Source organism: Bifidobacterium sp. ESL0745 (assembly GCF_029433335.1).
In the GTDB taxonomy this organism is placed as follows: domain Bacteria; phylum Actinomycetota; class Actinomycetes; order Actinomycetales; family Bifidobacteriaceae; genus Bifidobacterium.
Genome location: NZ_JAQTHX010000001.1, coordinates 749,727 through 865,069 on the forward strand (window position 1 = coordinate 749,727; position 115,343 = coordinate 865,069).

95 protein-coding genes, 6 tRNA genes and 1 pseudogene (2 of these 102 cut by a window edge) are annotated in these 115,343 nt (G+C 54.1%); 21 read left to right on the forward strand and 81 right to left on the reverse strand.

Going from position 1 to position 115,343, the window contains the following annotated elements:
* Together der and PT275_RS02810 are read right to left on the reverse strand one after the other, a co-directional pair.
* Positions 1–1,564, reverse strand: the 5' portion of a protein-coding gene (der, locus tag PT275_RS02805; protein ID WP_277152124.1) for a bifunctional cytidylate kinase/GTPase Der. It extends 572 nt beyond the left edge of the window; 1,564 of the gene's 2,136 nt are visible here — the first part of the coding sequence; it begins with the start codon at positions 1,562–1,564; its stop codon lies off the left edge, out of view.
* Positions 1,561–2,337 (reverse strand): pseudouridine synthase, encoded by a 777-nt coding sequence (locus tag PT275_RS02810; protein WP_277152126.1) that lies wholly within the window; start codon positions 2,335–2,337, stop codon positions 1,561–1,563. The genes der and PT275_RS02810 overlap by 4 nt, the downstream gene beginning before the upstream one ends.
* A 185-nt stretch (positions 2,338–2,522) precedes the next feature.
* Between PT275_RS02810 and PT275_RS02815 the strand changes: the two genes are divergently transcribed.
* Complete coding sequence (locus PT275_RS02815; RefSeq protein ID WP_277152128.1) at positions 2,523–3,530, forward strand: aquaporin; 1,008 nt, start codon at positions 2,523–2,525, stop codon at positions 3,528–3,530.
* 7 nt (positions 3,531–3,537) lie between these two features.
* Here the strand turns inward: PT275_RS02815 and PT275_RS02820 are convergent, their stop codons facing one another.
* The 15 genes from PT275_RS02820 to thrS form a co-directional block, all read right to left on the reverse strand.
* On the reverse strand, positions 3,538–3,825 hold the full coding sequence (locus tag PT275_RS02820; protein ID WP_277152130.1) for a DUF3017 domain-containing protein: 288 nt from the start codon (positions 3,823–3,825) through the stop codon (positions 3,538–3,540).
* Positions 3,826–3,961: 136 nt separating this feature from the next.
* Entirely contained in the window at positions 3,962–5,632 is a 1,671-nt protein-coding gene (purH, locus tag PT275_RS02825) for a bifunctional phosphoribosylaminoimidazolecarboxamide formyltransferase/IMP cyclohydrolase (RefSeq protein WP_277152132.1), read from the reverse strand.
* 26 nt (positions 5,633–5,658) lie between these two features.
* A complete protein-coding gene (locus tag PT275_RS02830) occupies positions 5,659–6,987 on the reverse strand; it encodes a DUF6350 family protein (protein WP_277152134.1) in 1,329 nt (442 codons plus the stop codon).
* Positions 6,988–7,019: 32 nt separating this feature from the next.
* Positions 7,020–7,955 (reverse strand): succinate--CoA ligase subunit alpha, encoded by a 936-nt coding sequence (sucD, locus tag PT275_RS02835; protein ID WP_277152136.1) that lies wholly within the window; start codon positions 7,953–7,955, stop codon positions 7,020–7,022.
* Positions 7,952–9,148, reverse strand: a complete 1,197-nt coding sequence (gene sucC, locus PT275_RS02840) for an ADP-forming succinate--CoA ligase subunit beta (RefSeq protein ID WP_277152138.1) — start codon at positions 9,146–9,148, stop codon at positions 7,952–7,954. Before sucC ends, sucD begins: the two co-directional genes overlap by 4 nt.
* 64 nt (positions 9,149–9,212) lie before the next feature.
* Positions 9,213–9,794: an adenine phosphoribosyltransferase gene (locus PT275_RS02845; RefSeq protein ID WP_277152140.1), complete on the reverse strand. Its 582-nt coding sequence runs from the start codon at positions 9,792–9,794 to the stop codon at positions 9,213–9,215.
* 97 nt (positions 9,795–9,891) lie between these two features.
* Positions 9,892–10,401, reverse strand: a complete 510-nt coding sequence (gene yajC, locus PT275_RS02850; RefSeq protein WP_277152142.1) for a preprotein translocase subunit YajC — start codon at positions 10,399–10,401, stop codon at positions 9,892–9,894.
* An 80-nt stretch (positions 10,402–10,481) separates the two neighbouring features.
* The gene (gene ruvB / locus PT275_RS02855; RefSeq protein WP_277152145.1) at positions 10,482–11,543 is read right to left on the reverse strand and encodes a Holliday junction branch migration DNA helicase RuvB; all 1,062 of its coding nucleotides are present in this window, start codon (positions 11,541–11,543) and stop codon (positions 10,482–10,484) included.
* 6 nt (positions 11,544–11,549) lie between these two features.
* On the reverse strand, positions 11,550–12,167 hold the full coding sequence (gene ruvA / locus PT275_RS02860) for a Holliday junction branch migration protein RuvA (protein ID WP_277152147.1): 618 nt from the start codon (positions 12,165–12,167) through the stop codon (positions 11,550–11,552).
* Between the two features lie 138 nt (positions 12,168–12,305).
* Positions 12,306–12,887 carry a crossover junction endodeoxyribonuclease RuvC gene (gene ruvC / locus PT275_RS02865; RefSeq protein WP_277152148.1) on the reverse strand — a complete coding sequence of 194 codons (582 nt, stop codon included), beginning with the start codon at positions 12,885–12,887 and terminating at the stop codon, positions 12,306–12,308.
* A gap of 6 nt (positions 12,888–12,893) precedes the next feature.
* Positions 12,894–13,652: a YebC/PmpR family DNA-binding transcriptional regulator gene (locus PT275_RS02870; protein WP_277152151.1), complete on the reverse strand. Its 759-nt coding sequence runs from the start codon at positions 13,650–13,652 to the stop codon at positions 12,894–12,896.
* A 53-nt stretch (positions 13,653–13,705) separates the two neighbouring features.
* Positions 13,706–14,896, reverse strand: coding sequence for a glycosyltransferase family 4 protein (locus PT275_RS02875; protein WP_277152153.1), 1,191 nt, complete (start codon positions 14,894–14,896; stop codon positions 13,706–13,708).
* 68 nt (positions 14,897–14,964) lie between these two features.
* Positions 14,965–15,981 carry a phosphatidylinositol mannoside acyltransferase gene (locus PT275_RS02880; RefSeq protein WP_277152155.1) on the reverse strand — a complete coding sequence of 339 codons (1,017 nt, stop codon included), beginning with the start codon at positions 15,979–15,981 and terminating at the stop codon, positions 14,965–14,967.
* Positions 15,982–16,148: 167 nt separating this feature from the next.
* Positions 16,149–16,805 carry a phosphatidylinositol phosphate synthase gene (pgsA, locus tag PT275_RS02885; protein WP_277152158.1) on the reverse strand — a complete coding sequence of 219 codons (657 nt, stop codon included), beginning with the start codon at positions 16,803–16,805 and terminating at the stop codon, positions 16,149–16,151.
* A 27-nt stretch (positions 16,806–16,832) separates the two neighbouring features.
* Complete coding sequence (thrS, locus tag PT275_RS02890; protein WP_277152160.1) at positions 16,833–18,866, reverse strand: threonine--tRNA ligase; 2,034 nt, start codon at positions 18,864–18,866, stop codon at positions 16,833–16,835.
* A 442-nt stretch (positions 18,867–19,308) separates the two neighbouring features.
* Here thrS and PT275_RS02895 point away from each other — a divergent pair, with 442 nt between their 5' ends.
* Positions 19,309–20,622, forward strand: coding sequence for an MFS transporter (locus PT275_RS02895; protein ID WP_277152162.1), 1,314 nt, complete (start codon positions 19,309–19,311; stop codon positions 20,620–20,622).
* A 48-nt stretch (positions 20,623–20,670) separates the two neighbouring features.
* Here PT275_RS02895 and PT275_RS02900 read toward each other — a convergent pair.
* The 7 genes from PT275_RS02900 to PT275_RS02930 form a co-directional block, all read right to left on the reverse strand.
* Positions 20,671–20,743: transfer RNA gene (locus PT275_RS02900), tRNA-Gly, on the reverse strand.
* Positions 20,744–21,025: 282 nt separating this feature from the next.
* Positions 21,026–21,832, reverse strand: a complete 807-nt coding sequence (locus PT275_RS02905) for a class II glutamine amidotransferase (RefSeq protein ID WP_277152164.1) — start codon at positions 21,830–21,832, stop codon at positions 21,026–21,028.
* A 176-nt stretch (positions 21,833–22,008) separates the two neighbouring features.
* On the reverse strand, positions 22,009–22,965 hold the full coding sequence (locus PT275_RS02910) for a cation diffusion facilitator family transporter (RefSeq protein ID WP_277152166.1): 957 nt from the start codon (positions 22,963–22,965) through the stop codon (positions 22,009–22,011).
* A gap of 133 nt (positions 22,966–23,098) precedes the next feature.
* Positions 23,099–23,171: transfer RNA gene (locus tag PT275_RS02915), tRNA-Val, on the reverse strand.
* A 50-nt stretch (positions 23,172–23,221) separates the two neighbouring features.
* Positions 23,222–23,294, reverse strand: a tRNA-Val gene (locus tag PT275_RS02920).
* Between the two features lie 36 nt (positions 23,295–23,330).
* Positions 23,331–23,401: transfer RNA gene (locus PT275_RS02925), tRNA-Cys, on the reverse strand.
* 30 nt (positions 23,402–23,431) lie between these two features.
* Positions 23,432–23,504, reverse strand: a tRNA-Gly gene (locus PT275_RS02930).
* A 229-nt stretch (positions 23,505–23,733) separates the two neighbouring features.
* Here PT275_RS02930 and PT275_RS02935 point away from each other — a divergent pair.
* Positions 23,734–24,612 carry a PAC2 family protein gene (locus PT275_RS02935; RefSeq protein ID WP_277152168.1) on the forward strand — a complete coding sequence of 293 codons (879 nt, stop codon included), beginning with the start codon at positions 23,734–23,736 and terminating at the stop codon, positions 24,610–24,612.
* Between the two features lie 68 nt (positions 24,613–24,680).
* On the opposite strand, the gene uppP is transcribed toward PT275_RS02935, so the two are convergent.
* Positions 24,681–25,595 (reverse strand): undecaprenyl-diphosphatase UppP, encoded by a 915-nt coding sequence (uppP, locus tag PT275_RS02940; protein ID WP_277152170.1) that lies wholly within the window; start codon positions 25,593–25,595, stop codon positions 24,681–24,683.
* 263 nt (positions 25,596–25,858) lie between these two features.
* Between uppP and PT275_RS02945 the strand changes: the two genes are divergently transcribed.
* Positions 25,859–26,650 (forward strand): fructosamine kinase family protein, encoded by a 792-nt coding sequence (locus PT275_RS02945; protein WP_277152172.1) that lies wholly within the window; start codon positions 25,859–25,861, stop codon positions 26,648–26,650.
* 43 nt (positions 26,651–26,693) lie between these two features.
* Here the strand turns inward: PT275_RS02945 and dnaJ are convergent, their stop codons facing one another.
* Positions 26,694–27,839 (reverse strand): molecular chaperone DnaJ, encoded by a 1,146-nt coding sequence (dnaJ, locus tag PT275_RS02950; RefSeq protein WP_277152173.1) that lies wholly within the window; start codon positions 27,837–27,839, stop codon positions 26,694–26,696.
* A 78-nt stretch (positions 27,840–27,917) separates the two neighbouring features.
* The gene (gene hrcA, locus PT275_RS02955) at positions 27,918–29,009 is read right to left on the reverse strand and encodes a heat-inducible transcriptional repressor HrcA (protein ID WP_277152175.1); all 1,092 of its coding nucleotides are present in this window, start codon (positions 29,007–29,009) and stop codon (positions 27,918–27,920) included.
* Between the two features lie 284 nt (positions 29,010–29,293).
* Between hrcA and tkt the strand changes: the two genes are divergently transcribed.
* Entirely contained in the window at positions 29,294–31,393 is a 2,100-nt protein-coding gene (gene tkt / locus PT275_RS02960; protein ID WP_277152178.1) for a transketolase, read from the forward strand.
* Between the two features lie 124 nt (positions 31,394–31,517).
* Positions 31,518–32,621, forward strand: coding sequence for a transaldolase (tal, locus tag PT275_RS02965; protein WP_277152180.1), 1,104 nt, complete (start codon positions 31,518–31,520; stop codon positions 32,619–32,621).
* 102 nt (positions 32,622–32,723) lie between these two features.
* On the opposite strand, the gene PT275_RS02970 is transcribed toward tal, so the two are convergent.
* The 10 genes and pseudogenes from PT275_RS02970 to uvrA all read right to left on the reverse strand — a co-directional run bounded on the left by PT275_RS02970 (position 32,724) and on the right by uvrA (position 46,587).
* The gene (locus PT275_RS02970; protein WP_277152182.1) at positions 32,724–33,518 is read right to left on the reverse strand and encodes an alpha/beta hydrolase; all 795 of its coding nucleotides are present in this window, start codon (positions 33,516–33,518) and stop codon (positions 32,724–32,726) included.
* A 353-nt stretch (positions 33,519–33,871) separates the two neighbouring features.
* Positions 33,872–34,696, reverse strand: a complete 825-nt coding sequence (locus PT275_RS02975; protein ID WP_277152184.1) for an HAD hydrolase family protein — start codon at positions 34,694–34,696, stop codon at positions 33,872–33,874.
* Between the two features lie 131 nt (positions 34,697–34,827).
* Complete coding sequence (gene secG / locus PT275_RS02980) at positions 34,828–35,079, reverse strand: preprotein translocase subunit SecG (RefSeq protein WP_277153635.1); 252 nt, start codon at positions 35,077–35,079, stop codon at positions 34,828–34,830.
* A gap of 76 nt (positions 35,080–35,155) precedes the next feature.
* Complete coding sequence (gene tpiA / locus PT275_RS02985) at positions 35,156–35,959, reverse strand: triose-phosphate isomerase (protein WP_277152186.1); 804 nt, start codon at positions 35,957–35,959, stop codon at positions 35,156–35,158.
* Positions 35,960–36,158: 199 nt separating this feature from the next.
* On the reverse strand, positions 36,159–37,364 hold the full coding sequence (locus tag PT275_RS02990) for a phosphoglycerate kinase (protein ID WP_277152189.1): 1,206 nt from the start codon (positions 37,362–37,364) through the stop codon (positions 36,159–36,161).
* Between the two features lie 290 nt (positions 37,365–37,654).
* Complete coding sequence (whiA, locus tag PT275_RS02995; protein ID WP_277152191.1) at positions 37,655–38,608, reverse strand: DNA-binding protein WhiA; 954 nt, start codon at positions 38,606–38,608, stop codon at positions 37,655–37,657.
* 205 nt (positions 38,609–38,813) lie between these two features.
* Positions 38,814–39,677, reverse strand: a pseudogene (gene rapZ / locus PT275_RS03000) (RNase adapter RapZ); the annotation flags it as partial.
* 119 nt (positions 39,678–39,796) lie between these two features.
* Positions 39,797–40,771 (reverse strand): shikimate dehydrogenase, encoded by a 975-nt coding sequence (locus PT275_RS03005; protein ID WP_277152195.1) that lies wholly within the window; start codon positions 40,769–40,771, stop codon positions 39,797–39,799.
* 75 nt (positions 40,772–40,846) lie between these two features.
* Complete coding sequence (gene uvrC, locus PT275_RS03010) at positions 40,847–43,471, reverse strand: excinuclease ABC subunit UvrC (RefSeq protein WP_277152197.1); 2,625 nt, start codon at positions 43,469–43,471, stop codon at positions 40,847–40,849.
* Between the two features lie 179 nt (positions 43,472–43,650).
* Positions 43,651–46,587: an excinuclease ABC subunit UvrA gene (gene uvrA, locus PT275_RS03015; protein ID WP_277153636.1), complete on the reverse strand. Its 2,937-nt coding sequence runs from the start codon at positions 46,585–46,587 to the stop codon at positions 43,651–43,653.
* Positions 46,588–46,958: 371 nt separating this feature from the next.
* Here uvrA and PT275_RS03020 point away from each other — a divergent pair, with 371 nt between their 5' ends.
* From PT275_RS03020 to PT275_RS03035, 4 genes are all read left to right on the forward strand, one after another.
* Positions 46,959–48,560 carry an ABC-F family ATP-binding cassette domain-containing protein gene (locus PT275_RS03020; RefSeq protein ID WP_277152199.1) on the forward strand — a complete coding sequence of 534 codons (1,602 nt, stop codon included), beginning with the start codon at positions 46,959–46,961 and terminating at the stop codon, positions 48,558–48,560.
* 76 nt (positions 48,561–48,636) lie between these two features.
* Positions 48,637–50,622 carry a bifunctional ADP-dependent NAD(P)H-hydrate dehydratase/NAD(P)H-hydrate epimerase gene (locus PT275_RS03025; protein WP_277152201.1) on the forward strand — a complete coding sequence of 662 codons (1,986 nt, stop codon included), beginning with the start codon at positions 48,637–48,639 and terminating at the stop codon, positions 50,620–50,622.
* A 103-nt stretch (positions 50,623–50,725) separates the two neighbouring features.
* The gene (locus PT275_RS03030; protein WP_277152203.1) at positions 50,726–51,388 is read left to right on the forward strand and encodes an HAD family phosphatase; all 663 of its coding nucleotides are present in this window, start codon (positions 50,726–50,728) and stop codon (positions 51,386–51,388) included.
* A gap of 314 nt (positions 51,389–51,702) precedes the next feature.
* Positions 51,703–52,626: a LysR family transcriptional regulator gene (locus PT275_RS03035; RefSeq protein WP_277152205.1), complete on the forward strand. Its 924-nt coding sequence runs from the start codon at positions 51,703–51,705 to the stop codon at positions 52,624–52,626.
* 27 nt (positions 52,627–52,653) lie between these two features.
* Here PT275_RS03035 and PT275_RS03040 read toward each other — a convergent pair whose 3' ends face one another.
* From PT275_RS03040 to hemW, 26 genes are all read right to left on the reverse strand, one after another.
* The gene (locus PT275_RS03040; protein WP_277152207.1) at positions 52,654–52,836 is read right to left on the reverse strand and encodes a hypothetical protein; all 183 of its coding nucleotides are present in this window, start codon (positions 52,834–52,836) and stop codon (positions 52,654–52,656) included.
* 49 nt (positions 52,837–52,885) lie between these two features.
* The gene (locus PT275_RS03045; protein ID WP_277152209.1) at positions 52,886–53,695 is read right to left on the reverse strand and encodes an SdpI family protein; all 810 of its coding nucleotides are present in this window, start codon (positions 53,693–53,695) and stop codon (positions 52,886–52,888) included.
* Between the two features lie 65 nt (positions 53,696–53,760).
* Complete coding sequence (locus tag PT275_RS03050; protein ID WP_277152212.1) at positions 53,761–54,447, reverse strand: SdpI family protein; 687 nt, start codon at positions 54,445–54,447, stop codon at positions 53,761–53,763.
* A 103-nt stretch (positions 54,448–54,550) separates the two neighbouring features.
* On the reverse strand, positions 54,551–54,928 hold the full coding sequence (locus PT275_RS03055) for a metalloregulator ArsR/SmtB family transcription factor (protein ID WP_277152214.1): 378 nt from the start codon (positions 54,926–54,928) through the stop codon (positions 54,551–54,553).
* 237 nt (positions 54,929–55,165) lie between these two features.
* Positions 55,166–56,980, reverse strand: coding sequence for an AMP-dependent synthetase/ligase (locus PT275_RS03060; RefSeq protein WP_277152216.1), 1,815 nt, complete (start codon positions 56,978–56,980; stop codon positions 55,166–55,168).
* Between the two features lie 54 nt (positions 56,981–57,034).
* Positions 57,035–58,558: a hypothetical protein gene (locus PT275_RS03065; RefSeq protein ID WP_277152218.1), complete on the reverse strand. Its 1,524-nt coding sequence runs from the start codon at positions 58,556–58,558 to the stop codon at positions 57,035–57,037.
* 55 nt (positions 58,559–58,613) lie between these two features.
* Entirely contained in the window at positions 58,614–60,080 is a 1,467-nt protein-coding gene (locus tag PT275_RS03070) for an AAA family ATPase (RefSeq protein WP_277152220.1), read from the reverse strand.
* A 75-nt stretch (positions 60,081–60,155) separates the two neighbouring features.
* Positions 60,156–60,848: an orotate phosphoribosyltransferase gene (pyrE, locus tag PT275_RS03075; protein ID WP_277153637.1), complete on the reverse strand. Its 693-nt coding sequence runs from the start codon at positions 60,846–60,848 to the stop codon at positions 60,156–60,158.
* 151 nt (positions 60,849–60,999) lie between these two features.
* Positions 61,000–61,956, reverse strand: a complete 957-nt coding sequence (locus PT275_RS03080) for a dihydroorotate dehydrogenase (protein ID WP_277153638.1) — start codon at positions 61,954–61,956, stop codon at positions 61,000–61,002.
* A 38-nt stretch (positions 61,957–61,994) separates the two neighbouring features.
* Entirely contained in the window at positions 61,995–62,816 is an 822-nt protein-coding gene (locus tag PT275_RS03085; protein WP_277153639.1) for a dihydroorotate dehydrogenase electron transfer subunit, read from the reverse strand.
* Positions 62,817–62,884: 68 nt separating this feature from the next.
* Positions 62,885–63,964, reverse strand: coding sequence for an orotidine-5'-phosphate decarboxylase (gene pyrF / locus PT275_RS03090; protein WP_277152222.1), 1,080 nt, complete (start codon positions 63,962–63,964; stop codon positions 62,885–62,887).
* A gap of 98 nt (positions 63,965–64,062) precedes the next feature.
* Positions 64,063–65,580, reverse strand: a complete 1,518-nt coding sequence (locus PT275_RS03095; RefSeq protein WP_277152224.1) for a dihydroorotase — start codon at positions 65,578–65,580, stop codon at positions 64,063–64,065.
* Positions 65,581–65,711: 131 nt separating this feature from the next.
* Positions 65,712–66,131, reverse strand: coding sequence for an aspartate carbamoyltransferase regulatory subunit (locus tag PT275_RS03100; RefSeq protein ID WP_277152226.1), 420 nt, complete (start codon positions 66,129–66,131; stop codon positions 65,712–65,714).
* On the reverse strand, positions 66,131–67,087 hold the full coding sequence (gene pyrB / locus PT275_RS03105; protein WP_277153640.1) for an aspartate carbamoyltransferase: 957 nt from the start codon (positions 67,085–67,087) through the stop codon (positions 66,131–66,133). Before pyrB ends, PT275_RS03100 begins: the two co-directional genes overlap by 1 nt.
* 328 nt (positions 67,088–67,415) lie before the next feature.
* On the reverse strand, positions 67,416–70,607 hold the full coding sequence (locus PT275_RS03110) for a bifunctional [glutamine synthetase] adenylyltransferase/[glutamine synthetase]-adenylyl-L-tyrosine phosphorylase (protein ID WP_277152229.1): 3,192 nt from the start codon (positions 70,605–70,607) through the stop codon (positions 67,416–67,418).
* Between the two features lie 57 nt (positions 70,608–70,664).
* Positions 70,665–71,516, reverse strand: a complete 852-nt coding sequence (locus PT275_RS03115; RefSeq protein ID WP_277152231.1) for a methylenetetrahydrofolate reductase — start codon at positions 71,514–71,516, stop codon at positions 70,665–70,667.
* 79 nt (positions 71,517–71,595) lie between these two features.
* Positions 71,596–73,935 carry a 5-methyltetrahydropteroyltriglutamate--homocysteine S-methyltransferase gene (gene metE, locus PT275_RS03120; RefSeq protein ID WP_277152233.1) on the reverse strand — a complete coding sequence of 780 codons (2,340 nt, stop codon included), beginning with the start codon at positions 73,933–73,935 and terminating at the stop codon, positions 71,596–71,598.
* A gap of 167 nt (positions 73,936–74,102) precedes the next feature.
* Complete coding sequence (locus tag PT275_RS03125) at positions 74,103–74,351, reverse strand: hypothetical protein (protein WP_277152236.1); 249 nt, start codon at positions 74,349–74,351, stop codon at positions 74,103–74,105.
* A 48-nt stretch (positions 74,352–74,399) separates the two neighbouring features.
* A complete protein-coding gene (locus PT275_RS03130; protein ID WP_277152238.1) occupies positions 74,400–75,518 on the reverse strand; it encodes a tRNA (adenine-N1)-methyltransferase in 1,119 nt (372 codons plus the stop codon).
* An 85-nt stretch (positions 75,519–75,603) separates the two neighbouring features.
* Positions 75,604–76,461 (reverse strand): ATP-binding cassette domain-containing protein, encoded by an 858-nt coding sequence (locus tag PT275_RS03135; RefSeq protein WP_277152240.1) that lies wholly within the window; start codon positions 76,459–76,461, stop codon positions 75,604–75,606.
* A gap of 124 nt (positions 76,462–76,585) precedes the next feature.
* Complete coding sequence (locus tag PT275_RS03140; RefSeq protein WP_277152242.1) at positions 76,586–76,759, reverse strand: hypothetical protein; 174 nt, start codon at positions 76,757–76,759, stop codon at positions 76,586–76,588.
* A gap of 117 nt (positions 76,760–76,876) precedes the next feature.
* A complete protein-coding gene (gene glgA, locus PT275_RS03145; RefSeq protein WP_277152244.1) occupies positions 76,877–78,100 on the reverse strand; it encodes a glycogen synthase in 1,224 nt (407 codons plus the stop codon).
* 64 nt (positions 78,101–78,164) lie between these two features.
* Positions 78,165–78,617 carry a tripartite tricarboxylate transporter TctB family protein gene (locus tag PT275_RS03150; protein ID WP_277152246.1) on the reverse strand — a complete coding sequence of 151 codons (453 nt, stop codon included), beginning with the start codon at positions 78,615–78,617 and terminating at the stop codon, positions 78,165–78,167.
* A gap of 110 nt (positions 78,618–78,727) precedes the next feature.
* Entirely contained in the window at positions 78,728–80,269 is a 1,542-nt protein-coding gene (locus PT275_RS03155; RefSeq protein WP_277152248.1) for a glutamate synthase subunit beta, read from the reverse strand.
* Positions 80,269–84,852 carry a glutamate synthase large subunit gene (gene gltB / locus PT275_RS03160; RefSeq protein WP_277153641.1) on the reverse strand — a complete coding sequence of 1,528 codons (4,584 nt, stop codon included), beginning with the start codon at positions 84,850–84,852 and terminating at the stop codon, positions 80,269–80,271. Before gltB ends, PT275_RS03155 begins: the two co-directional genes overlap by 1 nt.
* Positions 84,853–85,157: 305 nt before the next feature.
* Positions 85,158–86,651: a radical SAM family heme chaperone HemW gene (gene hemW, locus PT275_RS03165; RefSeq protein WP_277152250.1), complete on the reverse strand. Its 1,494-nt coding sequence runs from the start codon at positions 86,649–86,651 to the stop codon at positions 85,158–85,160.
* Positions 86,652–86,913: 262 nt separating this feature from the next.
* On the opposite strand from hemW, the gene PT275_RS03170 reads away from it, so the two are divergent.
* Entirely contained in the window at positions 86,914–88,218 is a 1,305-nt protein-coding gene (locus PT275_RS03170) for an AAA family ATPase (RefSeq protein WP_277152253.1), read from the forward strand.
* Between the two features lie 17 nt (positions 88,219–88,235).
* On the opposite strand, the gene PT275_RS03175 is transcribed toward PT275_RS03170, so the two are convergent.
* From PT275_RS03175 to lepA, 3 genes are all read right to left on the reverse strand, one after another.
* Positions 88,236–88,526, reverse strand: coding sequence for a type II toxin-antitoxin system YafQ family toxin (locus tag PT275_RS03175; RefSeq protein ID WP_277152255.1), 291 nt, complete (start codon positions 88,524–88,526; stop codon positions 88,236–88,238).
* Positions 88,507–88,788, reverse strand: a complete 282-nt coding sequence (locus tag PT275_RS03180; RefSeq protein WP_277152257.1) for a type II toxin-antitoxin system RelB/DinJ family antitoxin — start codon at positions 88,786–88,788, stop codon at positions 88,507–88,509. Before PT275_RS03180 ends, PT275_RS03175 begins: the two co-directional genes overlap by 20 nt.
* A 64-nt stretch (positions 88,789–88,852) precedes the next feature.
* Positions 88,853–90,745, reverse strand: coding sequence for a translation elongation factor 4 (gene lepA / locus PT275_RS03185; protein ID WP_277152259.1), 1,893 nt, complete (start codon positions 90,743–90,745; stop codon positions 88,853–88,855).
* Positions 90,746–91,010: 265 nt separating this feature from the next.
* Here lepA and rpsT point away from each other — a divergent pair, with 265 nt between their 5' ends.
* On the forward strand, positions 91,011–91,271 hold the full coding sequence (rpsT, locus tag PT275_RS03190; protein WP_277144664.1) for a 30S ribosomal protein S20: 261 nt from the start codon (positions 91,011–91,013) through the stop codon (positions 91,269–91,271).
* A gap of 113 nt (positions 91,272–91,384) precedes the next feature.
* On the opposite strand, the gene PT275_RS03195 is transcribed toward rpsT, so the two are convergent.
* The gene (locus tag PT275_RS03195) at positions 91,385–92,455 is read right to left on the reverse strand and encodes a type II CAAX endopeptidase family protein (RefSeq protein WP_277152261.1); all 1,071 of its coding nucleotides are present in this window, start codon (positions 92,453–92,455) and stop codon (positions 91,385–91,387) included.
* Positions 92,456–92,608: 153 nt separating this feature from the next.
* Here PT275_RS03195 and PT275_RS03200 point away from each other — a divergent pair, with 153 nt between their 5' ends.
* Positions 92,609–93,226, forward strand: coding sequence for a DUF2975 domain-containing protein (locus tag PT275_RS03200; protein ID WP_277152263.1), 618 nt, complete (start codon positions 92,609–92,611; stop codon positions 93,224–93,226).
* 290 nt (positions 93,227–93,516) lie between these two features.
* On the forward strand, positions 93,517–93,702 hold the full coding sequence (locus tag PT275_RS03205) for a helix-turn-helix transcriptional regulator (protein ID WP_277153642.1): 186 nt from the start codon (positions 93,517–93,519) through the stop codon (positions 93,700–93,702).
* Positions 93,703–93,952: 250 nt separating this feature from the next.
* On the opposite strand, the gene PT275_RS03210 is transcribed toward PT275_RS03205, so the two are convergent.
* From PT275_RS03210 to PT275_RS03230, 5 genes are all read right to left on the reverse strand, one after another.
* Positions 93,953–94,861 (reverse strand): ABC transporter ATP-binding protein, encoded by a 909-nt coding sequence (locus tag PT275_RS03210; RefSeq protein ID WP_277152264.1) that lies wholly within the window; start codon positions 94,859–94,861, stop codon positions 93,953–93,955.
* Positions 94,812–95,861 (reverse strand): hypothetical protein, encoded by a 1,050-nt coding sequence (locus PT275_RS03215; protein ID WP_277152265.1) that lies wholly within the window; start codon positions 95,859–95,861, stop codon positions 94,812–94,814. Before PT275_RS03215 ends, PT275_RS03210 begins: the two co-directional genes overlap by 50 nt.
* A gap of 388 nt (positions 95,862–96,249) precedes the next feature.
* Positions 96,250–96,963, reverse strand: coding sequence for a TRIC cation channel family protein (locus PT275_RS03220; RefSeq protein WP_277152267.1), 714 nt, complete (start codon positions 96,961–96,963; stop codon positions 96,250–96,252).
* Positions 96,964–97,288: 325 nt separating this feature from the next.
* A complete protein-coding gene (locus PT275_RS03225) occupies positions 97,289–98,416 on the reverse strand; it encodes a branched-chain amino acid aminotransferase (protein ID WP_277152269.1) in 1,128 nt (375 codons plus the stop codon).
* A gap of 277 nt (positions 98,417–98,693) precedes the next feature.
* Positions 98,694–99,383, reverse strand: coding sequence for a 50S ribosomal protein L25/general stress protein Ctc (locus PT275_RS03230; RefSeq protein ID WP_277152271.1), 690 nt, complete (start codon positions 99,381–99,383; stop codon positions 98,694–98,696).
* Between the two features lie 268 nt (positions 99,384–99,651).
* On the opposite strand from PT275_RS03230, the gene PT275_RS03235 reads away from it, so the two are divergent.
* A complete protein-coding gene (locus PT275_RS03235; RefSeq protein WP_277152273.1) occupies positions 99,652–100,689 on the forward strand; it encodes an alpha/beta hydrolase in 1,038 nt (345 codons plus the stop codon).
* 243 nt (positions 100,690–100,932) lie between these two features.
* On the forward strand, positions 100,933–102,975 hold the full coding sequence (locus PT275_RS03240) for an AMP-dependent synthetase/ligase (protein WP_277152275.1): 2,043 nt from the start codon (positions 100,933–100,935) through the stop codon (positions 102,973–102,975).
* A 91-nt stretch (positions 102,976–103,066) separates the two neighbouring features.
* On the opposite strand, the gene PT275_RS03245 is transcribed toward PT275_RS03240, so the two are convergent.
* Entirely contained in the window at positions 103,067–103,714 is a 648-nt protein-coding gene (locus PT275_RS03245; RefSeq protein ID WP_277152277.1) for a hypothetical protein, read from the reverse strand.
* Between the two features lie 406 nt (positions 103,715–104,120).
* Here PT275_RS03245 and PT275_RS03250 point away from each other — a divergent pair, with 406 nt between their 5' ends.
* The 3 genes from PT275_RS03250 to PT275_RS03260 all read left to right on the forward strand — a co-directional run bounded on the left by PT275_RS03250 (position 104,121) and on the right by PT275_RS03260 (position 105,705).
* Complete coding sequence (locus tag PT275_RS03250) at positions 104,121–104,327, forward strand: hypothetical protein (protein WP_277152280.1); 207 nt, start codon at positions 104,121–104,123, stop codon at positions 104,325–104,327.
* The gene (locus PT275_RS03255) at positions 104,324–104,929 is read left to right on the forward strand and encodes a hypothetical protein (protein WP_277152282.1); all 606 of its coding nucleotides are present in this window, start codon (positions 104,324–104,326) and stop codon (positions 104,927–104,929) included. The genes PT275_RS03250 and PT275_RS03255 overlap by 4 nt, the downstream gene beginning before the upstream one ends.
* 170 nt (positions 104,930–105,099) lie before the next feature.
* Positions 105,100–105,705 (forward strand): hypothetical protein, encoded by a 606-nt coding sequence (locus PT275_RS03260; RefSeq protein ID WP_277152284.1) that lies wholly within the window; start codon positions 105,100–105,102, stop codon positions 105,703–105,705.
* Positions 105,706–105,855: 150 nt separating this feature from the next.
* On the opposite strand, the gene PT275_RS03265 is transcribed toward PT275_RS03260, so the two are convergent.
* The 8 genes from PT275_RS03265 to PT275_RS03300 all read right to left on the reverse strand — a co-directional run bounded on the left by PT275_RS03265 (position 105,856) and on the right by PT275_RS03300 (position 113,876).
* Entirely contained in the window at positions 105,856–106,539 is a 684-nt protein-coding gene (locus PT275_RS03265; protein ID WP_277152286.1) for a DUF3800 domain-containing protein, read from the reverse strand.
* A gap of 111 nt (positions 106,540–106,650) precedes the next feature.
* Positions 106,651–107,715 (reverse strand): GTPase Era, encoded by a 1,065-nt coding sequence (gene era, locus PT275_RS03270; protein WP_277152288.1) that lies wholly within the window; start codon positions 107,713–107,715, stop codon positions 106,651–106,653.
* A complete protein-coding gene (locus PT275_RS03275; RefSeq protein WP_277152290.1) occupies positions 107,708–109,129 on the reverse strand; it encodes a CBS domain-containing protein in 1,422 nt (473 codons plus the stop codon). Before PT275_RS03275 ends, era begins: the two co-directional genes overlap by 8 nt.
* Before the next feature lie 190 nt (positions 109,130–109,319).
* Positions 109,320–109,865 carry an rRNA maturation RNase YbeY gene (gene ybeY / locus PT275_RS03280; protein ID WP_277152292.1) on the reverse strand — a complete coding sequence of 182 codons (546 nt, stop codon included), beginning with the start codon at positions 109,863–109,865 and terminating at the stop codon, positions 109,320–109,322.
* Positions 109,862–111,007 carry a PhoH family protein gene (locus PT275_RS03285; protein WP_277152294.1) on the reverse strand — a complete coding sequence of 382 codons (1,146 nt, stop codon included), beginning with the start codon at positions 111,005–111,007 and terminating at the stop codon, positions 109,862–109,864. Before PT275_RS03285 ends, ybeY begins: the two co-directional genes overlap by 4 nt.
* A 7-nt stretch (positions 111,008–111,014) precedes the next feature.
* Entirely contained in the window at positions 111,015–111,347 is a 333-nt protein-coding gene (locus PT275_RS03290) for a histidine triad nucleotide-binding protein (protein WP_277152296.1), read from the reverse strand.
* A 279-nt stretch (positions 111,348–111,626) separates the two neighbouring features.
* Positions 111,627–112,424: a 16S rRNA (uracil(1498)-N(3))-methyltransferase gene (locus tag PT275_RS03295; RefSeq protein WP_277152298.1), complete on the reverse strand. Its 798-nt coding sequence runs from the start codon at positions 112,422–112,424 to the stop codon at positions 111,627–111,629.
* Positions 112,425–112,457: 33 nt separating this feature from the next.
* Positions 112,458–113,876, reverse strand: a complete 1,419-nt coding sequence (locus PT275_RS03300; RefSeq protein ID WP_277152300.1) for a polysaccharide deacetylase family protein — start codon at positions 113,874–113,876, stop codon at positions 112,458–112,460.
* Between the two features lie 230 nt (positions 113,877–114,106).
* Here PT275_RS03300 and PT275_RS03305 point away from each other — a divergent pair.
* Positions 114,107–114,195 (forward strand) — tRNA-Leu (locus tag PT275_RS03305).
* 152 nt (positions 114,196–114,347) lie between these two features.
* A protein-coding gene (locus PT275_RS09205; RefSeq protein WP_348519504.1) for an RNA methyltransferase crosses the window boundary here: on the forward strand, positions 114,348–115,343 show its 5' portion. Its footprint extends 102 nt past the window's final position; 996 of the gene's 1,098 nt are visible here — the first part of the coding sequence; it begins with the start codon at positions 114,348–114,350; its stop codon lies beyond the right edge, outside the window.

Here is a 115,343-nt window from a genome sequence, read left to right on the forward strand (position 1 = left end):
GCGACGAATAGTATTCCGCCCCGGAAAGCTTATGCAAACGCCGCTTGATACCTGCGGTGTCGATAAAAAGCCAGTCTTCGTCGCCGATACGAATGATTTCGTCAACCGGATCACGTGTGGTTCCTGCAAGATCGTTGACCACGCTACGTTCCTCATGTGCCAGTTCGTTAAGCAATGAAGACTTACCTACGTTCGGTTTGCCGATCAAGGCGACACGTCGTAGGTTGGTCGGCGTGAGGAATCCAGAGGTCTTCTTGGCCTTTTCCAGGATATCCACGGCCACGTCGAGCAGGTCGCCCACTCCCCTGCCGTGCATCGCGGAAATGCCGTAAGGTTCGCCCAAGCCGAGCTTCCAGAAATCGGCGGTCAGGTATTCGTTGGCGTTGTCGTCAATTTTGTTGACGGCCAGAATCACCGGCTTGCCGCTTTCGCGCAGCATCTTGACGATTCGTGAGTCAGTGGACGTAATACCGACCTGCCCATCAACCACTAAGATCACCGCATCGGAAAGGCCTACGGCTACCTGCGCCTGAGAGGCGATGGCTGATTCGATACCTTCGACGTCGGTCTCCCAGCCGCCAGTATCGACAAGTTTGAAGTCGGTTCCGGCCCATTCCGCGTCATAACTGACCCGATCGCGGGTCACGCCGGGAGTATCCTCTACGACGGCGGCACGACGGCCAAGAATACGATTGACCAGCGTCGATTTGCCGACGTTCGGTCGGCCGACCACGGCAAGCACACCGACGGCCTTCTGTTTGGCCGCAGTTTCGTCGTCTACGGTTTCGCCGGCAAGCAGTGCTTCGTCTTCGTCATCAAGGTCATAACCTTCGAGATTAGCTGCGTACTGTTTGTAAGATTGCTCTTCAACGGCGACATCCACCAGCGAAATGAGCTTGTCCAATGTCTCTTCGAACGTAAGGTCGGAATTGTCGACGGTCGTCACACCGTCCGCCGCCTTCAAAAAACTGGTGGCTTTGGAATCGGCCTTGTCGCGGGCGATGACATTATCGGCGCCGACACCGGACCCAGCGGCAGATTGCCCAGTACGTCGTGCCTGACGCACTTCCGGACGTGCGGTCAAAAGCACGCGTACTTCAGCGTTCGGAGCGACGACAGTGGTGATGTCACGACCCTCGGCGACGATTCCGGCACCTTTCGAGAACGAATCAGCAGATACCTCGCGGTTGATATACGCCCGTTGCGCGGCGATCAGCAGATGCCGCACCGGTACGATATTCGAGACTTTCGAGACATGCGACGAGACGTTCGAATCACGAATCGCCTCGCTGATGTCCCCGCCGTCGACCAGGACTTTGGGATCGTCGGGGTCGACGCCGATATCGAAATGATCATCGGTGAACAGATCCCCAACCATTTCGGTGATGGCCTGTTCGTCAACAACATCCGCGTCCAAATCGGCACCCTGCTTGAGGCACCACCAGGCGGCGGCACGGTACATGGCACCGGTGTCAAGGTAGGCATAGCCGAAATATTTGGCCAACGCCTTGGAAGTGGAAGATTTGCCCACGCCTGCGGGCCCGTCAATGGCTACTCGTATCACAAACCCACCTCCTTGGCCAGCGAGCGGACTTCCGTCTGCGAAAGCACACGGTACGAACCCGGCTTCAGATCGCCGAGCTTGATGGGTCCGATTTGCGTACGCACGAGCCGGCGCACCGGGAAGCCGACGGCACCGAAGATGCGGCGGACGATACGGTTCTTGCCAGAATGCAGCACGACCTTGACGATGGTCTGGTCGCGCGAGGAATCGATGATGGCGCAATGGTCCAGGCGGATGAGCCCGTCGTCAAGATTGACGCCCTGCGTGACCAAGCGCCGGCAGATGTTGCCGCTGATACGTCCGTCAAGCGTGGCGATATACGTTTTCTTGACCTCGTAACGCGGGTGCATTACATGCTGGCTGAGTTCACCGTTGTTCGTCATCAGAATGAGGCCTTCGGTTTCGTAATCCAAACGTCCCATATGGAAAATGCGCTCGTATTTGTCGCCCACGATGTCCCGGAGCGTATAACGGCCCTTCGGGTCGTCCATCGTCGAAAGCACTTTCTTGGGCTTGTTTAGCGCCAACGTGATGTGCTTGTTGTTAAGCCGAATCCTCGACCCGTCGACGCGGATCTCTTGGCTGGAAGGATCGACGCGGGTGCCGAGTTCGGTCACCAGCTCACCGTCGACTTCCACCCGGCCTTCCGTAATAATCTCCTCACACTTGCGCCTCGAGCCGAAACCGGCCTGTGCCAAAAGTTTTTGAAGGCGAATCCCTTCATCGTAATTTTCCTGATGCGCCTTTTCGGCGCGTGAATATGCGTGTGGCATCGTTCTCCCAACGTGGCCTTGCGAAACGGCTTTAACCGATTCGTCGCGTACTGTATCAGTTGCATACCGGCGTTATTATTCATGTGTCGATACAACTTTACTTATTGTACAGTAATTACTCCCCCTTTGCTATTATAACTAATTGTATGGCGTATATTCGTCGGTATAACAAAAAAGGAACGGTAATGACGGAACAACAAGCACAACATACAGAAAGCAAAACTGCAGCCCCTATTCCAATTTCGGCAATAGGAGGAGAACTCGTCGGCAGTTTCCTTATTTTTCTTGTGATTTATCTGGTATCGGCACTGAGCCCTTCACTGTATGGTCCGAGCGCGATTCTCATTGCAGCCGCCACAGGGCTGGCTTATGCGGCAATGACCTTCATCTTTGGTAAGTTCTCCGGCGGTCAGTTCAATCCTGCCGTGACATTGTCAGCGATGCTTGTTGGCAAGACGGGCGTCGTTAACGGCATCTGCTACATTCTCGCGCAGGTGGTTGGCGGTATCGTCGCTGGCGGTGTTGTCAAACTCGTGCTGCCGACTTCCAAAGCCGCTCCTGCCAAGATGTGGTTCACAAATGCCGTCAACGGTTACGATCAGGGTTCGATTTCCTCTGCCCAATTGCAGCAGGCAGGTGTAAGCTTCGGTATTCTTTTCGCGGTCATCGTCGAAGTCATTGCAACCATCATCGTGGTGGCAGCCTCTTTGTATGCTCTTGATGACGATGGGAAAGCCACTTCAAAAGCCCCGGCCATCATGGGTATCGCGTACGCACTTGGCGTCACCTTTACCTATCCGATTACCGGCGCTTCGCTCAACCCGGCACGTGCAACCGGCATCGCATTGTTTGCCAGCCAGGCAGGACTTGCGGCGAATCCTTTGAAGCAACTCTGGATTTTCTGGATCTGCCCGATTCTTGCAGCTGCCATCGTTGCCATTGTCGTCATCATTGCGCAAATGGTCTCCAGCAATAAGCCTGCACAGGTCGAAGGCGTGGATGTCACGGAAAGTTGGGATAAGCAAGATTCCGAATCCGATGATGATACGAACGATGACTCGGAACCCGCTGATGATTCACAAACGGCTACGATTTCAGAATCCGTCACTTATTCAGCAACAGGCGACGATAGCCAAAGCATGTTCGGTTCGTCCGATGAACAAAGCACAACCGATCAGGATACAACGAAGTAAATAGCATTCACATCATCAACTGAATGCTGAAATAGACCACCAGAAGGCCGGTTCCCAACGCGATTCCTATGAAGGAGTCAAAACCGACGGAGCGGATTTTCCAAGGGCTTCGGTCTTTGAGAATCAGTCTGATGAGTCCCGTGATTATGGCCGTCGCAGCGAACACCACTGTAGCGGCCATAGTATATCCAAATCCGGCCAATACTGCTGAAATGATGACGACCACAAGTACTCCCCATTCAAATACGGGGTTGCCCTCTTTTGCTTCAGAGACATATGGGTGATTGTGGGCCATATTCACTCCTTCTGTATCACTTCTGTCTAAGACGAAAATACCGGTACGCAGCCAGTTTAGCCGTGTACCGGTATTTTGTTATTGAAAGCAAATCAATCAATGATGCTTTCAACCTGCCATTGAAGAACGGCATTACTCAGTGGAAGAAATGACGTGTTCCTGTCAGATACATCGTGATTCCGTGCTTCTGTGCGACATCGATCACTTCCTGATCACGTATTGATCCTCCGGGTTGGACAATCGCCTTGACACCGGCATCGATCAATGCTTCGGCACCATCTGCAAACGGGAAGAATGCATCCGAGGCGGCCACGGAACCGCATGCGCGATTCTCACCATTAGCAAGCGTATTCGCACGTTCGACAGCCAAATGGCAGGAGTCGACCCTATTGACCTGTCCCATGCCGATGCCAACAGTTGCCTGATTGTGAGCCAACAACACCGCATTGGATTTCACGCAGCGAATCGCACGCCACGCGAACACCAAATCGCTGAGCGTATCTGCCTCTGCAGTTTCGCCTGAAACCAATTTCCACTGGTCAGGATTGTCACCAGGGGCATCGATTTTGTCAATAGACTGTACGAGAATACCGCCGTCGATTTGACGGAATTGAACATCGGTATGAGGAGACTGGGCCACCTTCAGGATGCGCAGGTTCTTCTTATGAGCCTTCAGCAGTTCCAATGCTTCCGGTTCGTAATCCGGTGCCACAATGACCTCGGTGAAAATGGGACGGACGTTTTGAGCCATTTCCAGCGTGACCGTTGAATTCGCGGCAATCACGCCGCCATAAGCACTCATCGGGTCGCAGGCATGGGCCTTCAGATGCGCTTGCACCACATCCTTGCCAATGGCCAGTCCGCAAGGATTGTTGTGCTTGCACACGGCCACGGCAATCTGAGGAGCGAAATCCCAGACCGCTCGCCAAGCCGCATCAGCGTCAACGTAGTTGTTGTAGCTCATTGGTTTGCCGCCAAGCTGCTGCGCGTGGGCGAATCCCGTCTGGTCGAGCGCATCGACATAGAGACTGGCTTGCTGATGGGGATTTTCACCGTAGCGTAACCCGTGCGAATAGTCCCATGTATGAGTCAGGTGAGGTGGGAACATCGCGATGTTCCGGTCTTGCTGTTGTGACTGCTTCGTTTCAGTGTTTTGTGTTGTAGACTCGCTGCCGACCTTGTCGCTTGCGGAAATGCTTTGGGGTTCCGTCCAGTGACTGCCGGTCCATTCGAATATCGTCGCATCGTAAGCCGCAGTCGTTGCGAACGCTTTGGAAGCCAGCCAGCGCCGTTCCTGCAAAGAGAAACCTGAGCCATCGGCAACACGCTGGGCGGCAAGGGCATAGTCTTCGGGATCGGTGATGACGGCAACGCTTGCACTGTTCTTCGCCGCTCCACGAATCATTGAAGGACCGCCAATATCGATTTTCTCGATGATATCGGCTTCATCGGCGCCGGAACGCACCGTGTCGGCGAACGGATAAAGGTTGACGATGACCATGTCAAAGGACTTGATGCCGAGCGACTTCAATTCCTCGGCCTGCGTCGGATTCGTCATATCGGCCAGAATACCGGCATGGATATGGGGATCAAGCGTTTTGACGCGGCCTCCAAGGCTTTCCGGGAAACCGGTGACTGTTTGGACTTCAGTGACATTCACACCAAGTTCCGAAAGTCGTTCCGCGGTAGACCCCGTGGAAACCACCTCGGTGCCTGCCTTGATGAACGCATCTGCGAGGCCTTCGATACCGGTTTTGTCATAAACCGATACCAAAGCTCGCTGAATCCTACGATTGGTTGCTGTCATCTGTTTCTCCCTTTGTTGCGGCTTGATTATGGGATTTTCGTCTCATCTTCAGCAAGTACTCCGGTTTTTGAAGACGAAACGGAAGTTGTTAGGGAATCAGAGGCGTCGACGATATCGTCATCGGTGCCATCGCCGGAACTGACATTCGGTTTGTTTTGTGCTCGAAGATAGCCGAAGAACAATCGCATAGCAAACACCATCGCCACGATTATCACCGAAACAAGCCATGCCAGCGAAAAACCAAGGGCACTGGGCAGGCATACCACACGCGAGGAGGCCACCGAATCAACACCGACTTTGGCAAGTCGATGCTGTCCCAAGGCTCCCGAAGAAAGGACGAAAAGAATATTCATCAGTACGGCCATCAAAGCGCTGGTCAGAAAGAACGAAACAATCGGATACAAGAACTGGCCTATGGTTCGGCCAATCGTGACCGGTTCACTGGGTTTTCCGGCGCCGATGGCGAAGTATTTGGACCAAAAAAGCTCAACGATCCCAACAAGGAATCCGCAGACCAAAGGAATCGATATCAGGCAAAGCCGCAGGACATCATTGGAAACCGCCGGGGGAAAAATGGCAAAAACGGGCAGCGCGGGAAGCCCTGAAGCGTGATCGTTCCATAACGAAAAAGCGGCGAGATCGCCGATTGAAAAACCCGAACCAAAGAGCCATGACAGTGCCCATAAGCACAGGTTCGGAAGCCATGCCAAGGTGCAGATGGTGGTGAGGATCCTCGATCCGGTCTGCATATTCGACAACTCGAAGATTCGAACGACAGCACTCTGATTCGTAATGACCCAGAAAAGAACCGTGATCAAACCGATGTCCAAATAGCCGATCAGCAATATCGCCGTGTTCATGAAACCAAGTTTCAAAGCCACTACCAGACGATCGGAAATATTGTCGCGAACGAATTGAATGCACTTTTTCATTGTCGCCGAGCCCGACAATGCTCCACATAAGAAACCGACGGTGAAGACCATAGCACTCTTAAGCAAAACGAGCCATACAGGGTCTTCAAGAATGACAGCGACGTTCTGGGTGAACACCCACATGACCCCGACCCAAACCAGAAGACCGGTGACATAGGATTTCGGACTGGAAGACAGCATTTTGGTCAACCACGCAACCAACCAGATCAGGAGCAAGGTCAAAAGCAGCGGTATGATGCCGAGAGTGATGGCACCGGCATGAAAACTCGCACCCTGACTTAACAGCACAATCGCGAAAGTCAAAGGAACCGCTTGGTTTTGAACAGTGTTGCCTCCTTCTTCCACGGAAACCACCAGCAAGGTCAATGCCAAGAAAAGCCCTAACGTGACCGTGAATATCATCGATCCGCCCAGAGCCGTCACAACCCCTTTTATCCATGGCCGCCGGTTTTTGCTCATGCCTTGGATATCCCGCCGTCCACGATCCTGCGAATGAGTTGGGCCGCCTGTGCCGGGGTCTTCCCGACCGGAATCCCGGCGACTTCAAGCGCTTCCTTCTTATCCTGCGCGGTGCCTTTGCCGCCGGAGACGATGGCACCGGCATGGCCCATCTGCTTGCCTTCTGGCGCGGTAAAACCTGCGATATAAGCCACAACGGGCTTCGTCATATGTTCCTTGGCCCAAGCGGCGGCATCCTGCTCCGCATTGCCGCCAATCTCCCCGATCATGATGACGGCTTTGGTGTTTTCATCCGCTTCGAATTGCTGTAACGCCTCGACCAGCGTGGTTCCAACTATCGGGTCACCACCCACTCCGATGCATGCGGTGAAGCCGATATCCGAAAGCTCACCCATCAGTTGATAGGTCAAGGTTCCGGACTTCGAAACTAGGCCCAGGGGACCGGATGAGACGATGCCATCGGGAATGATGCCAAGGTTGATGCCCTTGTCGCAAACATTGGAAGTGTCAGGAAGTTTAAGCAGCCCTGGGCAATTGGGACCGATGATTCTGATGCCCTTCTGCAGGGCAAGTTCCACACAGTATGCCGTATCGGCCACAGGAATGCCTTCAGTGATGACGACAATCAAGCCGATGCCGGCTTCTATGGCTTCGAGCATCGCGTCCTTGGCAAAACGTGGAGGGACGAAAATAACACTGGCCTTGGCACCGGTAGCCTTTTTGGCATCACTACATGTGGCATAAACGGGAATATCGACATCTTTGCCGGATTCATCGATATGAAAGGTCACGCATTGACCGGCCTTACGAGGATTGACACCACCTACAATACCGGTTCCGGCGTTGAGCATACGCGCCGTATGCGTCATGCCCTGATGGCCGGTCATGCCTTGGACGATAACCGGTGCATTGTCTTCGACGAAAAGTGTCATTTCGTGGCCTCCTTAGCGGTCATGGCAAGCCTTGCTGCTTCTTGAGCCGCTTCTTCCATGGTGCCACTGACGTGGATGTTGGGGTTGTGAGCATCCTCCAGGATTCTAAGGCCTTCCTTGGCAGCATTGCCGTCGAACCTTACGACGATTGGCTTGGACACGTTCAGTTTTCCCAGCGCCTCAATGATTCCATGAGCTACCTCATCGCAGGCTGTAATGCCACCATACACATTGACAAACACGGATTCGACCTGTGGATCAGAAAGTACAATCGAAAGACTCGTACTCATCACTTCAGCAGAAGCGCCACCGCCAATATCCAGGAAGTTAGCCGGTTTCGCACCCGTCCCCTGTTCCTCTCCGGCACCGGATACGGCATCAAGCGAGCTCATTACCAGTCCTGCGCCATTGCCGATGACGCCGACTTCGCCTTTCAGATGGACATAGTGCAAACCGTGCTGTTTGGCACGTTCCTCGAACAAATCGGTATGGGTTGTATCAGCGAAACGTTTCCAACCGTCATGGCGGAATGCGGCATTATCATCCAACGAGATCTTTGCATCAAGCGCACACAGTTTCTTGGTGGATTCGTCATCCGGATCACCGATCTTGGCCAGCGGATTGATCTCGACAAGCGTGGCATCGTCGTCTTTGAAGCATTTCCACATCTTCAACAGCACGTCAGCCGCTTGGTCCACATCGGCATGGTAGAACCCAATTGATTCCGCCATTTTACGTGCGGCATCCCTATCAAAATCCTGTAAGGCGCTGATATGAAGGCGCTTCACCGATTCGGGATGCTCACGAGCAATTTCCTCGACTTCAGTGCCACCGTTGGCGGTTGCCAGCACGTCGAAATCGCGAGACGAACGATCAAGTGAAATGGAAACGTAATACTCATGAATCACATTTTTTGCTTCAGCCACAAGAACGCCACTGACCTTATGACCACGAATGGTCATAGGCAGGATCTGTTCCGAAGAAAGGATGGCATCATCCTGTGTTTCGGCAAGCTTCACGCCACCGGCCTGACCACGATGCCCAGTACGCACCTGAGCTTTGATGACGCATGGATATCCTATTGCATCCGCAGCCTCGGCGACCTCATGGGAATTCTGGGCGAATATGCCCTTGGGCGTGTCTATTCCCTGCTCCTCAAGAAGCTGCCGTGCCTGATACTCATAAAGATCCATAAGAAACCTTTCACTACTTTGATGACTGCTCGATCTACGCTATCGAAGACTGAAACAAAGATCATCATGCAGGCATAGTGACAAGCGAACTGATCGGCACGCCTGCCAAATCGCTTCTGCCGGAAAGACCGATGAGTTCCATGACAAAGCTAAAACCAACGACCTTGCCTCCAGCCTTTTCAATGAGGTCGGCCGCTGCCTTTGCGGTGCCGCCAGTGGCTATAAGATCATCAACGATAAGTACTTTATCGCCCGGCTTGATAGCATCTTTTTCCATCTCTACGGTCGCTTCACCATATTCAAGCGAATAGCTTTCACCGATGGTTTCCGGTGGCAGTTTTCCTGCCTTTCGCACGGACAGGAAGCCCTTGCCCATTTGTGCAGCAAGCGGAGGTCCGATAAGGAACCCTCGTGCCTCCAAACCTGCCACATAATCGAATGAATCGGCAGAAACTGGCAGCGCCAGTTCCAAGGCTTTCATCATGATCGAAAAACCGCGAGGGTCTGCCAGAACCGGGATGAAATCACGGAACAGAACACCTTCTTTGGGAAAACCGGGGATGGTCCGGATGAGCGAGACGACGTATTCTGCGTCCTCTTCCCCGACTTTGCCAAGTTCTGTAATGGTGATGTCCGATTGTGTCATGAGCAAGCCTTACTGCCTATATGCCATTGATTGTTAAACTAAAAAGTGAGCGGGCCATGCAAGCGCACAACCCGAAAACTATTGAAGAAGAGACGCTTTACTTGTCTTTTTTAGCGTCGTTCTTCCCCGCATCATCTGACGAATTGCCATCAGCATCATCTGCGTTTTCTTTGGTTTCGTTCTCGTTATCAAACGGCTTCTGCGCCTGATGATCACCAGACTGTGTTGATTGTTCGGTGCTGCTGGCGGTACCCTCAGCCTCGTTGGCAGCATCCGTATCTTCGTTCGCAACCGGGTTGCCGTCCTCGTCTACCTCGTCATCGTCGATGAAGGCGGGGCGCTCGTATTTCTTGCTGATTGAACGGAACCCGAATCGAATCTTGGATCCCTCGGAGTCGATGACGATCTCTTCGTACTTGGTATCGACGGAAACGACTTCACCGATAACGCCACCGATCGTCTGTACTAGATCACCAGGCTGCAACGAGGAACGGAAATCCTTGACTTTTTGTTGCTGCTGTTTGGATTTGCGTGATTGCCACCACATCAATCCAACCATTGCAACGATGATGATAATAATAAAGAGCGTATTGCTGCCACCGGGCACTTGGGGTCTCCCATCGAACGAATTTTCAGACGAAGGCCACCTAAATGGCCGACTCTCTTACATACCTAACGTAAAGAATTTTAGAATAACTTGTTGACATCATCCTTGGGTACAAGCCCCAAGTGCTGCCAGGCCTTTTGCGTTGCAACCCTGCCTTTGGGCGTGCGTACAAGGAATCCTTCGCGCACCAGATAGGGTTCACATACGGTTTCCACCGTCTCGGATTCCTCACCGACCATCGCGGAAAGATTGTTCAGACCGACCGGACCTCCGTCAAAATTCTTGACAATGGCGTTCAAAACCGCCAAATCAAGTCTGTCAAGCCCTTCTGAATCAATCTGATACAACTCAAGTGCCGATTCGACATCATCCGGCCCTACCTGGTCGAGATCATGAACGATCGCCCAGTCACGCACACGCCGAAGCAGACGATTGGCGATACGCGGTGTACCGCGGCTGCGTAGTGAAAGCTGCTTAGCGCTGCCCTCGGCCAAATTGATGCCCAACACACCTGCGCTACGCTCGATCAGCCGTTCCAGTTCCTCATGCGGATAGAAATCCAAATGCGCAGTGAAACCGAAGCGAGCGCGAAGCGGCGAAGGCAGCATACCTTCACGCGTAGTAGCGCCGATGACAGTGAAGCGTGGCAACGTCAACGGAATGGAAGAGGCTCCTGGCCCTTTGCCTACCATGACATCGACACGGAAATCCTCCATGGCGATATAGAGCAGCTCTTCGGCAGGACGAGGCAGACGATGAATCTCGTCGATGAACAGGACTTCGCCCTCATCAAGAGAACTGAGAATGGAAGCCAAATCGCCGGCATGCTGAATGGCCGGACCGGACGTGACGCGTATCGGCACCTGCAATTCGTTGGCCACAATCATCGCCAATGTGGTCTTGCCCAATCCTGGAGGACCGGCAAGCAGAATATGGTCCGGAGGCACGTCACGCTTCCTGGCGGCATCCAAAAACAGCTGCAGCTGCGCTTTGAGCAGGGGTTGGCCGATGAAGCCTTCAAGTGCACGAGGACGGAGTTCCTCTTCGCTGACCGGTTCGTTGCCAATCGGTTCGGAGGAAATCATACGCAATGATTCCTCGTCGGCTCCCCTATTGGATTGTGTTCCGTTGGTCTCTGCCATGATGGTTTACCGCCCCCGATCCAAGGATGTCAGTGCCAATTTCAGCACTTTGGGAATATCCGACTTCTCCAATGGCGTGGCAATGTTATTTTCCTTGCAGACCTTGGTAACGGCATGGGCGGCATCACTTTCTCGCCATCCCAATGAAACAAGGCCTTCAATGACCTCGGTGGTACCGGTATCGTACTCAGGTTCGGCCGAAGCATGTCCGCTTTCAATCTCGTCAAGATTGATGGAACCACGAAGTTCGAGAATGATCTTCTGTGCGCCTTTCTTACCTAGTCCAGGTGCCTTGGCCAGAGCTGCCGCGTCCCCGTCCATGACGGTTTTCGCAAGCTTGTCAGGAGGAAGTGTGGAAAGCAACGACAGCGCCACACGTGGGCCGATACCGCTGACTTTCTGAAGCTGCAGAAACATACGTTTCGAAGACTGGGAAAGAAACCCGTAGAGCGCAATGGCATCCTGCGAGACATTCAATGAAGTGAAGATCTTGGCTTCCTGCCCCGAATGAAGGGCGGAAAGCTCGGCAGCGGGCATGCGCACTTCAAAGCCGATGCCGTTGACATCGATAAGTGCGGCGTCACCCCCAACTGTCTCCACCCTGCCGTTAAGCATTCCGATCATTGTCACTCCCAGCGATTGAAAATGTAATGATTCTTTCGGCGCATCCTGATTGCCAGTTGTGGTCAGTCACGACCTGCAGGCCTGAAATTGAAACGAAAGAATCAGACGACTTCAATATTCGAACATCTGTTCGATAGCTTACATTCCCCTGTCGACGCTATGGCGTTTCTTGGCATGCTGCTGGGCCTGTGCCCACTGGCGTTGGGCAAGGGTCAGATGTTCTTCGCGTTCCCCGCCTTCAAGCGCTCCGGAAGGCCGCAACGCGTGGCATATCGCCTGTGCCAGCGCGTCGGCGGCGTCGGCTGGTTCCGGAATCTTGTTGAGGTTCAGAATACGGGCCACCATACGTTCGACCTGAATCTTTTCAGCCCGTCCATTTCCGGTAACGGCCATCTTCGCTTCCGTCGGCGTGTGCAGGGCGACAGGAATGCCACGTTGCGCCGCGGCAAGCATCGCCAATCCGGCGGCCTGAGCGGTGCCCAATACGGTGTTGCGATTCTCTTGGGCGAACACACGTTCGATGGAAACGGTATCAGGTGAAAACTCGTCGATTTTAGCCGCAAGCCCGTTGTAAATCGCCAACAGGCGCAAATCCTGCGAAATGTGCGGGTCACTACGTACGACATCGACGTGAACAAAAGAAAGCCGGCGCGATGCGTCGGCTTCTATCACACCGACCCCGCAGCGTGTGAGCCCAGGGTCGACGCCAAGGATAATCACAGCGGATTACTCCTCTGCATCCAACTGTTCCATCACCTCGTCGGAGGCGGTCCAGTTACTGTAGACGTTCTGTACGTCATCCAGGTCATCGAGATTGTCGATCAGTTTCGAGACCTTTTGCGCGTCCTCAAGCCCAAGTTCGACTTCGGTCTTGGGAAGCATCACCAGATCGGCCGAATCATAATCGATATCGGCCTTTTGCAACGCCTCGCGGACCGTGACCATGTCTTCGGGAGCAGTGATGACGATATAGACATCGTCCTCGTCTCTGACATCCTCCGCACCGTCTTCAGCGGCAAGTTCGAAAAGCTTGTCGTAATCAAGCCCTTCGGAAGGAACCACAATCTGGCCCTTACGCTCGAAGTTGAAGCTTACGGAACCGGAGGTGGCCAAGGAGCCGTTGCCCTTGGTCAGTGTGGAACGCACTTCGGCGGCCGCACGGTTGCGGTTGTCGGTAAGGCACTCGATGATGAGGCCCACGCCTGCGGGCGCATAGCCTTCGTAGTTGATGCTTTCATAATTGGCGGCACCGGCCTCGGCACCGGAGCCACGCTTGATGGCTCGTTTGATGTTGTCGGCAGGCATCGAAGACTTCTTGGCCTTGACGATGGCGTCGTACAGTGTCGGATTGCCGTCGGGGTCCCCGCCGCCCAGACGCGCTGCGATTTCGATGTTCTTGATAAGTTTGGCGAACAGCTTGCCGCGCTTCGAATCAATGGCGGCCTTCTTGTTTTTAGTGGTCGCCCACTTGGAATGCCCTGACATATTGCTCCTAGCAGGTATACGAATACGTTAAACGAGATAATTTTAAAGCGGTTTCACGACAATACACGGGCATAGACCTCAAGAACCCTGTCCGCGACCTGCTGCCAGTCATACCGTTTGGAGCGTGCAAACCCTTCGTGTTGCAGATGCTTGCGACGTTGCGGATCATCCAGCAATTGCAAGACACGGCGGGCGCAATCGTGTCCATCGCCGTTGGCGAACAACATGGCGTCGTTGCCGTCCTGTGCGACGGCGGCGAACGCGTCAAGATCACTTGATACGACCGCGCATGAGGCGGCCATGGCCTCAACCAGGACGATGCCGAAGCTTTCGCCGCCGGTCTGGGGGGCGACATAGACATCAAGGGATTTGTAGAATCGGGCCTTGTCCTTGTCACTGACTCGGCCAAGGAATTCGAAGTGACCTGCCAGCTCACCGCTCGGATCTATTCTCCCAAGGATTTTCATCGCGTCCTGCTGACCGGTGCCTGCACACAGGAAACGCGCGGAGGGATAACGCTTGACGATGTCGTATGCGGCACGGGCGAAAACGGCAAACCCTTTGCGTGCCTCCCCCATGCGTCCCAGAAATCCGATGGTCGGCTTATCCGGCGTCCCCTGCCACGACGCTTTTGGCTGCGCGTTGGCGAAAAACCTACAGTTTATGCCGTTAGGAATGACGCTGTATTCGATATTGCGCGGACCATAATGGTTGACTACCTTCTTTGCCGCTTCCGAAACGCAGATACCTGCGGAAAGTGGGGAAAGATACTGCCGCAAATAACCTTGGAAGAACCTCAAAGCCAACGGATACGGGTCAAAGGCCGCATGGAAGGTAGCGACGAACGGCGGATGGTGAATCATCGTCAACGGTTTGTGGCTCAGCGACGGCGTCTCCGGCTCATGAAGATGAACAATGTCGAAATGCCCCTGCTTGACCCAGCGACGGGTGCGTGGGCCGACAAAACCGAAATAGCTCAGGCGGGCTACTGAGCCGTTATATGGGATGGAGAACGAGGAATCATTGGTTGTCACCCATAGCGGCATGTCTCGTGTGCGTCGGCCGGGAGCCAGCACTTCCACTTTGTGACCACGCTTCATCAATTCCTCGGCGAAATCACGGATATGGAACTGTACGCCGCCAGGCGTCTCGAACGAATAGGGCGAGATAATCCCTATATTAAGCTTTCTGCCGTTCAGTGGGTCGTGATGCAGGCCTGTTCCATCGGATTCTTGATAAGACATGATTCTTCATTCTGCCATAGCATTCGTATTTTACCATTTACTTCTGAGCTCAATTGCAATTATAAAACTCATCGAGATGCATCAGTTTGACGATTTCCTTTGATTTGTTCCAACTCGTCCATCACATCATCAGGAACATCTTTCAGGCGTGAAATATCCAGATCTTCGATGAATATCGGCTGGAGCATATGCCAATCCTCCGGGTGCGCCGAAATGTCGCGGCTCCATACGTCGACCCATACCTGGCTGATGGCGTGGATGGCTTCTTCGCGTGGCAGAGTGCGGAACCGGTCGATATCCACCGGCGCACTGATATCGACGACGTAGCCGTATGGGATTCCCGCTTTGCGACGAGCCTCACCGTGAAGTTTCTCACGAAACATATTGACTACGAATAACGGTTTGCCTGTATCGAGCGCCAATGTCGCCGGCCCGCGCGCCACTCGGATGGTGGAACCGAACGCATGCACGAATTCGCCGTGGCGGCTCAAATCGCGATCGGCAAGCAACGGCACCAAAACGTGGGGCTTGGCCAACGCCTCCTCAAGTTGTTCGATAAGACGCGGCTGTCCGGTGAGCAATACGGTGATGTCCATGCGTTTACGGATCTCGATGAAGGTATCAAGCAGTTTCTGGTTCGCCAGTCGTTCTGCGGTGACAGTCACCGGAGCGAGAACGTTGGCTGCGAGAAACCCTTCGTAATCCCAATTGCCTTGATGGCTGATGGCCATTGGCGCGCTGCCCGGATTGTCATGCACGAGTTCCTTGCAGATGGGCAGCCCCGGGCCGATCGGCCGGGCACGGGCAAGAAGTCGCTCGTCGGATCGGCCTCCCACAGTCATCGCTTCGGCAAAATAGGTGAAATACGAGCGCATTCCCTGGTGGCTGGTCTTACGCAACTTTCTTTTCGTGACCGTACCGTCACGCGATTCAAGGACATGATGCAGGTTGCGTTCGAGCTGTTTCACTCCGCCGATATGGAACAACCAGCAAACGTCCGCCGCGAACAGAAAAAGGCCACGAAGCAATGGCTCAGGGATAATTTTTGGATGTTTGGCCAGAAATACGAGAAGATTATCGAACATGTTGATGATTGGTCTTTCGGACGCTTAACAAGGACTTGACAAGGTCGTTTGACCGCTTCCGTTGAAAAAGCCCAGTAACGGATCGGCAAATTGCGAGACAAACAGAAAACACGAAGGCCCATCTTGCACTGCAGATTGGTACAGTCAAGACAGGCCTTCAACAATGGTCAGATCGCGCCGTCAGCTTTCATTTGCCGACGCACTTCGAAGATGCGCTGGAACACGGTGATCGTTCCCAACACCGCAAGAATCACAATAAAGACCATAAGCCATCGAGGATCGCCGAAAATGCCGCTCAGAAGCATACCGACAAGGATGATGACCAGACGGTCGCTTCGTGTCGCAATGCCATTCTTGGCCTCGTAACCCACCGATTCGGCACGTGCTCGGGCGTAGGAGGTGACGAACGAAGTCATCATCGCGTACATCGCTGCCCCGACGCCAATCCAACCGATCACATCGTCCATATCGATGGTTCCGGAGGCAATCGACATGCCGCCGTGGAGCAGGAAATACAACACAACGGCGAAAAGCACCGCCCAATCGGCGATACGATCAAGCGTGGAGTCCAGGAAAGCGCCGAATTTCGTGCCGCCCGTGGTCAGCGCCGCCACCGAGCCGTCCAGCGAATCGAAAGCCGCCAAAATGGCCATGAGTATGGAGCCGGGGATGAGCCAGCCGGTGATTCCCGTAGCGATGGCCACGAGAATCGTACCGACCGCCCCGATAATGGTCACTGCGTTCGCCGTAAAGCCCATCGCCACCAATAGCTTGGCTATCGGTGCGATAAGGCGTTTGAACGGTGGTCGTAGTTTTTCAAGCATGCTTACGATATCCTCGACAACTTTCTCTTATTTGGTCGCCGCAGCGAAATCGTCAGCATTGTTGACCTGAGCGCGGGACTTGATGACCTTGAGGATATCGGCCTTCGCCTGATCGACAGGAACGCCGTTGAGCTGGCTGCCGTCACGGAAACGGAAGCTCACCGCGTTCTTGTTGACGTCATCCTCGCCGGCAATCAGCGTGAAGGGCACCTTCGACTTGGAGGCGTTACGAATCTTCTTGCCGAAGCGGTCGTCGGAAGTGTCCATCTCGCAGCGCACGGTCTCCTCGTTCAAGGAGTCGATGAACTTCTGTAGATGAGGCGCGAACTCGTCGGCCACGGGAATGCCCGTGACCTGAACGGGGGCGAGCCAGACGGGGAACGCGCCGGCATAGTGCTCGAGCAGGATGGCGAAGAAGCGCTCGATGGAACCGAACAGGGCACGGTGAATCATCACCGGGCGCTGGTGGGTGCCGTCTTTGGCGATGTACTCGAGCTTGAAGCGTTCGGGCAGGTTGAAGTCGAGCTGAATGGTCGAAATCTGCCAGGTGCGGCCGATGGCGTCGCGTGCCTGCACGGAGATCTTCGGGCCGTAGAACGCGGCCCCGCCCGGATCGGCCACGAGGTCGAGTCCGGATTCCTCGGCGACCTCACGCAGCGTCTCGGTGGCTTCCGTCCAGATTTCGTCGGATCCGACGAACTTCTTCTCGTCCTTGGTGGAAAGCTCAAGGTAGAAGTCGTTCAGGCCGAAATCGCGCAGAACCTTCAGGACGAAGTTCAAAATGGACTTGAGTTCATCCTTCATCTGGTCGCGGGTGCAGTAGATGTGCGAATCATCCTGCGTCAAGCCGCGAACGCGGGTCAGGCCGTGGACCTCGCCGCTCTTCTCGTAGCGGTAGACGGTGCCGAACTCGAAGAGGCGCAGCGGCAGCTCCTTATAGGAGCGCTGGCGGGACTTGAAGATGAGGTTGTGCATCGGGCAGTTCATCGGCTTCAGGTAGTAGTCGAAGCCCTTCTTGGTGACGTTGCCGTCCTCGTCCGTCTCTTCGTCCAGATGCATCGGAGGGAACATGCCGTCCTTGTACCACTGCAGGTGGCCACTGGTCTCGTAGAGGCCGCCCTTGGTGATGTGCGGGGTCTGCACGAAGCTGTAGCCGGCCTTACGGTGCATCTCACGGGAGTAATCCTCCATCGCGTTGATCACCGCGCCGCCCTTCGGGTGGAAGACGGGCAGGCCGGGGCCGATCTCCTCCGGGAAGGAGAAGAGATCCATTTCGGCACCGAGCTTGCGGTGGTCGCGCTTGGCGGCCTCCTCCATGCGTACCTGATAGGCCTTGAGGTCTTCCTTGGAAGCCCAAGCCGTGCCGTAGATGCGCTGCATCGACGGGTTGTGCTCGTCGCCGAGCCAATAGGCGGCAGCGGTGCGTTCAAGCTTGAACGCCTTGATATAACGGGTGTTGGGCAGATGCGGGCCTTGGCAGAGGTCCTTCCAGACGATGTTGCCGTCACGGTCAAGATTGTCGTACATCGTGATCTCGCCCTGATTCGGCACTTCCGTACCGACGGTTTCGTCGATGTCTTCCTTCTTCTTGCCGATGAGCTCCAGCTTGTAGGGTTGGTCAGCCTCCTCTTTTCTGGCCTCGTCTTCGCTGACCACACGGCGGCGGAACGATTGGGAGGACTTGATGATGCGCTTCATGCGCTTGTCGATTTCCTTCAGATCTTCAGGGGTGAAGGGCTTATCGACGTCGAAATCATAATAGAAACCGTTTTCAATGGCCGGACCGATGCCAAGCTTGGCATCCGGCCTAATCTCCTGAACGGCCTGGGCCATGACGTGGGTTGCGGAATGACGCATAATCGCCAGGCCGTCTTCGCTGTCCAATGCGATGGGTTCGACGCTATCGCCATCGTGAAGTGGGGTGTACAGATCGCGAGGCTTACCGTTCAAACGCACTGCGATAATGTTCTTGTCTTCGGCAAAAAGACCGGCGCCTGTCTGCGTGGCTTCCACCTCCTTTGCTTCGCCGTTGAGTTTGATGGAGATGGTTTGTTCAGCCATGGTATGGTGTCCTTTGCTTTCAGGGTCCGCGTTACTAGGGGCAGACCTGGACGATAATCAACGTATCTTAGGTTATGAGGCGACACAGACATAGAAATAATACCAATAAAACTGCCCGTTGCCTGCAACAAATGTGTGGACATGCCATGTTCCGGACGTTTCACATCCGAACACCGCTCAATGCCGCCACCAGTGTGCGAAGACATATTTTTCCAACGGTACCCGTCCATAAATACGGATCCGTTTATTCCAGCATGTGAAGTCTTTCTGACATCCCGGAACGTCCTGCCTACCATACGGAATGAAGTTCAGTGATGGGGAGCATTATGAACATACAGAAGGGTTTAATCAGACAATGCGGACAAAGGGGATACTACGTCACGCGCGAAGCGGGTCCTCGATCAACGTTTGGCCTGCATTTTTCAATTGGGAGGTGTGGACGATGAACGACAAGTCTCCCACAATACCTTCCAATGAGTCGCTGCTGCACGACTTGAATCTGGCCAAGCCCTCACCATTGTTCCATAAGATTGTGGTTCTGGTGGCGGCCGGTATGTTCATCGACAGCATCGACGTCTACATGGGCAGTTCCATCGCCACATGTCTGCTCTCCCAGGGCTTCACTAATTCAGGAACGAATGCCACGTTCCTCTCGGCCGGCTTTATGGGACTGCTGATAGGCTCGCTGGTCTCCGGGATCATCGGCGACGCGAAAGGCAGGAAGATCTCATACAGCATCAACCTTCTGGTGTTCGGCCTGTTTACTTTTGCCTGCACGTTCGCCCCGAATATACTGGTGCTGATCATCTGCAGGTTCATCGCCAGCATGGGTCTCGGCGCAGAGCTCGTCACAGGCTTCACCTATATCAACGAGTTTGCGCCGGTGCTCAAACGTGGTCACTGGTGCGCCATCGTTGACCTGATCGCCAATTTCGGCGTGCCGGTAGCGATGGCCCTGTCCGCAGTGGTGATCTCGCATTGGTCTTGGAGGCCCTTGTTCGCCGTCGACGGTGTTCTGGCGCTCTTGATCTGGTTCTTCAGGAGGGGTTTGCCGGAATCGCCGCGCTGGCTGCTGGTCAAGGGTCGCAGGACCGAAGCGGCACGCATCATCAGTCAACTCACGGTCAATGGTTTTTACGATGCCTCGCCTCAACAGGAAAAGGCACCCCAGCCTTTCACCAGAGGAACCTTGTGGAAGAATTTCATCGTCGCTACGGTGGCGGTGACAGCGACCATGGTTTGCTCCTACACCTTCACGACATGGATGCCCACTATTCTGTTCAAGCGCGGCTATGACCTGCATCATTCGTTATGGATCAGCGTACTGATCATGCTCGGCGCCCCTTTGGGATGCTTCATCGGTTCATTCCTTATCGACAGGATCGGTCGGAAACGCTTGATCGTCTCGGCCTTTGGTATAGAAGCGATGCTGGGCTGCCTCTATTCCGTGCAGCATAACATCGTCTTCGTGTCGATAGTCGGATTCGCCTTGGTCGTCGTCCTGTACGTACTCATGGCTTCAGTGACCGCGGTCTATATTCCGGAATTGTTCCCGACACGCGTGCGTTTCCGGTTTGTAGGCGTCGCCAATGCCATAGCCAAATTGTGCAACGCGCTCATGCCTTACCTCATCACACTGCTGCTGAACATTGGCAACGAGAATTGGGTCTATTATCTCATCGCTCTCATCGCTGCAGTGACCATGGCCATCGTGGCGTTTTGGGGACCGGAAACCGCCGAAAAAGAATTGCTGTGAGACGCACACCATACTTCGAAACTGTCAGAAGCGGGAATTAATAGAGAGAGCGGACAACGGGACTCGGACCCGCGCTCTCGACCTTGGCAAGGTCGCGCTTTACCAACTAAGCTATGTCCGCAAAGACAACATCTAGAGAATATACAGGCACATGGGTCATCTCGCAAGTCATCGGCGCGTTTCCTGAAAGAGGAATCAATTTACTCTTAAAACCACACACTTACGCCGTACAAGTCGTGACATCCGAGATTGGCGGTTATAGGCCAGAATGTGGTTTTAAGATTGGATTTAGCCTTGTGGAAGTAAGCGTTTTATACTACTACTTTTAACAATGAAAATTCGTCAGCGACAAGACTTTGGTATAAGTCTTGCTATCGCGTTGTGATGGCCCATCGCGGTTTGATCACAATGAACGAAGGAAATACCTTCCAGTCAGACGCGAGGCCACCAGCATGGTGTTATTGCCCAACTCACGCCAGCCATCATCTGTATCCTGACGGAATCCGGAACTTGCGACCAATACCCCTAACCCATGGTTCTTCTCGTCTTTGATATCGCGGAAGCGCATGACTGCATAGTCTTCACTCTGACCGGTCCAACCATAATCATTGTAGTGTTTCGTGATTCCCGGAGAAGTCTTTCCTTCATGACCGGCCTGAACGGCGACCATCTGCTCTGCGTCACGCACAATGCAGTTGTAACTTGAAGTCGGATATGTCTCACGCAACTTTTCCACAGCATGCAGTACAGCGTCACTGAGATTCATGCCTTGTCGGACATACCCTACTATGACGGCGAAAAAGATCGCCGAATCACTGTGGAGGCTGATGGATCGGACAATGTCACGATCTACTTCAAAATCAGGATTATCGAGAACATTGACATTATCCGTGCCGACGATATGGCCATTGTGCATGAATTCAATGTCATCGAACGCGAACGGCTGCTGATTCTCCATGACCTTGGCAATACCAGGGCTCCCCCAACGCAAATGCCACAATGCCGACTGCGCAGGCATATCGGACAAAGCGGAAAACATCGGGTCAGCGTAGGCGGCAACCGTGGTGTGGTAAGTACGGTCCTGCGATAATTGCGATGCGCTGGCACCTGCAAAGCCTTTCAAAGACAAACCCCAGCCGTCCTTATGAATCTCACTGAGCCTGCGAAAATCCGCGGTATCGGCCTCCCCCAAAATATCTTTCAAACTCAATTGAGCTGCATTGACGCAATATCCAAGCAATCTGCACATGGCTGCCAACTATAACTGCATTATTTGAGAACTGCCTGCTCAGGGCCAAATAATCTGTCAGGTATTCCTAGCAAAAGATGTCGGCAAAGCAACAAAACCAAATAATCACAAAACGGAATCGTCACACTTATTTGTTTTCAATGTTGTTTGACTTCTTTGGATTTTCGATATAAGTCAGGCTCCACGTAGATTTCGAAACGATAGAACGGCAATGCCTTGCGCACGGCCGATTCGATTTTGTTGATTGTCTCCACGTCGTAATCCCTATCAAGTTTTGAGGTCTGTACTTTCAGACACAGCAGGATATCGTCTTCTGCCATATGCATCGCCTGCATATTGATGAGCCTGTCAACCCCCGGCGTCTCCTGAACGGCACGGCGTATGCGGTCGACCATTTCCGGCTCAACCGCTTCACCGATCAGGAGCGAACCTGATTTGAAACCCAACGCGACCGCTCCCACAATCAGAATGACACCGACGCACATGCCGCCCACGGCATCCCAGATTTCGTCGCCGGTAACCAAAGCCATCGCGATGCCCAAGCCCGCAAACACCAACCCCACCAGTGCAAGAGTATCCTCCATCATCACGGAGGCAAGTTCAGCGCTTTTTGTCTTCCGCCAAAAAGCGAAAAGATTGAGATGGCCGACTTTGAGCGTTTTCATGCGTTCGTGGGCCTCACGAATCGAAGTGTGCAGACCATAGCTTTCCAGGCACGCCGATACGACGATAACGGCCAAGGAAGCCAGAAGCTCGACGGACTCCACGCCCCTGGGCATACTGCCGTTGGTCAGTTTGGCGAGTTTCTCAAAGCTTTGTGAGGCCGAGAACCATCCACCTACAAAGAAGAGCAGGGTGGCTACCAAAAAAGAAGCCAAATATTTGGCGCGATACAACCCGAAGGGATGGTCTTTATCTGATTTCGCAGCGGCCTTGCCGCCGACCATAAGCACCAACTCGTTGGCACAATCGGCTACCGAATGCACCGCCTCGGACAGCATGGCCGAGGAACCGGTGAACGCTGCCGCAAGTCCCTTGGCCACTGCCACACCAACGTTGGCCAACAGAGCCGTTTTCACCGAATCGCTTGCCATATCTTGTCCCCCAGTTAAACCGATAGATCAATGAATAAAAATGTGATCTTTTAAAGATAATAATTCATAACGGAATATACGCAGAAAGAGGAAACAAAAAACGAATTGAAAAGACAAGAAAACCAGAAAACCGTGGGTGATGCTGGAATCGAACCAGCGACCCCTTCCGTGTGAGGGAAGTGCGCTAACCGCTGCGCTAATCACCCGATAATGCGTTCAGTTATGAAACAAAAACCGGAGTTTCCTCCGGTCTGCGTGGGCGATACAAGATTCGAACTTGTGACCCCTTCCGTGTCAGGGAAGTGCGCTAGCCTCTGCGCCAACCGCCCAGGTTGTTTGGATTCAGGACTTTCATCCTTCTTCCGAGGTGGGTACGAGAGTCGAACTCGTCTATACGGCTTTGCAGGCCGCTGCCTAACCGATTGGCTAACCCACCGTAAGGTCGTTTACAACTCCTCGGACCTAGAGCGGACAACGGGACTCGGACCCGCGCTCTCGACCTTGGCAAGGTCGCGCTTTACCAACTAAGCTATGTCCGCAAAGCTTTCAATGAATTCCTTCACCGAAGCACGAGAGATAACTATATATGGTCTTGCCTGATTTGACAAATAACTGCGTGTCGCCCCGAAATTTCACGATTCTTGTGACTCGATACCATAATTCTGCTTGTTCTTTCATGATGCTGATTTCTACTCCCGTAGATGAAACTCATTCACCAATGGCATAAGCCCTCAAATTCCAAGGTTTTCACCGGCTAAATTAGGATTTATGACAACGGAATCGGAAACAACAAAGCCCATCATGGTCTGTGCCTTCGAAGGATGGAACGATGCCAGCCAAGCGGCCACCAATGTGATTCGCCATCTCGTGGCCAATTACGAATCCCGCGAAATCAGGCACATCCGCACCGACAGCTACTACGACCTTCAGTCTGCACGTCCGATGATTTGCCACGTCACTGGCCAACCACGCATCATCTGGCCGCAAACCACCTTCTACGACATCACCATTGCTCCACAGATGCATCTCTATGCCCAGATAGCACCGGAACCGAATTACCGGTGGATCGATTATTGCCGCAATTGCCTGCGTATCGCCGATGAGCTGGATGTCAGTGAAATCGTCACCCTTGGGTCGATGTTCGCCGATTGCCCGCACACTCGTCCCCTGCCTGTCGACGAATCGGCCCTGCGTCGCGGCGAATCAAGCATCCGTGGAGGTGCCGTGAAAGATTCCGAGAGCCCTGACAATGGTAGGAATCCTTACGACGGGCCGGTCGGTATCCCAACAGTGTTGGATATGGTCGCCGAGCAGGAGGGATTCGATACCAATTCGATGTGGGTGTGCGTGCCGCAATATCTTGCCGGGGACGAATGTCCGCAGGGAACCCTGCAAATTCTCGGCCGGCTCTCCAAGATTCTGGGCGTGGAACTTGATGTCGGGACCTTGCCCAAGCAAGCCGTCACTTGGAAGGCACAAGCCGATGTTCTGGCCAACTGCAACGATGATCTGAAACATTACATCCGCCATCTTGAGGCCAAATACGACCTCGACCAGCAACTTGACAAGCTCGGCGACCCAACGGTTATGCAAGGCGACAAAATCGCTCAGGAAGCCGAGGAATTCCTGTCGCATATCGAAGAGTAAATATTTTCCATTGTTACAAGAAAACGTAAAAAGGTGTCTGTAATTATTTCAACAGGCCATGCCCAAAATCAAATTGCAGCGATGACAGGCGAGATTGCCGAGGCAATGGCCTGCGCGGCCGCAGGGGCAGCCGGAAGTACTCCGGCGATCAACAGAATTGCGACCACAACGGCAATGACGATCCGGTAGATCGCGAATGCCTTGTATGAGAAGGTCGACACGAACCTCAGGAACGCAATGATGACGATATAGCCAACGAGGAAACTGACCACTGTCGCGGCCAAGGTCGCCCCCCACCCAGGGAAATTCGCCTCGCTCTTGTAGTCGCCCACAGCTTTGACGGCTTCGAGTATTCCCGATCCGAAAACAGCCGGGATGGCCATGATGAAACTCACCCGCACTGCGTCCTCACGCGTGTAGCCCATGGCACGTCCGAAGGTGATGGTGCCGCCAGAACGGGAAACGCCGGGGATAAGTGCCAGCATCTGACCGACACCAAACAGCAGAGCCTCTTTCCAATTCATTTCCCTGACGGTTTTACGCTCCGGGAATTTGGCATCAACAACCCACAAAAGAATGCCGAAAAGCAGCAGCACCGTAACGGTGATCCATAGGTTGCGAAGCGTGGTCTCGATGGTTTTTTGGAAGAGGATGCCGGCTATCAGAATGGGCATTGTGCCGATGATGATGTACCAGCCGAACGTCGCATCGCGATCGCCTTTGCCAAGCCTCGACTTCCAGTCCCTGCCGTGATGTCCAAAGAGGCACCCGAACCAGTGCGAAAGGATATTGAAGATATCATGACGGAAATAGAGGATCACCGCAAGCTCAGTGCCCAGCTGAATGATGGCTGTGAACGCCGCTCCAGGGTCCGAATGCAGCATCAGCTCACCGATAATGCGAATATGAGCACTCGAAGAGACCGGAAGATACTCGGTGAGCGCTTGGACCAACCCCAAAACGATGGCTTGGAAGAAATTCATAATCCCTCTTTATGCGTATCCCCGCCTCGAGGTTCCGGCCAATCGGAGTCTTGCAAAAGCCTGGCGACAGGGGTTCGTGTCTAACGTGAACAGCCTACCCAATATGCACGAACTTCGCGTGTCTTTGGCGGTTATTGTCGCACAGCACTCACACAATTGAACCGGTAGGCCAATGCCCGTCAAACAGCCAATCAGTCAATGGTCTACAGACGAAAACGTTGGATTCCTACTTGGCCGTTGAAAGTCAAACGAAGGGTGACATCATGGCGAAATATCGTAAAAGCAGGGCGTTCGCGCCAAAAGGATTCTTCGAATGCGAAGGCAAAGGACTCAAATGGCTGGGTGAGGCACAGCCACAAGGCGGTCCTCGGGTGGTCGACGTCTATGGATGGAGTGACGGCTGGCTTGATATCGAACGTGTCGATTCCTGCGCTCCCACGCCCAAGGCCGCACACGACTTCGGTGCCGCACTGGCGCATATGCATGATAGCGGAGCGGATCATTTCGGTTCCGCCCCGGCCGGATATGATGGAACCTGCTATTTCGGACCTTTGCAGGACCCGGTTCCCATGGATACCGGCAAGTGGACGAACCCTGTGGATTATTTGGCAGACGGCCGTTTGCTTCCGATGGTCAGGCTCGGTATCAAACGAGGCGCGTTGAACGATAACGACCTGGAAATGACGCAGGAGGTCATCGACGTCTTACCGGACCTGCTCGGCCCGGCCGCCGAAGACAAACCCGCTCGTGTGCATGGCGACCTGTGGAGCGGCAATGTGATGTGGACGAACGATTCGGGCGAAACCGAAGCCGTACTGATCGATCCTGCGGCGCACGGCGGTCATCGCGAAGAGGATCTGGCCATGCTCAACCTGTTCGGAATGCCTTATCTCGATGAGATTCTCGATGGCTACGAATCGGCTCATCCACTCAAAAAAGGATTTGCCGATCGCACGACCATCTGGCAGCTTTACCCTATCGCCGGCCACTGCGTCTTCTTCGGAGGCGGCTACGTCAGCGAATACCGTGCCATGTGCCGTTCACTGCTTTCCTAAACGTTCTGACCGCTTCTCAAACGTTGTAAACGTTCCCGATCCTTCAGTGAAGGGCGTCTTTGATTTTGTCGAAGAAGCCCTTCCTGTTCGTCGTCGGGCGTGAACTTTGATTGACTTTCCCGCTATCCGCGTCATGACTTTGTGCGAATTGCTCGATGAGCTCCCGCTCGCCGTCATTGAGTTTGGTGGGGATATGCACACTGACATGGGCAATCAGGTCGCCGCGTTCTTCTGGCTTGCGGATTTTGGCGACGCCGATGCCCTTGATCGATACGGTTTCCTCAGGCTGGCACCCTTCGGGAATCGTGATGGTCTGTTTGCCGTCAAACGTGTCGATCTGAAGATCATGTCCCAGCACGGCCCAGCTCATGGGAATCTGAATCCAGCAATGCAGGTCGTCGCCTTCGCGGGTGAATTGTTTGTCTGACTTGATACGGATATCGATATAAAGATCGCCGGCAGCGCCGCCGCCTTCGCCCACTTCGCCTTGATTGGCCAGGCGCAGGCGTGTGTTGTCCTCGATGCCGGCCGGGACGGTGACACCGACATCGCGTGAGGTACGGATGCGGCCATGGCCCTGGCAGACCGGGCAAGGATGCTCGATGATGGTACCGTGCCCCTCGCAACGCTCGCATTGCACGGTCGTCATCATCTGACCGAGCATCGTGCGGCGGACCTGTTGCTTGGAACCTTGACCGTGGCAATCCGGGCAAGTAACCGGCTTCTCGCCATTGGCGGTGCCAATACCCCCACATTTCGGACATAGGCCGAATGTGTTGATCTTAACGTGTGCGGTTCCGCCGAATACCGCGGTTTTCAAATCGATGGACGTACTGGACAACGCATCGCGACCAGGTTGGGTACGCGGAATCGGCCCCTGTGCGCCGCCACCGAAAGCGTTACCGAAGAACTGGCCGAAAATGTCACCCATATCACCGAAACCGGAGGAGGCGAAACCTGAACTTGCATTCGGATCATTCGGGTCGACGCCGGAATCATACATACGTCGTTTGTCGGGGTCGGAAAGCACCTCGTAGGCGTTGTTGACTTCCTTGAACTTGTCCTCATATTGAGGACCGGCGATGTCAGGATGGTATTTACGGCTCATCTTGCGATAGGCCTTTTTAATCTCTTCGTCGCTAGCCGTGCGCTCGATGCCCAACACTTCGTAATAATCTGTTTCTGCCACTGAAATTCCTTGAATGTATTATCCGTGAATACCGTTTTGTTGCGTTCTGCCAGTTATTGTGTCATAAACCTTGGAATACTAGGCCGCCTCATCTCGTGTTATCAGGTCGGTCAGATACTTGGCAACGGCACGCACCGCAGTGATTGTCGTCTCATAATCCATGTGCGTAGGGCCTATGGACCCCACGAACGCGACCGGGTGCGAAGATTTTGAAGGCTCACTCTTGTCTTTTGTACCGTTACCGTCTTTTGTCTGCCCCTCGGTCTCGCTGCGTCCATAACCGGAAGAAACCACCGAGGCATGGATAAGTCCCGGGGTCCTTGTTTCCGAACCGATGGCAACGCCGACATCATTGTTTTCCTCACTTAGGTCACTCATAAGCCTCATAATGACCACCTGTTCTTCAAGCGCATCGAAAAGCGGAGCAAGATCGACTCGAGGCTGCCGATGGGCAAGCTGCGACGTACCAGCCATATACATCTGGCCAGTGCCTTCGTCCTGCGCCATCGATTCGACGGTTTTGGCCAGGCTTTCGCCCAAAACGCGAACCGAACTGTATTCAGATGCTTTGATAATCGACCTGATACGTTGGGCCGCCTGCACCAACGGCATATCCATGCACTGAACGTTGACCAATTCCGAGAACCGCGTCAATGTCATCGCATCCGGCATCTGGCGCAATGTAAAGGTATGCTGCGCCACCGATCCTGAATCGGTGATGATGACGGCCAACATGATGACCGCATTCAAAGGGACTATCTCTATATGACGGAGCTTGGATTTCGAAAGCGCCGGCGAGGATACCACCGCGATCTGCCCGGTGATGTTTGCCAACAGGCGCGCGGCGCGCTGCAAGGTGTCCTGCAAGCTCGCCGAACCGGATAGGAACGTGGTGATCCCCCTGCGCTGACCCTCGGAAAGCGGGACAACGGAAGCAAGGCGGTCGACAAAGTAACGGTAGCCGCGTTCGGTAGGGATACGCCCGGCGGACGTGTGGGGCTGGATCAGATACCCCTCTTCTTCCAAAGCAGACATGTCATTGCGAATGGTCGCCGAGCTTACCCCCAGATCGTGCGCCCTCGTCAAAGCGGTCGAGCCGACCGGTTCCTGTGAACGGATATAGTCCTCGACCACGGCCCTCAGCACCAGCATGCGTCTTGACTGTGTCATTGGTCCTCCTTCCATGGTCTTTTACTACGTTTTCTGTAATCAGTATACCAATGTATTAGCACTCTTAACGTGAGAGTGCTAATTGTTCCACTCTCAGAAGATTCGAACATATTTCAAGGCTTTGTTGATGTGAACGCTAACAACACAAAACGAACCAAACACGTTCAAAACCTAACTTTTCGTCGGCTCTTAAAGTTAGCATGAAAGGGCAATGTGAGGGTGCTAAGCGGCGCGGAATAAGCCGTGTTGGCGGCATCCAGAATATTGGAAGGAAAGTAAAACCTATGACCGATTTCACTTGGTCGGATTTGGACGAGCGCGCCGTCAAGATGGCGAAGGTGCTCTCCGCGGACGCGGTTGAGCGGGCTGGCCACGGCCACCCGGGCTCCCCCATTTCCCTGGCTCCAATTGCCTACACGCTTTACCAGCATTACATCAAGCATGATCCAAACGATCCCACCTGGGATGGTCGCGATCGTTTCATTCTCTCTGGCGGGCATGCCTCATTGACTCAGTATGTTCAGCTCTACTTCTCCGGTTACGGCTTGACCATTGATGATCTCAAGTACTTCCGCGGTGGCGCCGATACGCGCACTCCGGGTCATCCTGAGTACGGCCTTACGCCGGGCCTGGAAATGACCACTGGCCCGCTCGGCCAGGGACTTGCCTCGGCTGTCGGCTTCGCCTATGGCCAGCGTTTCGAACGCGGTCTGCTTGATCCGAATGCGCCTGAAGGCACTTCGCCCTTCGACCACAAGGTCTGGGTCATCTGCGGTGAAGGCGACGTCGAGGAAGGCGTCTCTTCGGAGGCATCCTCCCTTGCAGGCAATGAACATCTTGGCAACCTTACCGTGATTTTCGACGCCAACCACATCCAAATCGAGGGCGACACCAAACTCACCTTCTCCGAGGATATCCTCAAGCGTTATGAGGCTTATGGCTGGTACACCGACGAAGTCAGCTTCGTCCAGCCCGACGGCTCCTACAAGGAAGACACGGTTGCTCTGGCCGCTGCACTCGACAAGGCTGAAAAGGTCACCGACCGTCCGAAGTTCATCAAGGTCGACACCCTGATGGCTTGGCCTACCCCTGGCAAGACCAACAACGAATCCGCTCACGGTTCCAAGCTTGGTGCGGAAGCCGTTGCGGGCCTCAAGAAGGTTCTCGGCTTCGATCCCGATGTCAACTTCCAGATCGACGAAGAGGCGTTGGCTCACGCTCGCAAGGTCGCCGACCGTGGCCTCGAGGCTCACAAGGAATGGGACGAGAAGCTCGCCGCCTGGCGCAAGGCCAATCCTGAGCAGTCCAAGCTCTATGACCGTATCAAGGCGCACAAGCTTCCTGAAGGCTTCGACGAGGCTATCGACGAGCTCGAAAAGAGCTTCGCCGTTGGCGACAAGAACGCCACCCGCAAGTCCTCTGGTCAGGTCATCAACGCCATCGCCAAGGTCATGCCGGAAATGTGGGGCGGTTCAGCCGACCTCGCAGGTTCCAACAAGACCGACATCGATGGTGCCGAGACCTTCGGTCCTAAGACCGACGAGACCCGCACCTGGCCTGAAGCCAGCGATTACGGCCGTCAGCTGCACTTCGGTGTTCGCGAGTTCGCCATGGGTGCCATCACCAATGGCATCCTGTTGGGCAGCGATACCCGTCCGTACGGTGGCACGTTCTTCCAGTTCTCGGATTACGAACGTCCGGCCGTGCGTCTCGCCGCGCTGATGAAGATTCCGAACCTCTATGTCTGGACCCACGATTCTGTGGCTCTTGGCGAAGATGGTCCGACCCACCAGCCGATCGAGCATCTCGCGGCCTTCCGCGCTATGCCTGACATGGAAGTCGTTCGTCCTGCCGACGAGTTTGAGACCGCCGAAGCCTACCGCTACTTCTTCGAGAAGAAGAACACCCTGCCGACCGCGATGATTTTGACCCGTCAGGGTGTGCCGACACTTCCTGAAACCGCTGAGAAGGCGCGTGACGGCGTGCGCAAGGGTGCTTACATCCTCGTGGATACCGATGGCGAGCCTGATGTCATCATCATGGCCAGCGGTTCTGAGGTCCAGTGGGCTGTCGAAGGCGTCAAGACGCTCGCCAGCAAGGGCATTAAGGCCCGCGTGGTCTCCGTGCCGTCCATGGAATGGTTCGAGGAACAGGATGACGAGTACAAGGAAGCCGTGCTTCCCGCCTCCGTCAAGGCTCGTGTTTCCATCGAAGCCGGCGTCGCTCAGCCTTGGTACAAGTACCTCGGCAGCTACGGCAAGCCGATTTCCATCGAGCGTTTCGGCCTGCAGGGTGACGGCGCTCAAAACATGATCGACCTCGGCATCACCGCCGAACACGTGGTCGAAGCCGCTGAGGCCTCTATCGAAGAGGCTCGCGCCTGAGGCTAACCCTCAAATGTATAAGCGATGCGGTTATTCGTGAATTTCGTAAGAACCGCGAATGACCGCATCGCTTTTAAGATTAAGAATCTTTCCAATACCAACATTGGAATAAGGAGATAACAATATGACAGAAGCAACGCAGCGTACCAGTGATTCCGGTGTTTCGATCTGGCTCGATGACCTTGACCGTACCCGCATCACTTCCGGCAATCTGCAGGAACTCATCAATACCAAGAACGTCGTTGGCGTGACCACCAACCCGTCCATCTTCCAGAAGGCCTTGGCTCAGGTCGGACCTTACGATGAACAGCTCAAGGAACTCGGCAAAATCAACGTCGAAGACGCCGTTCGCGAACTGACCACCACCGATGTTCGTAACGCCACCGACATCTTCCGCGAAGTCGCCGAAAAGACCGATTATGTCGATGGCCGCGTGTCCATCGAGGTTGATCCTCGTCTGGCTCACGACACCGAGAATACCGAGAAGCAGGCTGAACTGCTTTGGAAGATGGTCGATCGTCCGAACGCTTTGATCAAGATCCCGGCAACCCTCGAAGGTCTGCCGGCCATCACCGCCACGCTTGCCAAGGGCATTTCCGTCAACGTGACGCTGATTTTCTCGCTCGAGCGCTATGGTCAAGTCATGGACGCCTACATCGAGGGCATGGAACAGGCTGCCAAGAACGGTCATGATCTGAAGCACATGGCTTCCGTGGCATCGTTCTTCGTCTCCCGCGTTGACACCGCCGTGGACAAGCTGCTCGAAGCCAACGGCTCCGATGAAGCGAAGGCTCTTGAGGGCAAGGCCGCAGTGGCCAACGCCCGTCTCGCTTATAAGCTCTGGCAAGAGAAGTTCGCTTCCGATCCTCGCTGGCCTGCGCTTGAAGCCAAGGGTGCCAAGAAGCAGCGTCCGTTGTGGGCTTCCACCGGCACCAAGAACGCCGCCTACTCCGACTGCAAGTATGTTGACGAACTCGTCGCTCCTGACGTTGTCAACACCATGCCTGAAAAGACACTCAACGCTCTCGCCGATCACGGTGACGGCAAACCGAGCATCGAAGGCACCTATGAGGAGAGCCAAGCCATCATGGACAAGCTCGCCGCCCTCGGCATCAACATCAAGGATGTCACCGACCAGCTCGAAGCTGACGGCGTTGCCAAGTTCATCGCTTCTTGGGATTCGGTCCTTTCCGATACCCAGGCCGGTATCGACCGCGTCAACGGCTGATTTTGGCTAATTCCCTTTAACGGGTAGTCGTAACAAAAGGGGCCCACGGATACAAGATGTATCCGTGGGCCCCTTTTTATATCGAATAAATTAAAACTGCTATCAATTCAATAACTTGAAAGACCACTGCGCGAGGAGTGATTTTACGGCTTCGGGCTGATCGATGTGGATATTGTGACCAGCGGGGTCAATGACTTTGTAAACTGCATTGGGATAGTGCGAGAGCAGGGCTTTCTGATCTTCGTAGCCGACCACCTGATCTTCTTTACCGGTGACAATGAGGGTTGGTCCGGCGTAAGTTCCCAAACGTTGTTCGGGGTCACCATCGAGCCAATAGCGCTGGCCCAGCTTGGTGTTGGCATCGCGGTCACAGAGCTTGGTTCCAGGGAGGATATAGCGCTGATAACGCCTCCAGGCATCGAAGGACTGGTTGACACCCATCGTGACAAAATCAATGACCTTATCCTGCGGCAAATTATGGGTTAAATCAGGATTGGCTTCGTTGACGACATGCTTGGCCAAATGACGATGTGACATTACCGGATCAACAACCGGAGCAATCAAAGCAACACCAATGACTCGCTTTGGTTCCCGTGAAAGCGTGTCACGAACCAAAGCTCCACCCATGGAATTACCGAGCAAGGCAAAGCGTTTGTTACCAACCAACTCATTGACGGCATTCGTGAACCATTCGGCAAGCTCAGGTAATCCCCCAACATCTGGCAACGCACGAGTCTGACCGTACCCCGGCAAATCCATATAAATACGCTGCGTGCCCTCAGGGAAGGCATCATCAAGCACCATCAGCGACCGATGATCAACGCCCATACCATGGACAAGAATGATGGGCAGCCCCTCTCCCCTTACAACCGTATATGCTTCAGGCTGCTTGATCATAGAACTACTCCCTTTTATCTGCAATTATGCTTGACAAAATAATGACCCAATTCAAAGAACCGTTTACAATTCTTAAATTTGTGATTCAAACGCTGTCGATGCCGAACAAATTCATTCTATTACAGTCATATCTATTTTCGGCATTACGCTGACAATACATTGGCTGTCATCCACAGAATCAATTTAATTCCAGTGATGTTTATAGCTCTCAGTCTTCTATCAGAAAGAGGCCTATACAACAATCGCAATCCATAAGACTCGAACATATTCGGTGAAATATATTTCATTTTTCTTTTAACTATTTGAAATATTGTTATTCTTGGACAGTTCAAAACAGGCACGACAAAAAATGATTACAGCTGCTTTTCAATCCATTGAGCCACACCGTCATCGTTGTTTGACGGACAGATTTCATTCGCAATGGTTTTCAGTTCCGGCTTGGCGTTGGCCACGGCCACGCCGCAACCTGCATGTTCCAGCAAATCCATGTCAATCAAATCATCACCAAATGCGATGGTATTCGAAAGCGGTATGCCGAAATGTTGACAGGCCAGATTCGTCGCGTCCAATTTCGTGGCTTTTGGATTCATCAGCAACCAAAGAACGTCTTCAGAAATAAGCAGTGCCATATCACTCGGTACCAAAGCCCTGACCTGTTCTCGCTGCTCTTGGGTCGGAAACATCAGGATCTTTTCAGCCATTCCGACCGGCAGATCGCTGAAGTCGGTTAGTTTGTATTCCTGGGACGGCCAGACCTCGGTCAAATCGAAATTCGTGTAACGAGTGTCGTTAAATTCGATACCGATTCTCAGTTTTGGAATCTGGGATAGCAGCTGACAACAAACTTCTAGGCAACGTCGGACAGGAACACCGAACCGAAGAATATTGCTATTCCCGGTACTTTGGTCATCACTTAATTCCATTAAAGAAGAATGTTCGCAATCCAAATCCACGGCGCCACCATTATGGTATGCGCAAGCCGAGGCACCGATGCGATGGACCAAATCATAGGCCGTCATTGGCGGCCTAGCCGTCGCCACCATCACCATGTTACCGGCCTGTCGTGCTGCTGCGAAAGCCTTCTCACTGCGTTCCGAAAGCCATCGCTCGCCGTATTCGTCGCCGCACAGTGCGGTCAGATCCAAGTCCACGACCAGCAGCTTGCCACCAGCTGACAAATCAGTATTCCTCATATGTTTCTATTCCCATAACGCTCGATTGAAACCATTTAAAGTACGAAATATCTAAGAATACAAAAAATGCGTTTCATGAATAATTCATGAAACGCATATATCGAATATCTAAGAAATCACTTAATCAGATTGAACTTGGTCATCAGACCCAAAGCGATGATGATGGCGACCCACAGCAGCGCGATGACAATCGTCCAACGGTTCAGGTTCTTTTCCGCGACACCGGAGGTGCCTGCGTTCTGGGTGAGACCGCCGCCGAACATGTCGGAAAGGCCGCCGCCCTTGCCCTTGTGCATGAGAATCAGCAAGGTCAACAGGATGCTGAAGATAACAAGGATGATTTGCAGAACCAGCTTGACGATAGCCATTGTCGACACAGTTGAACCTCCAATTCGAAACACTAGTTACTCAGTATACCGCACAGTACGGAAAATGTCTCATTAATCAGCGAGAAGAAGTCACTGTTTTCAACGTAAGACGGCAGATCTTGGCGAGTTCGTCAGCATCAAGTGACGCACCTCCGATAAGGAATCCGTCGACATCGGGCTGACCGATGAGCTCGACAGCGTTCTTGGAAGTCACAGAGCCACCGTAAAGGATACGGACAACATCGGAGACCTTCGAGCCAAAGGTCTCATGGAGATTGCTACGAATGGCCTTAGCCGCGTCCTGAGCGCTCTCAGGTGTCGCCACAAGACCTGTGCCAATGGCCCAGACAGGTTCGTAGGCGATGACCAGCTTGGCCGCTTCCTCATCGGAAAGATCGCGCGTGACATCGTGGACCTGGCCGACCGCAAAGTCGAGCTCGATGCCCTTGCGCCGCTCTTCCATGCTCTCGCCAACACAGAGAATCGGCTGCATGCCGGCAGTCAATACTGCACGTACCTGGTCGACGATGTTGGCGTCATCCTCAGGATGATATTTACGTCGTTCGGAGTGCCCTACGATGACATATTTGCAGCCAAGCTGAGCCAGCATGTCAGCCGAGACATCGCCGGTGAACGCGCCTTGATTGGTGACCGAAACGGACTGGGCACCGTAGTTGATCTTCAACTTGTCGGCGTCAACCAACACCTGGACGCTGCGAATCGAGGTGAAAGAAGGCATCAATGCTACTTCGCAGCGTTTGTAATCGAAATGCGCGTCACGCAGGAGCCAGACGAGCTTTTGCACGAAATACGTGGCTTCAAGATGATCAAAATTCATCTTCCAATTGCCAGCCACCAACGGAATACGTGCAGAGGACATTGCTTTCCTTCCCGACTTGCGGATTCATCGCATATCAGTTTTGGATTGACACGACAGACCAAAGGCCCACCGCAGCAATCCATCGTCAAAAAGAATGCGGACATACCAAACGGCATGTCCGCAAACATTCCTGTTAGTAGTGTAGCGCACCTCGGCTACTCACCTTTAACGCGCTGCACCACCAACGGTTTCGAATCGATTACTCCAGCACCTTAAGGCCAGGCAGGGTCTTGCCTTCGAGGAACTCGAGGGAGGCGCCGCCACCGGTGGAGATGTGTGAGAAGCCATCCTCAGGGAAGCCGAGGTTGCGCACTGCAGAAGCGGAATCGCCGCCACCAACGATGGTGAAAGCACCCTTGGCCGTGGCGTCAACCATGCCCTGGGCAACGGCCTTCGTGCCGGCCTGGAACTGCTCGACCTCGAACACGCCAGCGGGACCGTTCCACACAACCGTCTTGGAATCGACGATCTTGTCGTGGAAGATCTTCTGGGTCTTCGGGCCGATGTCAAGACCCATCATGTCGGAAGGAATCTTGTCAGCATCGACGACCTGCGGGTTGACCGGGGTGTTGCCATCCGGGAATCCCTTGTTGACCACGACGTCGACGGGGAGAATCAGCTCGACGCCGTTCTTCTTGGCCTCGTCCATGTAGCCCTTGACAGTCTCGATCTGGTCCTTCTCAAGAAGGGAGGTGCCGACCTCATAGCCCTTGGCCGCGAGGAACGTGTAGGCCATGCCACCGCCGATCAGGAGGCGATCGGCCTTCTTCAGCAGGTTCTCGATGACACCGAGCTTGTCGGAGACCTTCGAGCCGCCGAGCACGACGGTGAACGGACGCTCCGGATTCTCGGTGGCGCGGGACAGCGCCTTGACTTCCTTCTCGATGAGCTTGCCGGCTGCGCTCGGCAGATCGGCCGCCACATCGTAATCGGAGCCCTGTGCGCGGTGCACGACACCAAAGCCGTCAGAGACGAAGACATCGCCCAAAGCGGCGATCTTCTTGGCATAGGCAGCGCGCTCGGCGTCGTCCTTGCTGGTTTCTTCGGGATTGTAACGAACGTTCTGCAGCAACACAACGTCGCCGTCCTTCATGGCAGCGACCTTGGCCTGGGCGTCCGGGCCGTAAGTGTCGCTGGCAAGCGTCACGTCAACGCCGAGCAGCTCGCTCAGACGCTTGGCGACAGGCGCCAGCGAAAGCTCAGGAACAGCCTTGCCCTTCGGACGGCCGAGATGAGCCATCAGAATGACTTTGGCACCGTCGGCGCGCAGTTCCTTGATGGTTGGCAAAGCGGCACGAATACGTCCGTCATCGGTGATGGTGGTGCCCTTCAGCGGCACGTTGAAATCAGCACGGACAAGAACCTTCTTGTCTTTCAGATCTCCTAAATCCTTGAGTGTCCTCATTGGTATCCTTTCCTTGAAAAACCACTCTCAGCCGGAAAAATCATTTTCTCCAGCCAAGAAAAGAGTACAAAATTATGACTTATGTCACTAGCTATGGTACATTCCTCGCCCAACAACAAAGCCATTTTGTCGGATAAACTCCGCCAAAAACGACTTATATTGTTAACGCTCACAGCAAAACAGCCCAAAAATATTTCCAATGCATTGAAGCTTCTGTGAAACCGAGCGACTGGCGTCACTGGTATACTGACACTTCAACAAACTGGGACCGTCGCAGTGGATACCCCAGACTACTGGTTCTGCTGCTGCTCCTGCGCACGCTTCGTCTTGGCGGCAAGCTGCAGCAAACGGCGGATACGACCAGCGATGGCATCTTTCGTGATAGGCGGATCGGACAAACGACCGAGTTCCTCCAAACTGGCATCCGTGTGTTGAAGTCTCAGATCACCGGCTGCCTTAAGGTTCTCAGGAATATCGTCCCCAAGAATTTCGAAGGCCTGCTTGACTTTCTGTGTGGCCTCCGCAGCCGCCTTGGCGCTGCGGCGCATATTCGCATCGTCGAAATTCGCGAGACGATTCGCTTTGCCTCGGGCCTCGCCGTCAGTGCGCTTCCCCGTCCATTCGCGTGCGGATCGGGGCGCTCCCATGAGCATGAGCATTCGCTCGATAGAGTCCGAATCCCGCAGCGTAATACGCTCAGAGCTGCGAACCTTACGCGCCTGGGCCGAAATCCCAAGCCTACGGGCGGCTCCTTGCAGCGCAGTCACCGTCTCATGCGAAGGACAGATGATTTCAAGGTAACTTGATTTGCCGGGATCGGAGATCATGCCTCGTGCAAGAAAGGCACCTCTCCAGGCAGCCTTAATCTGGGCGATATTGCCACTGATGACATCAGCAGGCAAACCTTTTACTAAATGCATCCTACGATCGAGCAAGCCGGTCTGGAGGGCAAGTGCCGTGGCTCCACGGTCGACGAGAAGATCGTAACGTTGCACGACCCCATTAGGGGTCTGCCTGGTGACTTTGGTAACTTTTGCCTCACGCTGAAAATAATGTGCGATAGTCTTGCGCAGCCATTCAGTGGCCTCAAGCGAATCAAATTGCGCACGGATGACGGCCTTGTTGTCGACAGGCCGCAAACCTCCCCCAAACCGCATCATCGTCGCGGCTTGCGCCATTTTCGCAGCCGGCAGATCCGTTTGTACGCTTGCCAGCTCGCTTTTGACCTCGTTCAGAAGAGCCAAAGCCCAACCTCCTACTTCCCGTTCTTCATGTAAGTGTAATTGGAACATTAAACGGAGTCATCTCACGCCATGCCACGGCTATCTGTGATAGCGAATGACTTGGACAAGAATCCATCGTTTTACTTTCCCTTGCCTATTTCCATGTCCGTAATCGAATATTCACAACAATGATATGCCTGGAACAATCGAAACATATCAATCAATGCTATTGTCGCTCATGTCGGTGCAGTTCCCTTGCGGATACGCTCACGCTGAGCCCATGAGTACGGAAACGCTTCGCCAGCTCGTTGCTTATCGCAACGGAACGATGCTGACCTCCAGTGCATCCGACTGCAATTGTGACATAGTGTTTATCTTCCTGAGCGTAACCTTTTATCGCCACCATGATGGCTTTTTCGTAAGCATCAAGGAATTCTTTGGCGCGCGGGTTGGATAATACGTAATCGCTGACCGGCTGATCATTGCCGTTGAGTTCGCGAAGACTCGGCACCCAATAGGGATTGGGCAGGAACCTGACATCGGCGACGAAATCAGCATCAAGCGGAATCCCGTATTTGAAGCCGAAGCTGAAAATGTGGACAGACACGGTTTTCGCGCCCTTGCCCAGCAGCGCATCATAAAGCTTTGTCGAAAGTTGGTGAATGCTCAGCGACGAGGTGTCGATGACCGTATCGGCCCGCTCCTTCAAATTGGAAAGCAGCTCACGTTCCTCATGGATCCCGTCAATAAGACGGTTGCCGTGCTGCAGAGGATGCGGCCGACGGACGGATTCGTAACGTTGGACCAAGACCTTATCACTTGCGTCGAGGAACAGGATATGTGTACGCACTCCCAGGTCATCCAAATGGCTCAAAACCGCTGAAAGATCATCGAAATAGCTCCGCGAACGCACGTCAATGACCGCTGCAAGCCTATGGACTTTCGAACCGGAAGAGGTCATCATATCGACCAACGGAATCAAAAGTTTCGGAGGAAGGTTGTCGACCACATACCAACCCATATCCTCAACACAATCTGCGGCATGAGAACGACCTGCACCGCTCATGCCCGTAATAAGCATGACCTCAAATTCCTTGGCCGGTTTCGGCTCGTCATCGGCCTTCGGAGAGGATGAATTTGCATTTTGGGGGGCAGGGGCCGTCTTTTCGACCTGATCTCCGGTGTCTTCCGGTCCTTGCGTTTCCGAACTCACAGTGCCTCCTGTAGGGCGCTTCTCATCGCCTGCTCAAAATCTGCCGTTCCTATGATATGCGCCCCTACCGTCATCAATCGTATCTGTGCAATAGCCTGATAGAGTAACATTTCTTCACCACCGATAACTTTCCCGCCACCTTTAAGCCAAATTTTCATAAGTCTGGTCGGACGCGGATCATAAACCACGTCCAGAAGCGTTCCGTGGAACGGGGCCGGGGAAACGCCAGTAAAGATCTTCTCAAGTCGTCCTGCGGTCTCATCGGCTCCATGCGCCGGTATGGTGTTAATCACAACATCAGCCTGTACCAAGTGCCTCGTGGCTTCGAGGAGCGGCACCTGATGGTAGGAAAGCCCCGGTTTTGATTCCGCCAAACGCTTCATCGGATCGTTGTCATGATGGTGCCGCGCACAGACCGTCACCTTTGCGATGGCTCCTGATTCGGGAACCGTCATTTCCGTGCATGCGGCCATGGCTGAAAGCGCTGTATTGCCATTACCAAGAATAACCGCTTTCGCGCTTTGATGTTCATTGGCTGATCCGTTTTGTTTACCGATGTCGGTGGCCGATTTGTTGCGAGCCTCGCAATGCGAAATACGCCAAAAATGCTCGAACGCCTGCTCGATACCTTCCACATCGGTGTTATAGAGCCTGATATTCGGTTTCGTCGTTTCTGCAGACCAGTCGAACACAGCGGTATTGGCAACCAGAAGTCGCCGTGACCAGGTGTCACACGGGGTTCCGTACGGCTGAATCGTCCGTTTCAACGGCATCGTGAGGCTTAATCCCGCCCATGAAGAATCCAATGTCTGAAGAAAATGCGCCAAATCCTCTTCACCGACTTCAACGCGGGTGTAATGCCAATCTGTGAGCCCAAGCGACTTGTAGGCCGCGTTGTGCAGCACAGGTGAAAGCGAATGGGAGATGGGCCTGCCCAAAACAGCACAACGGTGGTTGATCTTATTACCCATTGGTTGACGTTCCCTCCCGTCGATTCGTCACGTGCCCGCTAATCTGATCTGCTGGCTGCTCGTCTAGTTTATAAGTCATTTTTTACTGTTCGGTACCTGCTTTGTCCGCGATATGGCCTCTTCTGAAACGTCAGGTTTGTTGGCATCAGTATGAAGAGCTTGATAGATGGCCTGTGCCTTGGCTTCACCGATCCCATTGACACCCTCTAAATTCTCCATACTGGCATTGCGAATGCCCTTGACCGATCCGAAGGCACGAAGCAGCTTCTTCTGGTAACTTTCGCCGATGCCTGGAATGTCATCAAGCGCGGAACGAAGGGCTCCTTTGCGGCGCGACTTGCGATGGTAGGTGATGGCGAAACGATGGGATTCGTCACGAACGCGTTGCAACAGGTACATCCCCTCGGACTGGCGTTTGAGGATAAGCGGGTAATCCTCACCTGGTATCCAGACTTCTTCGAGCCTTTTTGCCAAACCGCAAACCGCAACATCGTTCACACCACAATCTTTCAGTGCTTTTGCTGCGATTTCGACCTGGGGCTTGCCACCGTCGACCACGATGAGGTTCGGTTTGTAGGCGAAATGACGCGGATGGGTATCCTGCTGCACGACGGCATCGGCGCTGGTTAGGCCACGGACTTCGGAATTCTGAACGTTTCCAGTCGCACTGCCGGTAACGGTGTCGGTCTTTCCACTGGCACTGACGTCAATGCCATACTCACCGTGAGCCGATTCGTTTTTTGACGCTGCTTGCGCCTGCTCGATGCGTTTCTCGTTGTCGATGCTTTCACCAGTATCGCCGGCGATGTTTCCGTGCCGGAACCGGCGGGTGAGTGTCTCATACATGGCGCTCAGATCGTCAAGCGCGCCTTTGCCGTCCTTGCCACGGATGGCAAAGCGACGGTATTCGGACTTTTTGGCGATTGCATCTTCGAACACCACCATTGAAGCAACCTGATAGATGCCGCCGATGGTGTTCGAGATATCGTAGCCTTCGATGCGCAATGGCGATTCGCTCAGTCCCAGTGCCTTGGCAACGTCGTTCATCGCCTGCGTCCGGGCGCCGATGTCGCTGATCCTGCTCATTTTGCTGCGTTGCAACGCCTGTTTGGCATTGCTGTCGGCGCGGTCCATCAATGTCTTTTTCTCACCGCGACTGGGCACACGAATGGTGACGGCAGCACCGCGCAAAGAGCTGAGCCATTCCTCAAGTTCGCCGCGACGTGCAGGCTCGATCGGTACCAGCACCTCACGAGGAACCGGAGCGATAGGAGCGAGCAAATCACTGCGTCCGGTCTGCATCTGGCGCTCACGACGAATGTGCGTCGCCTGAGCGCGCGAAAGGCTGTCGGTAGCAGTGATGCTTTGGGTGGCTCCCAACGCGTCGCGACGTTCGACAATGTTGATGGCGCCATTGGCGGCAGCCGGAACAGCATCAGAATTATTCACATCGGCTGAATTATTGGAATCCTCAACCTTGTCATGGCTACTGATTCCGATTTCATTATCGTGGGAATCAGAATCCGAATGGATGTCTTCACGCTTTGAATCATCAATCGAACCTTGCGTTTGCATCCCGTTATTACCAAGAATCTCAGAATCGTCTAAGACATCACCATTCTGTTCCAACAGATCCTCGCCGTTGCTCGGCAGGTTAAGAGGCGTACTGGCCTGGCTGTCCGTCTCCCCCATCAAATCGGAATAGACCTGCGTGATGAGATCAGCGATGAGGTTGGCATCGTCAATATCCTCCACACGCTTGACACTCCAGTTGCGCTCGCCACGAATCGACCCGGAACGCACGAAGAAAGCGTGAACCGAGGCCTCGAGTTCGTCCGATTCCATGCCGAACACGTCGGCGTCAACATCCTGGTCAAAGACGACCGCGTTCTGTTCCGAGACGGTTTTGAGCATGGAAATCTGGTCACGCAGGCGTGCCGCTTTTTCGAATTCCATGTCTTGGCTGGCCTGCTTCATCTCTTTGGTCAGCCCGGCTATAAACGATGTGCCATAACGCCCGGTGAGCACACCGACCAGCCGCTCGCACATGCGGCGGTGGTCTTCCTCACTGATGCGTCCGACGCAAGGCGCCGAACATTTGCCGATGGAAGCGAGTAGACACGGACGGTCGGTCATTTGGGCGCGGTTGAAGACGTTTTTGGTGCAGGTCCGTACAGGAAATGCCTTAAGCAGTTTGTCAAGGCTCTGACGCAGATCCCATGCCTTTGCGTACGGACCAAAATATCTGGTGTCACGACGTTTGCGATTTCGTGTGACCCATACCCGCGGATACTTTTCACCTAAAGAAACTGCTAGATAGGGATAGGTCTTATCATCACGGAACACGACGTTGAATCTTGGATCGAATTCCTTGATCCATGTGTATTCAAGGGTAAGCGCCTCAAGCTCGGTGCCGACCACCGTCCACTCTAGGCTGCGGGCGGTCAACACCATGTTCTGCGTGCGCGGATGCAGCTCGCTCAAGGGCTGGAAATAGAAGGTGAGGCGATTACGCAGATTCTTGGCTTTGCCGACATAGATGACCCTGCCATCACCGTCACGCCATTTGTAGACGCCCGGATCGGTAGGAATATCACTGGTGGCTGGGCGAAACAGGTCGCGGGTGTCCCCAAGCTTGCGTGTTGTCTTGCGCCAGCCGGTGTTGTCTCCGTTTCGCTGTTCGTTCGCCGTTACCGCCATTCCGCCCTTTCGTTTCAAAAATCTAACAGCTTATGCCATTATCCAACGCAGTCATGCATAAATGCCACTGACCGCTCGCTTTACCAAAATGAACTATCGCTCCGATATAGTCCAGTACTGATGTTCGCATCAAATCGCTTTCGAATCTGACTGCAATCATCAACTTACACAGCAATGGGTTACCCGAGCATAGGGCTCAGATACTTGCCCGTCCAGCTCTTTTCGCACTTGGCCACATGTTCCGGCGTGCCTTGTGTGACGATGGTTCCGCCGCCGTCGCCGCCTTCGGGGCCGAGGTCGATGATCCAGTCCGCGGACTTGACCACGTCAAGGTTGTGTTCGATGACGATGACCGTGTTGCCTTTGTCGACCAAGCCCTGCAGCACTTGCAGCAACTTGCGGACATCCTCGAAATGCAGACCAGTGGTCGGCTCATCTAGAATGTAGATCGTACGACCAGTGGAACGGCGCTGCAGCTCGGTGGCAAGCTTCACACGCTGGGATTCACCGCCGGAAAGCGTGGTCGCGGGCTGGCCAAGTCGAATGTAGCCGAGGCCGACGTCAACCAACGTGTCAAGATAGCGCGAGATGCCGGTGTAGGCCTTGAAGAAGTCGGCCGCCTCGGAAATCGGCATGTTGAGCACGTCGGCCACGGACTTGCCGTTGTACTTCACCTCGAGCGTCTCGCGGTTGTAGCGCTTGCCATGGCATTCCTCGCATTGCACATAGACATCAGGCAAGAAGTTCATTTCGATCTTGATGGTACCGTCGCCATGGCAGGCTTCGCAACGCCCACCTTTGACATTGAACGAGAAACGTCCCGGACCGTAGCCGCGAACTTGAGCCTCAGGCGTCTTGGCGAACAACTGACGGATCTTGTCCCATACGCCGGTATAAGTGGCAGGGTTGCTGCGCGGAGTACGGCCGATCGGGTTCTGATCGACATGGATGACCTTGTCGCACTGTTCAATGCCTTCGACGCGGGTGTGTTTGCCCGGTACAATGCGTGCGCCGTTGAGTTTGTCGGCCAACGATGGGTAGAGAATCGAATTGATCAGCGTCGACTTGCCTGAACCGGAGACGCCGGTGATGCAGGTCATTACGCCCAAGGGAATGGAAACGTTGATGTTCTTGAGGTTGTTCTCACGCGCCCCGATAACTTTAAGTTGCCGGTTCTTATCGGTTTTGCGACGCTTTTTCGGCACCTCGATGGTCCGTCGGCCGGCGATGTAGTCGCCAGTGATGGAACGTGGAGCGTCGACCACATGAGCGGCCGGACCGGAGTAGACAACTTCTCCGCCGCGTTCGCCGGCGCCTGGACCGATGTCAACCAGCCAGTCGGCCTTTTCGATGGTCTCCTGATCGTGTTCGACCACGATCAGCGTATTGCCGAGGTCACGCAGGTGATGCAGAGTCTTGATCAGCCGTTCGTTATCGCGCTGATGCAAGCCGATGGATGGCTCATCGAGCACGTACATCACGCCGACGAGTCCGCTGCCAATCTGCGTGGCCAGACGTATGCGCTGCGCTTCTCCGCCGGAAAGCGTTTTTGCGGCGCGCGAGAGTGTTAGATAATTCAATCCGACATCGTTCATGAAGCCAAGACGGGCACGGATTTCCTTCAAGACCTCGCCGGCAATCAGCGCGGCGGAGCCTTCAAGTTTCAGTGAGCGAATCCATTTGAGACTGCGTTCGACCGGCATATCACAGACGTCGGCAATGGATTTACCGTCGACGGTGACCGCCAACACCTCAGGACGTAGGCGTTTGCCTTGGCAGGTCTGACAAGGCACTTCACGCATATAGGACTCGTAATAGAGCTTCATCTGGTCGGAGTCTGTTTCGTCATGGCGACGCATGAGCGTGCGCACCACGCCTTCGAAGCCGGTGCTGTATTCGCGCAAACGTCCCCAGCGGTTGCGATAGGAAACCTTGACCTTGAAATCATGGCCATACATGATGGCGTGCTGTACCTTTTTAGGTAGGTCTTTCCATGGGGTGTCAAGGCTGAAGCCCATTTCTTCGCCAAGGCCTTCGAGCACGTGACGGTAATATTCGCCGGTGCCTTTGGTCATGCCCCAAGGTTCGATGGCGTTCTCGTTGAGTGATTTGCTTGGATCAGGAATAACCAGCTCAGGGTCGATCTCCAGCTTATAGCCGATGCCGTCACAATCAGGGCACGCACCATATGGGGCGTTAAAGGAGAACGTACGGGGCTCGATTTCATCAAGCTCCAACTGATGGCCGTTCGGGCAGGAACGTTTCTCGCTGAACGGTTCACGGCGGTTCGGATCCTTCTCGTCTAAGTCGACGTAATCGATGACCACGATGCCTTTGGCGAGTTTCAGCGCGGTTTCGATGGAATCGGTGAGGCGCTGGCGAATGCCGTCCTTGATAACCAAGCGATCGACCACTACTTCAATAGTGTGTTTTTTCTGCTTGGTCAGCTTGATGTCGTCGGAAAGCTGGCACATCTTGCCGTCAATCAACGCACGGGAATAGCCATCGCCGCGCAGCAGCTCAAGCAGGTCTTCGAATTCGCCTTTACGACCGCGGACGACCGGCGCAAGAATCTGGAAGCGGGTCTTTTCCGGCTTCTTCATCAATGTATCGACCATCTGCTGCGGTGTCTGGGCGCTGACGACCTCGCCGCAAACCGGGCAATGCGGGATGCCGGTGCGGGAAAACAGAAGTCGCAGATAATCGTAAATTTCGGTGATGGTACCGACCGTGGAACGCGGGTTGCGGTTGGTGGTCTTCTGGTCGATGGAGACGGCCGGGCTCAGTCCCTCAATGAAATCGACATCCGGCTTGTCCATCTGCCCCAGGAACTGGCGAGCGTAGGCACTCAAGGATTCGACATAACGCCGCTGCCCCTCGGCAAACAATGTATCGAACGCCAGCGAAGACTTTCCGGAACCGGAAAGCCCGGTGAATACAACCATGCGGTTGCGCGGGATGGCAAGGTCGATGTTCTTCAGGTTGTGTTCGCGAGCGCCCTGAACCGTGATCTTCAGATCGCTGGGAATATGCGAAATGTCCGCCACCAGCGAATTGCCGGTCTTACGCAAGGGCGCCTTTGCGATCTCTTGGGACAGGAACGAATCGCTGTCCATCAGCTTCTGCGCCACCACACTTGCCGACGAGTCACCGGTTTTCCCTGATTTGTGCGCCGTCGATGCTGTTGCCAATGCTTACCTCCGCTTGATGCCGAATGCTCCACTGTAGGATATCCCATCATAGTGGACGGTTCGAACAATTGTTCGACTATGTGCCAAGCCAGCCAATACTTTGCAGGTCGTTGCCGGTAACCAAAAACAACAAAGAAAGTGCTCTGCGACTTCTTCAGAAGCAGAAATCCAAGTTTTTTGCTGTTATGCAAATTACAGAACACAATTATTATTCGGTAAAAGCAGACGTGTCGCTATGATGGCATGTTGGTATATTCGCCGCAATTTCGTGATGACAACAGGATGGGTAACAAGGTATGGCAATCGAGGCGCAAGGGCTGGAAATTCAGATCGGGGCACGGACGCTGCTCAATCCCACTGATTTTCATGTGAGCAAGGGCGACAAGATCGGCCTCGTCGGACGAAACGGCGCAGGCAAGACCACCCTCACCCGCGTCATCACCGGCGACCTGCTCCCCACGGCCGGCAGGGTGCGCGTTTCCGGCAAGCTCGGCTATCTGCCGCAGGACACCCACGCCGACGACCCCGAACAGAGCGCACTCGACCGTATGATGAGTGCTCGCGATATCGCCGCCATCATCAAGCGTATGCGCAAGGCCGAAAAGGAAATGACCAACGAGAACCCGAAGGTCATGGAAAAGGCGATGGATAAGTACGACAAGGCCATGCAGGCGTTCGACAAGGCCGGCGGCTACGCAGCGCAATCCGAAGCCATTTCCATGGCAGCGAGCCTTGGTCTTCCTAACGACGTGATGCAGCAACCGATCGGCACGCTTTCCGGCGGCCAGAAACGTCGTATTGAACTGGCAAGAATTTTGTTCTCCGACGCCAACACGTTAATCCTCGACGAACCAACCAACCATTTGGATGCGGATTCCATCGAGTGGCTGCGCGGCTATCTCAAGCGTTTCGAGGGCGGGTTCCTTGTCATCTCCCATTCAACGGAACTGCTGGACGAAGTGGTCAACAAGATCTGGCACTTGGACGCGCAGACCGCCCAGATCGATATGTATTCGCTGGGCTGGAAGGCCTACTTGAAGCAGCGTGTGGTGGACGAGGAGCGTCGTCGCCGCGAACGTGAAGTGGCTGAAAAGAAGGCCGCACGCCTGATGAGGCAGGGTATCCGCCTGCATGCCAAAGCAACCAAGGCAGTTGCGGCACAGAACATGATGCGTCGCGCGGAACGCTTGCTTTCAGAAACCAGCGAAGCCGAACGGCAAGAGAAGGTGGCCGACATCCGCTTCCCCGAACCCGCGCCCTGCGGCAAGACGCCGATTATGGCCAAAGAAATCTCCAAGGCATTCGGCTCCAATATTGTCTTCACAGGCATCAATCTGGCCATCGACAAGGGTTCCCGCGTGGTTATCCTTGGTTACAACGGCGCTGGCAAGACGACGACACTTCGCATTCTGGCCGGTGAGGACAAGCCCGATACCGGCGAGGTCGTCTACGGTCACGGCTGCAAAATCGGCTATTTCGCACAGGAGCACGACACATTGGAAATGGACGCGACCGTGCTCGAGAACCTGCAGCACGTCGCCCCCGATCTTGACGACACCCACGCCCGGTCCATTCTCGGCAGCTTCCTCTTCTCCGGCGACGACGCGTTCAAACCGGCCAAGGTACTTTCCGGCGGCGAGCAGACGAGACTCGCACTGGCGACGTTGGTGACTTCGCGCGCGAACGTGCTACTGCTCGATGAGCCAACGAACAACCTCGACCCGGTCTCACGTGACGAAATCCTCAAGGCCATCGCCAAATACGAAGGCGCCATCGTTCTGGTCACTCATGACGAGGGCGCGGTCAAGGCGCTTAACCCCGAACGGGTGCTGCTGATGCCTGACGGTGACGAGGATCTTTGGAGCGATGACTACCTCGACTTGGTCGCCGAAGAGTAACCGCGCACCGAATCTCCATGTGGCCGCGCTAGGGTAACATCAAGCTAGACATTGATGAACACACAGGAGGTCGGCAATGGACGAGGTCACAATGACGGAACTGATGCGCAAGTCGCTGTTGCAGCACCGCGCCTACAGCGTTGAGACCGTACGCGGCATGGAACGTCCGTTACTTGACAAAGGCGTTCCACTGATGCGTATGGCAGCTTCGGCTGCGGCACGGGTCACCGCCGAGCTGCTTGACGAACATGACATCGATATAGTTGAGGCAAAGGTGGTGCTTCTGGCCGGAGCCGGAGACAATGGCGGTGACGGGCTTTACGCTGCCGCACAGCTCGCTCGGGCCGGCGCTCAGGTCACGGCCATCGCCGTTGGCAAATCACTGCATTTGCAGGGTTTGCTGGCTTTCACGCGAAGCGGCGGACGGTTGCTAATCATCAATCCTGAAGCGGATATACCCGGCGTTTCATCTGGTTTCAGCGCAGGAGAAGCCGGCGAACGCTTGCAAGCAGCAATCGAACTGACGCAACAGGCCAATGTAATTCTTGACGCAATGACCGGCATCGGCGTGCACGGGGCGCTACGAGGGCCTGCCGCAACCATGGCGAATATCCTCCATCCCACCAACGGAGACGGGACGGAACCGGAGAGACCGCAATTTGTCGCTGATACCGAACGAGAGCAGAAGCCTCTGGTCGTTGCCATCGATACACCTTCCGGTGTCGGTGTGGACGACGGCACCTTGCCCGGAAGCTACATTCCGGCCGACGTCACGGTGATGTTCGGAGCGATGAAACCTTGCGCAATGCTACCTCCGGCAAGTTTTGCTTGCGGGCATACCGTTCTCGTTGATTTTGGTTTCGATATTACCTATGCCATGCCAGTCGTTTCATCCATTGATGAGACTGCCGGTAGCATGATACGACTGCCGAAACCGTCCGATTCCAAATATTCTCGCGGAGTCGTTGGACTGATTACGGGATCCGCAAAATATCCTGGCGCTGCTGTGCTCAGTTCAGGCGCCGCTGTTCGTTCCAATATCGGCATGGTACGTTATATGGGGCCGGTGAATGCATCTGATATGGTGCTGCGGAACGCTCCCGAAATCGTCATCGGCAAAGGTCGCGTGCAAGCCTGGGCTGTTGGTTCCGGTGTCCCAACAGCGGACGCATTAAAAGGTAACGGTAATCAGAATTCCGGAAGGCACAGCGTAAATGGTCCCGACGGTCAACGAGAAGCCATTGCCGCGCTGCTCAGGCATTATGCATTGCCAGCCAAGAATGTTTCCAAGACTACAGATGAGACTGAGATTCCAGTTCATGATCCGAATAAAGAAGAAACGTCATACGTATCGGAACGAACTGGAAACGTCTGGGGTAATGCCGATCCCAATATCGATTATGACAGCGAACCTTGGTCCATGCCGCCAATCTGTGTTGATGCGGGTGCGCTCGACCTACTGCCAGAACGCGTACCGGCACATGTCGTCATCACCCCGCATGCCGGTGAGCTTGCGGCATTGCTGCGGCAACGTGGCGAAGATGTGGATACCGCTGGTATCACCGCGGAACCCTGGCGTTGGGCCAGACGGGCTCACGAGCTGACAGGAGCAACCGTGCTGCTCAAAGGTGCGGTGACCATCGTTGTTGGTGATTCCAACATGGCTGGCCTACCGGCCGGTACTGAGGCTGGACCAGAAAATGCCGACGTGACACACAAGATGACCACCACTTTGATTTCTGGAAGTGGACCGGCATGGCTGGCAACCGCCGGAGCCGGGGATGTGTTGGCCGGAGTGATGGGCGGAATGTTGGCGCAACAGGGCGAGGAACAGCTTCAACATGACCCGAGCCTCGATATTATGACCGCCGCTAGCGCCAGCTATATCCACGGTTATGCCGCAAGCTTGGCCTCCGAGTCGGACCGGCATGGCTGGGAACCTCCCGAGATTTTCGATGCGGATGGCACCATTGTTTCCAACGGAAAGCCAGGGCATCCGATTGTAGCGACCGATGTCATCGAGGCATTGCCTCAGGCGTTTGAAGAATTGATGCAGAACTAGGTATTGGTAAGGCTGAACGAAACTTTCCTTTGAGAATATCGGAAGGGCGGTTTTCGATAACTCAGGCAAGCAGAGTCAAAACGAAGATGAGCAGGAGATAACGATGGATACGACGGAGAACAATGACGTTGCCAATCGAAACGGCGAAATCCGTGATGTCATGTTCGATTTTTGCGGCGTATTGCTGGAACTAAACTATCGGCCTTGTCTCCAAGGCCATTTTCCGCAGGAAATCGTTGATACCTTATGCGCGGGCGACGATGACGTCTACGGCTTCTTCGCCGCCGAAGCCCGTATGGACGCCGGTGAGGATTTTGCCGAGGTTATCAAGGATTACCGAAAGCAATATGGCGACGACCTAGCCACGATGTTCAGCTATTACATCCAACATTACGATGACGCCCTGCCGCAAATGATCGATGGCATGGAATCGTTGCTGACCGATTTGCACGGCGCTGGCTACGGCGTATGGGGACTGACGAACTGGTCCAGTGAAACCTTCCATTTTGCCTTCGAAAAGTTCCCGCAGCTCGAACGCTTGCTGCAAGGCACCGTGGTGTCCGGCGTCGAAAAGATGCACAAGCCCAACGCCGATATTTTCAATCTCGCCCTGAACCGTTTCGGCCTGGAGGCTGCGCAAACCGTATTTTTTGATGATACCCAGGCCAACGTGGATGGTGCGAAAGCTGTCGGCATCACAGGAACTCGATTCCATGATGCTTCTACCGCACGAAGTGAGTTGCAGCGTCTAGGCGTAAAAATCTGAACGTTGCTACGGTCTCCGCAAACTCTTAGATTTAAGCAGCAGGAATGCCACTATTCCGCCATCGTCAGCATGGTCCCCACGTACTTCTGGGTTTAAGTGGTAACTGCCACCGATATCTGATTACAAGAATTTCCGATTATCGATATTCAATGTTGAAAACACGATAGTTATTGCGATTGGTATAAGTAACTCTCTCCTATCCATAACATTTCGGCATGGCTGAAACAAGACAATTATCAACTTTCACTGATTTCAATATCAATAATCGTTATAAGTTAACGTGCTCGATACACACGTTGTTATAAACTTTAGATATGACACTGCTGCAGCTGAAATATATCGTCAAGATCGTGGAGTGCGGCTCGATGAACGAGGCCTCGCACGAGCTGTATGTCTCCCAGCCCGCGCTGAGCTCGTCGGTCAAGGAGCTCGAGCACGAAATGGGCATCGAGATCTTCACCCGCTCATCGCAAGGCATCGCACTGACCGTGGACGGCGCGGAATTTCTCACGTACGCTCGCCAAGTGCTCGATCAGGCCGAGCTCATGGAGGAACGCTACAAGCACGCCAAGCCACGCAAACAACTGTGCAGCGTCTCCACCCAGCACTACATGTTCGCCGTCGAGGCGTTCGTGGAAATGATCAATTCCATCGAATCCGACGAATACGAATTCACGTTGCGCGAGACCCGTACGCGAGACATCATTGATTCGGTGGCCAACATGCTTTCCGAAATCGGCATTCTCTATCTTTCCGATTTCAACAAGGACGTCATCGGCAAGCTCCTGCGCGGCAAACACCTCGAGTTCCATCCGCTCTTCCGTGCCGGTCTGCATGTTTTCATCTCACGTGACAACCCGCTCGCGTCCAAGAAGATCGTAACGATGGACGACCTCAAGCCATACCCGTTCATCCAGTACGAACAGGGCGAGGAAGGCAGTTTCTACTTCGCCGAGGAGGCGGTCTGGCCCAAGGACTCCCCCAAGCTGATCACCGTCACCGACCGCGCCACCATCCTCAACTTCATCATCGGCCTCAACGGCTACACCATCTGCACCGGCATCGACAACGGCGACCTCAACAACGAGAAGATTGTCACCGTTCCGCTCGACACCGACGAGACCATGCTGGTCGGATGGATCACCAATGAACGCGCCAACCTCTCCAACGCCGCCGAAAGCTACCTCGCCAAGCTCAAGTCCGTCATCGCCAGCCATGGCTACACACTGATTGAATAAGTTAAGAAAATCGGAACTCAACGAAATCTACCAAATCTCAGCACCCACGGCAGAGCCGGTATCCCATTCCTCGCCACGGTAGTCGCCACGGTAATCCTTGAACAAATCACTGAGATCAGGAACATCGTAACCAATCAGTTTCAAGCGTTCTTTCATCGGCAATGACGTATCTTGAATGATTTTGTTTTTACATTCCATATCATCGTCCATAATCTAATGTTATCAAATGGCTTTCGGCAATGAGATTGAATAACACATCCTACTTGCGGTTAATCTTTCCTCCGACATCGCCATATTTCTTGCCGGCGTAGACGCTGTAGACGGCGAATGCCGCCACTATTGCCAAACCTACAACAAGGACGGCATACAGGTCGACGAAACGGGACGAGTGCACGAAGAGACCTGCAGCAATCAAAACGATGCCGCCAATGATGAACGCAAAACCGCCGAAACGCTGGCAGCGGCGCCATGATTCGCGGCTTTTGAAAGCTCCAGGCAGACGCATACCGGACCATCCGTTCGGTTTGACGCTCGGCATGACATTGCCGAAAATGATGAGGGCCAAGCCAGCGGTCACGTTCATGATGGGCTCCAACGGTATGCTGGAACCCGTGCCTCCCTTGCTGAAGGCATCAGAGATAATCCAAATGTTGACGATGTTCATCTCCAAACATACCCAACATCCGCCGCCAATCCAGACTCGCACTGTCGTTTTCGGGCTCATATCCGGATGCGATTGTTTGTACACGGAAAGTCCGAGAGGAATCTCGCACACCAGCCAGAACACACAAAAAATCAACGCAATCCAAGCAACAACGAGCCCCTCGTATTTGCTTCCCCAATGGTCAAGTTCGTTCTTACTGTTGTAATGCATAGGTATGGTGTTCGGCATATACGGCAAAGCCAGCAGATAGACAATCAGCGGCAACACAGCGAGAAGCACTAGCGCGAAGTTCCAATTTTTCGCGCCGACAAACACATCTTTCCAGCCAATATGTTGCTTGATGCTTGCGGATTCGCCATCGCTGGATTCTTGAACTTCCGTCTGATTATCTTCGAGTTTTTCCATTCCTCACCGGCCCGGTAGTAATCTTCTTTGAATGAGACAAAGTCCTGTCAGGAGACACATTACCATCAATCTCCCTTAATCGAACCACCGACATCGCCGTATTTCTTACCAGCATAGGCACTGTATACGTAACACGCCACCACCATGACCAAAAGAACGGCGAGGATGGCGTACGTATTGATCAAGCTAGATGAATGTACGACAATGCCCAGAACCACCAAGATCACGCCGCCGATAATGAATGCCAGTCCGCCGAAGCGTTGGCAACGACGCCACGATTCACGGCTTTTGTAGGCTCCGGGCACACGTATGCCCATCAACCTGTTCGGCCTTGTGTTTGGCAGGATGTTGCCGAGAACGATGAATACCAAACCGGTGACCACGTTCATGATTGGCTCCAACGGTATTCTGGACGCGGCACGTCCTTTACTGAAGGCGTCCGCGATAATCCAAATGGTCATGACGCTGAAGACTGCGAACATGCAGCATCCAGCGATAGCCCAAGTGCGTATCGTCGTCTTTTGGCCCGTACCTGAACCAGACTGTTTACGCGAGGAACGCTCAACGGGGATCTCGCACACCAGCCAGACCGCACATATCAGCAATGACAGCACAGGCAAAATGAGATCCTCGTATTTGCTGCCCCAGCGATCCAGCTCACCGCTGGCGTTGTAATGCGCGGGCACAATATCCGGCATGTATGGCAAGGCGAACAAAAGGATGATCAGCGGCAACAGGCCAAGGAGCACCATTGCGATATTCCAGTTCCTCGCACTTGCAATCACTGCTTTCCAGCTAGCCTGTTGCTCGATATCTTGAGATTCGGCCTTACTCAATTTTTGAGCTTTGGTCTTCTTATTTCTGTGTTTTCTCATCTCTCACCGCTCCAGTTGCAGCTTCTTGTGAACCTCGTATAGCGTTTCCTCGTTCCACCGGCTTCGCCTTGTACCGAGAAGCCTTGGAAACGGCATTGTTGCGCTGCAGCTCTTTCATCCAGACAATGGTGTCGTCAAGGACGGTCAGGTTCGGCTCGTACCAGATGATCGTTCCGTCACGACTATCCGTCACCAGCCCGGCTTCGCGCAACTTACGCAGATGATACGAAAGCCTCGAGGCCGACAACCCTGTGGCTTCGGCGAGTTCGCCGGCATTCATCACTCGTTGCCTCAACAATTGAAGAATCTCACGCCGCGCCGGATCCGCAAGCGCGGACAATGTAGTCTGCACACCCACTTGAGATCCTTTCACTAACTTGCTGCTTCTTCATATTTCAAATCAAGTTGAAATATATTTTTACTCTAATCCTTTTCGATAGCTAATTCAAATTGTTTTGAAATAACTTTTTCCAATCCGAACTTAGAAGAATAAGGCTTCTCCATCTTTTAAACAAGAACTGCCTTATGAATCGCAAAGTCTGAAATAATTGTTTATTTGCGATTCATAAGGCAGTTTCGTCTATCAGAAACGAACTCAGCTCTTCTTCGGAGCGTAAATGACATTGTCGATGAGGTCCTTGTAGTAGTCGGTGATGACCTGGCGCTTGGCTTTGAGGCTTGGGGTGAGCATGCCGTTGGCCTCGGTGAATTCGTCGGGTACGATCTCGAACTTGCGGATGGACTCGGCACGCGAGACCAGCTCGTTGGCCTTGTTGACGGCACGCTCGACCTCGGCTCGGACGATCGGGTTCTCGCCGGCTTCCTTCAAATCCTTGACCGGCTCGGCACCTTCGGACTTGAGCCAATCGTTGGTCTCCTGCAGATCCAGCGAGATAATTGCGGCGATGAATGGCTTGCGGTCGCCGACCATGACGCACTGGCTGACCACGGGCGAGGTCATGACGGCGGTCTCCACCTCGGCGGGCGAAACGTTCTTGCCACCGGCGGTAATGATGATGTCTTTCTTGCGGCCTGTCAGCGTCACGAAACCGTCGGAATCGATCGAGCCAAGATCGCCGGTATGCAGCCATCCATCGACGATCTGTTCCTTGGTGATTTCCGGATGGTTATGATAGCCGACGCACACCGCCCGGCTTTTGATGCACAGCTCCCCTGTGTCGCTGACGCCGACGGACACACCTTGCAGCGGAATGCCCACGGTGCCGATCTTATAGCCTTTGGTGGGATTGACCATGGCCGGCGCGCAGGTCTCGGTCATGCCGTAACCTTCGAGCAGCGGCAGGCCGACGCCGTTGAAGAAATGCGCGATGGTCGCATTGAGCGGAGCACCGCCGGAAACCGCATATTCGACCTTCCCGCCGAAAATCTGCATGATGGTCGAATATACAAGCTTGTTGTAAACAGCGTGACGCATACGCAACATGCGCGGAATCGGCTTTCCGGACTGTTGGGCCTTCGACCACTCAATCGCCGTGTTGGTCGCACGCGAGAAAACACGTCCGGCTACACCTGAACCTGCCCTCTGCGAGGCGGCGTTATAGATCTTCTCGAAAATACGCGGAACAGCAAGAATGAACGTCGGCTTGAACGTGCGGAAATCGGCCAAAATGGTCTTCAGATTGCTTGACAGACCCAAAGTGACCGTCCCCGCAAAGCAGACCAGCTGCATGAATCGGGCGAAGACGTGTGCCAGCGGTAGAAACAGCAACAGCCTGCGGCCAGGCTTGTTGAGGATGTCGCCCATGGATTGCACGCCGGAAATGGTGATGAAGACGAAATTCGAATGGGTCAGTTCGATGCCCTTCGGCGTTCCCGTGGATCCGGACGTGTAGACGATGGTTGCCAAATCGCTGCCTTTGACCGCTTTTTCACGTTGCCAGAATTCCTCGTCGGTGACGCTTTGGCCGAACTTTTCGATGGTCTCGATGGCACCTGCGGCGATGACATACACATCTTTGAGATCGGCACAGGAATCACGAACGACATCAATCTTGTCACGCTGTGCGTCATCTTCGGCAAAGGCCATCTTGACGTTGGAATCGTTAAAGATCATCTGCACTTGAGCCGGTGAATTCGTCTCGTAGACAGGAACCGTGAGCGCACCGATCGACATGGTGGCCACATCCAGTGCGGTCCATTGCCAGGACGTATGCGCAATGATCGCAACGGAATCCCCTGGTTTGACGCCACGGGCAATCAGCCCTTTGGCAAGCCCAATGACTTTGTCCCGGAATTCGGTCGCCGTAAACGACTGCCACTTGCCGTCATCACCGACATATTCAACCAGCGACTCATCCGGCGTACGCTTGGCACGGTCGTCAAGCAACGTAAAAATGTTCCGATCGCTTTCAATCGACTTTTCCAACGGCTGTGTGTATTCCTGTTGCATACGGCTCCCTTGTTGACGTAATACTAGATAAAACCATACTCCGTACATAGGAACTTAATCGTCATATCTAGGATTTTCGACTAACGCCTCCATTGATATCGCGTTGCGGAAATTGTTTTCAGATTCCTTCATCTTGTTCTTGAAAACCTGATAATCGGTCTCGCCTTGCGGAATCCGAAAACCTATTTTGTGGACCTGTACTTTAGGATTGCGTTCTTTAAAAAGAATATCGGATCCACCGATGTCTGATCGCAGTGTGAAAGTCGAAATATCAGGTTTTTCGGCATCGGCTTCGTTATCAGATTGATGAGATGAAATCGGATACCAATATTGCCCTGTGTTCGCCTCAAAACGGAACATGTAGGACAATAACTGCTGATAATCCCTTCCTCCAACGTTGTTTTCGGGCTTGTATTTCGCGTCGGCAACCATAATAGACGGATAATCCTGGCCGCGACTGCGGTCAATCGCGAGAAAATCAGGGAATATCGGTCCTTCCGCTTTGTCGAAAAAGTATTGTCCGCCGGTTTTCGCTTTGTTTCGAGGGTGCAGAAGTTCAAATTCCATCTCTCCCTCGCGGCAGACCAGATTGAGATATTCCTCCCAAAGCCATGCACAATCGAAAAGAACCCCGAAAATTTTTCCGGAACGTTTGTCTTGCGGAACGAAACCCCTGTTCTGCAAAATAGCGATGCAAATACGCTGCAGAATACGATAATTATGGAAATAAGGCTTGTCTACAGGATGGCGGAGATTCCAGGAGATGATGTCGCGTCGCTCGGATTTGGCATAGCGCGTAGTCACGTAACGTACGGTGCTGGCATCGCTTCTGATCAATTCCGAATAGTTCAAAACACTGTAGCCAAACGAACCCAAACCCGCAATATATTCAATCGTGTGACGGATAAGCTCGGTTACGTTGTTATCGACGTCAAAAGGTCTCGTCGAGTATGCGATGTGGCCGGAAAACGGGATGTCATCGCGGATGTAACGAGGAATGTCAATGACGCCTTTGGGACGGGAATCATCGTATTCACGCCGCATGTAGGCTTTATAAACGCCCTGAGCAAGCGCATGATGCAGATAGAAAGGAAACAGCATGATCAAGATCTGTTGCCAGCTTTTATTCGCAGAATTAGTGAAGTCGAGATTCTTTACCACGTTTACATGAAGCACTTTAGAAACAAGGTAACTGAATAGATAATCCTTATCAAAGGAGGAAGGTTCTCCATTGGCTTTTCCCCCAAAGCGCGTGGTTATTGTCAGACAATCAGTTTTCTTATGTTCCGAGTCGAATTTACCCAGAACACCTACTAGATTTGCGGTACCGTAGTAGCTGCCGTTCCCTATCCAATGCTGGATTACATATTGGCGCGCATCTATGTCCTTTTGGCCCTCCATATCGTTTCCGAAATTCAATATATCGTTTTCGGCAACAAGGTCTGTAACGCTCATATCGATAAGATCCCTTCCTAGAGAGCTTTTAGGAAGATTCTTATTCTGATCGGCAATTGGAGAATTGTCTTTCAACTGATAGAGCTGGAATTCCTTATTCACTGTTTCACTGGAAATGTCCATCGACTCTCCAACTTTTCAAAAATCTGAATCCGCATATTCAGGCAATATGCCATTGTCAATCGTTGCCCGAATGATCATCTGATTGGGGCGCGTTTTGCTGATTATTTTTAATATTGGCGGAGTTCGAATCGGAATTGCTTTGGGAATTGGATTCAGCGCCATCATTTGATTTCTTGATTTCTGCAACAGCATCATCGAAAGCACCTTTGACTGCTTTGAAACTCTTTGAGGAATCATCCATGCCGCGCAGATACTCATGAATCAGAGGTCCGATCTTATCATTCCAAAGGTGCGTATACACTTCTTTCTCGTCTGAGTCTCCAATTTTTGGATCGACAACATCCAAGAAATAACTGGCACCAATCTGGTAATTCTCATCGAGGAAATTCGGGCTCGCGATTTTGTCGTTGACCGCTTCCATCACGGTTTTTGCGTTTTCACTATGCTTCTCATCACCACATAGCATGAACTCGGATTTTTCAGCGGTTATTTCGATGAACGTAAACCGTCGACGCATCGCGAAGTCAAATGAGTCAACGCTGCGGTCGATATCGTTCATTGTGCCGATGATATAGAGATTCTCCGGGACATAGAACTTCTCATTGCTATCCAGCCCGCCCCTCTTTTTGAACTCACTACCGTGAAGATTGCGATACTGGGTATCGATGCTGCCGCTTTCACCGCGATAATCAGGATCGACACTAAAGAACAATTCACCGAAGATCTTGGAGATATCGCCGCGATTGATTTCGTCAATCACGATGACATATTTTTGAGGGGCTTGCTCAGTATTAGCGCAACTTTCCCACTCACGCCGAGCCCTATTGGCGATTTCCATAAATGTGCCAGGGTAGAGCTCGAAGGACATCTCTTTATGACCAGGATTATCGGAATTCTCAGACGAAACCGGTCTCAACCCCTCAACGAAATCAGTGTAGTCATAGCTGGGGTGAAATTGCACAAAAGCGAATTGGTCACTGCCATTCAGCTTTGTACCTGAAAGCTTTGTCATCCTCTCGGCAATTCTTCTGGCCATATAGGTCTTTCCCGTGCCAGGCGCACCATGAAAAATGATGTTGTGCACGCGCTTAAGCATTTCAACGTATTTGTCTATCTGCGCTTCCATTGAATCTTCCCCTCCATTGGATTGATTCGCAGACTGCTTAGTCCACTCGAGAAATCGACCATAGTCATTTACTGCAGCACGAAAATTGGAACTACTGTTTTTCGCTTCCACACTGCCCATAATCGCCTTATCTTCGTTTATTTCCCTATTAATTGCTTCAAATTCCAGTGGCTCAGAATACTGGAAAATGGATTCCTTTGCTTTGTTAGCCGCAGAACTATTTCTTTTCAATAAAAATTTTTTGAAACCCTGTAATCTCTTAGTGAGATTATGGCTACGTTTCGGGTTATGCCCGCGAACTCGAAGATCTCCCTCCAGCCACTTTTCAAAGTGGTCTTGTCTCGCTTTTATATCCAAATCTTCGTTGATTGCAGCAGCTTTCGCTTGATCACTCATGAATATGCTTCACCTTCTTCAAGATATTAGTGTATCTTGTGACGCTGGTTATTTGTTCAAGCATTGACCAGATGTTTAGGCACCATACTTCGCAAGATAGTCGTTGGCCCGTTCTTTGAGAGTTTCGTCGAGCAACGGTTTGCCGTCGGTGGTGACCATGCGGGAGGCGGCGGCGAAAATCTCACGAACGTTGGCGATGGAGAGGACCGGGAAACCGAATTCCTGCTCGACCGATTTGACGGCGGAGATGCTGGAATCCTTGGTCTTTTCCATGCGATCGACCGAAAGCACCAAACCAACGATATCGACGTCTGCGGCGGACTTGAGCTTGGGAACTACCTCACGGACGGCAGTGCCGGCGGTCATCACATCATCGACCAGCAGGACCTTCATGCCGTCTTTGAGTGGTGTACCGACCAAGATACCGCCGTCTCCGTGATTCTTCTTTTCCTTGCGATCGAAGGTGTAGCCGACTTCCATGCCATGCATGCTGGTCAGGGCGATGGCCGTGGAAACCGCGAGCGGGATGCCCTTGTAAGCAGGGCCGAAAATCGTAGCGATATCCTTGGGAAGGGTGCCATCAGTAATGGCCGAGGTGATTTTTTCGGCGTAGAACGCACCAAGCGTGGCGATTTTGCGTCCGTCATTGAATGCGCCGGCGTTGATGAAGTAAGGTGATCGTCTTCCGGATTTCAACGTGAAATCGCCGAATTTCAGCGCTCCCGATTCGAGAAGGAACTCGGTGAAACGCTGGTCGATCGGGGTCATAAATGAATTACCCGTTTGCTCTGGATTGTTTCCCTTATTGGTCATCATTGAATCTTCCTTTTCATGTCTTACATCTTGTCTATTTATATCTCATGTTTGCATTAAACGCGGCGGCATGGCGTTCCGAACGACGTATTCAGCGCAAACTTAATCACCAGGTCTGGCCCTTTGCCAGCTTCGCGGCTAACTCGGGGCGGAAATCGAGCAAATCGTCGAGTTCGCGGGCCACGCGCATCGGAGCGGTCGGGTCGAAAAGCGCTGCTGCGCCGACTTCAACCGCATTGGCACCGGCGTAGAGGTATTCCAATGCCTTCTCCCCCGAATCGATGCCACCGATGCCGATAATCGGAATGTCGGGAATGGCCTGACGCACGCGCCAAACGAAACTCAGAGCAATCGGGAAGATGGCGGGGCCGGAGACGCCGCCGGTACGGTTGGCGATGATGGGCTTTCCCGTGTTGATGTCGATGCGCATGCCGACCAGCGTGTTGATAAGGCTCAGCGCGTCCGCACCGGCGTCCACCGCTGCATGGGCGATCTGGACGATGTCGGTGACGTTTGGGGAAAGCTTGACAATCATCGGCTTGCTGGTCAGTGCCCGCAAATGCTTGATAAGCCTGCTCAAGGCTATCGGATCAGTGCCGACGATCATGCCGCCGTGGCTGACGTTCGGGCAGCTGACGTTGATTTCCAGCATATCGGCCTGAGAATCCGCAAGCTTGGCGACGACCTCGGCATAGTCTTCGTCGCTGTGGCCGGCGACGTTGGTGATGACGGTGGCGCCGAGTTTTTTAAGACGGGGCAATTCATCAACAAGATAATGGTCGACGCCGGGGTTCTGCAAACCGACAGCATTGACCATTCCGGAAGGCGATTCGGCGGTGCGCGGCGCAGGATTGCCTTCCCACGGAACCGGCGAAACACCCTTGGTGGAAATTGCGCCAAGTTGGCTGACATCGTAATAGTCGCCGCATGCGTCAAGCTGGAAGGTCCCTGAGGCCGTGCCGACCGGGTTCTTCCATTCCGTTCCGGCGACGATGGTCTTGTGGCGCCATTCGTGCGGCTCAAGGACGTTCATTGCCTCGTTCTGTCGTGTCTGTTCGTTCATCGCAGCGGTTCTTTCGTTGGTAGCATCGGTCATCGTGCTCACGCCTCCCAGCCAAGTTGTTCGGTGGTGAAAACGGGACCGTCCTTGCATACTTTCAACCTGCCGTTCGGCGTATCGACCACACAGGCCACGCACGCCCCATACCCGCAGCCCATACGGGCCTCAAGGCTGAATTGGGCGGGAATACCACGGACACTTGCCCAGGCCGCAACTGCTTTCATCATCGGCGTCGGCCCACAGCAAAGGATGACCGGCAGCTGCTCGGACGCCTTGAGCTCGTCTTCAATCGAATTCAGCAAATCGATGACGTTGCCGTCCTTATTGCTGATGCTATGCATGCACTCGGCGTAAGGCTTCACCAACTCGTCCGCGAAATGAACGTCACGGTAACCGAAAACGGAAGTGACGTATGCAGCTTCACCACCGTCAGCCAGTGTCTGCGCCGCATAAAGCAGCGGCGGAATGCCTAATCCTCCGCCGACCAACACATAGTTGGCCCACCAAGCGCTGAAATCAAAGGGCTTGCCGAGAGGACCGAGTACGTTGACGGTGTCGCCGGCCTGCAACCGCGAGAATTCGCGCGTTCCGGCACCGACGATCTGATAGATGAGGGTCACGTCATCGTCCTCGACTCCGGCCACGCCGAACGGGCGAGGCAGAGCCATCGTGGCATCGACGGGATAGAGATTCACAAACTGTGCCGGCTTCACGGTTCGGGCGACATAAGGGTCCCGAATGACCAGTTCGTAGACACCTTCAGACAGCACCGACGTCGAAACTACCTCATCGGTGCGTCTTCCCGGCTTTCGTCCGGCTGCAGCGGCTTGTCGTTCGATGGTTTCCGTGGTGAGTGTGGGCATAAAAGCAGTTGCGCTCATGTCTCTCCTTCTGAAATTCTGTCAATTGATAAGTTTAAAAGTTATGATTATCAGTGCAGGGCTTTTCTCAAGTCGTCGCGCATCGCGATGGCTGAGGCTCGGGCACTGCGCCCTACCAAGTCAAGCGCTTCCTCCTTGGTCATTTCCTCGCGGTACTCCCCCGACTTCTTCCACGCGCCGATGATGCCACGAGACGAGTTGACGATGGCACCACGTCCGTTCTTGTCGAACATCTGTACGGCATCGGCGGCGGTACCGCCCTGTGCTCCGTAGCCGGGAACAAGGAAGAACGTATGTGGCATACGTTCGCGCAGTTTTCGGCCCTGTTCAGGATGGGTCGCCCCGATCACAGCACCCAGCCGCGAATAGCCATACTTCCCAACCGAATCAGCGCCCCAACCTTCCACGAGGTCAGCGACATGCTCGTACAGCCTGTCGCCATCGGCAAGTTCGAGTTCCTGAATCTCCTTGCTGGATGGGTTCGAAGTGCGTACGAGCGCAAACACGTCCTTGTCGGTTTGCTTGGCCGCGTCGGTGAATGGGATGATGCCATCGGTGCCGAAATAGGGATTTACGGTAACGGCATCCTCGCTCCACGGCTGGCCATTGCAGTCGTCTTTCAGAGAATTGACGCCGGTCAGATGCTTGGCGTACGCGGCGGCGGTCGAACCGATGTCACCTCGCTTGATGTCACCGAGCACATACAGTCCCTGCTTCTGCGCATATTCACAGGTCAAACGGTAGATATCAAAACCGATGGGACCGTATGCCTCATACATGGCGATTTGCGGCTTGACGGCCGGCACGATGTCTTTCACGGCGTCGATGATGGCGCAGTTGAACTCATAGAAGCCTTCAACGATCTCGGCACCCGGATCAGCCTGTTCCAAGGCATCTTTCGCAGCCTTGATCTTGGCTTCCATGCCATCGGCATTGTCGATTGAAGCCAGAACTCGCTGATCTCCAGGACTGTTGCTGCTCCTCAATCCTTTAATGAATGCCTCGAGATCCTTCTCGCTGAATTCGATCTCCATGGTGAAAGCCTGCGGAGGCACCAGCGCCTGTGTAGGATCCAACCCGACGACGCTGGGATTGTCTTTGGCTTCGATTGCCTCAATCAGTCGATCCATTGTTTGCCTCGTTTTCTAGGTTTTCTAAACTGTTCTGTTATGGATTATCACAGTTATTTTAACTGTTCTACTCATTTATATATCAGTTGGGATTTCGCTTAAACTGCCCTTGAGCTGTCTTCTTTACTCCCGGAGCCATTCGATAACCTGCTAAACACCAGCTTTGAACCGATAATCGTGGCCATCGGCCTGCCGGTGAGTTTCCAGCCGTCGAACGGGGTGTTGCGCCCTTTGGAATGAAACTTTGAAGAATCCACCGTCCATTCGTTGTGGGTATCGATCAACGTCAGATCGACATTTTCGGGGTGCTCGACCTTGCTCAGATCCAACGTCCGTTTCGTCGCGCACTTCGCCGAGGTGTTGAGCAGCATCGCGACATCAGTCGGTGTGTGGCCCATCAGCCGTTCCGGTTCCAAGGACATAAGCTCGATCAACCGTTCGTCACTGATGGCACCGCCCTCGACCAAGACCTTGCGGCAGACACCATACGCACATTCCAATCCGATAATGCCGTTTGGCGCATCAGCCAAGCCGGAAGCTTTTTCGGCGGCGGTATGCGGAGCGTGGTCAGTGGCGATCATATCGACGGTTCCGTCTGCAATCGCGGCAACGGTCGCACGCCTGTCCGCCTCGCTTCTCAACGGTGGGTTCATCTTCGCCATCGCACCATATTTCAATATATCCTCGTCGCATAGCGCCAGATAGTGCGGCGCCGTCTCGCAGGTGATCGGCAGTCCCTCGGCTTTGGCCTTACGGACAGCATCGAATGCACCGGCCGTCGAGACATGCTGGAAGTGGATGTGGGCACCTGTTCGACGCGTCGCCTCGATATCACGATCGACTATCGCCAGTTCGGTTTCGGCCGGGATACCGGCAATGCCGAGTTTCCTGCTGACAGCCCCGTCGTTGATGGCACCGGAATCGTGATGCTCGCAATGCTCCAGCACCGGCAGTCCTGTCGCCTTCGAGTCGGCAAGCACTGCGTCGAGAATCTGGCCGGTTATTGCCGAGCCGTCGTCGGTAATCGCACGCAACGGATGTTCCAGAACGGGATTATTGGAATCATCCGAACCCTCGCTCGCGTCTGTTTCCAAATTATCAGAATGCGATGATTGCCCAGCACAATCCATGAATCTTACATAATCATCCGGCTGAGTCGGCAGTTTTCCGGCACGTCCCAGCGACGCGCAAACGGAAAGGTCATAACGGACCGGCAGTTTGACGTTGTGCAACTGCTCATAGCGTTGCAGATAATCGAGTGTGTTGACGACGCCGACTTCTTCGAGCTCGTTGCCATCGTCAACGACATCCTGGATATTGACGTCACGCCCGTCGGCTGCTGGCAACGTATTCGGCATGATAAGCACCCGTGTGTAGCCTCCGGCAGCAGCAGCCTGAGAACCGGTGACCATCGTTTCCTTGTCGCGCTGTCCGGGGTCGCGGAAATGCACATGCGGATCGGCAAGCCCCGGAGCAACAATCAACGATGAACCGTCGATGTCACCGGCAACGACAGCACCCGACTCAGCGAGCAGGCGTCCCCTGTCGATTTGCGGGATGATGAGGTCGACGCGTTCGCCGGTGTCCCATACCGCTATGTCATGAATGGTCAGCATGTGCATTCCGTTCTGTCAATAATCACTTATCTACTTATGTGACCCTGCTTGGTCTACCTTACCAACCAAACACTTTTTGTCCGTGCCAAACTTCAATTCCGACAAAAAATTTAGGCCGTGGCCAAGCTTTTCTATCGTTCCGCTTCCTCGTCGCAATAATCACAGCGATATTCGCGACGTTCAGCATTGGCCAGATGGAAGCGCTGTTCCAAGCCGGTTTCCGAGGTAGTCACGCAGCGCGGGTTCTTGCACGAAATCACGCCGACAAGGTGCTCCGGCAGTTCGGGCTTCGCCTTTTCGACGATCTTGCCGCCACGGACGATGTTGACCGTGGCGTGCGGAGCGATGAAGCCGAGCGCGTCAAGATTGACGTCTTCGATATCCTCGAGCTTGATGATGTCCTTAGCCCCCAGCGCGTGGCTGCTGGCATTCATGATGAGTGCGAGTTTGGTGGTTGCGGGGTCCACCTGAAGATAATGCAGCACGGTGAGGGCCGTGCCTGCGTCCACATGGTCGATGATGATGCCGTTGGTGATGCTTGTGACTTCCATCAGGCCAGCACCTCCTTGTTCTCGTCAAAACCGGGCAATTTGTCACCAAGCACGGAGCTTTCCAGCGCCATGCGCATCAGCATGCCGCGACGTACCTGTTCGAAGTAGGCGGCGCGTGGGTCGTCGTCCACGTCCTTGGCAATCTCGTTGACGCGTGGCAGCGGGTGCAACACGGCCATCGTCGGTTTGGCAAGTTTCATCTTGCCTTCGTCCAAGATGTAAGTGTCGCGCAGACGTAGGTAATCGTCCTCGTTGAAGAACCGTTCCTGCTGGACGCGGGTCATGTAGAGGACATCGAGGTCGCCGATCACCGCCGAGAGGTCTTTGGCTTCGACGTATGAACAGGTCGGGCTCTGGTCGATGCGATCGAGCACGTATTGCGGCGTCTTGAGCTCGTCGGGGCTGATCAGCACGAAACGGATGTTGCCGAAACGGCAAAGTGTGGAAATCAGCGAATGAACGGTGCGACCAAAGGTCAGATCGCCGCAAAGGCCGACAGTCAGATTGGTGACGCGGCCGAATCGGGCCTGAATGGTGGACAGGTCGGCCAACGTCTGCGTGGGGTGTATGTGCCCGCCATCGCCGGCGTTGATAACCGGAACGTCTGAGGATTCGGCAGCTACCAGCGCGGCGCCTTCCTTGGGATGGCGCATAGCGATAAGGTCGGCATATTGCGAAACGACCTTCACCGTGTCGTGAATGGTCTCTCCCTTGGTGGCAGAGGAAAGCTGGGCTCCGGCGAAGCCGATGACCTTGCCGCCGAGCCGGAGCATCGCAGTTTCGAAACTCAGACGTGTGCGCGTGCTGGGCTCATAAAACAAAGTGGCCAACACCCGGCCATTGCAGGTGTTCGCCACTTCTTCGCGATGAGAATCAATATATTGCGCTTTGTCAAGCAATAACCGAATCTCGGAAGTCGGTATATTGTCCAACGTCACCACGCTGGAACCGACCAATGATGATCGCTGAACCCCATCAGTGGGATTTTTCGTAGGTTTTTGTGTTATCGACATCGGCTCACCTTTCTTCAACCAAGGTGGCCACTTCGTGTGACCATTGACAAGATACCCGCACACGGCGACAGTGACGACCAATAGATGTATCACTGCCATATGTCGAAATTACCGGTATCCGCTTACTTGGAATGTGCCAATCGTTGGCATTGCGCCGTTATCTGGTTTATCAGAAAGCAATTTCGCAGAAATGTGTAGTACACGCCGTTCGTGAGGCAGATACAGCATTATCCTGATCGTTATCGCTTCTCCGTCACTTTACATATGCTTTCTACAGCCCGTAGAACAGCCGTTCCATCACCTCACGGCAACGACGCATCACGGCCTGTAGGTCGTTGCCGAAGTACTGGCCGCGATTGGCGTCGTAGCCCAAGAACGTCGCCACGCCCCCGAGCCCGTAGAAATCCGTCGGCAGCACATCGGCCTGCGAGAGCCTCGCACCCCAGAGATAATTGCCGTTTCGAGCGGCAGTGAGCATGTTCCATGCCTTGCGCAGCACGTCGGCGTCACTGGCATTGATATAGTCCAGATGCTCGAGCTCGCCAAGTGCCTCCAGAGTGGAATTGACGCGCAGGCTCTCGTTCTCCCCGGCATGCTCAAGCTGTAAAAGCTGAACCGTCCATTCGACGTCGGAAAGTCCGCCGGCACCGAGTTTCAGATGCTGGTTGCGCTTGACGCCGTGGGGCAGGCGTTCCGCTTCCATGCGTGCCTTAAGTTTGCGGATCTCGCCGATCTCATCGCCTGTCAACGGCCGATCCATGTAGCGCAGCGGATCGACCAGCTGGGAAAGGAAATCCTCTGCCAATTGCCGGTCTCCGGCGGCGTAGCGCGCCCGCAGCAACGCCTGACGCTCCCAAGTGCTGTACCACTTGGTGTAGTAGTCGCGGCACGATTCGTACGAACGAATCAGCGGACCGTTCTTGCCTTCGGGGCGCAGGCCGAAATCGAGGTCAATCTTCGGTTCGAGACTGGCCGGACCCTGCAGAATGTTGCGAAGATCGGCCACCACATTGCGGGCGAATGTTGCAGCGGGTTTCTGCGAATCTTCGCCGTCCGCATTATTGTCATCTGACATTGGTCGATACATCATGATGATATCGGCGTCGGAACAGAAGTTGACCTCACGCCCGCCGTAGCGCCCCATGGCGATGACGCTGATGGCCACAGGCGCCGCGTCCAGCCTCATTTCGGTACACTGATGTCGAATGGACCATTGCAAGGCCGCATCGATTGCAGCATCGTAGACGTCGGTCATGCCGCGCAATCCGGCATCATCGTCAAAGACGCCGGAAGTCCATCCCAAGCCGATGCGCTCGATCTCATGACGGCGCATCGCACGGATTGAGGTGGCGAAATCATTCATATTCTCCGCGTAACGGGCAACTGCCGCCTGCGCCCGGACGTCAAGGCTTTCGCGTGTACGGGGCTTGAGCATCTCATCGTCGCCAAGCCACGTCACCGATTCGATGGACTGATTGAGTGAATCCCCCAACAGCCTTGAATTGGATAAAATATGGCACAATCTAGTGAGCGCCTGCGGCGAATCACGCAGGAACCCCAGATACTGGCTTCCGCTGCCGAAACGCTCCTCAAGCTTTCGCCACTGCAGCAGCCCCATGTCGGGGTTCTGCCCCTGCGCCAGCCATTGCAGAATCGAGGGAAGCAGGATTCGGTTGATTTTGGCCGCGCGGGAGACGCCTTTGGTCAACGCCTCGACGTGACGCATCGCGGCGTCGGGATCGGCGAAACCGATGGATTCGAAGCGCTCGCGGGTCGCCTTATCACTTAATGTGACTTGATCATCATCGAGCTGGGCATTGATGGGCAACATAGGGCGATAGTAGATATCGGTATGTAAGCGACGCACCTCGCGACGAACCTTGTCATAGCGGTCGACCAACTGATCAGGCAGCAAACCGAACGTTCGTGCCATTCGACGCAATTCCGGATTATCGTCTATCGCCCGCGGATCGGCGTTACGGACGATGTCAAGTCCACCTTCATTGGTTTTGCCAAGATCCGGGAATAGATGCGTGCGTTTGAGCTCCCACATCTGCGCCCGATGCTCCAATACTCTTTCGAAACGATAATCCTCATCAAGCTTGGCTGCTTGCGGACGGGCGACATATCCTCCCGCGGAAAGCGCCTGCAACGCGCCAAGTGTGGAACGGCCACGCAACGATTCGTCGGAGCGGCCATGGACCAGCTGCAGCATCTGCACGGTGAATTCGACATCGCGCAGTCCGCCTTTGCCGAGTTTGATCTCCCGATCACGCAGATCGGGTGCGATGTTGTCTTCGACACGCCGCCGCATCTTCTGGCAATCATAAACGAAATTATCGCGTTTTGATGCCGACCAGACCAGTGGCTGCACCATGTCAAGATACGACTGTCCCAATTCCCCGTCGCCGGCGACCACACGTGCCTTCAAAAGCGCCTGAAACTCCCAGTTGCTGGCCCATTTATCATAGTAGACACGGCAGGAATCGACCGTGCGCACCAGCGGACCGTCCTTGCCTTCAGGACGCAAAGCCGTGTCGATCTGCCACAGCGGCGGCATATCGACTCCCAGCATCACCGACTGGCAGATCTTCTGCAACATGGTTCCGATTTTCGTGCCGATACGTGTCAGTGCTACGCCGTCGATTTTTTCCTCACTGTCACCGGCAGTTTTCGCTTCGACGATATACACAAGGTCGCAATCGGAGACATAATTCAATTCCTGGGCCCCGAGTTTGCCCATGCCGATAATGGTGAATCCGCAATGCTGGCTGCCGTCGACCTGCGTTCTGGCAATGTCAAGCGCGGCACCGATGGCGGCATCCGCGAGGTCGGAAAGTCTGGCGCTGATCTGCGGCTGGATTTCCACCGAATCGGCTGCTATCGTGTCCTCGGCCATGATGGCCGCCAGCTGAAGATAATAGTTCTCACGCAAGGCTTCCACAGCGGCCGTCATACGTTCATTGGCTGTCGCCGTATCCGACTGCTGCGACGCACTTGCCTTGACTGCGTCCGACATATGCGTGATGCGCTCGGCTCTGGTAAAGTCGAGACTTCCGCAAGCGTCGCATGCAGCCGCCGACACCAGTTGGGAATGTGATCGCATAAGTCCGCCCATGGCATCGGAAGCCCCGAGTACGCAGATGAGTCGGGACAACGCTTCCGGACGATGAATCAGATCTATCAAACCGGCCCCGGCCTCACCGGATTGCCGGCCGCTGAACCGGTTTTGCTCAGAATCAGCAGATTCGCCACCGCCATCGGCATAGATTTCTGCCAGATGCTTCAGGGCGACATCAGGGTCACAAGCCTGTTGCAGCGAATCGAGCACCGTCTGCAACGCCTTATTGTCAAAACCAAGCGCACCCAAACGCGCGAACCGATCGCGCGCATCCCCCAGATTCTGCACCCCTGCATGAATCAGGTCATGGGTCGTGATTTCGAATTCCTTGGAAGCATCCATAATCCCAATCTACAACCGGGTCACACTTTTGTCAGGGTGTTGACCGTCGAAACGAACCTATTCGACGACATTGAACAGGGGTTCCACGTTGGTCCAAATATGACGCGCCAACGCAGGACGGTTCATCGTGTAAAGGTGAATGCCATCGACGCCGTGCGCCACCAGATCGGAAATCTGCTCGGAAGCATAATTGATGCCGGCCTGCTGCAAGCAAGGCAAATCGTCACCCCAACGATCGACCATACGTTGCACGGCGGGTGGAATCTTCGAACCGTTGCGCTTGGTCATGTTGTTGATTGATTTTACAGTACGCACAGGCATGATACCGGCCTCAATCGGCACGTCAATGCCCTTGGAACGCGCCAAATCGAGGAAGCGATAGAAATCCTCGTTGTCGTAGAAGAGCTGGGTGATGAGGTGGGTGACGCCGGCGTCCACCTTCTTTTTAAGGTTGTCAACATCAACATCGAGACACGAGGCCTCGAGATGACATTCCGGGTAGCAAGCGCCCATGATCTGCATATCGGGATCATGCTCACGGATATAGGCGGCGAGGTCACTGGCGTGTTCGAAGTCACCGCAAGGTTCGTTGCCTTCGACATAATCACCTCTCAACGCCAGCACACCGAAGACCCCTGCCTTACGGAAAAGGTCCAAAGCTTCATCCACCGTTGCCCGATTGCTGTAGAGGGCGGTCAGATGAGCTACGACCGGGATGCGATAGTCGTAGTTGATGGTGTGGGCGATCCTCGCCGTCTTGACGCGATCCGCATGAGTGCCATGGCGGTAGGTGACGGAAATAAAATCGGGGTTCAACCCTTGAAGTCCGTCAAGCGCATCATAGATGGCACCTACCGGGGAGTGCGGCCTGGGCGGGAACACCTCAAGCGAGAAAATCGGCGAATGCATGGCTGTCTCCTATGACAAATCGTGTGGCCGGCATCGTTTTGCTGATGTCGGCCACACATTGATCTACTTGAATATCGGTTTAGTGTTGCGCGGCTTGCGAACCGTTCGCGATTTCGGCGCGAACCGTCTTGGCGGCCTCGACCATGTGTTCGAGGCTTGGCCAGGTCTCCTCGTTGCCGCGGGTTTTCAGTCCGCAGTCTGGGTTGATCCAGACACGGCTGGCGTCGGCCTTCTTCAAAATCGCGTGGATGCGGTCGACCAGTTCCTTGGTGGACGGGATACGCGGCGAATGGATGTCATAGACGCCGGGGCCAACTTCAGTCTCGAAGTGAGCATCATGGATGGCGTCGAGCACCACCAGATCACCGCGGGAGGCTTCGAACGAGATCACGTCGGCATCCATGTTGTCGATGTCCTTGATGATGTCATTGAACTCGGAGTAGCACATATGGGTGTGAATCTGCGTGGTCGGCTTGACGGCCGAATGCACCAGGCGGAAGGCGGGAATGGCCCAATCGAGGTACTTCTTGTGCCAGTCGGAGCGGCGTAGGGGCAGCTTCTCGCGCAGCGCGGCCTCGTCGATCTGAATCACCTTGATGCCGGCGGCCTCGAGGTCGAGCACCTCGTCGCGGATGGCAAGTGCCAGCTGCTGGGTCTGCAGCTCGTTGCTAATGTCCTCACGCGGCCAGGACCAGTTGAGGATGGTCACCGGACCGGTAAGCATGCCCTTGACGACGTGCTTGGTGCGGCTTTGTGCATATTTGCTCCAACGCACGGTAATCGGCTCGGCACGGGAGACGTCACCCCAGACGATTGGAGGCTTGACGCAGCGGGTGCCATAGGACTGTACCCATGCGTTCTTGGTGAAGAGGTAACCGTTCAAGTGCTGGCCGAAGTATTCGACCATATCGTTGCGCTCGAATTCGCCGTGGACCAGCACGTCAAGGCCGATCTGTTCCTGATGGGCAATGACCTGGTCAATCTGCCCGGCGATGAAATCGTCGTAGGTCTTCTGGTCAATCTCGCCCTTGCGAGCCTTGGCACGCATGGAACGGATCTCGCGGGTTTGCGGGAAGGAGCCGATGGTGGTGGTCGGCAATTCCGGCAGGTTCAGTTCCTCGTGCTGCAGCTTCCTACGCTCGGCGCGGGCCGGCTGACGCACGAAGTCCTTGTCGGTCAAGGAGGCGAGACGCTTGGCCACAGCCTGATCGGGTGCCACTCGGCTGCCATCGAACAAGGCCTGATTGGCAGCGAGAATAGACGAAGACTTGCGAGCAGCATCGTCGGCGTCCGCCAGTTTGGCCACATCGACGAGTTCTCCGAGCTTCTGAACGGCGAAAGCGAAATGCTTGAGCACTTCCGGCTTCAGTCCGGTTTCGCCTTCCGTACTGAACGGTACGTGCAGCAGGGACGAGGCGGTGGATACCGCAACCTTATCGGTTTTGGTTTTCAATGCATCAAGCAGGCCGAGGCTTTGCGCGTAGTTGTTGCGCCAGATGTTACGGCCGTTGATGACACCAGCGAAAATCGTGGTGTTCTCGGCGACACCGTACTTTTCGACGGCAGCGAGGTTCTCGTCGCGTCCCTCAATGAGGTCGAGACCGACACCGTCGAACTCGAAGAGGTTGACAGTCTCGTAAATGTCGGCGATGTTGCCGAAATAGGTATTGAGCAGAACCTTGACGTTCTTGCCCTCAGCGGCGGAACGCGCCGGCAGGATGGCGGAGTATAGCGCCTTGAAGAGTTCGGTGTCGCCGTCTTCCTTGTCGAGCACCAGATACGGTTCATCCAACTGCACCCATTGTGCGCCCAGCTCGGCGAACTTGCGCAGGACCTGCGCATAAACCCCGGAAACCGCGTCAACCAGTCCACGGTCCAGTTCCAGCTCCTCAGCCTGCGGATTGCGGGCCAGTTTAAGGAAGGTGTAGGGGCCAATCAGCACTGGCTTGGTGAGGATTCCCTGCGCTTTGGCCTCGTTGAATTCATCGAACGGCTTGGTGGAATTGAGTTTGATCTGGGTGGAGGCGTCAATTTCGGGAACCAGATAGTGGTAGTTGGTGGTGAACCACTTCTTCATCGGCAGTGCGGTGACGTCGCCTTCCGGACCCTGATAGCCGCGACCCATGGCGAAGAGCGTATCTTCCGGATTTTCGAAGGAAAGACGGCGATAGCGCTCAGGAATGACGTTCAACAGGATCGCAGTGTCGAGCATCTGGTCGTAATAGCTGAAATCGTTGCTGGGAATGAGGTCAACGCCGGCATCAGCCTGCAGCTTCCAGTGGTCGACGCGCAGCTGCTTGCCGGTCGCGCGTACGTCATCGAGGCTGGACTTGCCTTTCCAATAACCTTCGATGACTTTCTTCAATTCTCGGTCGCGCCCGATGCGCGGGAAACCGGAAACCGATGTGAGAGCTGACATGATTCCTCCAAAGATTGACAAACGACTAACGAAATCCTATCAAAGTTTCACGTTCAAAGGGCATCAAGCCACTTAGGGTGTCGTTATCAATATTATTTATATACTCTGTTCAATGTTTATAACAAACTTCTCAGATAATCTTAGAACAAAGAGCCTCTAAGAGTTCCCTACAACATGCCGGCCGCCATACGACACCAATCGACGAATGCCTCCCACCAGGGTTGCGCGACTACCCACAACGGATAGGCGAACCACAGCAACGCGAAAACGGCGAATACACGGGCGATCGTCCTTGTACGGCGTGAATAGCCGTGTCTTCGTTCATGCACCAACCTAACCAACAGCACAACGAAAAGCACGAGCACAATCAGTGAGAGAACCGGTTGAAACAACAGAAAATACGCCAGTCGATCCACACACCCGCCTTCACAACCCATCATGGCCGGTCTCCGTTCAACGATTCGTCATATTTCGCGCAACTGGTCGCCGAGGTCGCGCAGGACCTTGCGCAGCTTGCGGTCGGAAATGTCGCGCAACTCAAGATCGGCCAGGCGGGACTCACGTTCTTCATCAGTGAGTGAATCGATGTCGGTGACGGTGTCTTTGGTGGCGCGGTCGCGTTTGTGGAGAGCCTCAAATCCGGGAGCCATCGCACGGGTGACGATGAGGAAACCGGTATGGCCGATCATCTGGTGGTCGGGACGCACGGCAAGTCCCTGTGCTTTCCAAGTTCGTTCGAACGTTTCCTGCACCTCCGGTTCCATCCAGCAACCGACCTCACGCAACGCCTCGCAGAATCGCGACATCTGCGTGGTTGTGGTGATGTAGGCGATCAGCACGCCGCCGGGAGCGATGACCCGATACGCTTGTTCTAAACGATTCCATGGGTCTAGCATATCGAGCACGATTCGGTCGAATGGTTGAGGCACAAAACTGGAATCCGAACCATCCGTACCATCTGAATCCGAAGAGGACTCGGACTGGATATTTTCCGCCAATTTCCCGGCAACCGTATCAAAATCACCGGTTAGCAAATCCCACCATTGCGGGCGCTCGCCGTAATAGAGCGTCGCGTTGGCCTCGGCTATTTTGGCGAATTCCGGGCGCATTTCGATGGTGGTCAGATGACCTTGCTCCCCCACGGCCTCGAGCAGATTGAGGCTCATCGCGCCACTTCCGGCACCGGATTCCAACACATTGAGGCCAGAGCGAATATCGCCGAGCTGAATGACCTGCGCAATGTCTTTCGGGTACATGATCTGCGCACCGCGCGGCATCGAAAGCACGTAATCCGCGAGCCGAGGCCGCATCACCACGTAATCCCAGCCGCCAATGGCCCGAGCGGCCTTCCATGGCTTCGGTTTGTCGTGACCGGGAGTGCCTCCACTTGTTAACGCCTCACGCTTGGAGGTGACGGTAGTGACGACGATGCCTTCGCTGGAACCGATGATGTCGTCGTGAAGGATAATGCCGTGATCGGTTTGCGTGGAACCGCCAGCGACAAGCTGATCTGTGATCTTTTTGCCCTTACGGTCTGTGAACTGAACCTTTTCACCCGTTTGCAACGCGCCGCGTCTTGGCATACCGCATTCACTCTTTCCATCGGAAACGATACCTACTGGGACTTATGGTCTCATATCATCTCGATGAAGCGGAAATCGTGCCTTTCTAGTTTTCGACGGCGTATGCCGACCAACGTCCCTGATCATGAGTTACTTTCAGCGGCAGACCAAAAATGTGGCTCAGACGTTCAGCGGTGAAGCCGTGCTCGAGGTCACCGGTATAGATGATGGTACCGGGCTGAGGATCGGCCCCGGCGACGTTGTCGGCATGGGCGTCGGTCTCGTTGCCGGCCATACGCCCCATGATAGCGACATGGTCGAAACCCTGCGGGATTTCTTCAAGCCGATGCGTCACCAGCAGTACCGTACGGTCGGTGTCGTGCCGGCCAATATCGCTCAGCGCGCGCAATGCCAACTCCCGACCGCCCAAATCCAAACCGGTGGTCGGTTCGTCGAGAATCAGCAGATCTGGGTCGCCCATGAGCGCACGGCAAATCAGGACACGGGTGCGCTCGCCTTCGGAAAGCTTGAACATCTGCTTGCCTTCAAGGTATTCAATGCCGAACATCGCCATAAACCCACGGGCCTTGTCGTAATCGGCCTTCGTGAACTGTTCACGCCAACGGCCGGTGGTCGCCGTCAACGCGGTCAAAACGACATCGAGCGGATCCTCGTCATTGGGGAACGAACGCGACAATTCCGCAGAACTCAGACCTATCCGATTTCGATAGGAAAAGACGTTGACCTTGCCAAGTCGGTTACCGAGAATGTCGACGGTGCCGACCGAAGGAAACCCACGCGTCGCCATCATCGCGACAAGGCTGGATTTGCCGATGCCGTTGGGACCGAAAAGCACCCATTTCTCGCCGCGTTTAAGGTCGAGGTTCACGTCGGTCAGAATGACGCGACGGCTCCTACGAAATTCCACATTGGTCAGTTTCAGCGCCGAAACAACTTCACCCATTCCTCATCCCTTCGTCATCATCACGTTTGACGATAATCTTCAAATTATGTCGTATTTATCGAGACTAATCCGACAAAAACGTGACGATGAACTTCATTCCACAATATGACGAAAGCGCGGCGAATCAGGTGAGGAAACTGGCCACCAAAAGAATCACGGCCAGGAAATACAGGCAGCAACCCACAACAATCTTGAACGTATGGAACGCCCGACTTTTGCCGAATGCCGCAGAAAGGCAGAGCACAGTCGCCACAACGGCGATGACGGCTATACACCCATACAGCACATACTGGAACATGTCGTACCTTTTCTGTTTAACGATTCGAATTTGTCGGTAGTCGTGACGATTGTGAACCCATCATAACCGCGCTATCTCAATCTAACATTCTGCCGGTCCATGACCAAAATACGGTCGTCAACGCAAAACCTGTCGATACACGTCCATGGTCTCATCGGCGATACGTTCCCAGCTGAACCGGTCGCGGGCACGCTTATAGCCCGCCTCGCCCATCTGCCTGGCTTGCTGCGGATCGGCCATGAGGCGATCGATCGCCGCTGCCATATCGTGCACGAAATCATCAGGATGAATCGGCGTACCGCTGCCGTCATGTTTCTGGTCGATCGGGACCAGATAACCGGTGACGCCATCGACCACAACCTCGGGAATCCCTCCGGTCGCGCTGGCAACCACCGGCAGACCGCAGGCCATGGCTTCAAGGTTGACGATGCCCAACGGCTCATAGATGCTCGGGCAAACAAACGCATTACAACCATGTTCAAGGGCGTTGAGCTCGGGACGGGGAAGCATCTCTTCGATCCAGATGACGTTGCCGCGCTCCTGCTCAAGACGTGCGAAAGCGGAACGCACCTGGTCGCCGAGCTCTTTGGTATCGGGCGCTCCTGCACACAGGACAACCTGAATGTCCTTGTCGATCAGATCGATGGCATCGAGCAGGTAGGGCAAGCCCTTCTGCCGCGTGACGCGACCGACGAACAGCAACGTGGGCTTGCTGCGGTCGATATGATACCTCTCGAATACTTTCCAACCCGAATCGTCGGGTCCCGGAGTCGTAAAGTCGGCCATGGTAATGCCGTTGTGGACCACTGCGATCTTGGCTGGGTCAATGGACGGATAGGCCGTAAGAATATCCTGTTTCATCCCACCGGAAACCGCGATAACACGGTCGGCATGGGTGAAGGCGTCACGTTCGACCCAAGAACTCAGGTTGTAGCCGCCGCCGAGTTGATCGCGTTTCCATGGACGGAACGGTTCGAGGCTGTGAGCGGTAACGACCAGCGGAATTTCATGCAACTGTTGGGCCAGTCTTCCCGCGAGGCAGGCGTACCAGGTATGGGCGTGGACGATGTCGGCATCGACATCGTTCGCCATCTGCAGGTCGACTCCGAACGTCTGCAGCGCGATATTGTCTTGTGACAATTCTTTCGGGACGTCATAACCGACCACGCGCAGATGGCCGCCAGCAACTTGCGGAATCTCATCGGCCATCCTCGGTCCGTCAAATGCGCGCACCGTCACCTCGGCGCGTTCGGCGAGGACCTTGGAAAGCTCCTCGACATGTACACCTGCCCCGCCATAGATATGCGGCGGATACTCCCGGGTCAACAAATCAATATTCATACGCGTCAAATCAGCCTTAATTGCTTCGCTTTGCAATGTTGGTCACTTCGGGATGCAACCACTATCAAATGGCGGTCCCGTTGGAATCGAGATTGGGATTGTGTCGGTAGTCCCCTGCCGTGAAGAACAGGCTCAGCACACCGACAACGAACACGATGGAAACGGTCAGAATCAGCCACATCGGGTGCTTTGGCACCCACATCAGAACCGCAAACGCGATGCCAGAGACGATAATCAGAACCCAACTGAAAATCCTGAACCACTGGTGCAGCGAGTGCGGGGCCTTGACGACCTTCGGGTCGCTGTAGTTCGGATCGAGGTTCTCATCTTTCGGCGAGAGTTTCTCGGCCTTGGGCGTCCATTCGGCACCACCGTTTTCTTCGAGACGACGACTGCGCTCCTGCAACGAATACTCGTCGACCAATCCCCCGCGACCACGGTTCTGTGGCTGATTTGGTTGCGGCACTCCCTGGCGGCTTCGCTTAGCTTGGGCTCTGCGTTCGGCGCGATTTGGCATCTCGATTCCTTTCGGCTCTTGAGTTCGTTCTATTACTAGATTTTAACCCGAACCCTGCCAAGCCGACCGCACTTTGACTTCTTCAGATTTCTTGATATTTCTCGGTGCATTCAGACTCTCGGAAGCACCATCGGTTTCTGGGTGGAAACGATGGGGGCGGGCAGCTCGGTGATGCCGTTGAGGAAACGGTCGACGGCGGAGGCACAGCTGCGGCCTTCGGCTATCGCCCAGACTACAAGGCTCTGGCCTCGTCCGGCGTCGCCGCACACAAACACGCCATCCTGGCTGGTCTCGAATTGCTTGTTTCTCGCGACATTACCGCGTCCGTCAAGTTCGACAGGCAGCTGGTCAAGTAGCGTGGAGGTGTCGGGATGCAAAAAGCCCGTGGAAATCAGTACCAAATCGGCGTCAATGATCCGCTCAGTACCGGCAACGTGTTCCCGTCGCCCGTCCGCCGTGCTTTTGACATCAACGACCTTGACACCGGTGATATGGCCGGATTCATCGGCCACGAAACCTCTGGCCAAGCCAGTGTCATCAAGCGTGACGCGTTCGGTTTCGGCAACTTCCTCGATGCCGGTGAAGCTGACGGTATCAGTGTTGTATTCGTAGGTGCCGCCTTCTTCCATCGAGGTTGTCGGCTGGTAGAGACGCGCATAGGTCGGCCATGGCTGATTGTCGGGACGGACGCTCGGTTCCTTGGGATTGATCTGCAGGACAGTGATGCTCGTAGCACCTTGTCGGATGGCGGTTCCCAGGCAGTCAGAGCCGGTGTCGCCGCCACCGATGATGACGACTTTCTTGCCGTTGGCGTCGATGTTGTTGACCGGTTCCTTGCCTTCGCAACGCCGATTGGCATCGGGCAGGAAGTCCATGGCGAAATGAATGCCGTCAAGCTCGCGGCCGGGCACGTTCACATCGCGGGGCACGCCGGAACCAATGGCGACAACCACGGCATCGTAGCGCGAACGCAGCTCATCCCAGCTTACGTCCTTGCCGATTTCCATATTGGTACGGAAGACAGTGCCTTCAGCCTCCATCTGCTCGATGCGTCGATCGATCAGGTGCTTGTCGAGTTTGAAGGACGGTATGCCATAGCGCATGAGACCACCGATTTCGTCGTCACGCTCGTAGACGACGACGGTGTGTCCGGCGCGTGTCAGCTGCTGGGCGCAGGCGAGACCGGCAGGGCCGGAACCGACGATGGCAATGGTCATGTCGGTCAGGCGCTGCGGTGGCATCGGCTTGACATAACCAAGTTTCCAGGCCTGGTCGATAATGGTCTGCTCGTCGGCCTTGATCATGGTCGGCGGCTGGTGAATGCCCAAGACGCAGGCCTGTTCGCAGGGTGCGGGGCAAATCAGGCCGGTGACCTCGGGGAAATTGTTGGTTACGGAAAGCCGCTGATAGGCTTCGTCCCACTGACCTTGGCGGACCAGATCGTTAAAGTCTGGGATGATGTTGCCAAGAGGACATCCTGTCATACAGAACGGCGTACCGCAATCCATGCAGCGCGCGGCCTGCTCCTTGGTCCAAGGCTGGAAGCCGGATTGGGCATGCACGTCCTTCCAGTCATGGATACGTTCGGCGACTGGCCTGTCCTGCGCTTCGTGGCGGGTACGTACCTTGAGGAATCCTTTGGGATCGCTCATTAGTCCACTCCTTCCATCACATGTTCATAGACATTGTCCCAAGCGCCGGGAGCGTTGAAATCAACGTTGTTGGCACGGGCCTCGTCCATTGCGGCGCTCATCGCCACGAACTGTTTAGGCACGACGTGTGTGAAGCGGGTACGTGTCTTGTCCCAATCATCAAGCAGGCTTTGGGCAAAGGCGGAACCGGTTTCTTCGGCGTGCTTCTTGACCATTTGACGCACATGCTCGGCCTCGTCATCCAACGGTTCGAAAAGCAGCGAACCCGACTTGACGGCACCCGGATTGACCTTGTTCATATCCAGATCGAGCACGTAGGCGTGGCCGCCGGAGAAGCCGGCGCCGAAGTTGCGGCCGGTCGGGCCGAGCACCACGACGGTGCCGCCGGTCATGTATTCACAGCCATGGTCGCCCACACCTTCCACCACGAATGTCGCGCCGCCGTTGCGCACGGCGAAGCGTTCGCCAGCGCGCCCGGCGACATACATCTCGCCGCTAGTCGCACCGAAACCGGTGACGTTGCCGGCGATGACATTGGTGTGCGGGTCAAAGCTCATTTGGCCGTCTTCCGGACGGACGATGATGCGTCCGCCGGAAAGCCCCTTGGCCGCATAATCGTTGACCTCGCCATAGATGCGCAAGGTCTCGCCGCGCGGGATGAACGCACCGATGGACTGGCCGCCGGAACCGCGCAGGGTCATGTCGATGGTGTCGTCGGGCAGGCCTTTGGCACCGTAGCGCTTGGTGATCTCGTAGCCGACCATCGTGCCGACGGTGCGGTTGACGTTGCGGATCGGCAGATCGAGACGCACGGGCTCACGATTGTCGAGTGCAGGCTTGACCAGTTCGATGAGCCTGTTGTCGAGCGCCTTGTCGAGCTCGTGGTTCTGCTTGATGGTCTGGTGCAGGATCGTTCCGGGTGTCGGGCCGGACTGGGCGAGGACGTTGGTCAAGTCGATGCCGTTGGACTTCCAGCGTTCCACCGCTTCGTCCTGATCGAGGCATTCGACGTGGCCGACGGCCTCTTCGAGGCTGTGGAAACCGAGTTGTGCCAGCAGTTCGCGTACCTCGCGGGCAATGAACATGAAGAAGTTGATCACGTATTCGGGCTTGCCTGTGTATCGCGCGCGCAGTTCCGGATCCTGAGTGGCGATGCCTTGCGGGCAGGTATTCAGGTTGCAGGCTCGCATCATGACACAGCCTTCAGCCATCAGCGCCGTGGTGGCGAAACCGAATTCCTCGGCGCCGAGCAGCGCGGCGATGACCACGTCGCGACCAGTTTTGAGCTCACCGTCGCACTGCACAACAATACGTGAACGCAAGCCGTTCAGGATCAGTGTCTGCTGGGTCTCGGAAAGTCCAATCTCCCAGGGGGTACCGGCGTGTTTGATGGCGTTCAGCGGAGCCGCGCCGGTGCCGCCGTCGGAACCGGAGATGAGCACCACATCGGCATGGCATTTGGCCACGCCGGCCGCCACAGTACCGACGCCGAATTCGGAAACGAGCTTGACGTGGATGCGGGCCTTCGGGTTGGCCATCTTCGCGTCGTAAATCAGCTGCTTCAAATCCTCGATGGAGTAGATGTCGTGGTGGGGCGGCGGCGAAATGAGCTCGACACCGGGCGTGGCGTGGCGCACGGTGGCGATCCACGGCGGCACCTTGGCTCCGGGCAAGTGGCCTCCCTCTCCAGGCTTGGCGCCCTGCGCGAGCTTGATCTGCAGGTCGGTGGCGTGGACGAGATAGTCGCTGGTGACGCCGAAACGGGCAGAGGCGATCTGCTTGATGCGGCTGGAACGAAGCGGGTCTTCGATACGGTCGTCGGATTCACCGCCCTCGCCGGAATTGGAACGTGCGCCGATGGAGTTCATCGCGATAGCGAGCGTTTCATGCGCTTCCTGCGAGATGGAACCGTAGCTCATCGCGCCGGTGGAGAACCGCTTGACGATCTCGCTTTCCGGCTCGACCTCCTCGATCGGGATGGGCTTGCGGTTTCCGGTGAATTTCATCAGCCCGCGCAGAGTCATCAGTCGGTTGGAGGTGTCGTTGACGTGCTGCGAATACTTCTTGAAGAGGCCATAGTCGCCACGTTGGGTGGCCTGCTGCAAAAGGAACACGGATTCGGGATCGTTCAGGTGGTCCTCGCCGGTTCTCCTCCATTTGTATTGGCCGCCGACGCGCAGCCTACGGTGCGGGGTGGCCGTCCACTGGTTCGGATAGGCGACGCGGTGGCGGATGGCAACTTCCTCGGCGATCTCGTCGAGGCCGATGCCGCCGACGCGCGAAGTCGTGCCGGTGAAGTATTTGTCGATAACGTCCTGGTTCAGGCCTACGGCTTCGAACAGCTGGGCTCCGCGATAACTCATGATGGTGGAGACACCCATCTTGCTCATGATCTTCAAAACCCCAACGGACAACGCCTTGCGCAGGTTCTCCACACCGGTTTTGGCATCGACGTCAAGGAAGCCGCCACGGGCCAGATCCTCCACGGATTCGAAGGCAAGATACGGGTTCACACAGGCCGCACCATAGGCGACCAGCAGGGCGACATGGTGAATCTCTCGCACGTCACCGGCCTCGACAGCCATCGAGACCTGCGTGCGGGTGTGGGTGCGCAACAGATGGTGCTGCACTGCGCTGGTGAGCAACAGCGAAGGAATCGGGCCCCACGTATGGTTGGAATCGCGGTCGGAAAGCACGATGAAGTTCTTGCCGTCTGCGATGGCGTGGTCGACCTCGTCGAAAATCTCCTCAAGACGGGCCTCGAGCGCTTTGCCGCCGCCGGCGACCTGGTAAAGGCCGTGAACGATGAACGGCTTGTAATACCCATCGAGCACCTTGGCGCGGTCAAGGCGCTTGAGCTGGGCCATCTCGTCGGAATCGATGACCGGATTGGGAATGACGATTTTCTTGGCCGAAAGCTCCAAGTCCTCAAGCAAATTGGGTTCGGGTCCGATGGCCGAGGCCAGGGAGGTCACGATCTCCTCGCGCTCCCAGTCCAACGGCGGGTTGGTGACCTGCGCAAACTTCTGGGTGAAGTAGTCGAAAAGCATGCGGCTGTGGCTGGAGAGCACGGGCTGCGGCGTGTCGTTGCCCATCGCGCCGATCGGTTCCTTGCCAGTGTTGGCCATAGGCCGCAGCAAAATCTTTAGGTCTTCCTGTGTATAACCGAACGCACGTTGGCGGCGAACCACGGAGACGTTGGAATGGCGGACGTGTTCACGTGCCGGCAGGTCGCTCAGGCTGACCGCGTTGCCTTCAATCCATTCGCGATACGGATGCTGCGTGGCAAGTTGATGCTTGATTTCCGTATCAGGCACAATGCGCCCCTCGGCGGTATCGATGAGGAACATCTTGCCTGGTTCGAGCCTGCCTTTGGCGACGATGCGTTCCTGTTCGGTTTCTGGCAACACGCCAGCTTCGCTGGCCAGCACGACATAGCCGTCATCAGTCATCTGCCAACGTCCCGGACGGAAGCCGTTGCGGTCGAGCTGCGCCCCGACCAAAGTGCCGTCAGTGAAAACGATGTCGGCTGGACCGTCCCAAGGTTCGATTAGGGAATTGTTATATTCGTAAAACGCCCGTACGTCGGGATCAAGCGTATCGTCCTTCTCCCAAGCCGGCGGCAGCATCATCAGCACCGCGTGCGGCAGGCTACGGCCCGCAAGATGCAACAGTTCCAAGCACTCATCGAAGGTGCCGGAATCGGAATAACCGGGGGTAGCCACCGGCAGCAACGGCTTGAATTCCCCCAGCAATTTGCTGCTCAGTTTGCCTTCACGGGCGGAAAGCCAGTTGCGGTTGCCTTGGATGGTGTTGATCTCGCCGTTGTGGGCAATAAGGCGGAATGGCTGGGCAAGCGGCCAGCTCGGGAACGTGTTGGTGGAGAAACGCGAATGGACGATGGCGATGGTCGTCTTCATCTTGGCATCAGTCAGATCCGGGAAGAATCCGGTAAGCTGCATTGTAGTGAGCATGCCCTTGTAGGTAATCGTCCGCGCGGAAAGCGAGGCGAAATAGACCCCGGCCTCGTGCTCGGCACGCTTGCGTACACGGAACGCCTTGCAGTCAAGTTCCAGACCACCCAGCGATTCCTGTCCCTCACCCTTCGGCGAGGCCATGATCAGCATCTCGAATGCCGGCATGGATGCCAATGCCTGCAATCCCAGCCCGTCAGGATTGGTAGGAACCGTACGCCAGGCGAGTACTTCCAAGCCTTCTTCGGCCACGATATCGGCAATCTGCCGCTTCTGCTCGCCCGCTGCCGCCAGATCGCGATCAAGGAAAGCGATGCCGGCGACAAAATGACCGGCTTCGGGCAAATCGGCTTCGATCACTGAACGCATGAACTCGTCAGGCATGGCCAACAGAATCCCGGCACCATCGCCAGTGTTCTCTTCGGCCCCCACAGCCCCGCGATGGTTCAGATTGACGAGCACCTCGATGGCATCGTCGACAATCTTGCGTTCCGGCCGCTTGTTCAAGGTGGTGACCATGCCGACACCGCACGCGTCGTGCTCCGCCGCGGGGTCATACATACCTTCCGGGCGATGAATAGTCAAATCGAGTGGGGTCTTAAACGTCACCACAATCACCTCTAGCTTCCGATAATGAATACTCTGTTACGAGTGCTCTCATAGATTACCGGTATGTAATGTCAGGAATGTATCAATGTCCATTTTCGGACAAAATCTTCCACATCCTGGACATCTGACTATCGTCGGGTACACTTCAATGTGATTATCTCCGCATATCGGCACCAACACCGATCAAAATCACACTTTTCGGACATATTTCATGATTATCTCTGTAACTTTGCCGCAATCAGCCGCAATCAAGTTGAATGTCATATACGCGAACTCGAATGAGTAATTCTTCGCGTTACGTACCGTCACCAGCCACAGATGTCGAGCACTTGTTCGACGACCGTATCGTTGAGCAGTCGGCCCCGCAACGTCGGCACGATGCGATTGTCGTCTTGAATCTCAATCAAACCAGACTGCTCTATTTCACGGAGTTTCGTGCGATCGACCACATGCCCGGAAGCCTGTTCGATGCGCGAAATATCGATCCCTTCGCGCAGACGCAACCCGAGCATCACCGTTTCCTCAAGGTTTTCCTCGTGGGTGATGGCCTCGCTGCCCTGCCACGGGACATTGCCCGTGTGCATCGCCTCGGCCCATTTGCGTGGATGGGCGATATCCCAAGCGCGTATGCCGAACTGGTTGGCATCGGAGTGAATATCGTCATCGGCTTCAAAGCAGGTATCGTCACGTTGGTTCTGTGTCTCGTCCAAGACCTCAGACTTTGGCAAAGGCAGATTCATCCCAGACTTGGTCGTATCAGCCATACTCTGGTTACTCTGTTTGTTTGATGCAGCCATCCGAGAAGTCTTTTGATGGCGCGATGGGTCATGGCCAGTCTGAAAGTCACTTTGATTGCCCGATGCGTTATGTTCGGTCTGAGTGGCGTCCGTCTTTCTGAATCCGTCTTCGCCAATATCGCGAGCGCCGGAAACCGCGTGTTCCTGCCATGCACCGACATTCGACGTGCGATAGTGCGAGTGCGCTCCGGGACCAATGCCGGCCCAATCGACGTTGCGCCAATACCCCAGATTGTGACGACTCTCATAACCGGGACGTGCCCAATTCGAAATCTCGTACCAATTCAACCCAGCCTGTTTAAACAGCTCGTCGGCAATTTCATACTTCGCCGCCTCATTATCGTCATCAGGTTTGGCGATAGCCCCGGCCTTGATCTGCCGACCCATTTTCGTGGTGGGTTCGACGGTCAGCGCATATGCCGAAATATGATTCACCCCCAATTCGATGGCGGTTTCGACGGACTTGCGCCAGTCATCCATACTCTCGCCGGGTGCCCCGTAAATGAGATCGACGCTGGAACGCAACCCCACCTTGTTCGCTGCTTCCACCCCCGCGGTCACATTGGCCGGGGTATGCGTGCGATCAAGCGTTTTCAACACATGTGGTACGGCTGATTGCATACCGAACGAAATACGGGTGAATCCCTTCGCCGCCAACGTTTCCAAATATCTTTCGTCAACCGTGTCAGGATTGGCTTCGGTGGTGATTTCCGCGCCTTCCTCGATACCCCAGATGTCCTTCACCGCATGAAGCATACGTCCAAGGTCGTCCGCCGGCAACAGGGTCGGCGTCCCTCCCCCGAAGAACACCGTCGAAGCCGCAGGTTCGTTGATTCCGTGCCGTTCCTGCCACGCCCTGACCAGCCGCATCTCATCGATGGCGAGGTTCGCGTAGTTGTCACGCGACGCGCCCCCACCCATATCGACGGCCGTATACGTGTTGAAATCGCAGTACCCGCACCTCCGGTAGCAGAACGGCACATGAATATAAACCTCGAACATAGCCTTCTACCCTACCTTGGGGCGGTTATTTATGGTTTTGCCATCACTTAACAAGTCTAGGACAAGTTTTTTGACCATCATTTTCCAATATCGCCAGGTAACAAAATTGCATTTACCCTTGATTCCCTCTCTTCAAAAATTATATATACCGAATTTGGATGAGACACGGTTGGATTCATGTATATTTATGCAGCAAATGAGGTTGGAAAAGTGTACAATCATTAGAAGAATAAGGTTGGAAAAGTGTAAGAATGGATGAAAAATGACACTGTTTCGTAAGGTTTACCAAGACTTGCTGAATTGGAAAAACAACAAGACTACACAAGCTTGCCTTGTGACGGGTGCCAGACAGGTGGGCAAGACCTTCATCGTCGACGAATTCGGACGCAAGGAATATGAGCATTATATTCATCTCGATCTTATTGAACAGCCCGAAATGTTGTCCACATTCAACGCTGCAAATGGCGCTGAAGAGTTATTCTTGGCTATCTCAGCAGTCGCCGGAGCAAACATGGTGCCAGGAAACACGCTGATTTTCATCGATGAAGTTCAGGAGTGCAGCAAGATAGTCACCGCGATTAAGTATCTAACCCAGCGAAAAGGCTATGACTTTATTCTTTCCGGTTCTCTACTCGGAGTCGAGCTTAATGACGTACGTTCTTTCCCGGTCGGATATCTTCATGCAATCGATATGCACCCTCTTGATTTCGAAGAATTTTGTCGGGCCAACAGCGTCGGAAAAGAGGCCTGGGACGAAGCTCTGAATGCATTTCGTTCACATCGGCCAGTCAGTTCAGCCGTTCATGAACGATTGATGACTCTCTTTCACCGATACCTCGTCATCGGCGGTATGCCCCAAGCAGTTGATGAATTTGTCCGTACGCAGAACCTTGGTCAGGTCAATATCGTACAAAATGATATTTTGCACTTCTACCGAGCTGATATTACTAAGTACGCCGATAACCGAAAACTTGCCATTCGGGAAGTTTTCGATCAGATGCCTTCACAACTGAATTCACAATCCAAACGCTTCAATTTCAGCGCTTTAGCTTCACAAGGACGTTACGAGCGCTACCGTGACGATTTCCTGTGGTTAGTCGATGCCGGTGTCGCATTACCTGTGCGCAATGTGAAGGAACCACGCGCACCGCTCAAACTGGCGGAAAACCGACAATACTTCAAACTCTTCTTCAACGATGTCGGTCTACTCGCCGCTGCATGCGGAATGCAGGTCACCCGTAGCATCATCAGCGACAAGCTTGGAGTGAATTACGGTTCTATATATGAAAATGTTGTTGCGGAAGAACTGCACGCACACGGACACGAGCTTTATTACTATCGCAACAAAAAGTTCGGGGAACTCGATTTCGTCATCGACACACCAATATCTGGGACAATACCAATTGAGGTTAAATCAGGAAAAGACTATAAGCGCCACAGTGCGCTTAGCAATGTGATGAAAACACCAAACTGGGACATCGATCATGCCATCGTCTTGTGTGAGGACAATCTTTCGGTAGAAGACAACATCATTTATTGCCCTGTTTACATGGCTGCGTTTTTATAGAAAACTCTTTGCTTACGTTATTTACCCAACAACTGGCGGTGAGTACCGGTCTCCACCAGTATGAGTGTCAGAGTTTCGTGCTTGATTTCATAAATCAACAACCAATCAGCATCAATATGAAGCTCGCGAAATCGCCGCAAGTTACCTTTCAACGCATGATCACGATATTGGCGACGCAGCATTTCCTTGTCCTGCTCCATCAGAAGACGAATCACATGTTCTAACTCGTCGAAATCATAATGCTTGCGTTGAAGCTGCTTTGCCTGCCGTAAAAACTTCGACGTACGCTCAATCCGTTGCAGTACCACGAAGCTCCTTCATCAAGTCATCAACGTTGTCGAATGAACGGGTCGGACCGTCAGCAGCTTTCAGCACGCTTTTTTCGAACTTGGAAAGCGTCGGTTGGAAAGGTAACCCCTGATCGTTGATAGTCTGCTGCAAAAACATGTTCAGCGCGGTCGACATATCCAAACCAAGCTTGGCAAAAATCGAATTTGCCTCCTCTTTTGTCTCCTCGTCGGTACGAAAGTTAATTCGCGTGGTCTTGGGCGCGTTAGCAGTAAAACTCATGATGGCTCCTTATAACAACATTTGAGTCCAATGTTAACACAGTGGACTCAAATGTTCCATTCAATCATTTCACGGCCTTTTCGGCGGCGCGAATCTTGTTTTTGGTGTCGATGTCCATGGACTGGTTGGAGCCGGCCTCGCCGGTGGACAGGGCGGCGACGAACGCCTCCTGCGGCACCTCGACATGACCAAGCATCTTCATACGCTTCTTGCCGGCCTTCTGCTTCTCCAGGAGCTTGCGCTTACGGGTGATGTCGCCGCCGTAACACTTGGCAAGCACGTCCTTGCGCAGGGCGCGAATGGTCTCGCGGGCAATGACGCGGGAACCGATGGCCGCCTGAATCGGAATCTCGAACTGCTGGCGCGGAATGAGTTTCGAAAGTTTCTTGGTCATCATCACGCCGTAGCTATATGACTTGTCACGGTGGACGATGGCACTGAACGCGTCGACCTTCTCCCCCTGGATCAGGATGTCGACCTTCACCAAGTCCGCGCTCTGCTCGCCGTCCTCGTGGTAATCAAGCGAAGCGTAGCCTTTGGTGCGGCTTTTGAGCTGGTCGAAGAAATCGAAGACGATTTCGGCCAGTGGGATGCGATAGTGCATCTCGACACGCTCGGGGCTCAAGTATTCCATCGTGCCCATTTCGCCGCGGTGGTCCTGGCAGAGATCCATCACCGAGCCGATAAATTCCTTGGGGGTGATGATGTCGGCCGCGACCATCGGCTCGACGATCTGCTTGATCTTGCCGTCCGGGAATTCGCTCGGGTTCTTGACCTCGTGCGTCGTGCCGTCTTCGGTGGTGACCTTGTAGGTCACGTTCGGGGCGGTGGAAATCAGGTCAAGCCCGAATTCTCGGCTCAGGCGCTCGACCACGATCTCCATGTGCAACAGGCCGAGGAAACCGCAACGGAAGCCGAAGCCCAACGCCACGGAAGTCTCCGGTTCATAAGTCAATGCCGCATCGTTCAATTTGAGCTTGTCGAGCGCGTCACGCAGTTCCGGGAATTGTGCGTTGTCGATCGGGAAGATGCCGGCATAGACCATCGGATGTGGGTCGCGGTAGCCGGGCAACGGCTCGGTGGCCGGCCGGGCGGCGGAAGTTACGGTGTCGCCGACCTTGGACTGGCTGACATCCTTTGCGCCGGTAATGATATAGCCGACTTCACCGGCGCCAAGCGCCTTGGTAGGTACCATATCGGGGCTGATCACGCCGATTTCGATGGGTTCGTGCGTCATGCCGATGCCCATCATGTGTACCTTTTCGCGGCTTTTGAGCTCCCCGTCGACCATACGGATATAGGTGACGATGCCACGATAGGTGTCGTAAACGGAATCGAAAATCAGCGCACGTGCAGGAGCCTTGGAGTCACCATGAGGGGCGGGAATCTCCAAGACAATCTGGTCGAGCAAATCCTTGATGCCTTCACCGGTTTTACCGGAGACGCGCAGCACATCCGAGGGCTTGCAACCCAGCAGATTCGCGATCTCTTCAGCGTGCTTGTCCGGTTCTGCACTGGGCAGATCGATTTTGTTCAGGACGGGGATAATAGTCAGATCGTCTTCGATGGCCATGTACAGGTTGGAAAGCGTCTGCGCCTCGATGCCTTGTGTGGCATCGACCAGCAGCACCGCACCTTCGCACGCGGCCAAGGCTCGCGATACCTCGTAAGTGAAATCGACGTGGCCCGGAGTGTCGATCATGCCGAGCGTGTATTCCTGCCCGTCGAAGGTCCACGGCACACGCACGGCCTGGGATTTGATGGTGATGCCGCGTTCCTGCTCGATGTCCATGCGGTCGAGGAACCGGTCGTGCATCTCACGTTGCGGAACGATGCCGGAAAGTTGGAGGATGCGGTCGGCCACCGTCGACTTGCCGTGATCGATATGCGCGATGATGCAGAAATTACGAATCAGCGATTGGTCGGTGAATCCCGGTTTGTTCTTCGCCTCAGTCACTGATGCCACTCCTTCACATACGGATATCCATAACGGAACCTTTACGATTCCGCCTTCTTGTATAGTAAGCCTTATTCTAACGGCCGCGGTAGGCAAAGGGATTACGGAACGATGCAATAGACAAAGTGTCCCTGTATTGCGAAATCTTCGAACCTATGCAAAAAAAGAAAGATAGGAATATTCAACGAGAAGAACGCAAATATCGGCATGAAGTGTTATTCTTAATTTTTGTATGTCCTTATAGAAAACGTTGTTTGGAGAAATTGTGGCAAACATTAAGTCGCAGAAGAAGCGCGTGCTGACCAATGAAAAGGCGCACAAGCGCAATGTGTCCGTGAAGTCCAGCCTGAAGACTGCGATTCGCAAGACCCGTGAAGCCATCGAGTCCGGAGACAAGGCAGCAGCCCAGGCCGCTTACCAGATCGCCGGCCAGAAGCTCGACAAGGCCGCCAGCGCAGGCGTGGTTCACAAGAACCAGGCCGCCAATCGCAAGTCGAATCTCGCAGTCGCCATCAACAAGATGTGAGATAAGCACTCAAGGTTCAAGCTTTTAAACGCTTGGCACTGGAAATCCCCGTGAATCGTATTTTTATGATTCACGGGGATTTCATTATCCAAGCCAGGTCAAAGCAAGCCGTGTCAAATCAGGTTGACCACTGCCGGAATCGCGAACAGAACAAGCGTGGCGACGAAAAGCGGCGATTCCCAACCCAAGTATGCATGCGGCGCCGTGCGGTGAGCCTCACGCCATTCAACAATATGCTGACGTTGCGAAATGGCGAGTACGACCAGAACCACCACCGAAAACACCGCCATGATGATATCCAATATATTCTGCTGGCTGCCAGACAACATATCGGTCAGTTTGCCAAGTCCCGTTGAGAAAACGAGATTGTTGACAATATGGAATACCGCCGACCAGACCACTGAATATTCGCTGGCGACATAGCCCAACAAAAGTCCTCCCAGAAATGCCGAAAACCCTTGTGGAATGTCACCGTGGAAGAATCCGAACAACGTCGCCGAAGTGACGATGGCAAACCAACGACCGTAATGCTCGAGGTTATCCATGACGATTCCGCGAAAGAGTATCTCCTCCACAATCGGGCCAGTGACACCGACAAACAACAGTCCGCCCAAAGAACCATTCGTAATGCTGTCGATGGCGGTCAACGTCGTCGAAGGCTGAAGTCCCATAGCTTTGACGCCCGAGAGAATACCGTCGCCTATTACTTCCCCAACCTCGCTTATTGCAAAAAACAGCACAAAACACAGCAGAAAACCGAATATCGTCATCGGCTTTCTGGATCGAAATCTCACGGCACACGAAAGCTTGCGGTGATAGGCGCCCGTGACCATCATGAGCCGTTTCGTCCAGAGCATAACCACGATGACTGCCAATATCTCGCTGAAGAGCATGACCCATCCTGATTTTCCAAGTTTGTCCAGCGTGCTCAAGGAAAACCCAAAGAAACACAGTCCAATAACCAATTGAAAGAGACTGGTAAATACTTCAAAGAACCAAAGGATGCCGGCCTGATGGCCAACATCCTGCCTCATTTTCTGGGCCACGCTCAACGTTTCTTCGGGTTGCTGGGCTTCCGGGGAGATACTTTCGGGGTGAGCATCGACTTCTTGCTTGGTTACAGCAGAGTCAGGCTCCTTCATCGCAGTATCGGCCTCAGCCGGTGTCGTGTCTTGGTCTTCCATGTCTATCCCTCCTTGGATTCGTAAATGATGGAAAGCATCATAACACCAATTTAATGAAATTCATAATTATTTTAATGATTATCGTTAATTACTTGTTGATTAGTGATATGCTTTTGCTATTAAGAAGTTTGCAATTAACAAAGGAGCAGCGCCATGTACAAAACCACCAAGGTCGACGCCTTCATCATGTGGGCCGCGAAAATACTCGAATGGTTCAACATTGCGGCATCGGTGGTTCTGCTGGCCGGTGCGATTTATCTGGGGGTCGGGCAACCCTATCCAGATGCCATCAAAGACAAGAAACTGCCAAACATCTACGGTTTTTCTATCGATACGACCTTCCAAAAGGCGTCAGAACATGAGGGAGTGATCGTATGGTATGCCATCGAGGGAATTGCTATTCTGCTCATCATCGCCTTTGCGGCCAAAAACCTCAGTGCGGCGTTCAAAACCATCCACCAGCCTGAAATTGGGGAAGAACCTTCCCCCTTCCGGGATTCCATCATCAAAAATGTGCATACCATCGGTTGGTGCTTCATTGCAGCGCCTTTGGTCGCAGGAATCATGCCATTCTGCTTGGGCTTCATGAGCGGTTTTACGCAAGCTATGGCTGAAGAGGAAGGAATAGCGACACCGACTTCATTTTACGATACCCTCGATGGCTCCAGTATCGGTTTGTCGTGGCTTATCATCGGGATTTTCATGCTGTGCATTACACGAATCCTCAGATACGGCGAGCAATTGCAACGCGAACATGACGAGCTGATTTAGGAAGACAAATCATGATTTTCAAACAACACTCTGACCGTTCGACGCCTCAGGATGCCACGTCATCTACGAACAACGAAGACCATTCCACGAATACCACAAAAGAAACGACACGAAATGATAGCCCCGCTCCCTCATTAGAAAACCGGAGCTCTTCATCGCTGACGTATGAAGAAAGGGTACAGCTCGCCCAGCAACAGCACACCACAACTGATGCAGTCACTCCACCCGTTCCGACGGCCGACGAACCCCACCAGCCCAAAGGCACCATCGTGCTGGAACTCGACAAGGTAATGGTCGACCGGCACATGTCGCTCAAAGAGCTGGCGGACGAGGTGGGCATCTCCAACGTCAACCTCTCGAAAATCAAGAACAACCGCGTGGCAGCCATCCGTTTTACGACACTGGCCGGCATCTGCGAGGCGCTGGAATGCCAGCCCGGCGACATCCTCAAGTACGAATCAAAACAGCCGGCATGATAAACGCTCGTCCACACGACGAAAAGCACGTTTTCGGGCCGTTTTTCGTGACTTTCGTCGTATGACAGGAATTCGAATACCTAGAATTCCAGCGATATGCGATGACAGAATCTGCAGGCAATCAATGGTTACAACGAGAAGTCATGCACTGGCGAATCTTATTCTCCTTGTTGCAAGCAATTCCATATGGAAAGTACTCGTCATGCTCACAACCACGAAATAAACACAGATAGATGAAGCATACCTTAAGTCACGAAATATTTTCAGACCCCATACGTACGCCTATTCCTTCGATATTCTCCGGACGCAGCATCGATGCGGGATCCTCGTGCCGCTGACTGACCACTTGGGCCTCGTATAAACCGCGGTAATACGGGCAATCGGACAATAATGTCTCGTGATCGCCCTCTCCGACTATATCGCCATCACGCAGAACGACTATATGACTGGCGTGGGTGATGGTGGTGAAACGATGAGCAATGAGGATGGTGGTGCGCCGCGACCCTTCCTCCGTACTATCCGCCCGATCCAGTGAGTCGAAGAAGTTCTTCTCGGAAAGAGCGTCCACGGATGCGGTCGGCTCATCCATAATAAGCAATGACGGCCGCCTGAACAAAGCTCGGGCCAGGGCGACGCGCTGCCATTGCCCGATGGAAAGTTGGTAACCGCCCTCGAAGTGTCTTCCCAATACAGTACCGAGACCCTCTGGCAGTGACTGCTCCAGACCCTTCATCCCTACCAGATCAAGCGCATGTTTAATGGCATCATCATCGTTGATTCCATCCAAATCGCCAAATCCCACATTCTCACGTAAGGGCCGCTCATATCGTATATAATCCTGGAAAATCGCAGAACACCTCTCGTACAATGACGCACGGGAATACTCACTGATATCCCTACCGTTAATGAGAATCGACCCGGAAGTGGGCTCATAGACACGTAAAATAAGTTTTGCGATAGTTGATTTACCTGCACCATTGAGTCCGACAAGAGCCGAACATTGACCGGCCGGAAGATCAAAAGAGACACCATGGAGAATTTCTTTGCCATCGATGGAACCAGGATAGGCAAATCTTACGTTTCGGAAAGAAACGGTCACGGGCGTTCCGTCATCGAGTTTCTCGCCGCCGGAGCGGATCACAGCCGGCTGCGTGTCCATAAGATGAACCCAATTGCCGGCGTAAAGCAGACTCTGATAAATGGTGGAGACCGAAACCAAAATGAGTAATACCGATTGCCCGAATGACCCTGTCGCACTGATATAACCGGCCAGCTGCCCGACATTGCCTGTATGCATAGCCTGAATCGCACCCACGGCGACCGCCCCGATATTGGCCAGAGTCGTACCCCAAGCCAAGCGCAATCCACAGATAGGTACGTGACATAGCGAGATCCTGTTTGAGAAAACCACCGATAAGCGTCTTATAACGCCCTGACAACAAACCACCCAGACCAAACAGATGGACTTCCTTGGCTGCATTATCCGATGTCAGAATCGAACGATAATAGTCCGACAAGCGTTGTTCCCCTGCCCGCTGGTAATCGATATTGTACTGTTTGGAACTGGCCATCAATGTGCCGATGGTACCTGGAATAGGCGCCAGCAGAAGGAAAAGGGCCACCCATTTGTTCCATGAAACCAGTAAAGAGAATACGGATACAATAGTGAGGAACGACTGTAGAAAATCACGTGCACTATCAAATATATTGAAAATATGTCCGCCGGTATCTCCTCCGGCCCGCTGTATACGATCGAAGGTCTCCGCATCCTCGAACTGCTGCGTTTCGAGCGTAGTGAGCTTATCGACGATACTGCAATTAGCGCAGTATGATAGTTTTTCTCGAATTGAGTCGGATAGATATTTAATGATGTTCTCGGCAACAAACATTCCCAGTAGGACCACAGCGAAAAGTACCGTCGAATCGACAACCTTCGGCATCAAACCTGTACCCACGGAATTCACGATCTGTGTTGTGGCCAAAATCTGTAGGGGCGACAGCAGGGCCCGCACCACAGTAAGAATGAGAAGGACAATGACGGATATCGGTGCCACTGCCACGAGTAGCCGTAATGACTTTCGCAATGTCGTCAGAGACGAGATGCGAGAACGCCCCTTTGCCGAAGGCTTATCATCCCTCGTACTATCATCAATCGACATGCTGCTCCCCTTCGAGTCAGTTCCCAGCTTTTCGCCCGCTTCCGTATAGCAATCCACAAACTCTTGTCTAAAAGCCCTTAGACAGTCACGTGCTTGAGCTGAAGGTTTGGTGTCAGTTACACTGATTTTCCCAACCTGCTCGGACAACAAATGCTTGTAATAAGCTATGCATGATTTACCCGTTGCAAATAGCGATCATTACTCTGATCATTCTTGATACCGGTACTCAATAATAATAATATATGCGGAAGGCTATTCACGATTCATCCGCTCAAGTATGGAGTCGAAGGAGAACAGCAATAAATAATTAATCAGCTGAATGGCTAATGGAAACATAAAAGCAAAAACAATCAACCGATTAATCAGTCAACAATGACCAAAACGAATCTCACTTGCTGCTATCGGTCTTCTCTTCATCCTCTTTTACCGGCAATGGCAAGTAGGCATGATGACGCTTGATCGCACCCGGCACCTTCCAATCGAAGCGTACGGAGAGCACACGCAGAATGACGACAAAGGCGACGATGGCGATATCGAAGGTCACTTCGAGACTGAACGGAATATGCCCGCCTTGGTAGGCGCGAGTGACGAACACCGTGAGCACGCTGCCGATCAGCGCCGGTACGGCATACCAATGGCTATCGCGGATAACCGACGGCACATCGTTAATCAGGATATCCCGAATGATGCCTCCTCCGATAGCGGTAATCAATCCCATAAACACGGCGGTCATGCCAGAGGTGTGATACATCAGGGCCTTTTGCGTGCCGTTGACCGTATAGAGACCAAGCGCAAGAGCGTCAAGGGCAACCATAATCCACTTGAGTCTGTCGACTTCCGGGTAGATGACAGCAACCGTAAGGCTGGCGAACAGCGTGGTGATGACAAGCCCTTTGTCGGAAACGCCGACGGGAGGAAAAATGCCAAGTAGCACGTCACGGATGATACCGCCTCCGAGGCCGGTCAGCCAGACGGTCATCAGGATGGCGATGAAATCGTACTTTTTCTTTACGGCGCAAAGCCCGCCCAACAGGCCGCAACAGAAGGTCGCGATGTATTCGATGGCCCAGAAAAAGACGTTACTTTCCAGCGCCAATTGCATATCGCACATCCTTCATGAATTCGTATGGATAATTGAAGACTATACCAAGTAAGCGCCAAAACATTGCCAGAGAATATTCCGCTTTTTGCAATACACCAAATTCGTGCGGCACAGAGAGTGATACATCGCCGATTACGCCAACAATTACGGATTACACACAACCCATGAAACGACGTAGAGTCAATCCCTTCCGGCAATCCCCGATAGGGACTCAAAGCGATTCAAATAAAAACATAAAAACGACCTGCAACATCTCCCAGGCATAAGGAAACGCGGCAGGTCGTTTTATCAAGAAAACCGAAAAGATTGGCCGGCGTTAAAACGCTCAGCAGACCTTCCACATCCAGTCGTGCGGGTCTTCGATCTCGCCCATCTGGATGCCGAGCAGCTCGTCGCGCAGCTTCAGCGTGAGGCCTCCGGACTTGCCGCCGTTGACCTGAACATCGAACTTCTCGGACTTGAAACGGCCGATGGGCGTGATGATCGCCGCGGTGCCGCAAGCAAAGACCTCGGTGACCTCGCCAGACTTGATGTCTTCGAGCAGATCGTCGAGCTTGATCATGGTCTCAACGACGTCGTGGCCGTGGTCCTGCGCGAGCTGAATCAGCGAACGGCGGGTGACGCCGGGCAGAATGTTGCCGGTAAGCGACGGGGTCTCCAAGTGGCCGTCCTTGTGAACGGTGAACATGTTCATGCCGCCGAGTTCCTCAAGGTAGGTCTTGGTGGCCGCGTCAACGAAGCAGACCTGCTCGCAGCCGTGATCGGCACCGCGGTATTCGCCCAGAAGCGAAGCCGCATAGTTGCCGCCGCACTTGGCGAAGCCGGTGCCGCCGGGGCCGGTGCGGAACCACTTGTCTTCCACCCAGATGCTCACCGGCTTGACACCGCCCGGGAAGTACGGGCCGGAAGGCGAAGCGATGACGCAGTAGTCGACAGTCTGCGGTGCGCGCACGCCGAGGAACGCCTCGGAGGCGAACATGAAGGGACGCATGTACAGCGTGTATTCGCGGCGTGTCGGCACCCAATTGACATCACGCTTGACCAGCGCGGCGACGGAGCCGAGGAAGTCGTCCTTGGAAAGTTCAGGCAGGTAAAGGCGCTTGGCGGAATTGGCGAAACGCTCGGCGTTCGCGTCCGGGCGGAACAGCCAGGTGCTGCCGTCGGCGTGGCGATAGGCCTTGAGACCTTCGAAGCATTCCTGTGCATAATGCAGGACTGAGGCACCAGGGCTCATGGCAAGCGGCCCGAAAGGCTCGACTTGACGATCGCCCCAGCCGCTGCTTTTGTGCCAGACCATGTGGGTCATGTTGTCGCTGAAGAGCTGGCCGAACGCCGGCTTGTCGATGAGCTTCGCGCGCTCAGCGTCAGAGGCGGGATTAGGGTTGTCGAGAACCGTGAACGGCTCGGCCAATTTCGACAACGCTGCTGGATCATGATGGGATTGTTCAGTCATTTGCACTTCTTCTTTACTTCAGCCGCTCTGGCGGCCGGAATTGTGGTTTACCATACGCTTGTGGCGCTGGGTTATGCTGCTACTTTCGCACATAACCGCACAGGCATGGTGGAATCGTTCACAATATGAAAAGACAACGAACCCAAGCAGACGCTTACGCAGAAACCAAACACAAAGAAAATGCCCCGCACCTCCATTCATATTTTATCTGGAGGGTACGGGGCAACATCAGAACTACCATGTCAACGGCAATGTCTGCGATGTCTCAGAGACGACATCACTTCTTGCTGTCGGCATCTGCGTCAGCGTCATCGGCAGCAGGAGCAGCGGCATCGCCTTCGGCAGCAGGAGCACCTTCCTCGCCCTCGGCACCGGCTGCGGCAGCGGCGGCATCTTCGGCGGAGACGGCGGTGGTGGCCGTGGCATCCTCAGGAATCTCGACGGTGACGACGGACTCATCAGGATCGGTGTTGACGAACTCGACGCCCTTGGGCAGGTCGAGATCCTTGGCGAAGACCTTCTCACCGTCCTGCAGGCCATCGACGTTGACATCGATACGCTCGGGCAGTGCGTCGACGCTGGCACGTACACGCAGCTGCTGGATGTCGACGAACGCGACAGCCGCGCCCTTCGGGGTGCCCACAGCGAAGACCGGGACGTCGACCTCGATCTTCTCGCCGGCCTTGACCTCGTAAAAGTCGATGTGCTCGACAATGCGCTTGACAGGGTTGCGCTGAACGTCCTTGACGACGGCCATCTTGGAATCCTTGCCATACTTGATGGTGAACAGTGCGTTCGTGCGACGCAGGGCCAGCGTGGTCTCGCGCATCGGAAGCTTGACGAAAACGGGATCGTTGCCGCCGGCGTAAATGGTGGCGGGAATCTCCTGGGCCACACGCATACGGCGGGCTGCGCCCTTGCCGAACTCCTTGCGAACTTCGCCTTCAATGGAAATGGTGTTTGCCATTATAATCTCCTTGAATTTATTTATATTGTGTACTGCATTGTCTCGGTGCACCGACGCGCCGAAATCGCAGCCCCAAAGAGACCTTCAACATTCAGCCCAGTCGATAACGGGAATCTCTTCCCCTCGCCAAAGCGCAGCAGATATAAAATCTGCCGAAACAACATTCTTATTATAGCGGGAAAGCGGACATCTTGCGAACGCGGTGAATTTGTGAGCCTGCCCTTTTATAATTTGACATTATCCGAAATTGCTACGATTGGAGTCCTTGATGGTTCAGCATTCCCAGACAAGAACCTTGGCCGCCGGCTTGCTTTGCAGTGGTTTCGCGATAGCCGGAACGATGTACGCCGCAGCGGACTACCTGTTCCGTTTTGCGCTTGAGCCGGGTTCGAACCATTCCCTGTTCAAAAGCAACCGTCCGGATACCACCCTCGCCGCTCGCCAGCCCCATCACGATGCGAAGGAGGAGACGGAAGCCGCACAATGGTTCGAAAACGCCAAACGTGGAGTGAACATGACCTCCGGCGACGGAACGCGTCTACACGCCTGGATGCTCGACCCGGACTGCGTCAATCCCCCGCAACACTTGTACGCCATCTGCTGCCACGGGTTTTCAGGAGTTCCCAAGGAAATGGCGAAATACGCACATCGCTTTGCAAATCTTGGCTTCACCGTTCTTACCCCGGCCAGCCGCTGCCATGAGTTGAGCGGCGGAAAATACATCGGCATGGGCGCATTGGAACATCTTGATCTGCTCTGCTGGATCAAGAGCATCGTACAAAACGATCCGCAGGCGCAGATCTTGCTGGACGGCAATTCGATGGGAGCAGCGACGGTGATGCTTGCTGCCGGCGACCCACACCTGCCGAAAAACGTGAAGGCCGCCATAGCCGATTGCGGCTACACCGGCCTTAAAGACCAATTCCTTTACAGCGCCCGACATCTTTATCACGCCCCGGCGTTTTTGGCCCGTCCGGTGATCGGCATCATGAGTTCCATCGCCCGCCGACGCGCCGGCTACGATTTCAGCGAGGTCTCATGCGTCGACGCTTTGCACCGCGCGACGATTCCTATGTTGTTCATCCATGGATCCGCCGACGATTTTGTCAATCCCGCCAGCCTCGACCGCAATTTTCAGGCATGTGCAAGCCCCGTAAAAGAGAAACTCATGATTCCGGGGGCGGCGCACGCGATGTCGGCCTCGACCGATCCCAAACGCTACTGGAAAACCGTGACGACGTTCGTCCGTGAAACGTTCCGGCTCTCCAAGCCCAAAGGTGTGTCGGGATATATCGTTTTTAACTGATAGCACAATCGCGGATTGATAAAATATTGAAATTTAAATCGAGCAAAGTTCATCCGGGCGTACTGAGATTCCCACGATGCGGCTGTTTTCGAGTTTCTTTTTTGCAACGCGCCTGAGCCCAGAAATGCTTGGTGACACATAGTCTGCCTTACGCTACCGTAAGGTGACGAAACGTGGCAAATCCTATAGAATTGGCTTCATTGCTTGAAACAACGCCACTATAGAAGGTCGAGGAGTGCATACGTGTCAGTCATCAACTCACTGAAAAAAGAAACACTGAAGCTGAGCCAGAAGGCCTTCCATTTAGGGAACGGTTTCGAACACCCGGTCAATACGGAGGATCCGGAGACTCCGGATTTCAACGACGATCGCCATCTCGCCACCATCAAGCCCGTCGACTTCTCGACGTTGCCACATAGCCACGAATGGGGTCCCGGCTACCCCACCAAGCTTTTTGTCGACGAGAAGACCGGTCTTCTGACCGTCACCACCCCCGGAAATCCTCCTATCGATGACGATATGTCGATTTATGACCTGTATGTCGAACGGGCGGAACGCATGGGCGACGACCCGCTATACACCTTCAAGGTCGATAACAAATGGGTCACCAAAACCGCCAACGAATTCCTTGAGGATGTCCGCAGCGTGGCCAAAGGCCTGATGCATTACGGAATCGACAAAGGCGACGGCGTTTCATTTATGTCCCACACCTCCTACGAATGGGACGTCGTGGACGCGGCCGTGATGGCCGTGGGAGGCGTGCTCGCCACCATCTACGACACCGACTCCGCCGAGCAGATCCGCAACATCGTCAACAATTCCGATTCCCGTCTGCTCATTGTCGAGACCAACGAGATGCGCGAGAAGGCCGACGGATCCGTCGAGGACTGCCCGACACTCGAAAAGATCTACACGCTTGAGGCGGGTGCGCTCGAGGAACTGCGCGACTACGGCAAGTCGGTCAGCGACGAAACGCTGGATGCCCGCATCGATTCGATCAAGAAGACCGACCTGTGCTCGATCGTCTACACTTCCGGTTCCACCGCCGCACCCAAGGGCGTCGAAATGACGCACGAACACTACTGCACGACAGCACTCAACCTGCGCGACTATATGCCGAAACTCTTGAAGCAGAAAGGCAAGTCCGTCCTGCTTTTCCTGCCGCAGGCACATACCTTCGCGCGCGCAGTCAACTATATCGTGGTTGCCAGCGACCTACGCATCTACATTGCCAGCGGCATCAAGACATTGATCAGCGACCTGCAGGTTTCGAAGCCCATTGTTACCATTCTCGTGCCGCGAGTATGGGAGAAAGTCTACAACGCCGCCTCGCAGAAGGCCGGAAACGGCCCCAAGGGCGTGGCATTCGCCGCAGCCGTGGTGGCAGCCCAGGAATACGAAAAAGAAATGAGCGAGAACGGCAAGGCCAGCTTCGCCACCCGCGCACGTCGTGCGGCCTTCGACCCGATCGTCTACAAATCCCTGCGTGAGGTGCTCGGCGGACATGCCGAATGGTTCGTCGCCGGCGGCGCACCGCTCGATCCGGAACTGCTCGCCTTCTTCCGCGGTGCCGACATACCGGCTTACGAAGGCTACGGCCTGACCGAAACCACTGCGCCTTGTGCGTTCAATCCTAAGGGAACGCCGTTCCACGAAGGTTCGGTCGGCGTGCCCTACCCCGGTTTTTCCATTCGTCTTGCCGAAGACGGCGAGATTCAGGTCAAGGGTACCTGCGTCTTCCACCGTTATCACAAGAACGACGAAGCCACCGAACTCGCTTTCACCCCCGATGGCTGGTACGCCACCGGCGATCTCGGCCGCTTGAGTGACGACGGATTCCTGTACATCACTGGCCGCAAGAAAGACCTGATCATCACCGCCGGCGGCAAGAACGTCGCCCCTGGCCCGATCGAAGAGATTATCCAGCGCTGCCCGTTCGTCTCGCAGGCACTGGTGCTCGGCGACAAACGTCCGTTCATCTCAGCGCTTATCACTTTGGACGAGCCTTCGTTGCGCCAGTGGCTCGACGCCGCCGGACTCGACCAGGATATGCCGATGGAGGAAGCCTGCAAGAACGCCGTGGTCCGCGCCGAAGTGCAGAAGTGGGTCGACAAGGCCAATGAAGGCGTATCCCGCGCCGAATCCGTGCGCAAGTTCATCCTCCTGCCTGAAGAGTTCAGCCAAGAGAACGGCATGCTGACCGCGTCGATGAAGGTCAAGCGTCCTGTGGTCATCAAACACTACGCCGAACTGCTCAACACGCAGATGTACACCAAGAAGAAGTAAGGTCCATTGACAGTCTAAGGCCGGATGGGTTGGAATGATTTCCTTCCCACCCGGCCTTTTAAATGCGATTATCTGAATTTGCTATTACTTGCTATATGCGATGCCAATTGATTTTGTTGATGCCGTGTTCATCGTTGTAACGGTCAAGTTTTTCGTGCTGTTTTGTCTTCATACGATCAATATCATCACCGAATGTTTCTTCCGTCATCTTCTTCATTTCAGCGCTTTTATGAAGTTGGCTCTCTTTTTCGGTCATACCGGGTTCTGGCTTTACCATATTCGACCGTACACCCATGAAAGCGTCAAAAAGCGTTGCAACGATGACGATGACATACCAATAGCCTTGGTGATTGACCAGATAGGCGGTAACCAGCAGAACAACGCAATATATCAGGGTTCTGGCTATCACCATACCCCAATTATGAGAAGCCCAGGTACGTTCACGTTTCGACACCGCTGTCTGCAAAGCAGCTTCGGGAATGCAAGCAATAAGACCACCTACGATGGTGACTTCCAGCATGTCAGAAACAGGCATATCAAGATGCAGCAACAAGCTTAACAACCAAGTCAAAACAGTGGCTACCACGACTTCGATCATATTGATGGTAGCCACACCCGTCAGCTGATATTTAAACGGAATATAGTCCCAAGTACTTCGGTCATTGGGATCGTAAGCAGGTTCGTTTTCAGTCGCTTCGCCATCCCCTGCGGGATCAACCTTCTCGTTCTTTTGTGTCATGTCGTAAGCCCCTTCGCTAGCAATGACATTTCAACGATTCTATTCTATTGGCAATCGAATAGCTCAAACACTACCATAAAAAAAACTTTGCTCAACAGACATTCCCGCACACTTGTTGAGTTCGATTACCGCGACTGTTCGATTTTGGCACCACCTTTTGCGAGTTATATTGAATGCACACCTTTTTCTCGTTAATGGTCTGGAAGTGAAACCCAGATATCCCTCAAGTTTCATTGGACCGGTCTTTCGCGCTTTTCAACCTACCAGCAAATCTTGGAGAATCATAAAACCTTGAAATCTTGAAAATCTTGATATCAAGGTTTTCGGTTTGACTTGTTATTGATGCTATATTGGGCGTTACAGGTTGAAATACATATTTTGCAAGAGCATGGAAGGAGGCAGTGAGATGAGTTACTTATCCGAGGGAGGACATCTGGTCATTGACGATAGCAACATCGACGCCTTCATCGCCTTGGACCAGTCCGACGAGAAATTCCCCATCGGTAAGGACTTCCATTCGCATCTGGTCACCTTTGAAGAATTCCAAAAATGGTTGCATGAAGATCAACCAGATTCCTCGGCCAAGTCTGACAAGGCGGAGGAAAAGCAATGATTAGCTACCAGCTCATGCCTTATCAAGAACTTCTCAGAGTTTGTAAAGAGTCTCCCGATAACAAGGATGCGCTTGAAACGCTCAATGCTTTGATGCGGTTTGAGTGCAGCCGGTCTCAATCCGTTCAATCCTTTGTTGCAAACAAAGTGGAAGCCATCGAGGAATCGAACGAAGGTCGCACCTACTTGCTGGTTTGCAAGGAACCTGACGGAAGCGTCGAAGTGGCGGGATTTTTCGAGCTGTGTCTGACCAGCATCGATTTCGGCAAGATGTCAGGCAAGAAACAGAAGCAGTTCAAAGGACCATATACACACCTACGCGACAACCACGCCGGCGGCTACTGCATCGGCGAGCTCGGTAGATCCGACAAATACAGCAAGAGTGAGCTGCCCGGCAAGGTTATTCTCAAAGAAGCACGTTCTCTGATTGGTTGCTCTCAAAACGTGGTCGGCGGACGCTACGCGTTGATTGACGCTAGACGTGAGGTCTTCGAGAATCTCTATCGTTCAGCCGGTTTTAAAGAGGTCGCCACCACCAACGTTCCCACCGAAGGCGACATGGACATTGTCGTTGGCGTCGCCAAAATATCCACATGGGAATAAACTGAAGTTTTATGCTTTTATAAAGCGCTGAATTAATTGATGTTGAATAAATTTACATACAAGTTGCATCCTAATAATTAGGCATTGTATGATATTTGCATTCGCTTGTTATTGATGACAGACAAATTACTGAGAAGAATTATTGCAGTGCAGCAGAAAAGAGAAGACTCATGAGCGCGGATTCTATGGACAGAAACAACCATTCGGACAGCACAGTCAGCGAAAAACCAAGTCGTCTCAAAACAACGCTCATTTCAGTCACCGTCGCCGTATTGACTACCACCACATTACTGAGTGCATGCGGCGGAACGCAAGGCTCCAGCAGTAGTTCCACATCAAGCGGCCAATCATCTTCAGAATCAGCACCCAAAAATGAATCAAATAATAATCAGGACAAAGAAAACAATGGAGAGAAAGGGCTATCGACCAGCCAAGTTGCTAAAGATCTAGGATATAAAACAGTTGGCGAGGCTGGTATTCAAGATCGCAAAGACTTTGATGATTACATAAGTAAACATGTAGTAGACATGGGTTACATAGGTTGCACAGTCGATAGCAACTATGAAGTAAGTCATGATGGAATCATGACTGATTGCAGCTTTAATGGTAAAAAGCATAGTGGAAATGTTTCTATAACCACTAACGCAAAGTCTAATCAATTTAACCTATACTATTATACTTTTGCAAATGACAGCAAAGAATACGAAACAAAATCTAACTATATTCCTACGGCGGACGAAGCAGAAAAAATTATAATAGAAAAAATCCTAAATTAAATAAATTTCCTTTTACCATCCCATTTATATTTTGCAAAAAAGATTATTTAGCAGTACTTAGACCTATTACCAATAGGATAATCTCCAGTAGACAGATTAACTATTCAACGAATATCCAATTTAAAACAATTACCTCATTGATTGTTATACTTATCTGAGCTGTTTTCGGGCGAATGTTTTATAGTAGTTCTTCTTGAATTCACGCCACTTGCCGAACACCAATAACTCAGAATTCGTAGGCGTGTTCGTTTCATAGTGCAACTTGGAAAGCTGCAAACAACATGCCAAATCGGCTACCTGAGCCAAGCGATACTGCTGATAATTCGCTGCTGCAACGTGTCGATGATCAACGTTGGGGATGAGCGAGTCCAGTTGCGAAATAATCTTGGCAAGCTGCTTTTGACCATCATCATAATAAATGACTGTTGAATCAAAACCTCGGAATAATTGCTGATTTTCAACGACAAAATCTGTTATCGCAATAGAAATAGCCTTGGCAAGGCTGTCAGGCGTTCTGCACATCCTGCGTTCAAAAACGAACATTCGATACTTAAGGTTGCAATTTTTCGCAAACAAATATAACCGGGACAACAAAAGTCGACGTTCTTGCACCGAAAGATCAAAGTATTCATCTTCATGTCTTACCAGTGGACGCGTATGAATGGAACCTGTCCGAAGATTGTCATGTTGAAGCTGCTCATCGAGACTGGCAAGATTTGCCTCTATACTGTTGTCCTGATTGTGAAGCACCATCGCAACGATGTAATAAGGCGTACGTGAATCGTAGGCACCGAAATCTCCAGACTCATCAATGAAGATACTCAGCGCTCCCATGCGTTCCCCTTGCGAGAAAAGAAATGGCGGGGATCCCCCCCGCCGATTCGTAGAACCCGAAAGCTCTTTAATTAGAATAACACATACTTTAGAAAAATCAAATAACTAGTTTCAAAAACCTAGACGCTCCAATTGCTTGGGGTCGGACTGCCAGCCTTTGGCGACCTTGACGTGGAGGTCGAGCTTGGACTTTTGGCCTACGATGCGATTGACTGCGGTGCGCAGGCGCTTCTTGACTTGGACCAGGTGCTCGGCGCGGTGACCGATGATAATGGGTTTTTGGGAGTCGCGCTCGACGTAGATGGAGACCATGACGTGTGCCTTGCCGTCTTCGGTCTCGGGATTGTCGGATTCGCCGGGGCGGTCGATGGAGTCCACGACCACAGCCAACGAATGCGGCAGCTCGTCGTCCAGTTCTTCGAGGAACGCGCCGCGCACCAACTCGGCGATGGTGTCCTCCGGCTTTTCCTCGGTGATCTGGTCATCAGGATACATCTGCGGGCCTTCAGGCATGTTCTCGATGAGCACGCGCTTGACCTCGGCCACATTGTCGCGTTCCAAAGCGCTGACCGGCACCACATCGGTGAAGTCGGCGAATTGGCTGATTTCGATGAGCTTGGCCATCAGCTCCTGACGGTTGAGCTCGTCAATTTTGGTGACGATGGCGATCAGCGGCACTTTCCAAACAAACTTGCCGTGCTCATGGTCACTTTCCTGCTTGGTGTTTTGAGAACCGTTGCCGTTTTTGTTGTTATTGTTTTTCTTGCCGTTTTCATCGCCGTCAACCTTGCGTGCAAACTCACTGCGCAGACGGCTCAGGATACGCTTGTCCCCCGGCCCGATCTCCTGATCGGCAGGCAGCAGGAACGCAATCTCGTCCACATCACTCAACGATTCGTCAACTACGTCGTTCAGACGCTGACCGAGCAACGTGCGCGGGCGATGAATACCGGGAGTATCAACCAGCACGAGCTGGGCGTTATCAGTGGTCAAGATGCCACGAATAGCCTTACGTGTGGTTTCCGGACGAGAAGAGGCGATGGCAACCTGCGTGCCAATCAGCGAATTGATCAGCGTGGACTTGCCGACGTTTGGACGCCCGACAACCGCCACGAAGCCGGAACGATAAGGTTCTTTGCTTCCGCTCTGTTGTTCGTTGTTGTTGCTATCAGTCATGCTTTTCGTTTTCCTTTACGTCCTGGTTCATATCTCGATTAATTTCTTTGTCATCGTCTTCATCCTGCTTTTCATCCATATCAAGCGTTGCAGGCTCGACCTCGATGGTGGAGACCTTCTTGCGACGGCCGGCAGAATCGACAGCGGTGAGGCGCAAGCCTCGTGTCACCGCGCTCATGCCGACAATCGGCACACGACCGAGCAGCTTGGTCAAGAGACCGTAGACAGTGTCCACGTCGTCCTCGTCAATATCGACTTCGAACAGTTCCTCAAGGTCTGCAATGGGCGTGCGGGCGGGCATCTGCCACTTGTGGTCGCCGATTTTCTTGGGTTCGGTGTGCTGGATGCGGTCGTGCTCGTCCTCCAATTCGCCGACAATCTGCTCGATCGCGTCTTCAATGGTCACCAGTCCGGCGATGCCGCCATATTCGTCAACGACAACGGCCACATGCTGGCGCGTGCGCTGCATTTCATGGAAGAGATCATCGACCGGCTTGGATTCCGGGACCAACATCGGCTGGCGGCAGATGGACTTGACCTCACGGTTGCGAGCCTCAGGATTGAAGGCCGTGGCACGCACGGCGTCCTTCAAGTAGGCCATGCCGACCAAATCATCGACATCCTCACCGATAATCGGGATACGTGAGAAACCGGATCGTGAACAAAGCTGCAAGAAGCGCTCAAGCGTCGAATCCGATTCGACGCAGATCATATCGGTGCGAGGCACCATGATCTCACGGGTCAACGTGTCGGAAAGCATCAGCACATTGCGCAGCATTTCCGCCACTTCGGGGTCGAAATCATCGGTTTCGACCAACCGGTCGATGGTCGCACGTCCCTGCTCACGCTGGATCTTCTCCAGTTCCTCATCGTCGGAAAGCTCGTCTTCCTTGTCGCGACGACGCTGCTCCTTGCCTTCCCCGGCCTTTGCGAATGGTGTCAGGACAACCGCCAGCGAAATAACGCCAGAGAACCGCATCATCACGTCAAGAGGTTTGGAGGCACCGGCGGAACGCGGACGAAGCAGAACGGATACCACCGCGACAATCAGTGCGAAAATCACGCCCGTGACCAAGGCGACCCAGACTGGTTCGGAAAGCAACATAACAATAATCGCGACCAGAACCCCGTCAAACACATTGCAGAAGATGCGGAAGAACGCACAGGAACCGGCCGTGGCGTAGCGGTCGACGATAAGCCGCTGGACCTTGTGGACCTTACGAATCTGCTTGGCCTGTACGAATTTGCCGAGATCCTCGTCATCCGTTTGGATTTCGATGATGCGGTTGTTGAGGCTGGCCTTGGTGACGCGCGAGACCGCGGATTCGCTCGATGCCATCATCATCGAAAGCCACACCAAAAGCGCCGCGACGATGACGAGCACAACCACGGTAGCAATGGTCAGGGTATCCATATTCTGCGTGCTTTCCTATTCCTCAATGCGATTTGCCGGTTCGTTGTGACAGTTGTTGTATTCAGGTTTATCAAATCGTCGGTATTTCCGAGTTTATTCGCAAGGCAAGATAGCCGGTACATATTATCGATAGATTTCATCAAGATATAAAGCCCATTGACAAGGCCAACAAGAACAAACCAGAAACCCATCACGATTCTTTGTTATCGCCAGAGGAATGATTCGCATCCCATTGAGCCAGCAAATCCGTAGATCCAGCCGGCAACACAGCTTGAGGCACCGGCTCGTCTCGGATGGCAAAGAACGTCAGCAACAACTGGCGTTGCAGACCGAACATCTGCCGTTCCTGCTCAGGGTCAACGTGATCGTAGCCCAACAAGTGCAGAATACCGTGGATGGCCAGAAGCATCATCTCGTCCATTGTGGAATGGCCGGCGGCCGCGGCCTGCTGCTGGGCGACCCATGGGCAGATGACGATGTCACCCAAGACACCCTCCATGATCTGGCCGTCCTGACCAGGACGAAGCTCATCCATAGGGAAACTCATCACGTCGGTCGGTCCCTCGAGCTGCATCCAGCGCATGTGCAGCTGGGCGATCGGATCGGGGTCGACGAACAGGATGGTCAGGTCGGACTGCGTGCTTACCTGCATGCGTTCCATCACCCACAAACCCAAGTCGGAGAAGAGTTTCGGGTCGATCTGCCAGACCGTCTCATTGGTGACTTCGACGCTCAATGACGTTCCTTTCCGTTTGGCTTCCGTCCGGCTTCTTCGGCAGAATGCGCATCGTAAGCCTGTACGATCTTACCGACCAGCTCGTGACGCACCACATCCTTTGCGCCGAGGTGGGCGAAGCTGATACCGTCGATATCGCCGAGAATCGATTCTATCGACTTAAGCCCGGAATGCAGCACAGCCAGATCAATCTGCGTGACGTCGCCGGTGATGACCATCTTGGTATTGAAACCGAGCCGCGTCAAAAACATCTTCATCTGCTGCTCGGTGGTGTTCTGCGCCTCGTCGAGAATGACGAAAGCGTCGTTCAACGTGCGGCCGCGCATGTAGGCGAGCGGTGCGACCTCGATGGTGCCGTCGGTCATGTAGCGGTGCATCTGGCCGGCTCCGAGCATATCGGAAAGCGCGTCGTAGAGCGGGCGCAGATACGGATCGACCTTGTCGTTCAACGTGCCTGGCAGGTAGCCGAGGCTTTCGCCGGCTTCGACGGCCGGACGCGTCAGGATAATACGGCTTACCCTGCCATCTTCGAACGCACGCACCGCTTTGGCGACGGCAAGATAGGTCTTGCCGGTTCCGGCAGGGCCGATGGCGAACGTGATGGTATTGGCATCGATGGCGCGGACGTAGAAGACCTGACCGGCGGTTTTCGCACGGACCGGCTCGCCGTTGGCGAATGCGATGACCCCGGGAACGTGCCGGTTTGCAGCAGAGCGCTTGCTTTCTTCGGAATAATCATCATCGTTCTGGAACGAACGAGATTGTGGCCGCGAACTGGTCCCGGCACCGGCAAATCCACGCGTATACGAATGCTGCGCATAGCCCTGCCCGCGGCCGCCATCACCCATCAGTCCGGCCTTCTTGCCGACCTGCCGCGCCTCGAGCATCCGCCGCACATTCATCGCGTTGGCTGGAGCCTTATATGCCGCGTCGATGATGTTGTTGAGCACGTCGGAAACTTTGTCCGCTTCAACGTCGTCACGCTTGTTATAGGCGGAAATCTCGATGCGATTGCCCCGCACGAACACGTTGACCTCGGGGAAGGCGTGCTGCACCTCGGCTAGCACCTTGTCACCCGAGCCCAGTACTGCCACCGGGTCGAGTTCGGTGGGGATGGTGATGACTCGTTTTGCGCTGGCCACCGCTCTCCTACTCTTCCATCGTCTCGCCGGTGAGCACATGCGCATGCACATGGAAGACCGACTGGCCGGCATCCTTGCCGGTGTTGAAGATGAGACGATAGGCGCCGTGGAATTCCTTTTCCGCAATGGACTGGGCGATCTCGACGATGTGGGCGAGCTCGGCAGGATCGGACTTGGCCAGTTCGGCCACGTTGGCGCAGTGCTTCTTCGGCACGATCAGCACGTGCACCTTCGCCTTGGGGTTGATGTCCTTGAATGCATAGGTGGTGTCGTCTTCGTACACCTTGGTGCTCGGGATCTCGCCCGCAATGATCTTGCAGAACAGGCAATCGTCGGCCATATATGCTCCTTACCAAAAGCTCTCGGGGCGCGGTTGCGCCCTACTCCCCCATGCTATTAGCCCGCACGGATAATTATGCTGGCCGGTATAGCAGAAAGGGTTAGGGAAAGAAAAAGACAAATTCCTTGCCCCTAACCCTATGAGAAAGCCGGCTAAAGCTGCAAAAGAGGCAGTATTGGAGATTCCTGTTCCTACCACAAGACGAAGATGGGGTTAGAGACAGAAAGACCATCACAAACGTATACGACACGGAGATTCCGATACTCGCACCGCCGAAAACTAAGCGAACCTTCCCAGTGCACGCGCCAATAGAGTCAACGCCACCGGACCTGCACTCGAAGCCCGCATGATGTTCTTGCCGAGTACACAGACCTCGGCACCCGCATCGGTGAATTGCTCCACCTCTTCGTCGCTGATGCCGCCTTCCGGGCCGACCACAACATAAACCCTGCGGGGTTTGCCGTCGTCTAGGCAGCGTTGCTCAAGTGCGGCGACCTTCTGCTCGATGCCGTCCCATGTCGAGGTCGCGTCCTGGTGCAGCACAATTACCAGCCCATGATGAACACACGCCCGACGGCATATCGCCACGACCTGCTTGCTGGAAACGCAATCATCCAAAGCCGGTTTCCATGCCCGACGCGATTGTTCGGTGGCCGCGATCAACGTCTGATCCCATTTGCGGTCGGTACGTCCGGCCTTCCACTTGGAAATCGAACGGTTGGCCTGCCATGGCACCACCTCATCCACACCGATCTGCGTGGCCATGTCGATGGCCTCAACGTCGTGCCCGGTTTTCGCGAGCGCCTGCACCAGCGCAAGCCGAGTGACCGGCTGCTCTTCCGTGGTGAATTCCGAGACCTTGACCAACCCGTTCTGTGTATCGACCACTTCGGCGTCGATACGTAACCCGCGCCCGTCGGAAAGCTGGAGTTTGTCGCCGTTTTGCAAACGCATGGCACCCAACGCGTGCCGTTTGATGGCGGGTGGCAAGGTTATCGTCCAGCCGGCACGCAGCTCGTCACGATTGACCGGTACGTCGTCATGTTCGGCGTCAAATACAAAAAGTGGACTTGTCATAATTCAAGGCTACTGGAGCCACGGACGAACCGCCTACATACGCAGAATGTCGTCACGGGAATAGTAGACGGCACCGGCTCGTGGGTATTCGCCGGTCAGTTCCGGAATAGTGACGAAACGATAGCCCTTCTTGCCGAGCTTGGAAATGACGCCAGGAACGGCAGCGACGGTATGAGGGTGGATATCGTGCATGAGAACGATTGCGCCAGGCTCGATTTGTGACATGATCTTGCGGGTCAGAGATGACGAGGTAGCGCCATTCGACCAATCGTAGGAATCCACCCCATACATGGCAATCGCGGCACCGGTCTGCTCGCCGATATACGTGCGGCTTGCCTCGTCCGCGGCACCATGCGGGGGACGCACGAAGTTAACGGGGGATCCCGTAGCCGAACCGATGATGTTACCGGTATCGTTGATCTGCTGCTGTTCATGATGGTTCTGCATGATGGCCGGCAGATCCTCATGGCTCCACGTGTGGCTTTCCACAGGGAAACCGGCCTGCGTGACCTGACGCGCTAACGCACCGCCGTCGGCCTGCACTTTCTGACCCATCTCGAAAAACGTCGCTGTGGCATTCGCTGATTTGAGATCAATGACCAGTTTCGGCGTCAATGTCGGGTCAGGCCCGTCGTCAAAGGTCAGTGCCACACAACGTTGCGTGCCGCAATTGATACCTTTGGCCTTGTTATGCGCCGCGACAGCCTTATCGGCGGTTGCGTAGAGTTCGTCTTCGTCACGTTTGCAGACCGAATAAGAAGCCGCCTTGGCAACATCGTCATTGGCCTGATCGATGGCTTTGTTGAGTTGTGCCAGCGTCGCGCTATCGATAGTGACTTTCTGCGACTTGGCGAATCCCGCCACCCCGGCAGTCACTGACTTCAGTTCGCTTTGAGCGGTTCTGGAAGCCGCAGGGTCTGCATCTTTCAAAACAAGCGCCGGTGCGAATGCCTTGTTCAATTCCGAAATCTGCCGTTGCAGCGTATTTACCCATTCGTGTTCCCGTTTGGTCTCGGCGTTGAGTTTCGGCGTCAATTGCCTGGTGGTACAGTTCATAACAGGATTGGTGGATTCCTGGGTTCTGACTTTGTCACGCTGATTCTGCGCGGTTGCCAACACGTGCCTTGCCTGTTCAAAAGTGCTGTCGGAAATGGTCGATTGTCGCGATTTGTTGCTCATCTCGCCCTGCTTGACCAAAGCGGTGTCTTCCGATATCAGGGTGTCCAAATGCGCGGCGGCAAGCTTATACGAATTTGACCATTGCACGCATTGTCCCATACCCTTGCGGTAATAGGAATAGGCAGGATTGAAAAGAGCCACACCCAAGACCACGACCAACGCCACCACCAGCGCTATCACCAGGACAATGCGCGTACCACGCTTTTTTCCGCTTTTCCGTGACTGCTGCGCTTCCGCCATATCGTCCCCAATTTCCGGTGTATCAAAGAACAAAGTCTTATTCTACCCTGATTCTTTTACTAACACCGGTCTGCAGACAAGGGAATCATCTATGCAGACAGACCTTTTCCCAACCCGTCTTTGTAATGTTCCTTCCACTAGATATGTATTTATGTGTCCGGAAAAACCTTCGCTCCAACCGATGACCCAAAGTTTCCGACACACCGACCCGCCAAACGACTGAGGAATGGTGTATAGTTCTATCTGTTGCTTGAACGACACCTGCCCAGGTGGCGGAATGGTAGACGCGCTAGCTTGAGGTGCTAGTTCCTATAATTTTACAGGAGTACGGGTTCAACTCCCGTCCTGGGCACGAAAACTGAAAACTTGAGACCCCTTGAAAATCAAGGGGTCTTAGTATATCCGGCCACTTTTCAACGCAGAGTTTGAGCCCAGTTTGCACACTGCTGGCACAAAGAGATACAAGTTGTTGCAGTAGCTTCTTGAGTAAAAGGACCATAGAACATGCGGATCATCAATATCGAATCAGTCGATGACGAACGGGTGGCCGCATACGTAGGTCTTACCGAAGCTCAGCTGCGCAACCGGCTTGAACCGGAAAAAGGCATCTTCATCGCCGAATCGCCAAAGGTCATCGACCGGGCACTGGCCGCAGGACGCGAACCCGTTTCGCTGCTGGTCGAAGAGCCTTGGCTTGATGGCATGAGTGATATTTTCAAGCGCATCGACAAACGCTGGGGCAAGAATGTTCCGGTATATGTCTCCTCTCCTGAACAACTCAAGAAGCTGACCGGGTATCGGCTGCATCGCGGTGCCCTTGCCGCGATGCGTCGCTGGAAGTTGCCAACTGTAAGGGAACTCTGCAAGAATGCCCGACGGATTGCCGTCATGGAAAACATCGTCGATCACACCAACGTCGGCGCGATCATGCGTTCAGCGGCAGCGCTTGACGTGGATGCCGTGCTGGTTACCCCTTCTTGCGGCGACCCGCTCTATCGTCGTGCGGCACGCGTATCGATGGGTACGGTATTTCAGGTACCATGGACTCGTATCGATGCCGAAACATTGGACGTAGAAACCGAAAACAACGATACTTGCGGATCGGAAACATCACAAGATCATGGAATGGTTACCTTGGATAATGCCAAGAACAACGATACCGACGTCATCGATTCTGTCGGCAACAATTCGGACAAATCTTTCGCAGGCATGAACAATCGACGTGATGAGAGAGAAATCCAGCCGAACTTTGATTCTGATTTCCGCAATCGTCACACCAAGGAAGAAGACCGGAAATACTGGCCCATACGCGGGCTCAGAAAACTGAATGACCTTGGTTTCACGACTGTCGCAATGGCACTGACCGACGATTCCATCAGTCTCGACGAACTGACCAGACGACTTGACAACGAAACGAACGAACCCGATCATATCGACAAGCTCGCCCTCATATTCGGCACGGAAGGCGACGGATTGGCGCATCGCACCATCGCCAACACC

Bases quoted from the DNA above. Each gene is read 5' to 3' on its own strand.
- PT275_RS02810 (WP_277152126.1), bottom strand. From the start codon at position 2,337: ATGCCACACGCATATTCACGCGCCGAAAAGGCGCATCAGGAAAATTAC.
- PT275_RS02815 (WP_277152128.1), top strand. From the start codon at position 2,523: ATGACGGAACAACAAGCACAACATACAGAAAGCAAAACTGCAGCCCCT.
- PT275_RS02820 (WP_277152130.1), bottom strand. From the start codon at position 3,825: ATGGCCCACAATCACCCATATGTCTCTGAAGCAAAAGAGGGCAACCCC.
- purH (WP_277152132.1), bottom strand. From the start codon at position 5,632: ATGACAGCAACCAATCGTAGGATTCAGCGAGCTTTGGTATCGGTTTAT.
- sucD (WP_277152136.1), bottom strand. From the start codon at position 7,955: ATGACACTTTTCGTCGAAGACAATGCACCGGTTATCGTCCAAGGCATG.
- sucC (WP_277152138.1), bottom strand. From the start codon at position 9,148: ATGGATCTTTATGAGTATCAGGCACGGCAGCTTCTTGAGGAGCAGGGA.
- PT275_RS02845 (WP_277152140.1), bottom strand. From the start codon at position 9,794: ATGACACAATCGGACATCACCATTACAGAACTTGGCAAAGTCGGGGAA.
- ruvB (WP_277152145.1), bottom strand. From the start codon at position 11,543: ATGGCAGAGACCAACGGAACACAATCCAATAGGGGAGCCGACGAGGAA.
- ruvA (WP_277152147.1), bottom strand. From the start codon at position 12,167: ATGATCGGAATGCTTAACGGCAGGGTGGAGACAGTTGGGGGTGACGCC.
- PT275_RS02870 (WP_277152151.1), bottom strand. From the start codon at position 13,652: ATGTCAGGGCATTCCAAGTGGGCGACCACTAAAAACAAGAAGGCCGCC.
- PT275_RS02875 (WP_277152153.1), bottom strand. From the start codon at position 14,896: ATGTCTTATCAAGAATCCGATGGAACAGGCCTGCATCACGACCCACTG.
- PT275_RS02880 (WP_277152155.1), bottom strand. From the start codon at position 15,981: ATGTTCGATAATCTTCTCGTATTTCTGGCCAAACATCCAAAAATTATC.
- pgsA (WP_277152158.1), bottom strand. From the start codon at position 16,805: ATGCTTGAAAAACTACGACCACCGTTCAAACGCCTTATCGCACCGATA.
- thrS (WP_277152160.1), bottom strand. From the start codon at position 18,866: ATGGCTGAACAAACCATCTCCATCAAACTCAACGGCGAAGCAAAGGAG.
- PT275_RS02895 (WP_277152162.1), top strand. From the start codon at position 19,309: ATGAACGACAAGTCTCCCACAATACCTTCCAATGAGTCGCTGCTGCAC.
- PT275_RS02910 (WP_277152166.1), bottom strand. From the start codon at position 22,965: ATGGCAAGCGATTCGGTGAAAACGGCTCTGTTGGCCAACGTTGGTGTG.
- PT275_RS02935 (WP_277152168.1), top strand. From the start codon at position 23,734: ATGACAACGGAATCGGAAACAACAAAGCCCATCATGGTCTGTGCCTTC.
- uppP (WP_277152170.1), bottom strand. From the start codon at position 25,595: ATGAATTTCTTCCAAGCCATCGTTTTGGGGTTGGTCCAAGCGCTCACC.
- PT275_RS02945 (WP_277152172.1), top strand. From the start codon at position 25,859: ATGGCGAAATATCGTAAAAGCAGGGCGTTCGCGCCAAAAGGATTCTTC.
- hrcA (WP_277152175.1), bottom strand. From the start codon at position 29,009: ATGACACAGTCAAGACGCATGCTGGTGCTGAGGGCCGTGGTCGAGGAC.
- tkt (WP_277152178.1), top strand. From the start codon at position 29,294: ATGACCGATTTCACTTGGTCGGATTTGGACGAGCGCGCCGTCAAGATG.
- tal (WP_277152180.1), top strand. From the start codon at position 31,518: ATGACAGAAGCAACGCAGCGTACCAGTGATTCCGGTGTTTCGATCTGG.
- PT275_RS02970 (WP_277152182.1), bottom strand. From the start codon at position 33,518: ATGATCAAGCAGCCTGAAGCATATACGGTTGTAAGGGGAGAGGGGCTG.
- secG (WP_277153635.1), bottom strand. From the start codon at position 35,079: ATGGCTATCGTCAAGCTGGTTCTGCAAATCATCCTTGTTATCTTCAGC.
- tpiA (WP_277152186.1), bottom strand. From the start codon at position 35,959: ATGTCCTCTGCACGTATTCCGTTGGTGGCTGGCAATTGGAAGATGAAT.
- PT275_RS02990 (WP_277152189.1), bottom strand. From the start codon at position 37,364: ATGAGGACACTCAAGGATTTAGGAGATCTGAAAGACAAGAAGGTTCTT.
- PT275_RS03005 (WP_277152195.1), bottom strand. From the start codon at position 40,771: ATGGGTAATAAGATCAACCACCGTTGTGCTGTTTTGGGCAGGCCCATC.
- uvrC (WP_277152197.1), bottom strand. From the start codon at position 43,471: ATGGCGGTAACGGCGAACGAACAGCGAAACGGAGACAACACCGGCTGG.
- uvrA (WP_277153636.1), bottom strand. From the start codon at position 46,587: ATGGACAGCGATTCGTTCCTGTCCCAAGAGATCGCAAAGGCGCCCTTG.
- PT275_RS03020 (WP_277152199.1), top strand. From the start codon at position 46,959: ATGGCAATCGAGGCGCAAGGGCTGGAAATTCAGATCGGGGCACGGACG.
- PT275_RS03025 (WP_277152201.1), top strand. From the start codon at position 48,637: ATGGACGAGGTCACAATGACGGAACTGATGCGCAAGTCGCTGTTGCAG.
- PT275_RS03030 (WP_277152203.1), top strand. From the start codon at position 50,726: ATGGATACGACGGAGAACAATGACGTTGCCAATCGAAACGGCGAAATC.
- PT275_RS03035 (WP_277152205.1), top strand. From the start codon at position 51,703: ATGACACTGCTGCAGCTGAAATATATCGTCAAGATCGTGGAGTGCGGC.
- PT275_RS03040 (WP_277152207.1), bottom strand. From the start codon at position 52,836: ATGGACGATGATATGGAATGTAAAAACAAAATCATTCAAGATACGTCA.
- PT275_RS03045 (WP_277152209.1), bottom strand. From the start codon at position 53,695: ATGGAAAAACTCGAAGATAATCAGACGGAAGTTCAAGAATCCAGCGAT.
- PT275_RS03050 (WP_277152212.1), bottom strand. From the start codon at position 54,447: ATGGTGCTCCTTGGCCTGTTGCCGCTGATCATCCTTTTGTTCGCCTTG.
- PT275_RS03060 (WP_277152216.1), bottom strand. From the start codon at position 56,980: ATGCAACAGGAATACACACAGCCGTTGGAAAAGTCGATTGAAAGCGAT.
- PT275_RS03065 (WP_277152218.1), bottom strand. From the start codon at position 58,558: ATGGACATTTCCAGTGAAACAGTGAATAAGGAATTCCAGCTCTATCAG.
- PT275_RS03070 (WP_277152220.1), bottom strand. From the start codon at position 60,080: ATGAGTGATCAAGCGAAAGCTGCTGCAATCAACGAAGATTTGGATATA.
- pyrE (WP_277153637.1), bottom strand. From the start codon at position 60,848: ATGACCCCGATCGACCAGCGTTTCACCGAGTTCCTTCTCGAATCGGGA.
- PT275_RS03080 (WP_277153638.1), bottom strand. From the start codon at position 61,956: ATGAACGAACAGACACGACAGAACGAGGCAATGAACGTCCTTGAGCCG.
- PT275_RS03085 (WP_277153639.1), bottom strand. From the start codon at position 62,816: ATGCCCACACTCACCACGGAAACCATCGAACGACAAGCCGCTGCAGCC.
- pyrF (WP_277152222.1), bottom strand. From the start codon at position 63,964: ATGGATCGACTGATTGAGGCAATCGAAGCCAAAGACAATCCCAGCGTC.
- PT275_RS03095 (WP_277152224.1), bottom strand. From the start codon at position 65,580: ATGCTGACCATTCATGACATAGCGGTATGGGACACCGGCGAACGCGTC.
- PT275_RS03100 (WP_277152226.1), bottom strand. From the start codon at position 66,131: ATGGAAGTCACAAGCATCACCAACGGCATCATCATCGACCATGTGGAC.
- PT275_RS03110 (WP_277152229.1), bottom strand. From the start codon at position 70,607: ATGGATGCTTCCAAGGAATTCGAAATCACGACCCATGACCTGATTCAT.
- PT275_RS03115 (WP_277152231.1), bottom strand. From the start codon at position 71,516: ATGCATTCGCCGATTTTCTCGCTTGAGGTGTTCCCGCCCAGGCCGCAC.
- metE (WP_277152233.1), bottom strand. From the start codon at position 73,935: ATGTCAGCTCTCACATCGGTTTCCGGTTTCCCGCGCATCGGGCGCGAC.
- PT275_RS03130 (WP_277152238.1), bottom strand. From the start codon at position 75,518: ATGCCAAGACGCGGCGCGTTGCAAACGGGTGAAAAGGTTCAGTTCACA.
- PT275_RS03135 (WP_277152240.1), bottom strand. From the start codon at position 76,461: ATGGGTGAAGTTGTTTCGGCGCTGAAACTGACCAATGTGGAATTTCGT.
- PT275_RS03140 (WP_277152242.1), bottom strand. From the start codon at position 76,759: ATGTTCCAGTATGTGCTGTATGGGTGTATAGCCGTCATCGCCGTTGTG.
- glgA (WP_277152244.1), bottom strand. From the start codon at position 78,100: ATGAATATTGATTTGTTGACCCGGGAGTATCCGCCGCATATCTATGGC.
- PT275_RS03150 (WP_277152246.1), bottom strand. From the start codon at position 78,617: ATGCCAAATCGCGCCGAACGCAGAGCCCAAGCTAAGCGAAGCCGCCAG.
- PT275_RS03155 (WP_277152248.1), bottom strand. From the start codon at position 80,269: ATGAGCGATCCCAAAGGATTCCTCAAGGTACGTACCCGCCACGAAGCG.
- hemW (WP_277152250.1), bottom strand. From the start codon at position 86,651: ATGTTCGAGGTTTATATTCATGTGCCGTTCTGCTACCGGAGGTGCGGG.
- PT275_RS03170 (WP_277152253.1), top strand. From the start codon at position 86,914: ATGACACTGTTTCGTAAGGTTTACCAAGACTTGCTGAATTGGAAAAAC.
- PT275_RS03180 (WP_277152257.1), bottom strand. From the start codon at position 88,788: ATGAGTTTTACTGCTAACGCGCCCAAGACCACGCGAATTAACTTTCGT.
- PT275_RS03195 (WP_277152261.1), bottom strand. From the start codon at position 92,455: ATGGAAGACCAAGACACGACACCGGCTGAGGCCGATACTGCGATGAAG.
- PT275_RS03200 (WP_277152263.1), top strand. From the start codon at position 92,609: ATGTACAAAACCACCAAGGTCGACGCCTTCATCATGTGGGCCGCGAAA.
- PT275_RS03205 (WP_277153642.1), top strand. From the start codon at position 93,517: ATGGTCGACCGGCACATGTCGCTCAAAGAGCTGGCGGACGAGGTGGGC.
- PT275_RS03210 (WP_277152264.1), bottom strand. From the start codon at position 94,861: ATGGACACGCAGCCGGCTGTGATCCGCTCCGGCGGCGAGAAACTCGAT.
- PT275_RS03215 (WP_277152265.1), bottom strand. From the start codon at position 95,861: ATGTCGATTGATGATAGTACGAGGGATGATAAGCCTTCGGCAAAGGGG.
- PT275_RS03220 (WP_277152267.1), bottom strand. From the start codon at position 96,963: ATGCAATTGGCGCTGGAAAGTAACGTCTTTTTCTGGGCCATCGAATAC.
- PT275_RS03225 (WP_277152269.1), bottom strand. From the start codon at position 98,416: ATGACTGAACAATCCCATCATGATCCAGCAGCGTTGTCGAAATTGGCC.
- PT275_RS03230 (WP_277152271.1), bottom strand. From the start codon at position 99,383: ATGGCAAACACCATTTCCATTGAAGGCGAAGTTCGCAAGGAGTTCGGC.
- PT275_RS03235 (WP_277152273.1), top strand. From the start codon at position 99,652: ATGGTTCAGCATTCCCAGACAAGAACCTTGGCCGCCGGCTTGCTTTGC.
- PT275_RS03245 (WP_277152277.1), bottom strand. From the start codon at position 103,714: ATGACACAAAAGAACGAGAAGGTTGATCCCGCAGGGGATGGCGAAGCG.
- PT275_RS03250 (WP_277152280.1), top strand. From the start codon at position 104,121: ATGAGTTACTTATCCGAGGGAGGACATCTGGTCATTGACGATAGCAAC.
- PT275_RS03255 (WP_277152282.1), top strand. From the start codon at position 104,324: ATGATTAGCTACCAGCTCATGCCTTATCAAGAACTTCTCAGAGTTTGT.
- PT275_RS03260 (WP_277152284.1), top strand. From the start codon at position 105,100: ATGAGCGCGGATTCTATGGACAGAAACAACCATTCGGACAGCACAGTC.
- PT275_RS03265 (WP_277152286.1), bottom strand. From the start codon at position 106,539: ATGGGAGCGCTGAGTATCTTCATTGATGAGTCTGGAGATTTCGGTGCC.
- era (WP_277152288.1), bottom strand. From the start codon at position 107,715: ATGACTGATAGCAACAACAACGAACAACAGAGCGGAAGCAAAGAACCT.
- PT275_RS03275 (WP_277152290.1), bottom strand. From the start codon at position 109,129: ATGGATACCCTGACCATTGCTACCGTGGTTGTGCTCGTCATCGTCGCG.
- PT275_RS03290 (WP_277152296.1), bottom strand. From the start codon at position 111,347: ATGGCCGACGATTGCCTGTTCTGCAAGATCATTGCGGGCGAGATCCCG.
- PT275_RS03295 (WP_277152298.1), bottom strand. From the start codon at position 112,424: ATGACAAGTCCACTTTTTGTATTTGACGCCGAACATGACGACGTACCG.